The organism is Micromonospora sp. MP36 (assembly GCF_008119785.1).
Taxonomy (GTDB): Bacteria; Actinomycetota; Actinomycetes; order Mycobacteriales; family Micromonosporaceae; genus Micromonospora.
Genome location: NZ_VSFA01000007.1, coordinates 1 through 114,201, shown reverse-complemented (window position 1 = coordinate 114,201; position 114,201 = coordinate 1). Strand labels below are relative to the sequence as shown.

The window sequence follows — 114,201 nt, the reverse complement described above, 5'->3', positions numbered from 1 at the left end:
GAGTGGGCCAGCACCAGCTTCGGCCGCTTGCCGCCGAGCAGTTCGGTGACCTTCGTCTTGTCCCCGGTGACCGGGGCGTTGAAGACGTCGTACTTCTTCCAGCCGGAGGTGGTCGGCGACATCAGCGTGGTGGCCGGGGAACCCGCCGCCTGCCCGCCGATCGCCTTGAGCGCGGCGTCCTTGTCCACGGCGTAGTTCAGCGCCTTCCGGACGTTCAGGTCGGTGACCCGCTGGGTGTTGATGTCCAGCACCCAGGTGTACTGCGTCGGGCCCTTCACCACCCGCTCGACCACGCCGGCGGTGGTGGTCCGCGGCAGTACGGCCGGCGGCACGTCGGTCCAGCTCAGCGCGGCCTGGTCGGCCGCGGCGTCGGCGACGAGCCGCTCGGCGATCTGCGCCTGCTCCAGGCCGAAGGTGACCCGGATCGCGTCCGGGTACGCGTTGCGGATGGGGTCGGTCGCCGGGTCCCAGTTCGGGTTGCGCTCCAACTCCAGCGCCACGTCCCGCTGGTAGGACTTGACCTTGTAGGGGCCGGAGGAGAACGGCCGCAGGTCGTAGTTGGCGCGGGTGTCCTTCGCCGCGGGCACGGGCGCGCTGGTGGGCAGCGCGGCCGCGTACGGCAGGTCGCAGTGCGCCTCCGGGAAGGTGAACCGGATGGTCCGGTCGTCGGGCGTCTCGACGCCGTCCGGCACGGCCTTGCCGCCGTCGTACGGCCCCTGGTACTTCGCGTTGTACGCCCCACCTGGGTAGAGCCACTGCTGAATGTAGTGCGGCCCCTCGTTCAGGTTGGACGCGAATGAGCGGGCGATGCCGTACGCCACGTCCTTGCTGGTCACCGGCGAGCCGTCCTCGTACTTCACCCCCTCCCGCAGGGTGAACTCCCACACCTTGCAGTCCTTGTTGACGTCCTTGCCCGGATTGGTGGCGAGGTCGCCGACGAGCAGCAGCTTGCCGGTGCCGTCCTCCTTGTAGCCGTTGAGCGCCCGGTAGATCAGCCCGCCGGTGACCTGCTGCACGTTGACGTAGTTGCGGGCCGGGTCGAGGTGCTCGAAGTCGGAGTTCTGCATGACGGTGAGCGTGCCGCCGCGGGCGGCCCCGTCGACCGCCTTCGCCGGGCCCTGGTTGTCGGCGGCCTCGTAGGAGACCGAGCCGGTCTGGGTCTTCGTCTTCTCGTCGCCGCCGCCACCGCTGTCGGTGGTCGGGCTGCAGCCGGCGGCGACGAGCGCCGCGGCGAGGACACCGGTGGTCAGTGTCCGGGTTCGTGCTCGCACGGTGTGCTCCCTTCCCGCCCGGCGGCCCCGCCGGCCGGGCGTGTTGATGGCCGGGGGTTACCGGGTCGACCGAGGATCCAGCGAGTCGCGCAGGGCGTCACCGAAGAGGTTGAACGCCAGGACCAGCAGGAAGATCGTCAATCCGGGGAACAGGGTGTACCAGGGGTCGCTGGCCACGTAGCCGATGCTGTTGTAGATCATCCGACCGAGGTCGGGCGTGGGTTCGGTGACGCCGATGTTGACGAAGGCCAGCGCCGCCTCGATGGCGATGAACTGCGGCACGTTCAGCGAGACCGTGACCAGGATCGGGGCCCAGATGTTCGGCAGCAGCTGCCGGAACAGGATGTGTCCGGTGCCGGCGCCCGCGGCGCGGGCGGCCTCGACGAACTCCCGCTCGCGCAGGGAGATCACCTGGCCGCGGACCAGCCGGGCGGTGTACGTCCAGCTGAACAGGCCGAACGTGGCGATGATCAGGGCGACCCGGAAGGCCGGCGGCGGCGCTTCCCGCTCGGTGTAGAAGCGGTCCTGCAGGATCGGGATCACGGCCAGCGCGAAAATGAGGAACGGAAACGCCAGCGTGAGGTCGACCAGCCAGTTGACGACGCTGTCCAGCCAGCCTCGCGCCCAGCCCGCGATCACCCCCACCGCGACCCCGATGACCGAGGCCAGCAGGGCCGAGGCCAAGGCGATGAACAATGACGTCCGCAGGCCGTACACCAGCTGGAGCATGATGTCGCGGCCGCTGCCCGGTTCGAGTCCGAGCCAGTGCTCGGAGCTGATGCCGCCGGCGTAGCCGATCGGCATTCCGAAATCATTCAGCCGATCCACGAACTTGTCCGTCGGGTCCATTCCGGTGAGCCAGCCGAACAGCGGCGCGCAGAGGGCGACAAGTGCGGCGACGACCAGCGTCAGGGCGCTGGTCCGGGCGGTCCGGTCCCGCTTCAGCCGCAGCCAGGCGAGCTGGTTCGGCGACCGGCCGACGATCTCCCGCCGGCCGCCGACGGGCGGGGATTCGGTCTCGACGGCGAGGTCCGGGGCGGCCGGGTCGCCGGGCGCGGTCAACGACGGTGGGTGGGACATGTCGCTCATGAGGAACCCTCCCGACGGCGACGAAAACGTCCTTCCACCCGACGGTAAACCGCTGGGGAACGGTGAATTGAATCGTTACGGTAACGGCCGGATCGGTTGTCAGGCATTAACAACGATCTGATTTACGGAATGACTCGCTGCAATAACGGCCTGATCTGGTTGTCACCCTTTCGGCCATCTTCGCCGCAGTTTCTGAAAGCGTTGCGGCGAGGCCGCGATCCGGTTGTCACCCGTTCGGACATTCCCGCTCGCCGCCGCCCCGGCACGGGCACGTGACAGTTCGTGGCGCTTGTTCACCCGCGCACTGGGGGTTCAGCGAACCGGATGCGCCCGCCCGGCGCGCATCCCGACTCAGCGGCCGAGCGAGATGGAGGCCCGGTTGATGTGCACGATCTGGACGGCGAAGGCCGCCAGCGCCACCACCACGCCGACCGCGATCGCCAGGCCGGGTGCGGCACCGAACACGCCGCTCAGCAGGGTGGCGCCGAGCCCGATCAGCAGCGCGTTGACCGCGCCGACCAACGCGGCCGTGGTCAGCAGCATCTGCACGCGGCCAGGCTGGCTGCCGACCGCCGCCCACTCCGCTCGCTTGCCGCCCCCTTGAGCCAGGGCGTCGACAAAGAAGTCCAGGTCGCCGGCGAAGCGGTGGTGGTACCAGGCGCGGATGCGCTGGATCCGCTGCAGGTCCACCTCGTTCTCCACCATGCTCTCCACCAGCCGGGCGTAGGTCAGCAACCCGGTGATCACGAGAGTCGGCAGCACCGCACCGAGATACGGCCGCAGCAGGTGCCCGCTGCTGGAGACGAAACCCAAACCGATCAGCCCAGCGGAGAGCATCGACATGAAGATGGTCGCCCGGCCCACCGACTCGGCGATGGTGGCGCTGCGGGAGGTCTGCAGCACGAAGTGCTCGGTGGTGACGGCGGTGAGCAGCGCCTGCTGCCGCGCGTCCTCGTCCATCTCGCCGCCCTCCTTCACCGCCGACGATACGGAGCCACACTCCATTGCGGGGCAGAACGGACATCGTTGCAACCGGCGCCCACTGCCCCCGAGCTGCCTCGCCTCCGGTCGCGGGTGGGCCGTCGCCCACCGCTACGGGCACCCCGCTCGCGTGCCCACCGCCCGGCGAGGCGTGGCCGAATCACACCGATCCGACCCGTCCGACGACGGCTGCGGCGGGGGCGGGAGAATGGCAGCCGGGCGCGACGGTCGCGGCCGGCGGTGGCGAGAGGCGGGAGGCCGGGCACGGTGTCCGAGGCGGCGGAACAGCGGGTGGCGGCGAGCGCGGGGCGTGAGCTGCAGGCCGACTGCGCCCGGTGCTTCGGGATCTGCTGCGTCGCGCCGGCGTTCGCCGCCTCCGCCGACTTCGCCATCGACAAGCCCGCCGGGCAGCCCTGCCCGAACCTGCGGCCCGACTCCCGCTGCGGCATCCACCGCGACCTGCGGCAGCGGGGTTTCCCCGGCTGTACGGTCTTCGACTGCTTCGGCGCGGGTCAGCACGTGGCGCAGGGGACCTTCGGCGGGCGGGACTGGCGGGCAGACCCGGCGACCGCGCGGCGGATGTTCGACACCTTCGCGGTGATGCGGCCGCTGCACGAACTGCTCTGGTACCTCACCGAGGCCCTCGCGCTGGTCCCGGCCGGCCCGCTGCGGGACGACCTGGCCGCGGCCCTGGCCGAGACCGGGCGGCTCACCGACGGCACCCCGGACGAGCTGCTCGCCCTGGACGTCGAGGCGCACCGGGACCGGGTCAACCAGCTGCTGTCCCGGTCCGGCGCGCAGGCCCGGGCCGGCCAGGAAGGCGTGGACCGGCGCGGGGCGGTGCTGATCGGGGCGGACCTGCGCCGGGCCGGGCTGTCCGGGGCCAACCTGCGCGGGGCCTGCCTGATCGGCGCGGACCTACGCGGCGCGGACCTCGGCGCGGCCGACCTGACCGGGGCGGACCTGCGCGGCGCCGACCTGCGCGGCGCCGACCTCGGGCGTTGCCTCTTCGTGCACCAGTCCCAGCTCGACGCCGCTCGCGGCGACCACCGGACCGTCCTGCCGCCCCGCCTGCGCCGACCCGCGCACTGGTCGCTGGCGATCACCCCGGTCCGGCCCTCGCGCGGGCGGGCCTCCGCCCCCCGCCGCCGACGCTGACAACCCACCGTCGGCCGAGCGCCGTCGGCCGGGCGCCGGCGGCCCCCGGCCCACCCGATCCGGGACGTGATCGACTCGGCATGCCGCATCCCGGGCCGTCCCGGCACACGGACAGCACGACGTGCCGCGCACCGAGTGGATCTCTCCCACCGGGGCGGCACGTTTCGCCGGGCCGGAGCGGGGTAGCCGGAGTCGGCGTCACCTCGGGCGGCGCGGCACCGACGGGAGGCGGACGGGTGAAGTATCGGACACGCCAGGGCGAACAGCCGGTCGATCCGGCCCACGCCGAGGACGAGGCCGGTCAGGCCCGCCTGGTCCAGGTCGAGGCGGACACGGACGTGCCGGCGCCGGAGCCGGGCACCCCGAAGCCGGACCTGGTCACCGAGGACGACGGCTCCGGGGTGGCCGGCGGGTCGTCCGGCACCAGCGCCGGTGGATCGTCCATGCCGACGCACCCGGACGCGCCCCGCTGACCGGGCGTTTACCCACGAACGACGCGGGCAGGAGTGCGACATGACGAGTGAACAGTCCTTCGGCCGCGCACCCACGGACGAGCCGGACGGCGCCACCGCGTACGAGGCGTCGCTGCGACCGCCGGGCGAGTCCCTGCACACCACCGACGACACCGGCGACGACTTCGCCGACCTGCCGGCCGAGGATCGCCGCTCCGCCCGGGAGACGAGCCGGGCCGGCTACGACGTCGACCAGGTCTCGGGCACCGGCGAGCTGCCGAACGTGGAATGATCCCGGTCCGCCCGGGGCGAATCGAGGCTGATCGCCCCGGACGGGCACAGGTCAACGGCCCGCCGGACCCGGTCGACCGCGTCCGGCGGAGGCTCGGCGAGGTGGAGCACCACGAGACCGTCCTCGTCGTCCTGGTCGAAGACCTCCGGCGCGGTCACCACGCAGTTTCCCGACCCGCAGCAGCGGTCCCGGTCCACCCGTACCCGCACGGCCCCGGTCACCAGGTCACCGGCAGCGCGTCGAGGCCGTAGACGACCGAGGTGTCCCGGGTGGGCAGCCGCCCGGCGACGGTGGCGGGGCGCAGCCGGGGGAACCGTCGGGCCAGCTCCACCAGGGCGATCCGCAGCTCCGCCCGCGCGAGCGGCTGACCGATGCACTGGTGCACGCCGAAACCGAACGCCACATGCTGCTGCGCCTGCCGGTACGGATCGAACTCGTCCGCCCCCTCGAAGACCCCCGGGTCACGGTTGGCCAGGGAGAGCACCGCGATCGCGCCCTCCCCGGCCCGGATGAGCTGACCCCCGATCTCGACGTCCTGCAGGGCGAGCCGGGGCAGGCCGGTGCGCACGATGCTGAGATAGCGCAGCAGTTCGTCGACCAGTCCGTCGGCGTGCCCGGGGTCGTCGCGCAGGGCGGCGTACCGGGCCGGGTGGCGGAGCAGCAGCAGGGTGCTCAGCCCGATCATGTTGGCGGTGGTCTCGTGGCCGGCGATGAGCAGCAGCACCGCCATGCCGACCAACTCGTCGACGGCGAGCTCACCGGCGCCGACCCGGTCCCGGGCCAGCCGGCTGAGCAGGTCGTCGGTGCGGTCCCCGGCGGCGACCTTCGTCTCGACCAGCCGGTGCAGATAGTCGCGCAGCTCCCGCACGTGCAGCTGGACGCGTTCGGGCGGGGCGTCGCGGTCGATCAGGGTCCGGCTGCGCTCCTGGAAGAAGTCGTGGTCGGCGTACGGGACGCCGAGCAGATGGCAGATCACCATCGACGGCACCGGCAGGGCGAAGTGCGCCACCAGGTCGGCGGGTGGGCCGGCGTCGCGCAGCCCGTCCAGGGCCCGGTCGACGGTCTGCCGGATCAGGGGCTCGATCCGCCGCACGTTCTTGATCATGAATTCGGCGGTGAGCATCCGGCGTAGCCGGGAGTGCTCCGCCCCGTCCATCCGGATGAAGCCGCCCCGCCGGTCGCCGAAGGCGCCAGGGGCCACCCGGCGCAGCAGGGGGAAGCCCGGTCGGCCGAGGTCGGCGCTGAAGCCGGGATGGCGCAGCAGTTGCCGGACGTCGGCGTGCCGGGTGACCAGCCAGGCGGTCTCGTCGGTGGGGAGCCGGACCCGGGTGACCGGACCGGAGAAGCGGCGCCGTTCCGCGGCGTCGAGCGGGACGAGCGGGTCGCGGTCGAGGTTCGTCGGCGGCCACAGCGGCAGGTCGGTGAGCGGCGCAACGGTCACGCGGACACCTCCGGGGGGCGACTGTCCGTGACGTTATCGATCCGCTACGTTACTCATCGACCGGGTTCGACACAACCCGGCGGCGTCAGCGGGGCGGCGACCGCCTCCGCCCGCGCCTCGGCCATCCCCCGGTTGGCCAACGCGTCGGCCCGCTCGTTCTCCGGGTGCCCGTTGTGGCCCTTCACCCACAGCCAGGTCACGTCGTGCCGGGCGCAGGCAGTCTCCAACCGCTGCCACAGGTCCGCGTTCTTCACCGGCTGCTTGGCCGCGGTCAGCCAGCCGTTGCGCTTCCACGAGGCGAGCCAGCCGGTGATGCCGTTGCGGACGTACGTGCTGTCGGTGTGCAGGCGTACGGTGACCGGCCGGGTCAGGCTCTCCAACGCCCGGATCGCGGCGGTCAGCTCCATCCGGTTGTTCGTCGTCGGCGTCGCCTCGCCGCCGCACAACTCGCGCTCGTGGTCTCCCCAGCGCAGCACCACACCCCAGCCGCCGGGGCCGGGATTGCCGCTGCACGCCCCATCGGTCCAGATCTCCACGACCCTGCCGGTCACCACGTCCGCCATGCCGGCAACCTACCCGGTACGCCCGCCGGCGCGACCAGCCGACCCGCCCGGCCGGCACCGACGTGTCGGCCGGAAAAGGCCACGACATCCGCCCGGCGCTTTGGCAGGGTCACCGGTCGTGGATCGACGTTGGGGCGACCTGCGGGCCGCGGTACGCACGAGGATCGACGACCTGGTCAGCTCCGGGCGGGAGGCCGGTGTGCAGGTGGCCGCCTTCCTGCACGGCGAGCCGATCGTGCAGGAGCAGGCCGGCCTGGCCGACCCGACCACCGGGCGGCCGATGACCGCCGACACCCCGGTCCACGCCGTCTCGACCGGCAAGGGACTCACCGCCACCGTGGTGCACGTGCTGGCCGAGCGCGGGCTGCTCGACTACGACCTGCGCATCGCCGAGGTGTGGCCGGAGTTCGCCCGGCACGACAAGGACGCGATCACCCTGCGGCACGCGCTCACCCACACCGCCGGGCTGCCCGCGCTGCCGGCCGACACCACCGCGGAGGACTTCACCGACTGGGATCGGATGTGCGCGCTGCTCGCCGACGCCGAGCCGCTGTGGGCGCCGGGCGAGCGGCTGGCGTACCACGCCTGGACGTGGGGCTGGCTCGTCGGCGAGGTGGTCCGGCGGGTCACCGGCCGGCGGATCTCCCAGGTGCTCGCCGAGGAGGTGGCCGGCCCGCTCGGCGTGACCGGGGAGCTGTTCCTCGGGGTGCCGGAGGCGGACCTGCCCCGGCTGGCCCGGCTGGAGGACGCCGGCCTGGCGGCGATGCTGACGTACGCGAGCGCACACCTGCCGAACCTCGACGCGGTGGCCCCGCCCGGCGTCCGACCCGACGCGACCATCGGCGGCCGCGCCGACGTGCCGGCCGTCGGCACGATGAGCGCCCGCGCGGTGGCCCGGATGTACGCGGCACTGCTCGGCCCGGTCGACGGCGTACGGCTGATCTCGCCCGAGCGGCTCGGGCAGGTGTCGGCGGTGGCGGTCCGCGCCGAGGACTGGGTGTTCGGGCAGGAGGTCACCTTCGGCCTCGGGTACGCGGTCGACGGCGACGGGTCGTTTGGCACCGCGGGTAGCGGCGGCAGCCGGGCGTTCGCGTACCCGGAACTGGGGTTGACGGTGGCGGCGGTGCGCAACCGGCTCGGGGCGGGCGACGGCGACCCGATGGAGGGCCTCCGGACGCTGATCCGTGACGCGGTCATCGCCGGATCCCCCTGAGTGCACCGGATCGCCGACGGCCGGGGACAGCGGGCCGAGCCGGGCGGTCCAGTGTGGCGCGCGTCGGGCTCGCACCTGGACGGTCCGCCGCCTGATCCGTGACTCCGCCCTCGATACACGTGCCGCTGACGTGACGGGCGGGTCGGCACGCCGGGTGAGTGCCCTGTCCCGCCGATCAGGTAAACGGATCGCGCCGAGCGGTCCGGTCCTCAATGGTCTGCTCAGATATTGCCGCCCGGGGCAAACTGGCTGACCTGCGCCACCGTTCGGAGAAACCCTGCGGCTGACGCGGTGGACGGGACGGCGATTTTCGGAGTCGACCGGTCAACCGAACGGACATCGGGCTCGGTGGAAACAATTCCCCGACCGTCGCTGTCCGTGAACGGAAATGGTGAACCGGTCGCCCACCCGACCCCGCGGCTGCCTGCCGTTCGCCTTTGCATGAAAGCTTTTTCGGCTTGCCGGCAACGTCCGCCCCAGCCGCCGGCCCACTCGCCGGAGCGGTCACCGAACGCTATGTAAGGCTTGGCTATCCGTACTCGGCGCAGGTCGCCGCCGACGGCGGACCGCCCCGGGTGACGCGCTGCGGCTGTCGCGTTCACGACTGTTCGCCTGTTAGACACCTCGCGTTTGCCGTCCGTAATCTCTGACGAGCCCGCGGCCATCACGTCAATGCCCACCGCGCCGAGGCCGAACCAGAAAAGGCCAGGTGCCTATTTTCGACTGGCTTCTGTCGCTGTTTCCGAGCCGGATAACCGGCGGATGGTCACTGCCCGGAAGCGCATTTGATGGAGGGTCGAATGACCGAAGTTGCACAGGCGCCTTCGCACCGCTACCTGCACCGGCCCGCATCGGATCAGCAGGTTCGGCTGAGCGTCGTCGTACCCACCCGGAACGAGGCGGAGAACATCCCCGCGCTGCTGTCCCGGCTGGGCCCGGCCCTCGCAGCACTGCGCGCGGAGATCATCGTCGTGGACGACAGCGACGACGACACCATGGACGTCCTGACCCGACACTCGGTCGACGCCCCGGTCGCCGTACGTCTGTGGCATCGGCCGCCGAACGCGCGCGCCGGCGGGCTGAGCGGCGCCGTGACGCTCGGCGCGCGGCACGCCCGCGGCGAGTGGGTCCTGGTGATGGACGCGGACCTGCAGCACCCGCCGGAGTCGGCCGGTCGGCTGGCGGCCGTCGCGATGCGGCACGACGTGGACGTGGTGATCGGCACCCGCTACGCCGGCGAGGGCTCCCCCGAGGGGCTCGACGGCGCCACCCGCGAACTCACCTCGTCATGGGCCACCCGGCTGGCGAAGAGCCTGTTCCCGCGCCGTCTGACCACCATCAGCGATCCGCTGAGCGGGCTGTTCGCCTTCCGCCGGGCGGCCGTCGACCTGGACCGGGTCAACCCCATCGGCTTCAAGGTCCTGCTGGAGCTGCTCATCCGCCACCCCGGCGCCCGCGTCGCCGAGGTTGCCTACGAGATGGCTCCGCGGCACGCCGGCCGGTCCAAGGCGTCGCTGCGGGAGGGGCTGACCTTCCTGCGGCACCTGTGGGGGCTGCGCAGCCAGCGGTTGGTCGGCCAGATACGCGAACGGCCGTCCGAGGTCCGGGGCCGGCTGCGGGAGTTGGTCAGGATGATCGCCTTCGGACTGGTCGGACTGTCCGGGATGGTGGTCAACACGGCCGCCCTGTGGTTCTTCTACGAGCCGGCCAACCTGCACCACCTGCTGGGCGCCGCGCTGGCCACGCAGTTGTCGACGGCGTGGAACTTCGCCCTGGTCGACGCGCTGATCTACCGGCGCGATCGACAGGGCTCCCTCGCCGGCCGGGCCGGCCGCTTCTTCCTGCTGAACAACCTGCTGCTACTGGTGCGCCTGCCCGTGCTGCAGGCGCTGGTCTGGGCCGGCGTCGGCATCCTGACGGCGAACGCCGTCACACTGGTCGCGCTGTTCCTCGTCCGCTTCCTGGTCAACGACCGGGTCATCTACGCCCCGGGCAGCACCGGCCGGCGCGACCCGGTGCGGATGCTGGTCAACCTGCGGGCCCCCGAGACCGCCGCCACTCCCTCCCGCAAGCGGTACCAGTACCTGAAGTACCGGTACGACGTGGCCGGGGTGGTCACCATCGGGTCGCAGATCATGCTGCCGGAACTGGAGTTCTTCCGCGCCCAGTGGGTCGCGGACTCGGACGTCGACATCGCGGTCCGGGTCAGTGACGTCGGCGGCCGCGGGCCGCGGCGCCGGGCCGCGATGACCGAGTACGCCAGCGAGTCGGTCCTGCGCTACGAGGAGCACCTGGGCCGGCTGGGCGCGAACTTCCGGATCCGGCTCGGCTCGCCGATCGACATCCACGTCGGGCCGCTGCTCGCCCGTTCGCCGCACGTGGTCTACACCAACATCATCGAAGCGCTGCTCCGGTTCGTGCTGGTGTCGCGGGGCCACATGCTGCTGCACTCGGCGTGCGTCAGCCTGAACGGCGTCGGGGTGATGCTCTCGGCCCTCACCGACACCGGCAAGACGGCCACGGTGCTGCGGCTGCTGCGCGACCACGGCGGGCTCTTCCTCTCCGACGACATGACGCTGATCAGCCCCGACGGCGTCGCGACGTGCTTCCCCAAGCCGCTGACCATCAGCGCGCACACGTTGCGCGCCGTCCAGGCCCAGGACCTGACCCCGGCCGAATGGCGCCGCCTGCAGTTCCAGAGCCGGCTGCACTCCAAGGGCGGCCGTTCGCTCGCGCTGACCCTGAGCCGGTTCAACGTGCCCATCATGGGCATCAACGCCATCACCCAGCGGCTCGTCCCCCCGCCCAAGTACAGCGTCGACCGGCTGGTTCCCTGCCGGATCGGCACCAGCACCCGGGTGGAGGAGCTGTTCATCATCGAACGGGGCACGCCCCGCATCGGCGACCTCGGCAAGGACGAGACGCTCGAGCGAATGATCCAGAACACCGACGACGCGTACGGGTTCCCCCCGTTCCGCTACCTGGCACCGGCGATCACCATCGACGGGCAGGGGTACGCGCAGCTGCGCCAGCGGGAGCGGGAGATCCTCACCGGCTTCCTGTCCCACGTGCGCAGCCGGGTGGTGGCCTCGGACCGGTTCGGCTGGGCCGACGAGATCCCGCGCCTGTTGCGCGCCGAACGCGGGGACCTGACGAGCGAGCAGCAACTGATCCTGCCGTCCTGGCCGCAGTGGGGTGGCGCGCTGTCGCCGAGCGGAGCTCGTGCGTGAGCGTGACCCGATCCCCGGTCGAGGAGATGGAGCACGACCGTCGCGGGACGATGGTCGTGCTCCACCCGGTGGACACCTCCGTGCTCCACCCGACGTCCCGGCCCGGCGACGCCGGCCAGGAACGCGGGTGGCGCCGGTGGGCGACGCCCGCCGCCCTCCTCGCCGTCGCGGCGCTGGCGTTGGCCCTGCGGGTCTGGCGACTGGACGCGCTCGGCTTCAACAGCGACGAGGCCGTCTACGCCGGGCAGGCCGCCTCGCTCGCCGGGAACCCGAACTACGCGCCGTTCTTCCCGGTGTTCCGCGCCCATCCGATGCTGTTCCAGACCCTCCTGTCACCGTTCTTCCGCGCCGGCGAGGTCGACGTGGCCGGCCGGGTGGTGGTGGCGGCGCTGGGCGTGGCGACGGTGCTGGCCGTGCACCTGCTCGGTGCCCGGCTCTACAGCCGGCGGGTCGGGCTGCTCGCGGCGCTGTTCATGGCGGTCATGCCGTACCACGTGATCGTCACCCGCCAGGTCCTCCTGGACGGGCCGATGGTCCTGTTCGCCACCCTCACCCTGTACTGCCTGGTGCGGTTCGTGCAGGGCCAGCAGGTGATCTGGTACGTCGCGACGGGCGCCATGCTGGGCGTGACGATGCTGACCAAGGAGACGAGCATTGTCCTGGCCGGTGGCGTCTACGCGTTCCTGGCGCTGACCCCCATGGTGCGCCGGCCGGTGCGGATGTCGCTGCTGGCCGTCGCCGCGATGGCGGCGGTCTTCCTGACCCACCCGGTCTCCCAGGCCCTGGCCGGACGCAGCCAGACCGGCAAGAGTTATCTGGTGTGGCAGCTGTTCCGGCGGCCCAACCACTCGATGGGGTTCTATCTCGAGACGGTGCCGCCGGCGCTGGGGCTGCTCGTGGTGGCGGCGGCCGTCGGTGGCCTGTGGTGGCTGCGCCGGCACCGCTCCTGGCGGGAGACGCTGCTGCTGTCGTGGATCGCCGCGCCGGTGGTGTTCTTCCAGCTGTGGCCCGTCAAGGGCTTCCAGTATCTGCTGCCCGCCGCGGCGCCCGTCGCGATGCTCGCCGCGCGGGCCCTGATCGGGATGCCGGTGCCGGATCGGATCCGGCGTCTGCTCCACCGGGCCCACGGGTCGCCGGGCACCGACCGGTCCGGTGTGGTGCGGGCCGCGGTGATCGCGGTGGTCGCCCTGAGTCTGCTCGCGCCGAGCTGGAATGCGGTCAACCGGGCCGACAACTCCACCTTCCTCGCCGGGTCCGGTGGGGTGCCGGGCGGCCGGGAGGCCGGCCGGTGGCTGGCCGCGAACACGCCGGAGGGGTCGGTGGTGCTCACCCTCGGCCCGTCGATGGCCAACATCATCCAGTACTACGGCCACCGCCGCAGCTACGGGCTCTCGGTCAGCCCGAACCCGTTGCGGCGCAACCCGTCGTACGAGCCGCTGCCCAACCCCGACTGGTGGCTGCGCCACAACGACCTGCAGTACGTCGTCTGGGATTCGTTCTCCGCCGGCCGCTCGGCGTTCTTCTCCGAGCGGTTGATGGTCCTGATCCGCCGCTACCACGGCCGCGTCGTGCACACCGAGTACGTCGACGGGGCCGACTCCACCGGGGCCCGCGTCCCCGTCCCGGTGATCATCATCTACGAGGTGCGTCCATGATCGACCCCACTCACCTGCCCCGCCGGCGTGCCGGTCGGCTGCTGGCCCGCGCGCTGCTGATCGCCGGTCTCCTGGCGCTCGCGAACCCGGCCGGCGCCGCGCACGCCGAAGCTCGGACGGCGCCCGCGGGGAACGCCACCACCCCGATCGACCACTTCGTCTTCCTGATGCAGGAGAACCACACGTTCGACAACTACTTCGGCACCCGGCCCGGGGTCGACGGCATTCCCGCGGGCACCTGCATGCCGGTGCGTCGGGGCCAGGCCGAACCCTGCGTCAAGCCGTTCCACCTCGGGGAACTGGGCAGCCTCGACCTCGACCACACCGCCGAGGCCTTCCGGGTGCAGTACAACAACGGCCGGATGGACGGCTTCGTCGAGGGCGTGAGCACGCAGGGCAAGGACGGCAAGCTCGCGATGGCCTACTACGACGACCGGGACCTGCCGTACTACTGGAACATCGCCGACGAGTACGTGCTGTTCGACCGCTTCTTCAGCTCGTCCAACTCGGGCAGCATCCGCAACCACATGTTCCGGGTGACCGGCGGCCCGGGCGCCACCGGAGCCTCGGAGTCCATCCCGGCGAACGGCTGGGGCGACCTCCCGACCATCTTCGACCGGTTGGAGGCCGCCGGGATCAGCTGGAAGTTCTACGTGGAGAACTACGACCCCACCATCACGTTCCGGTCCCGGACCAGCGAGGAGGACATCGACCGGGGGGCGCAGGTGATCTGGGTGCCGCTGCTCGCCTACGCGCGCTACGTCGACGACCCCCGGCTGTTCGGGAAGATCGTGGACCTGGACCAGTACTACGACGACGCCGCCAAGGGTCAGCTGCCCGCCGTGTCGTTCATCGCCCCGGCCGGTGACAGCGAACACCCGCCCGGCAGCATCCGGGCCGGTCAGAACCTCGTCCGGACGCTGCTGACCCAGCTGATGCGCTCACCGAACTGGAATTCGTCGGCCTTCCTGTGGTCGTACGACGACTGGGGCGGCTGGTACGACCACGTGGCGCCCCCGCAGGTCGACCGGTACGGCTACGGCTTCCGGGTGCCCGCCCTGCTGGTCAGCCCCTACGCCAGACGCGGGTACGTGGATTCCACCACCCTCGACTTCACCTCGGCGCTGAAGTTCATCGAGGTCAACTGGCGACTGAAACCGTTGGCCGACCGGGACCGCAAGGCGAAGACGTTCCTCGACGCCTTCGACTTCGACCGGCCACCACGGCCGGCGGTCTTCCTCAGCACCGAACGCACACCCGCGGTCGTGCAGCGACCGAACCCGGTCCCGGTGTACGCCTCGTACGCCGTCACAGGCAGTTTCGTGGCGGCGCTGGTCGGTGTCGCGGCGCTGCGGCGGCGGCGGTGGACGTGACCGGGCGGATCGTGCGGGCGGTCCTGCTGTCGCTGGTCGCGGCCGGGTTGACGGTGCTCGTGCTGCCCTCCGCCGCGAACGCGCGAGCCGCCTCGACCCAGCCGGGGACGCTGCGCCTGCAGACGGTGCCGCCGTTGCGCGGTGTGGTGGTGAAGGTCGACGGGCAGGTGGCCCGGTCCGACGCCAAGGGCCGCATCCAGGTGCGGGTGCGCAACTTCGTCGACCTGGACAAGCGGCTGATCGTTCCGGAGACCGAGATCAGCGCGGATCGCAAGGTGGTCTTCGACCGCTTCCGCGGCGACGTCGACGCCGGCGTGCGCGGCAAGGTCGTGGAGCTCGGCGTACGCACCTCCCGGTTGGTCTCGTGGAGCTTCATCGACCGCTTCGGCAAGGCGGTGCCACCGGACCGGGTCACCGCCATGCGGCTGCGCAGCAACACCGGTGAGATCCACGACCTGAGCGGCCCCGACGTGGCCCGCCCCCGCTGGGTCGCCGAGAGCCGCACCCAGCAGGGCCCGCAGGGGTTGGTGTCCAAGCAGCTCTACTACGTGGTCGACAGCGCGATGGTCGACGGCACGTCCGTGGTCAACCGCGCCGGACAGAAGTTCGTGCCCTGGGAGCAGCAGGCGTGGGTGGTGCAGTTGCTCTTCTTCCGGGTCTCGTTCACCGCGACGGACATGTTCTTCACCCGCCAGGTCGGCGACGGCATCGAGCTGACCCGCGCCGACGGCGACGTCCAGCGGCTGCCGTTCGGCCGGGACGGCACAGCGCTGGTGCCCGACCTGCCCCGCGGCACGTACACGATCACCGTCTTCGGCGGCGGCGTGTCGTTCGGGCGTCCGGTCAGCATCAGCAAGGACCAGGTGGTCACCCTCACCGTGATCAGCGTCGCCGACCTGGCCCTGGTGACGCTCGCGGTGCTGGTCGTCGCGGTGGGCCTGGTGCTGCTCGGACGGCCGCATCTGCTCACCCGGCTGCGCCGGACCGGGACGGCCAGGAACCGGGCCCGCCCGCGTCCGAAGCACCGCCGGCGGTTGCCGACGCGGCGGGCGGGCGCCCGCCCGCGGCAGGTGCGCGCCGAGGAGGACCGGCCGCTGGCCGGGGCGCGGGGCGGAGTCATGTTGCTGCTGCTGGTCGCCGCGCTGGCCGGCACGCTGCTGCCGTCCGGCGCCGCCCGCGCCGACGTCGGTCACCGGCAGGATGGCCCCACCCCGGCGGCGGCTCCCGTGCCGGTCCTCGCCTACTACTACATCTGGTTCAACCCGACGTCCTGGAACCGCGCGAAGATCGACTATCCGCTGCTCGGACGCTACTCCAGCGACGACGTCGAGATCATGCGACGTCACGTGCGGATGGCGAAGTCCGCCGGCATCAACGGGTTCCTGGTGTCGTGGAAACACACGCCGCAACTCGACGAGCGCCTGACCAAGCTGGTGGAGGTGGCCCGGGAGGAGAACTTCCGGCTGGGCATCGTGTACCAGGGGCTCGACTTCTCCCGTACGCCGCTGGCCTTCGACACCGTCCGCACCGACCTGTCGTTCTTCGCGACCCGGTACGCCACCGACCCGGTCTTCGACATCTTCGGCCGGCCGCTGGTGGTCTGGACCGGCAGCGACCGCTTCACCGCCGAGCAGATCAAGGCCACGGTCGGGAGCGTACGCGGCAAGCTGCTGGTCCTCGGCAACGCCAAGAGCCTCGAGGACATCGAGTCGAGCCAGGGCGTGCTCGACGGCCAGGCCTACTACTGGTCGTCCGTGGACCCGGTGGCCGGCGCCAGCGGACCCAAGCTGGCGGAGATGTCCCGGGCGGTGCACCAGCGGGGCGGGTTGTGGATCGCCCCGGTGACCCCCGGCTTCGACGCCCGCCTGGTCGGGGGCAAGCGGGAGGTGCCACGCCGCGAGGGCGACACGCTGCGGGCCTCCTTCGCCGCGGCCCGCCTGTCCCAACCCGACGCGATCGGGGTGATCAGCTGGAACGAGTTCAGCGAGAACACCCACATCGAGCCGAGCGAGCGGTTCGGCGCCGCCGACATCAACGTGCTGGCGGACCTGCTCGGCGTGCGCGTCGACGTGGACGTACCGGTGGACAGCAGCGAGCCGGGCGACGGCGCCCACTGGGGGCTGAACGCCTGGGGCGCGCTCCTGGCCACCGGCGCTGCCGTGGTGCTGCTGCCGCTCGGCGTGGTTTTCCAGCGCCGCCGCTCCCCCGCCCGCACCCGCCGCGACCGGCCCTCCGGCACCGGCCCGGTCGACGGCGTCGTCGGCCGCTGAACAGCCGCTCCTGGGGAGACGCACCCACCAGCTGGAGGTAGCGATGAAGCTGAGCAGACCGGCCCGGCCGAGGACCGCGTCCGCGGTCGTCGCCATGTTCGTGGCCGCCGGACTGACCTTGGTCCTGACCGGTCGCGCGGAGAGCGCCTCCCCCACCTGTCGGACGTCGAGCGCGCCGAGCGGGGCCTACACGGTGCTGGTCTGCCTCACCCAACCGGCGAGTGGCGGCACGCTCGTGGGCGACGCCACCGTCACGGCGACCGTCAACGTGACCGCCGGCACCAGCCCCGGGGTCGCCAAGACCGAGTGGTCCCTGGACGGCCAGTACCTGATCACGGACTTCCAGTCGCCGCACCAGTTCACCATCTCCTCCGCCGACTTCGTCGACGGCGCCCACGTCATCGGCGTCTCGGCGAAAATGCGCGACGGATACGTCACCCCGGAGACGCTCGTCACCGTCACCTTCGCCAACGGCAACGCCACCACACCGACGAACACCCGGCAGTGGTCCGTCCCGCCCATCACGGCTCGCGCCCCGCAGGAACCCTTCGTGGTGGCCGCCGTCGGCGACGGCGCCGGCGGCGAGACGAACGCGCTGAACGTCACCAACGCGCTCGTCGGGTGGAACCCGGACCTGTTCCTGTACCTGGGCGACGTGTACGAGGACGGCACGTTGACGGAGTTCAAGAACTGGTACGGCGGCCCCACGGCGTTCTTCGGCCGGCTGCGCGGCGTCACCACCCCGGTGGTCGGCAACCACGAGTACACCGGCAACACGGCCGACGGCTACTTCAACTACTGGGACAACATCCCGCACTACTACAGCTACGACGCCAACGGCTGGCACTTCATCGCCATCGACTCGACCAGCAACTACAACAAGGTCGCGCCAGGCACCCCCCAGTACGAGTGGCTGGTGGCGGATCTCGCCGCCAACCGCAGTCCGTGCACCATGGTGTTCTGGCACCATCCCCTCTTTAGCATCGGCTCCGAGGACCCCGCCCCGCGGATGCAGGCCATGTGGGACCTGATGGCCGCCCACCACGTCACGATGCTGGTCACGGCACACGACCACAACTACCAGCGGTGGACCCCGATGGGCGCGGGCGGCGTGCCCGCGGCCGACGGCGTGGTCGAGGTCGTGGTGGGCGGCGGCGGCCACTCGAGTCAGGGCTTCCTCAGCTCGGATACCCGGGTGGTCAAGACCAACAAGAGCTACGGCGCGATGCGCATGGAACTCTTCGGCAACCGCGCCGAGTTGCACTACCACGCGGCCGGATCCACCGGCACGACCCTGGTCGACTCGTCGACGGTCTCCTGCAAGGGCGCGGACCGGCTCGCCCCGACCTCACCCGCCGGCCTGACCGCCACCGCGGACGACACCCCGACGGTGAGTCTCCACTGGACCCCGGCGACCGACAACTACGGCCTGACCGGCTACCGCGTCTACCGCGACGGCACCGCCCTGGCCGACCTGCCACCGACCGCGACATCCTGGACGGACACCTCGGTCGCCGGTGCGACGGCCTACGAATACACCCTGGACGCCGCCGACGCGGCCGGTAACCGGTCGGCGCCCACCCCGCCGGTGGCCGTGACGACCCCCGGGCCGGACACCACACCGCCCACCGTGCCGGGTGGGCTCACCGCCACCCCCTCGCCAGCCGCGGTGACCCTCACCTGGTCCCTGGCGACGGACAACGTCGGGGTCACCGGGTATCACGTGCTCCGCGACGGTGCGGTGGTGGCGACCGTGACGGACCCGGCGTACGCCGACACCGGCGTGCCGCCGGACGAGCCGCACCGCTGGACCGTGCGCGCGGTGGACGGGGCCTCGAACGTCAGCGCCGAATCCGACCCGGTCACCGCGGTGCGGGACACCGTGGCACCGTCGGCCCCGCCGAACCTGAGGGCCACCGACGTGACGCCCGGCGCGGTCGGCCTCGCCTGGGACCCGTCCACCGACAACGTCGGGGTCGCCCGGTATCAGGTGTTCCGGGACGGCAGCTTCCTGACGCAGGTCTCGTCGGGCCACACGTTCGTCGACGACACGGTCGGCACGAGTCGCCGGTCGTACACGTACCTGATCACGGCCGTCGACGCCGCCGGGAACGCCTCCGGGCCGAGCAACCAGGTGACGGTCACCACCCCCGACGCCAACCCACCCACGGCCCCCACCAACCTGCAGGCTTCCGTACTCGGACCCAACCGGGTCGGGCTGTCGTGGGAGCCCGCGACGGACGACTTCGGCGTGGCCGGGTACACGGTGTACCGCAACGGCACGGCCATCGGCACCACCACGGGCACCACCTTCACGGACGGCACCGCCCTGTCCGAGACCTCCTACGCGTACGCGGTGTCCACCTTCGACGCGGCCGGAAACTCCTCCGCCCCCAGCACGCCGATCCTGGTCACCACACCGGCAGCCACCCCGTTCGTGGCCGTGGCGGACACCTACGTCAAAGCGTCCAGTCCCACGAGCAGATACGGAAGCACGCCGGTCGTGCGGGTCGACGGTGACCCGGTCACCAACGCCTATCTGAAGTTCACCGTGTCCGGCCTGACCGGCGAGGTGCGTCGCGCGCGGCTGAAGGTCTGGGTCGCGGCCGGCTCGTCCAGCGGCTTCGCGGTCCGTCCGGTCGCCGACTCCAGCTGGTCGGAGACACTGACGAACTGGGACAACGCGCCGCTGATCGACAGCACGTCGATCGCCGCCAGCGGGCGGACGACCACCGGCACCTGGATCACCCTCGACATCACGTCCCTGATCAGCGGAAACGGCACGATCACCGTCGGGTTGACCTCGAGCGGCGCGTCGTCGAGCAGCTACGGCAGCCGCGAGTCCGACACGCCGCCGCAGGTGCTGGTGGACGTGACCTCGTGAGAAGGGCACCAGATGGTCGACACCATCGCCACGACAAGGTGGTGATTACCACCTACGAGCCGGCCTGACCGGCGGCCCACGGCCCGCCCTTCGGCCCGGGGGTGGGGGTCGGGCCGCGGCGCAGCCGGGCGCGCGCCCGGTCGACGGCGTCGCCGAGCAGCGCGCCGGTCATCGGCAGCAGCGGTGTGGACCGCATCACCGCCAGCTCCTCGGCCGGTGAGGTGACGCCGTCGAGGAAGCGCAGCACCCGCTCGGGCGGGTTGCGGTCGAACAGCCGGGCGAAGAACTCCACCCCGTCGACGTGCCCCCGGTCCAGGGCGCGCAGCGCCACCGCGTCCAGCCACCGGTGCCGCCGCGGGTAAGCGGGCGCCGGCACCGGTGGCCGGCCCCCAGCGAGCGCCCGGGCGACCTGGTCGGCCTGCCGGAGCATCGCGGCGAAGGTGAACCCGGTGGACGGTCGGGTGGCGCCGCCGGCGGTGCCGAGCCGGACCACCCGGGGCGACGGGCGGGGCCGGAGCGGGGCGTCGGTCATCGGGATGATCCCGTTCTCCACCTCGCGCACCCGCAGCGCGGTCAGGTCCAGGCCGAGCCGGGCCGCGTACCCGCGCAGCGCCGCGTCGTATCCCGCGTCGGGGAGCAGCGCGGGTCCGAACTCGGTGTACTCGACCAGCGCGTACCGGTCGTCGACCGGGAGCACGTAGCCGAAGGAGACGCCCCGGGCGGGCTGCGGGGTGCGGAAGTCCATCAGCACCGCCCGGTCCGGGTCGAAGGTGGGCCGGTCGGCCGCCAGCCACCAGCCGCGGAAATGCTGCCACCAGGTGGTCCGGCCGGGCCGCTCCGGCGGCCGGGGCCGCGAGTCCAGCACCCAACCGGCCCGGACCAGCACCCGCCCGTCCGGGTCGTGGACGGTCACCCGGTGGCCGTCGTCGTGCAGCGCCCCGGCCGGCGCGCCGATCCGCAGCGCGCCGAGACGGCGTTCCGCCGCGGCAGCCCGGTCGTAGACCGGGGCGGAGCGGAGCATGGCGTACCGCAGCGGGTCGAGCGACAGCACGCGGCGGCCGGCGGGCGTGACCACCTCGACCCGCGACCAGCTGGCGCTCAGCAGCGGGTCGAGGTCGCTGCCGGGGGTGTCCCAGAACGCCCAGGTGCGGTCCTGGCCCCGCTTGTGCACCGGGTCGACCACGGCGATCCGCAGGCCGGTCAGGTCGTGCCGGTCGAGGGCGGCCAGCACCAGCGAGGCGGCACCACCGCCACCCACCAGCGCGAGGTCGACGTCGACCGGGGACGGGTCCACCCGCCCACGCTGTCACATTCCCCGCGCCCGTCCGGCGCGGCCCCCACGACGGGCCGCCCGGCCCTACGGCACCGAGCCCGTCAGGCGACGCTCGCCGGGGTCTCCGGCGCCGCGGGGGCGGAGCCGGATGCGTACGCGGCGGCGACCGTCGCCCGGTCGAAGACCCGCCAGGTCACCGCGATCACCACCAGCGCGACCACGAAACCCACCCAGTACGGCGCGGTGATCCCGAACCGGTCGGCGACCACCCCGCCGAGCAGCGCGCCGACGCAGTTGCCACCGGCGGCGAGGAACAGGTTCGTGCTGCCCACCCGGCCCAGCAGCGCGGGTGGGGTGAGCCGCTGCCGCAGCGAGTTCGCCACCATGTTCCACAGCGCGCCGTGCACGCCGAAGACGAACAGCGCCAGCCCGACGACCACGGCGCTGCGCGACGCGGCCAGGGCCAGGTGCAGGCCGGCCTCGATCAGCAGGCCGATCCGGATCGTCCAGGTCGCGGTGATCGCGGCGACGAGCCGGTCACCGACAGCCGAGCCGAGCAGCCCGCCGACGGCCAGGCAGGTGAACAGCGCGCCGTAGCCGACCGAGCCGAGACCCAGCCGGTCGGTGGCCAGCAGCACCAGCACCGCCAGGGCGGCGGTGAGGGTGACGTTGAGCATGCCGATCAGCAGGGTCATGGTGCGCAGCAGCCGCTGCGAGAGCAGCCAGCGGAACCCCTCGGCGACCTCGGCGCGGACCGAGCGGCGCCGGCCCGGCTCCGACGAGCCGCGGTACGTCCCGGCGACCAGGCCGACCAGCACGGCGCTGAGCGCGTACGTGCCGGCGTTGACGCCGAACGGAATGGCGGGAGCCACCACGAAGAGAAAGCCGCCGAGCGGGCCGGCGACCATGTTCTGCATGACCTGGGTGCCGCCGCCGAGCCAGCCGTTGGCCCGTTCCAGCCTCGACCGGGGCACCACCGCCGGCACGACCGCCTGGGCGGCGGAGCGGAACACCACCTCACCGGTGTTGACCACGAACAGCACCGCATACAGCAGCGCCACCCCGGCCCGGTCGGTGACCATCGCGGCGGCCAGCACCACCAGGACGGCCACCCGTACCCAGTCGATGACCACCATGAGCCGGCGCCGGTCCACCCGGTCCACGAGCACCCCGCCGGGCAGCGCGAACAGCAACCACGGCAGCCACGCCACCGCGGCACCCGCCGACACGATCAGCGGATCGTCGGTCCGCGACGCGACGTACAGCGGCGCGGCCACCGTCGCCATCCCGCTGCCCAGCGCCGACATGGTGCTGGCCGCCCAGAGCCGCGCGAAGCGCCCGCCCAGCCGTTCCCCCGCAGTCCCCGTCACGGCCAGCGAACCTACCAGCGGTCCCGGCTTTCGCCGACCGGGTTACGGTGCCGGATCCGTCCACCGCACCACCGCCGGATGGTGCGGGTCCGCCATGTCGAGCACGACATCCGCCCGCTGCGCCGGCCGCGCCTCGGCCCGGTAGAGCTCCTGGCCGGGCAGGTACCGCTCGCGGTAACGCTGCCGCACCACGTCGGCCGACCCGAACAGGGCGACGTCCCGGGTCAGGGCCCGGCGCAGCGTCTCCTCCGGATCGACGTGCAGGTACACCGTCACGTCCCAGTGCTCGCGCAGCTCAGGGCGGAGCAGGAAAACTCCGTCGAAGAGCAGGACCGCGCCCGCCGGGGCCGGCGGTTCGCACCGCGCGCCCCGCCGGGTCCGAAGCGGCCGTACCGTCACGCCCGGCGGCTGTCATGTGGCCGACCGCCAGCGGCCGTCTGGAGGGAGAGGTCCATCCGGTCAGGATGACCGGTACGTGGCCGGGCTCGCAGCCCCACTATCGGGCCGGGTGAGAAGATCACGCATGCCCGTCACCAATCCCTGGCTCGCCGGTCCCGCCCCCACCGCCCGCCTCGACCGCGACCGCCTCGAGGAGCGGATCCTCAACCTGTTCTCCTCGCAGAACATGTGCGTGCTGGCCACCACCGGCCCGGACGGTCCCCTCGCCACCCCGGTGCGCTACTTCCACCTCGACTTCACCCTGATGTTCACCGCCGTGGCGACCTCGCCGAAGATGCGCAACATCGCCGCCGATCCGCGGGTGTCCATCGGGGTCTTCGCACCGCTGGTCGGTCAGGCCAGCAGCCGCGGCGCGCAGGTCTTCGGCCAAGCCCGGGTGCTGCATGTCGGTGACCCGGACTTCGACCACCACTGGCCGGCGTACCGCTGGCAGTCCGACCACGTGGAGCGGTCGCGGGCGCTGGACGAGCCGCCGACCGGGCCGCTGGTCGTGGTGCCGGCGGAGCGGATCGTCTACACCGAACACTGGCTGCGCCGCGAGGGGTATGCACCCCGCCAGTTCTGGCGGGCGTGACGTCCACCCCGCATACGATTCCCTCGCGCGGCCCAGCGCGGGCTGCGGGCGCTAGGCGGGGACACCGGTCACGGTGGCGGCCATCCGGTCACCGGCGGCACGGACGGTCGGGGCCGCCGCCTCGGGCGCCTGCCCGGTCAGAACGAGCGCCTTGTCCAGCCCCACCGGAATCACCCAGTACGCCTGCCGCCACGGCGCGCCGTCGTGCACGTACGCCAACTCCACCACGTCGATGTCGTCGTCCAGCACCCGCCGGTCGACGACCCGCTGCCCAGGTGCGACCAGGGCATCCGGTGCCGCCAGCCGCTCGAGCGGCACCGGACCCTGCGGAAAGATCACCGTTTCGTCGGGTCCGAGCAGGTAGCACGGCGTGCTGTCCGCCGCATCCGCCGGCGATTCCACGTGGAAACCCGGCGGCCAGCAGAGACTGAACGGCCCCACCTCCAGCCGCCAGTCCCCCTGCGGCCCCGCGTCCACGTCCACCACACCTGGCACCGGCGCCGTGCCGGGCCCGACCACCGCGCGCCGCCCACCGTCGGACCCGAACACAGTGACCTCCACGGTGGGCTGGGCGGGCCCGCCGGCAAACCGGTACGGCCAGTAGGGCACCAGCCGGGCGCCGTGCCCGGCCAGCCTGACGAAGACGTGTCCCACCGCCCCTCCCCCACCGATCCGCCGCGGATCGGACGGTCAGGGTACGCCTGCCCACCGACGCGGCGGGGCGCTCGGGCGGCGCCGGCGGCTACCTCAGCGGGCGGAGCTGGTGCCGGACCAGGTACGCCGTGGCCGCCAAGCCGATCCGCGCCCCCCTGGGACGATCGGCGGGCATACTGCCGGGCATGCGCGTACCGTTCCCCGAGCCCGGCCCGTCGTCGGACGTGCCCGCCCTCTTCCTCACCTATCTCGACTACTACCGGGACACCGTCGCCGACCGGCTCGCCGGGCTGACCGACGCGCAGGCCCGGACCGCCCGGGTGCCCTCCGGCTGGACGCCAGCCGAGCTGGTGAAGCACCTGACCTACATGGAGCGGCGCTGGCTGGTCTGGGGGTTCCTCGGCGAGCCGGTGCCGGATCCGTGGGGCGACCGGGCCGACGACCGCTGGCACGTCGCCCCGGACGAGACGATCGCCGACCTGACGGCCGCGCTGCGCCGAGGCGGGACACGGACCCGGGAGATCGTCGAAGCGACCCCGCTGGCCGCGCCCGCCGCGCTGGGCGGCCGGTTCACCGACGAGGCCAACCGGCCAACCCTCGCAACGATCCTCTTCCACGTGCTGCAGGAGTACGCCCGGCACGCCGGTCACCTCGATGTCGTCCGCGAGCTGATCGACGGACGCACCGGGGAGTGACCGGCGTGCCGGTCACCCGGCGACCCCGACGCGCCGCAGCTCGACCTTGCGGACCTTGCCGCTGACCGTCATCGGGAAGGCGTCCATCACCCGCACGTACCGGGGCACCTTGTAGTGGGCGAGCCGGTCCCGGCAGAACTCGGCCACCTCCTCGACGGTCAGGTTGTCGTACCCGTCGCGCAGGATCACACAGGCCAGAACCTCCTCGCCGTACCGCTCGTCGGGGACGCCGACCACCTGCACGTCGGCGATCTTGGGATGCCGGTAGAGGAACTCCTCGATCTCGCGCGGGTAGACGTTCTCCCCGCCCCGAATGATCATGTCCTTGATCCGGCCGACGATGGTCAGATAACCGTCGTCGCGCATCACCGCCAGGTCGCCGGTGTGCATCCAGCGCGCCGCGTCGATCGCCTCGGCGGACTTCTCCGGCTCGTCCCAGTAGCCCAGCATCACCGAGTAGCCCCGGGTGCACAGCTCCCCCGGCTCGCCGCGCGGCACGGTCACCCCCGTCGCCGGGTCGACCACCTTCACCTCCACGTGCGGCAGCACCCGCCCCACCGTGGCGGTCCGCCGGTCCAGGTCGTCGTCGTGCCGGGTCTAAGTGGACACCGGCGACGTCTCGGTCATGCCATAGCAGATGGCCACCTCGGCCATGCGCATGTCGGTGATGACCCGCTTCATCACCTCCACCGGGCACGGCGAGCCGGCCATGATGCCGGTCCGCAGCGACGACAGGTCGTAGGAGGCGAAGTCGGACAGGCCCAGCTCGGCGATGAACATCGTCGGCACCCCGTACAACGAGGTGGCCCGCTCGGTCGCGACCGCGCGCAGCGTCGCGGCCGGGTCGAAGGTCGGCGCCGGGATGATCATGCAGGCGCCGTGGCTGGTGGCCGCCAGGTTCCCCATCACCATGCCGAAACAGTGATAGAACGGCACCGGCAGGCAGATCCGGTCCGCCTCCGTGTAGCGGACCAACTCCCCCACGAAGTAGCCGTTGTTGAGGATGTTGTGGTGCGACAGCGTCGCGCCCTTCGGGAACCCGGTGGTGCCCGAGGTGTACTGGATGTTGATCGGGTCGTCGCAGCTCAACTCCGCCGCCCGCGCGGCCAGCCGGTCCGCCGGCACCGACGCCCCACCGGCCACCAGGTCGTCCCAGCTCGGCTCGCCCAGGTAGACGACCCGGCGCAGCCCCGGGCAGTCCTCCCGGACCGCCTCCACCATGCCCCGGTAGTCGCTGGTCTTGTAGCCCGGCGAGGAGACCAGCAGGCCCACCCCGGACTGGTTGAGCACGTACTCCAGCTCGTGCCGCCGGTAGGCCGGGTTGATGTTCACCATGATCGCGCCGATGGTCGCCGTCGCGTACTGGACGAGGACCCCACTCCGGGCAGTTCGGCGCCCAGATGCCGACCCGGTCGCCCTTGCCCACCCCCGCCGCGAGCAGGCCGCGGGCCAGCTCACCCACCGCGGCGCCGAATTCGGCGTACGTCCACCGCCGGCCGCTCGGGCAGTCGACCAGCGCCTCCCGCTCCGGGTACGCCTCGACCGCGCGGACCAGGTTCGCGCCGATGGTGTCACCGAGCAGCGGGGCGTCGGAGACCCCGCTCGCATACGACGGCAGACTCACCGGAAGTCCTCCTCGCGGTACTCGCCGGCCGGCCGCGCCTCGGCCCCGGCGTACTTGTCCCGCTCGGCGGCGCGCAGCTCGGTGCGGCGGATCTTCCCCGAGATGGTCTTCGGCAGCTCGGCGAACTCCAACCGGCGCACCCGCAGGTACGGCGCCAGCCGCTCCCGCGAGTGCGCGAAGATCGCCGCCGCGGTCTTCTCGTCGGCGCCCCACCCCTCGGCCAGCACCACGTACGCCTTCGGCACCGCCAGCCGCACCGGGTCCGGCGACGGCACCACCGCCGCCTCCGCCACCGCCTCGTGCTCCAGCAGCACACTCTCCAGCTCGAACGGCGACACCCGGTAGTCCGAGGCCTTGAACACGTCGTCGGTGCGTCCCACGTACGTCAGGTAGCCGTCGGCGTCCCGGGAGGCGATGTCCCCGGTGTGGTAGTAGCCGTCCCGCATCGCGGTGGCGGTCAGCTCCTCGTCGCCGTGGTAGCCGACCATCAGCGCGGTCGGCCGGTGCGCCAGGTCCAGGCACACCTCACCATCGTCGCCGGGCTCGCCGGTCACCGGGTCGACCAGGGTCACCACGTACCCGGGCAGCGGACGCCCCATCGAGCCCGGCCGCACCGGCTGCCCGGGCGGGTTGCCGATCTGCGCGGTGGTCTCCGTCTGCCCGTACCCGTCCCGGACGGTCACCCGCCAGGCCGCCTCGACCTGCTCGATCACCTCCGGATTCAGCGGCTCCCCGGCACCGACCACGCTGCGCGGCGGGGTCCGCAGCTGGGTCAGATCGGCCTGGATCAGCATCCGCCACACGGTCGGCGGCGCGCAGAAGCTGGTCACCCCGCACCGGTCCATCGCCGCCATCATCCCGGCCGGGTCGAAGCGGGAGTAGTTGTAGACGAAGACCGTGGCACCCGCGTTCCACGGCGCGAACACGCTGCTCCAGGCATGCTTGGCCCACCCCGGCGAGGAGATGTTCAGGTGCACGTCGCCGGGGCGGAGCCCGATCCAGTACATGGTCGACAGGTGCCCCACCGGGTACGACGCGTGGGTGTGCTCGACCAGCTTCGGCCGCGCGGTGGTGCCGGAGGTGAAGTAGAGCAACAACGGATCGTCCGCCCGGGTCACCCCGTCGGGCGCGAACACGTCCGACGCCTCGTACGCGTCGGCGTAGGCGTGCCAGCCGTCGACCCGCGCGCCGACCGCGATCCGCGTGTAGTCGCCGGGCAGCGCGGCGAACTTGCCGGTGTGCTCGGCCCCGACCACCACATGCCGGGCCGCGCCGCGCGCCAGCCGGTCGGCCAGGTCCGCCGGGCCCAGCAGCGGCGTCGCCGGGATGATCACGGCGCGCAGCTTGATCGCCGCCAGGATCGTCTCCCAGAGTTCGAGCTGGTTGCCCAGCATGAGGATCAGCCGGTCCCCGGCCCGCACGCCCCGGGCGCGCAGCCAGTTCGCCACCCGGTTCGAGCGGCGGGACAGCTCCGCGTACGACCAGCGGCCCTCTCCCCCGTCGGCCTCGACGATCCAGAGTGCGGTGTCGTCGTTGTCCGCGGCGAGCACGTCGAACCAGTCCAGCGCCCAGTTGAACTCGTCCAGTCGTGGCCAGCGGAATGTCGCGTACGCGGTGTCGGGGTCCTCGCGGTACGCGAGCAGCAGGTCGCGCGCCGCGCGGAAGGCGTCGGTGCCGGTGGTGGCCATGGGGTTTCCTTCCTTCACGCCTGAACGCGCGGCGAGGGGACGCCGCCGCGCGCAGTAGGCTGATCCTCAGTCGGGTGACGTACGTCTCACTACCCCCGGATGGGGGTGGCGGGACCACCCGGTGGACCCGGGGAGGTGGCGACGGTGGCGAAGCTGTATCCGCGCGACGACGCCGACCAGGTCCGCGGCGCCCTGCTGACCCTGCGCCGCGGTACCGGGCTGCCGGTCGCCTTCGGCGGGCTGGTGCAGCCCGGCGGGCCGCCCCGGATGACGATCACCGAGCTGGCCGGCACCACCACGGCGGCGCTGCGCGGGCTGGCCATCACCGCCGGCGCCGGGCTGGGCGGCAAGGCTCTCGCGCTGGGCCTGCCGCTGCGGGTCGACGACTACCCGGCGGCCCGCTCGATCAGCCACGAATACGACGTGCCGGTCTCCGCCGAAGGGTTGCGCTCGGTGGTGGCCGTGCCCGTGGTGGTACGCCGCGAGGTGCGCGCCGTCCTCTACGGCGCGGTACGCCAACGGCTGCCCCTCGGCGACCGCCTGGTCGCCGCCGCCATGGACATCGGCCGGGACCTGGAACGCCGACTCGCCGACCGGGACGCCGCCCGCACGGCGCTGGCCACCCTGCCGGCCGCCCCGGCCTGGCCCGACCGCGATCCGGCCGGACCGGAGTGGGAGCAGGTCCGGCAGGCGCACGCCGAACTACGCGGGCTGCTGCGCCGGATCGACGACCCGGAACTGCGCGACCGGCTCGACGCGGTGGCCGACCGGCTCGCCCACGCCGCCCGCCGGCTCGACACCCCGGCGGTGACGCTGTCGCCCCGGGAGACCGACGTGCTGGCCTGCGTGGCGCTGGGCTGCACCAACACCGACGTTGCCGGGCAGCTCGGGCTGCGCCCGGAGACCGTGAAGAGCTACCTGCGCTCGGCGATGCGCAAGCTGGGCGCGCACACCCGGTTGGAAGTCGTGGTCGCGGCCCGCCGGGCCGGACTGCTCCCCTAGGAGGCGGCGATGAAGCGGTGGCGGCGACCCCGGGCTGGGGCCCTCGTGCTCCTCGCTGTGCTCGCGATCGGGGCGGTGCCGGTGGCCCACGATCTGCTCCGGCCGGCCTCCGAGGGGGTGGCCGTCCAGGCGTACGACCGCACCGCCGATCCCCACGTGATCGTGGCGCTCGTCGAGACCCACCCCGACTTCGTGCTGCACCGGGCGACCGCGCGGGAGGACGCCGGCACGGTCGTCCTGCACGTCTCGATGCGTCCGCCCTCGCGCTGGTGGTGGTCGGGCGGCGATCTCGGCGAGACCCGGTCGGTCCGGATCCGGCTGGACCAGCCGCTCGCCGGTCGCGAGGTGCGCGACGGCCTGCTGGACGCCCCCGTTCCGGAGCGCTGACTCCGGGCTCGCCCCGGGACCCGGGGTGGGCTACCCGGAGACGCGGTCACCGAGGTTGATCCGGTCGTCGCGACCCTTCGCCTTGTCCGCCACGGTGGCGGTCGTCTCCCCGGTCGTTGAGGCGGTCACGACGCCGGTCGCAGCATCGTCCCGGGGTGTCACATCCGCTAAGGCGTCCTAGGAGGCTAGCTCCCCCCGCTGGCGGCGCGTCCGCGCGCTGGACAGGCAGCCATCCGGCTGCCTATGGTGAGGAAAGGCAACCTTGTGGCTGCCTTTATCGAGGGTGGGTGAGCGGTGGACGAGGTGTTCCGGGCGCTGGCGGATCCGAGCCGTCGCCGGCTGCTCGACAGCCTCAACGTCCGCAACGGGCAAAGCCTGCGCGAACTCTGCGCCGGGCTCGACATGACCCGGCAGTCGGTGAGCAAGCACCTCGCGGTGCTGGAGGCGGCCGGGCTGGTGACCACAACGCGACGGGGGCGCGAGAAGCTGCACCACCTCAACGCGGCCCCGATCAACGCCGTCGCCGACCGCTGGATCGGCCGCTACCACCGGGAACGCGCGCGTGCCCTCGCCGACCTGCAGACAGCATTGGAGCGGGAGCCCATGGAGAACCCCACATTCGTCTACACCACCTACATCCGGACCACGCCGGAACGGCTCTGGCGGGCGCTGATCGAGCCGGAGTTCACCCGCCGCTACTGGGGCGGGGTCGCGCTGGTCTCCGACTGGCGGGTCGGGTCGCCGGTGCTCTGGCAGGACGCGCCGGACGCGGAGCCGAAGGACATCGGCCAGCGGGTGCTGGTGGCCGAGCCGTACCGCCGGCTCTCCTACAGCTGGCACAGCTTCCAGCCCGAACACGCGGCCCACTTCGGCTGGTCCGACGAGGCGCTCACCGAACGCCTCCGGGAACGGCGGTCGAAGGTGACCTTCGACCTCGTACCGCACGGCGAAGCGGTCCGGCTGACCGTGACCCACGACGACTTCTCCCCCGACAGTGAGATGCACCGGGCGATCAGCGGCCAGCTCGACGGCAGTGGCGGCTGGCCGGAACTGCTGGCCAGCCTGAAGAGCCTGCTGGAGACCGGCGCGCCGCTGCCGGAGGCGGTCCCGGCCGGCTGACCGACGGACGCCCGGCCGGTCGGGGTGCCCGCCCCAGTCGCGGCACCCTCGACCGGCCGGCAGCGGCGGATTCACCGGCTGGCGGCGCGGACCAGCATCGGGACCAAGACCTGGGTAGGGCCGTTGGTCACGGGAACGCGCGGCTCAGCCGTCGGACCGCGAGTTGGTGACCAGGTGATCGGGCGGGATCCGGCGTTTGGTGAGCTCGTTGACGGCGACGTACGCGACGCCGAGCACGGCGAGGGTGGCGAGCACCGGGACCGGTGGCGGGGCCAGTCCGAGGGGCCGGGCGAGCGGGCTGTACGGCAGGGCCACGGTGACCGCGGCGAGCAGCGTGCCGGTGCCGAGCAGGGTGGCAGACGGGCGGCTGCGCAGGAAGGCCCGGTTGGTGCGCAGCACCATCAGCACGATGATCTCGGTGACGGTGAACTGGATGAACCAGGCGGTCCGGAAGACGTCGGTGGAGATGTGCCACCACCAGTGCAGCACGGCCAGGGCGACGAGGTCGAAGGCGATGCTGATGGGGCCGTACACCAGCATGAAGTGGCGGATCGCGCGGACGTCGACGGCCCGTGGGTGTTGCAACTGCTCCGGGTCGGCGTGGTCGGTGGAGACGGTGGTGTACGGGATGTCGGAGAGGAAGTTCAGCAGCAGGACCTGACGCGGCAGCAGCGGCAGGAACGGCAGGACCAGGGTGGCCACGCTCATGCTGACCACGTTGCCGAACGAGGCGCTAGTGTTGACCCGGATGTACTTGAGGGTGTTGGTGAAGGTGCGCCGGCCCAGCCGGACGCCGTCGGCCACCACGTCCAGGCTCTTCTCGAGCAGGACGATCGCGGCGGCCTGCTTGGCGACGTCGACGGCGGTGTCCACGGAGATGCCGACGTCGGCGGCGTGCAGGGCGGGCGAGTCGTTGATGCCGTCGCCGATGAACCCGACGACGGCGCCGCGGGCCCGCAGCGCGGCCAGGACGCGTTCCTTCTGGGTGGGGTCGACCTCGGCGAAGACGGCGGTGTGGGCGACCCGGGCGGCCAGGTCGGCGTCCGGGCAGGCGGCGATGTCGGCGCCGAGCATGGGCTCACCGGCGAGGCCGACCTCCCGGGCGATGTGGCGGGCGGCGTGCCGGTTGTCGCCGGTGATCAGGCGTACGGAGATGCCCATGCGGGCCAGCCGGCCGATGGCCGACGCCGCGTCGGGCTTGGGCGGGTCCTGGAAGGCGAGCAGCCCGACGAGGGTCATCCCGGTCTCGTCGGCCGGGGTGGCGGTGGTCGCGTCCGGCCGGGGTCGCACGGCGACGCCGAGGACCCGGTGGCCCCGGGCGCTGAGCTCAGTGAACCGCCGCTGCACCTCGTCGCGGACCTCGTCGAGCGGCACGAGCCCGTGGTCGGTCCGGGCGGTGGCGCACACGTCGAGCACGGACGACAGCGCACCCTTGGTGATCAACTTTCGGGTGTCGTGATCCTGGACCAGCACGGACAGCCGCCGCCGGGTGAAGTCGTAGGGGACCTCGGCGATCCTGCGGTGCTCGTCGGCGGCCGGCCGGCCGTGCATGATCGCGGTGTCCATCGGGTTGTGGAAGCCGCGTTGCAGGCCGGCGTTGAGCCGGGCGAGGCGGCCCACCTCGTCGTCGGGTCGGCCGCACACGTCGAGGCTGCCGGTGAGGGTGACCGTTCCGGTGGTCAGCGTGCCGGTCTTGTCGGTCAGCAGCACGGTCATGGCGCCGAAGTCCTCGATGGCCTCGAGCCGTTTGACGATGACCCGCTCGGCGGCCATCATCCGGGCCCCCGCGGACAGGCTCACCGCGACGATCGCCGGCAGCATCTGCGGGGTCAGCCCGACGGCCAGCGCCAGGGAGAACAGCAGGGAGTCGATGATCGGGCGGCCCAGCACCAGGTTCGCCACGAAGATCGCCACGAGCAGCACCACCATGATGCGGACCAGCAGCAGCCCGAAGCGGGTCAGGCCGCGCTGGAAGCCGGTGGCGGCCGGACGGGCGGCGACCCGGCCGGCCACCCCGGCGAAGGCGGTGTCCCGGCCGGTGCGCATCACCACGGCCCGCCCGGTGCCGCTGACCGCGTGCGTACCCATCCACAGGGCGTTGGTCCGCCGGGCCAGGTCGGCGTCCACCGGGGTCTCCCCCGGCGTCTTCTCCACCGGGAACGCCTCGCCGGTCAGCGCCGACTGGTCCACCTGCAACCGTTGGGCGTCGATCAACCGGCAGTCCGCCGGCACCACGTCCCCGGCGCGCAGCACCACCAGGTCACCGACGACGACCTCGGGCACCGGGACGGTCACCTCCCGGCCGTCGCGGATCACCTCCGCCCGTACCCGCACCCGCGCCTGGAGGGCGTCGACGGCGCGTCCGGCGGCGCGTTCCTGCCAGAATCCCAGCCCGCCGCTGGCGACGATGATGGCCAGGATGATCACTCCGTCGGTGAGGTCGCCGAGGGCCATCGACAGCACCGTCGCGGCAAGCAGGATCAGGATGATCGGGCTGGTGAACTGGGTCAGCAGCAGCCGCCACCCCCGCCGGCGGCCCACCTCGACCTGGTTGGGCCCGTGCTCGCGCAGCAGCCGGCCGGCCTCGGCCTGGGTGCGTCCCTGGTCACCGGCCCGGATCGCCCGCAGCGCCTCGGGCAGCGGCCCGGCCCAGAACGCCCCGGTCCGCTCCCGCGGGCCGCTCGCCGACTCCACCCGCCCCTCCGGACCGCCCTGGCAGGCACCGCCCCGCCCGTGACCTGACGCTATCCAGGGGCCGCCGGGCTACGCGGCCGAACCGGCCAACCGCCGGGCGGTGCGGGCCCGGGCGCGGGGACCGCCGCCCGGGCCCGCATTCGGTCAGGGCACCATCCAGTCGAGGACCGGGGAGCCCTGCAACGCGACCAGCACGCACATGAACAGCAGCAGCACCAGGCTCCAGCCGAACACCTTCCGGAAGATCTCCCCTTCCCGGCCGGCCATGCCGACCGCGGCGGCGGCGATCGCCAGGTTCTGCGGGCTGATCATCTTGCCGAGCACCCCGCCGGAGGAGTTGGCCGCGGCCAGCAGCACCGGGTCCAGTCCGGCGCGCGCCGCGGTCTGCACCTGCAACGCGCCGAACAGCGCGTTGGCCGAGGTGTCCGAGCCGGTCACCGCCACGCCGATCCAGCCGAGGATCGCCGAGAGGAAGACGAACGCCCCGCCGGCCGCGGCGAGGAAGGCGCCGAGGGTGTTGGTCTGCCCGGACTGGTTCATCACGTACGCGAGGGCGAGCACCGCCATCACGGTGACGATGGCGTAGCGCAGTTCGGCGTAGGTGCGCCCGTACGCGCGCAGCGCCCGGCCGGCGGAGACCCGCAGCACCAGGGCGGTGAGGACGCCGGCCAGGATCATCAACGTGCCCGCGGCGGGCAGCCAGTTGAAGGTGAACGTGGTCGAGGAGAGCGCCTTGCCGTTGCCGCCGAGGATGTCCAGGCCGGGCCAGGCGAACTTGACCGTCCACGGTTCGCCGGCCAGGGCCGACTTGACCGGGCCGAGGTTGGCGATCGAGAAGATCGCGATGATGATCAGGTAGGGCGCGTACGCCCGGGCCACCTCGACGGGGGTGTCGGCGGGCCGGGGGCCGGCGGCCGGGTACGGGTCCGCCGGGCGCGGCGCGAGGTCCTGGTCGTCCGCGCGGTGTCGGCCGGCGGGTGCGTTCTCGTCGATCCACGGGTCCCCTGGTGGGGCCTGTCCGCCGGAGCCGGCCAGCCCGGGCGCGGCGGTGCTCGTACCCGCGGCGTGACCGGCGCGGACCGGGCCGGGACCGGCCGGCTCAGCCTCGGCGGGGCCACGTGCGGCGGGCACGGTGGCCGGCGCGCGGCCCAGATCGGCCGGGGTCTGCGGGCGCCAGACGCGGACCAGCAGCACCACGGCGGCGGCCGAGACCAGCGCGGCGACGATGTCGGTCAGGGGCACCGAGATGTAGTTCGCCGCGACGAACTGGGCCAGGCCGAAGCTGAGCCCGGCGACCAGCGCGGCGGGCCAGGTCTGCCGGACGCCGCGCCGCCCGTCGACCAGGGCGACCAGCATCAGCGGCACGACCACCGCGAGCAGCGGGGTCTGCCGGCCGACCATCGCGCCGAGGGTGTCGACGGTGAGCCGGGCGTCGTCGTTGGCGCCGCTGCTGACGCTGGCCAGGGTGACGATCGGGGTGGCGAGCGCGCCGAACGCGACCGGCGCGGTGTTGGCCAGCAGCGACACCGAGGCGGCGTGGATCGGACGGAAGCCGAGCGCCATCAGCATCACCACGGTGATCGCCACCGGGGTGCCGAAGCCGGCCAGGGCCTCCAGCAGCGCGCCGAAGCAGAACGCGATGATGATGGCCTGCACCCGCATGTCCGGGCTGACCCGCTCGAAGGAGCGGCGCAGCACGTCGAAGTGTCCGCTCTCGACCGTCAGGTTGTAGACCCAGATCGCGTTGATGACGATCCAGAGGATCGGGAAGAAGCCGAACGCGGCGCCCTCGGTCGCCGACAGCAGCGCCTGCCCGACCGGCATGGCGTAGACGGCGACCGCCACGACCAGCGCCACGGCGAGGGAGATCAGCCCGGCCAGCCAGGCGCGCAGCTTGAGCACGCCGAGCAGGACGAAGAGGGTGAGCAGCGGCAGGACCGCGAAGATGGCCGAGAGCGCGACTGAGTCACCGACCGGGTCGGTGACGACGGTGAACTGGTCGAACATGGGTCACCTCAACGCTTCTGGGACGGTGGTGAGCGTCAAGAGCGGCCCCTTCCCTGCGCGACGCGTTAAGAAGGGGCCCTTCCGTGCAGCAACTCCTCGACGTGTCGGTGGTGGATCGACGCGTCGAGGACCTGGGCGGTGTGGGCCAGCGCGAGCTGGCCGCCGGCGCGGGTCACCGAGGCGGCGACCTGCATCAGGCAACCGGGGTTGGCGGTGACGAGCAGCCGCGCCCCGGTGGCCAGCACGGTGCGGGCCTTGCGGTCGCCGAGTTCGGCGGCCGGCCCGGGGTGAAGCACGTTCCACACGCCCGCCGAGCCGCAGCACAGCTCCGGGTCGGCGATCTCCCGCAGCTCCAGCCCGGGGATGCCGCGCAGCAGCCGGCGGGGCTGGTCGCGGACCCCTTGCGCGTGGGCCAGGTGGCAGGCGTCGTGGTAGGCGACGGTCACCGGCAGCGGGTGCCGGGGAGCGACCGGGCCCAGCTCGTCGAGGAGTTCGGACAGGTCGCGTGCCTTGGCGGCGAAGTCGGCGGCGAGCGCGGCGTAGCGCGGGTCGTCGCGGAGCAGCTCCCCGTACTCCTTGAGGGTGGAGCCGCAGCCGGCCGCGTTGACCACGAAGTAGTCGATGCCGCCGGCGGCGAACGTGTCGAGCAGCCGCCGGGCGAACCGGCGGGCCTCCGCGTCGCGTCCGTTGTGCACGCTGAGCGCGCCGCAGCAGCCCTGCCGGTCAGGCAGGATCACCACGTCGCAGCCCTCGGCGGCGAGCACCCGGGCGGTGGCGGCGTTGACCTCGGGGAAGAACGCGCTCTGCACGCAGCCGGTGAGCATGCCGACCACGGCGCGGCGGGTCCCGACGGCGGGCAGCCGGGCGGGTAGCCGGGGTGGCCGGCGCAGTGGCGGGGTGAGGGCGTCCAGCGCCGCGAGGGTGGGCGCCAGCCGGGCCAGCAGCCCGGTCCGCCGGAGCAGCCGGCGCAGCCCGCTGGCCCGGTACGCGCGCAGCGGCCCACGCAGCAGCCGCAGTCGCCTGGGGTGGGGGAAGAGGGCGAACACGGCCGCCCGCCGGGCGCGGTCCCGCGGGCCGCGGGGGTGCCGGCGTTCCACCTGCTGCCGGGTGGCCTCGATGAGCCGGTCGTAGCGCACCCCGGACGGGCAGGCGGTGACGCAGGACATGCAACCGAGGCAGCGGTCGAAGTGGGTGGCCATGGAGTCGGTCAGCGGCTCGCCCTCCAGGCCCTGCTTCATCAGGTGGATACGTCCGCGCGGCGAGTCCATCTCCTCGCCCCACAGCACGTAGGTGGGGCAGGTGGGCAGGCAGAAGCCGCAGTGGACGCAGTCGGCGACCAGTTCCGCGGCGGGCGGGTGGTACGCGTCGAAGGCGCCCGCCCCGGGCGTCCGGGCGGCCGCGGCGAGCACGTCGTGCGGGCCGTCGGCGGGGTGACCGCTGCCGGGCGAGGTGAGCGGGGAGTCAGCGGGCTGCTGGGGGACGGACATCAGATGCCTCCCACGAACCGGCCGGGCGCCAGCCGGGCGTCCGGATCGAAGCGCTGCTTGACCCGGCGCATCAGCGCCAGGCCGTCGACCGGGCCCCACAGGTCGACCCGCTGCCGCACGGCCGCGGGCGCGGTGAGCACGATCGTGTGCCCGGCCGCGGCGGCGGTGGCCGCCCGCAGCGTGTCGACCAGCGCGGCGACCCGCGCCGGGTCGGCCGTGCCGGGCAGGCCGGCGTACAGGACGCCGACGCCGGCCGAGCCGCGCAGCGCCAGCGGCAGCCCGTGCCGGTCGGCCGCCGCCCGGGCGTCGGCGAGCAGCCGGGGTACGCCGGACAGCGCAACGGTCAGCTTCAGCCCGGTGTCCCCGGGCCGCCACGGCAGGCGCCCCCAGTCGGCGCCGGGTCGGTCGGCCACGGTGGCGTCGACGCCGAGCAGCCGGCGGGCGGCGTCGGCCCGGGCGGCCACCCCGGCCGGGGTGCCCTCCACCAGCACGGTCACCGTGGCGGGGCCGGTGACCGGGGCGTCCACCTCCAGCGCGGCCGGCACGAGCTGCGCCCCGCGTACGGCGGCGGCGAGCCGGCCCGCCTCGGCGGCGTCGTCGACGGTCCGGGCGACGTAGGCGACCGCGGCGGGCAGCGGGTGCAGCCGGAACGCGCACTCGGTGATCAGCCCCAGCGTGCCGTACGCCCCGGTGACCAGCTTGCCCAGGTCGTAGCCGGCGACGTTCTTGACCACCTTGCCGCCGGCGTGCGCCACCACGCCGTCGGCGCGGACCAGGGTGACGCCGATGAGCAGGTCGCGCGGAGTGCCGTAGAGCAGCCGGCGCGGCCCGGCGGCGTTGGTGGCGACCGCGCCGCCGACCGTGCCGCCGGGCAGCGGCGCGTCCAGGGCGAGTTTCTGCCCGGCGCCGGCCAGGACGGGCGCCAGTGCGTCGAGGCGGGCGCCGGCGCGGACCACGGTGATCAGGTCACCGGCGGCGTGTTCGACGACGCCGGCCAGGGCGGTGGTGTCGAGGATCAGGTCGAGGCGGCGGGGCGGGCTGCCCCAGTCCTGTCGGGTGCCGCCGCCCCGGAAGGTCACCGCCAGGTCGAGGTCGGCGGCGGCGCGCAGCAGCGCGGCGGCCTGGGCGGTGTCGCGGGGCGCGGCGACGTAGCGGGCGGGCACGCCGGCGATGTGGTCGCCCTCCCCCGCCGCGCGCACCGGGTCGGCGCTGCGGCACGTGGCCCGGAGCTGGTTGAGGGTCCGGTCGGCGGGCATCAGAACACCTCCGCCAGGCCGGCCGCCTGGGCCGGGTTGACGCCCTTGCGGCGGCCGGGGATCTCCCCGCAGAGCCGGGGCGTCGGGAAGACCTTGCCGGGGTTGGCCAGCCCGGCCGGGTCGAAGGCGCAGCGCAGCAGGTGCATGGTGTCCAGGTCGTCGGCGGTGAACATGCGCGGCATGAACTTCGCCTTGTCCATGCCGACGCCGTGCTCGCCGGTGATCGAGCCGCCGTGGGCCACGCAGAGGTCGAGGATCGCGCCGGAGACCTCCTCGGCGCGTTCGGCCTGCCCGTCGGCGGCGGCGTCGAAGAGGACCAGGGGGTGCAGGTTGCCGTCGCCGGCGTGGAACACGTTCGCCACCCGGATGCCGCGTTCGGCGGACAGCTCGCCGATGCGGCGCAGCACCTCGGGCAGGGCGGTCCGCGGGATCACCCCGTCCTGGACGATGTAGTCGGGGCTGATCCGGCCGACGGCGGCGAACGCGGACTTGCGGCCCTTCCAGAACAGTGCCCGCTCGGCGTCGTCGGCGGCGATCCGGATCTCGAACGCCCGGTTCTCCCGGCACAGCGCCTCCACCTGGGCGAACTGGGCGTCCACCTCGGGTGCCGGGCCGTCCAGCTCGACGATGAGCACCGCCCCGGCGCCCTCGGGGTACCCACAGTGCACGGCCGCCTCGGCCGCCGAGATGGCCAGCGCGTCCATCATCTCCACCGCCGCCGGCACCACCCCGGCCGCGATGATCGCCGAGGTGGCCGCGCCGGCCTGGTCGGTGGTCCCGAACGCGGCGAGCAACGTCCGTACCGTCTCGGGCAGCCGGGTCAGCCGCACGGTGACCTCGGTGGCGATGCCGAGGGTGCCCTCGGAGCCGACGAACGCGCCGAGCAGGTCGTAGCCGGGGGTGTCCGGGGCGCGGCCGCCGAGGCGTACCCGCTCGCCGTCCGGCGTGACCAGTTCGACGCCGGTGACGTGGTGAATGGTGAAGCCGTACTTGAGGCAGTGCGCGCCGCCGGAGTTCTCCGCGACGTTGCCGCCGATGGAGCAGATCTGCTGGCTGGACGGGTCGGGCGCGTAGTAGTAGCCGTGCGGGTTCGCGGCCCGGCTGATCGCCAGGTTGATCACGCCGGGCTGCACCACGGCCCGTTCGTCCTCGGGCGCGACCTCGACGATGTCGCGCATCTGGGAGGTGACCACGAGGACGCCGTCGGCGTGCGGCAGCGCCCCGCCGGACAGCCCGGTGCCCGAGCCGCGGGCGACGAACGGCGCGCCGGCGGCGACGCAGGCCCGCACCACCGTGGCGCACTGCGCGGCGTCGGCGGGCAGCGCGACGAGGGCCGGGACCACCTTGTACTGCGCCAGCCCGTCGCACTCGTAGGTGCGCAGTTCCTGCCGGTCGCTGATCACCCGGTCGGCGCCGATCGCGGCCCGCAGGGCGGCGGCGAGAGCCCCGATGTCCGTCGTGGTCGTGCTCATCGCCCACCTCCGCGTCGCGTGGGTCCTCGGTCAGGGCATCCGTTCGTACGCCGGCACGGTGCGGAAGTCGGCGAAGTCGTCGGCGACCGCGACCGGCTCGGCGGCGCGGCGGCGCCGGTCCAGCAGGTCCCGTCGACGCGGGTCGAACGCGCGGTGCGGCTCGGCGAGGAAGGCCAGCGCCTTGGGGGTGCGGATCTGCTCGTGGCGGGGACCGACAGGGCCGGTGACCTCGACGCCGGCGCGACTGGTCATCGACTCGCTCCTCACCGCGATATGCGTGGCCATCTATCCGGTGGTGCCCCTGCCGACTGTAGTTCTCGCGCTCACCCGGGCGACCTGAGCGACGGCACAGCAGCCGGGAGCGGTCGGCGGGGTGCGGCGAGCGGTCCGTCCCGAACGACGAGCGGTATCGCCCGGCCGGGACCTGGCGGCATTTCCGGCACTCGGGACACCGACACCCGGGGGAACCGGTGCCGATCAGGCTCAGCCCGAACGGGACAAGCGACGCGAAGGGGCCGTGACGTGCGGGCGATCCGGGCGCGGCTGGGCGGGCATGTCCGCCGCTCTCCGGCGGGAGGGAGGACACGTGACGGCAACGAGGATTTCTCATTTACGCCGAGTGACCGTCGCAACCCTCCTAGTGTTGGCCACACCGGTGCTAGTCACGGAGTTGGCCACCCGAACGACGTCCCACGCAGTCAGCGGACGAAGAGTGAGGGAAGACGCGGATGAAGGCACAGAGAATCCTCGGATCGGCGGCGATCGGCGTGGGCCTCGGCACACTCGTGATGCCGGCCGCCGCGCTCGCGGACACCACGGTGTCGCCCGCCACCACCCCGGTCGGCGGGACGGTCGTGCTCACCACGACGGAGTGCAACCCGAAGGACGGTGACGCGATCTTCCGCGTCACCGGGCCCAACCGGGACGAAAACGTCCGGTCCACCACGGCCGCGGCCGGCGGCGGACTGAGCGCGGAACTCTTCACCGCCGGGTTCACCCTCGGCACGTACACGGTCACCACGACCTGCGGCAACGGCAGCAACGGTGGCACGGCCACCTTCACAGTCATCGCGATCGGAGCCACGCCGGTCGGCGGCGCCCCGGCGGGTGCCGGCGGCAAGGACGGCGACACCGGAGTGCTCGTCGCCGGCGGTGCCCTGGCCGCCGCGGCGGTCGCCGGCGGAACGTACGTGCTGGTGCGCCGCCGACGGCGGGTCGGCACCGCGGCCTGACGGTCGCGCCACACCATCCCTGAGCAAGGGTGCCCGCGCCGGGCGACAACCGGCGCGGGCATCACGCCCACGTCGAACCGGAGGTGGGACCTGTCGCCGCACAACAGCCCCGGGGAAGGGCCGTCGAAGGCCCGGACCGCCGCCATCGTCGCCGTGGTCACCATCGCCGGAGCCACCGGCACCGGCATGGTCGCCGCCGGTCTCGGGACCACATCCCTCCGGCCACCGCAGCCCGGCACCGCAGTGGCCCCGTCCGCCGAACGCTCCGGTCCACCCGGGCCGGTGCTCCCCCGCTCCGAACCAGTCCGCATCGCCATCCCCCGCATCGGCGTCGACGCCGGCATCGTCCCGGTCGCCACCGACGACGACGGCGCGCTGGAGGTACCGCCGCTGGACCACCCCGAGATCACCGGCTGGTACCGTCCCGGCCCCACGCCGGGCGAGGCCGGCAACGCGGTCATCGTCGGGCACGTCGACACGCAGGACGGTCCGGCGGTCTTCTTCGACCTGGGTCGGCTCCGTCCCGGCGACACCGTCCGGGTCACCCGCGCCGACGGGCGGGTCGCCGCGTTCACCGTGGACGGTGTCGGGGCGTACCCGAAGGACCACTTCCCCACCCACCGGGTCTACGGCGGTGGCGCGGACGCGCGGCTGCGCCTGATCACCTGCGGCGGCCGGTTCAACCCGCGGACCGGCAGCTACCCGGACAACATCGTCGTCTTCGCCACCGCCACCCGCTGACGCGGGCCGGACACCGCCGGCCCGTCCGCACGCCGTACGGTAGGCCGTCAGTTCCCGGCGGACGGCGGCTCCAGGTCGCGGCGCGGCACCAGACCGGCCTTCATTCGGTCCGGAGCGCCGCCTAGCGGCGCAGAGGCCGAACTATGGCCGCCCGCCGAGCTGGAGTTGCCGAAGGAGGTGCGTGGTGGACGGGTCGACAGCGCGGACCCGGCGGAGTGGTCGGCTGATCCCCACCCTGCTCGCCCGCCTGCTGGGACGCGGGACGGAAGCGGCGGTGCCGGCGCGGCGGTCCAATCCGGACGCGGTGGTGGACTGCGCGGTCTACGTGTCCGGCCGGCGGGAGCCGGGCCGCCCGCACTACGCCGACGCGTACGCGCGGGTCCGCCGCGCCCGCCGGTCGTTCGTCTGGCTGGGCCTGCACGATCCGGGGGCCGCCGTGATGGCCGCGGTCGGGCACACCTTCGGGCTGGACGAGCTGAGCGTCGCGCAGGCCCTCGCCGGCGGGCACCGCCCCACCGTGCAACGACACGGCGCGGTGACGCTGCTGGTGCTGCGCACGGCCGGCTACGTCGAGCACGCCGAGTTGACCGACACCTCCGAGGTGATCGACACCGGGGACGTGATGGTGTTCCTCGGCGACCGGTTCGTGATCACCGTGCGGCACGGCGCGGCGGGCGCCCTCACCGCGGTACGAGAGGAGATCCAACGCCGGCCGGGCGTGCTGGCCGAGGGGCCGTGGGCGGTCGCGTACGCGGTCTGCGCCCGGATGGTCGACCTCTACCTGGAGGTCGCCGCGCACCTGGAGCGGGACCTGGAGCGGGTGGAGGAACGCGTCTTCGCCCGCGACCGCGACGCCGACATCCAGCACATCTACCAGCTCAAACGGGAGGTGGTGGAGTTCAAGCGGGCGGTCCTGCCGTTGCCGGCGCCGCTGCGCGCCCTATTGGAGCAGCGGGACGGCCCGCCGCCGGCGCTGCATCGCTGGTTCGCCGACGTGGAGGGCCGGCTGACCCGGGCGGTAGACCGGATCGGCACGTACGACGACCTGCTCAACTCGCTGCTGCAGGCCCGGCTGGCAAAGCTCACCGTGGACCAGAACAACGACATGCGCAAGATCGCCGCGTGGGCGGCCATCGCCGCGACGCAGACCGCGGTGGCCGGCATCTACGGCATGAACTTCGCCCACATGCCCGAGCTCGGCTGGCGGTACGGCTACCCGGGCGCCCTGCTGGTGATGGCCCTGGCCGCGTTCACCCTGTACCGGCTGTTCCGCCGCTCAGGCTGGCTCTGACCGGGCACGGTTTGTCGGGGCCGGACGGTTCCTGGTCGAGCCGTTCGGCGCGGCGGGCCACCGCGCGTCCGTCCGGTGAGAGACGGCCGCGCGGCTCGTAAGCTGGCGCTCGTGCTGTGGCGGCGGTACGTAGCGATCGGTGACAGCACCACGGAGGGCCTGGACGACCCGGACGGCGCCGGCGGCTACCGGGGCTGGGCGGACCGGTTCGCCCTCGCGTTGGCGCGGGCGCAGGGCGGCCTGGCGTACACGGCCGGGCTGCCCAGCTACGACGACTCGTGGTCGCGTCCGCTGCCGGCGGCAATCCCTCGCCCCCGCCACGAGGTGGTGCGCGCCGAGCTGGCCTGGACCCGGCGACACCTGCTGCCCTGGCTGGCGCGGCACCTGCACGGCCGCTCGTCCGGCGACGATCGGGTGGCCAAACGGCCGGTGCCGCTGCCCGTGGAGCTGCCGCCGGCCTGACCACCCCGGACCATGGCGGCCGGGCCCGGCTCAGTCCTCGATCGGCCGGCGGGTCCGCGCCCGCTTCAGCTCGAAGAAGCCGTCGGTGCCGGAGACCAGCAGCACGCCGTCCCAGAGCCGGCCGGCGTCCTCGCCGCGCGGGATCGGCGCCACCACCGGCCCGAAGAACGCGTTCACCCGTCCGTCGGGGCCGGTGACGTGGATGGTCGGGGTGCCCAGGTCCTCACCGACCGGCGCCAGCCCGGCGTGGTGGCTGGCCAGCAGGGCCGCGTCGTGCTCGGCGGAGTCGGCGGCGTCGGCCAGCTCGACGGGCAGGCCCACCTCGGTCAGCGCCGCCACGTACAGCTCCCGGCCGATCGGGGCCCGCTCGTGGTGAATCCGGTTGCCCAGCGCCGTGTACAGGTCGCGCAGCACCTCGGTGCCGAACTTCTGCTCCGCGGCGACCGCCACCCGGACGGGGCCCATGCCCGGCTTCAGCCACTCGCGGTACCACTCCTCCAGCCCTTCGCGCCCCTCGTTGAGCACGGCCAGGCTCATCACGTGGAAGCGGACCCGCACGTCGCGTACCCGCTCGACCTCCAGCAGCCAGCGGGAGGCGTTCCACGCCCACGGGCAGCGCGGGTCGAACCACATGTCGGCGGTCGTCATCGTCGTCTCGGTCCCTTCGGTGAAGCGGATACAAGCCGACCGTACGGCGGGAAGCGGCCCATCTGGAGAGCCGATTCACGCGCCGATCATTGGGCCAATTCCGCGTCACGCCGGTCGCAGCAGCGTGGCGCGTTCCGCCTCCAGGGCGGCCAGTCGAGCGCCCAGGTCGGCGACCCGCAGCTCAAGCAGCCGGCGCAGCGACGCCACCTCGCCCAGCGACCGGGCTACCTCTTCGACGGACCGCTCGACCCGCCGCTGCACGAGGACGTCGGTCACCACGTTGTCCAGCCACACGTCGGTGAACCGGGTCAGGCCGTCGACGGCGACGCCGGGCGCCGGCGGGGTCGCGCCGGGCACCTCGACCAGCTCGGTCCGCAGCACGGCGAGGGCCCGGTCCACCTGGGCGGACGCCTCGGCCGCCTCGTCGAGGATGTCGTGCTTGACCATGCTGGTGACCAGGCCCCCGCCCAGCGCGTCGTACGTCGACCAGTCCGAGGCACGGCTCAGCAGCTCGCGCAGGTGGTGCAGGGCCGACTCGGCGTTGCGGGCCGCACGCACCGCGTCGGTCAGCTCGCGGTGCTCCACCGTCAGCCGGCCACGCAGTTCAGCGAGCTCTAGCAGGCGCGACCGGCGCGGGTCGTCGGAGTCGGTCAGCAGGCGCTCCCGCTCGTCGAGCAGGGCCGCGTACTCTCCCCGGGAGGTGGCCAGGCGCCGCCGCCGGGCCTGCGTGCGCGCGGACTCGTCGCGCAGCGCGGCGAGCAGTCGTTCGGCCTCGGCGAGCCGCAGCCGGGCGGCGTCGACCTCGGCGTGTTCCCGCGCCAGCGCGTCGTCACGGACGCCGCGCAGCGCGGCGACCACCCGGCTCACGGTCAGCCCCGCCAGCCGGTCGACGTCGGCCAGTTCGGCGTTGAGCCGCTCGCTCAGCGCGGCGACGGCGGCCCGCGCCGCCGCGATCCGGACCGCCAGCTCCCGCATCCGCTCCCCGGCCAGGTCGTGCTCGCGCATCGCCTCGGCCGCCGCGGCGAGGCGTTCCTCGATGTCGCTGCCCATGCCGTCATTGCACTACGGCTCGGCAACACGCCCGGTGTTTGAGCACCGACGCGGCGGGAAGACACGCGCGCCGGGCGGGCTGATCGGCCCGACGATGCCGGACGACGCCAGCACCGGTCCGGCCGCGGCGGATGGCGAGGAGGAGCGATGGCCCAGGCGGCGACCAGGCCCAGCAGCGCCCGGAAGGCCACCGGCGCGCGGAAGGCCCCGATGCCGAACAAGGCCGCGGCGAAGAAGGTCGCGACCGTCGCGAAGCGGGCCACCGCGGCCACCCAGGCGAAGACGCCGGGTGGCAAGCCGACCCCGACGACGGCCCGGGCCGCCCGGAAGAAGACCACCGCTGCCACGGCGACCCCGGCCCGGACCAGGAAGGCACCGGCCACGAAGGCGCCCGCGACGAAGGCGCCGGCCACGAAGGCCACGGCGAAGAAGGCCCCCGCGAAGAAGGCCACGGCGAAGAAGGTCGCCGCGAAGGCGCCGGCCAAGCGGGCGACGGAGGCGTCGCTGACCCGCACCACCGCCGCTACGCGGGCCCCGGCGAAGGCGGCGAAGAAGGCCACCACGATGGCGTCGTTCGGTAAACGGAACACGGCGAGCACGCCCGGCCGCAAGACGGTGGGCAGGGCGACTCGTGCGCCCCGCTGACCGGTCGACGAGAATGGCCGGGTGGCGAAACGCGCTGGCCGCCGGGGCGCGGCCGATCCGACCGGGTCCTGTCCGTGCGGCTCCGGCCTGCCGTACGCGGACTGTTGCGGCCCGATCCACCAGGGCGCTTCGACGGCGGCGACCACCGAGGCGTTGATGCGCTCGCGCTACAGCGCCTTCGCCGTCGGGGACGCCGACTACCTGCTGCGCAGCTGGCACTCCAGCACCCGGCCGGGGCGGCTGCGGCTGGATCCGGGGCAGCGGTGGACCCGGCTGGAGGTCCTCGGCGTCGACCGGGGCGGCCTCTTCGACACCGCCGGCACGGTCCGGTTCCGCGCCCACTACCGCGAGGCGGGCCGCCCTGGCTCGGTGGACGAGCACAGCCGCTTCGTCCGGGAGGACGGCCGCTGGGTCTACCTCGACGCGCTGCCCGACTGACCGGGTCGCCGCGGCCGGCCCGGACGGCACGCCCGGGCCGGCCCGGTCAGCGTCCGACGACCGGGGTGTTCAGCAGGGACAGGCCGAGCCGGCTGATCGCGGTGGCGACCAGCTCGTCCGGCGTGGCGCTCACCTCCAGCACCACCCCGGACTCGTCCGGCTCTAGGGGCTCCAGGATCGCCCGCTGGGAGTCGAGCAGGCTGGCCGGCATGTAGTGCCCGACCCGCCGGTCCAGCCGGTCCCGGATCAGCTCCGCGGTGCCGTCCAGGTGGAGGAACTCCACCTCCGGCGGCCCCTGCCGCAGCACGTCGCGGTAGGAGCGTTTCAGCGCCGAGCAGGTCAGGATCGTGGACACCCCTTCGGCGTGCCGCTCGGCCATCCAGGCGGCCAGGGCCCGCAGCCACGGCCAGCGCTGCGCGTCCTCCAGCGGGATGCCGGCGCGCATCTGCGCCACGTTGGCCGCCGAGTGGAACTCGTCTGCCTCGGCGAACCGCAGCCCGGTCAGCTCGCTGATCCCCCGGGCCACCGTCGTCTTGCCCGCCCCGGACACGCCCATCACCACGATGTGCCGGGTGGGCCGCCGCTCACCAGTCATGGACGGTGCCGTCCTTGAGCCGGTTGAACGGCAGGTACGCCGGCTGGTACGGGAACCGGGCGGCGGCCTCCTCGTCGAGTTCCACGCCGAGGCCGGGCTGCTCCCCGGGGTGCAGGTATCCGTCGGTGAAGCTGAACGACTGGCGGAACACCTCGTTGGTGAGCGCCCCGTGCTGCATGTACTCCTGGATGCCGAAGTTGTGGATGGCCAGGTCCAGGTGCAGGGCGGCGGCCATGCCGACCGGCGAGATGTCGGTGGGGCCGTGGATGCCCGACTTGATCTGGTACTGGGCGGCGTAGTCGAGCAGCTTGCGCATGGCCGTGATGCCGCCGGTGTGGGTGACGGCGGAGCGCACGTAGTCGATCAGCTGTTCCCGGATCAGCGTCTGGTAGTCCCAGACGGTGTTGAAGATCTCGCCGATGGCCAGTGGGGTGGTGGTGTGCTGGCGGACCAGCCGCAGCGCCTCCTGGTTCTCCGCCGGGGTGCAGTCCTCCAGCCAGAACAGGTCGTACGGTTCGAGGGCCTTGCCCAGCTTGGCGGCCTGGATCGGGGTCATCCGGTGGTGCCCGTCGTGCAGCAGCGGCAGCTCGGGGCCGAACTCGTTGCGTACCGCCTCGAACACCCCGGGCAGGTGGCGCAGGTACGCGCGGGTGTCCCAGTCCTCCTCGGCGGGCAGCGGGGTGCGCTGCGCCGGCTCGTAGTCGTAGCGCTTGCCGTCGATGCTGGGCTGGGCGGCCACCCCGTAGACGGCGTTGATGCCGGGCACCGAGGTCTGCACCCGGATCGACCGGTAGCCCAGCTCGAGGTGCCGGCGGATCGAGTCGAACAGCTCCGGCAGGTCCCGCCCGGAGGCGTGCCCGTACGCCATGATCCCGGTCCGGGAGGCACCACCGAGGAGCTGGTAAAGCGGCATCCCGGCGGCCTTGGCCTTGATGTCCCAGAGCGCGACGTCCACGGCGGCGATGGCGGCCATGGTGACCGGGCCTCGCCGCCAGTAGGCCGACCGGTAGAGGAACTGCCAGGTGTCCTCGATCCGGTGCGGGTCCCGCCCGATCAGCAGGGGGACGACGTGGTCGGCCAGGTAGGACGCGACGGAGAGTTCGCGCCCGTTGAGGGTGCCGTCCCCCAGCCCGGTCAGCCCCTCGTCCGTGGTGATCTTAAGGGTGACGAAGTTGCGGTCGGGGCTGGAGACGATGACGTCCGCTGCGACGATCTTCACGCGGGTGCCTTTCTCGGGGTGGGTTCAGCGAAGGGTGCTGCCGGGCTGCAGGCCGTCCAGGAGGGACAGCTCGTCGCGGCGCGGCAGGGCCTCCCAGTCGCCGTGCCCGGCGACGGCGAAGGCGCCGAGGGTGACCGCACGGCGCAGCCGCCCGGCCAGGTCGAGTCCGTCCAGGTGGCCGGAGAGGTAGCCGGCGGTGAAGGCGTCCCCCGCGCCGACCGTGTCCACCGCCGTCACGGGCAGGGCCGCCGCGTGCCGGCAGCCGTCCCGGGTGTACGCGCGGGCGCCGTCGCCGCCGAGCTTCACCAGCACCGTCGACACGCCCCGGTCCAGCAGCCCGGCGACCAGGGTCGGCTCGTCCGCACCCGGCGCGCCGACCAGGTCCAGCTCGTCGGCGGAGGCCACGACGACCGAGGCGTGGCCGGCGAGCGGGGTGAGCACGGCCCGGGCGGCGTCCCGGCTCCACAGCTTCGCCCGGTGGTTGACGTCGAGGCAGACCAGCGCCCCGGCCCGGGCAGCGGCCTGCGCCGCCCACGTCGTGGCCTCCCGGGCGCGGTCGGACAGCGCCGGGGTGATCCCGGTCAGGTGCAGCACCCGGGTGCCCGCCGCGAGGGCCGGGCGCAGGTCGTCGACGGTCAACGCCGACCCGGCCGAACCGGCCCGCTGGTAGATCACCCGGGTCAGGTCGGCGGTGCGCCGTTCCAGAAACATCAGCCCGGCCGGGCGGCGCGGGTCGCGGGTCACGTGCGCCACGTCGACCCCCTCGGCGCGCAGCTGCCGCAGCAGGAACCCGCCCAGCTCGTCGTCGCTGACCCGGCCGGCGAAGGCGGCGCGGTGGCCGAGCCGGGCCACCGCGACGGCCACGTTGGACTCCGCCCCGGCCAGGTGCGGGGTGAGCGCGCCGCCGGCCGCGAGCGGTCCGGCCGACCGCAGCGAGACGAGCGCCTCGCCGAAGGTGAGCAGGTCGACGCCGGTCAGGTGGCGGCCAGGTGGGCGCGGGGCGGGCTCGTGCGGGGCGTCGAGGTCGGCTGCGGTCATGAGACGGCGGCGAGGTAGGAGCGGGCCCGCTCGCGCAGGGCGTCGAGGTCGCCGCCGGAGGCGGCGTCGCCGACCAGCGGGCCGCCGACGCCGACGGCGATCGCCCCCGCGGCGAGGTAGCCGGGCAGGTCGGCCAGGCCGACCCCGCCCACCGCGACGAACGGGATGTCCGGGAACGGGTCCCGCAGCGCCTTCAGGTACGCCGGCCCGCCGAGCGACGCCGGGAAGAGCTTCACCACGGCCGCGCCCTGCTGGATCGCCGCGTAGGCCTCGGTCGGGGTGAGCGCCCCGGCGGCGACCGGGAGTCCCCGGCGGGCCGCCGCGCCGATGGAGTCGACGACGGCCGGGGTGACGACGAACTGAGCGCCGGCGGCGGCGACGTCGGCCACGGCGGCCGGGGTGAGCACCGTGCCGGCGCCGACCAGCGAGCCGGCCGGGGCGGCGGCCCGGATCGCCGCGATGGCGTCGAGCGCGCCGGGGGTGGTCAGCGCCACCTCCACCACGCGTACGCCCTCGGCGAGCAGGGTGGTGCCGGTGGCGATGGCGGCGGCGGTGTCGGTGCCGCGGATGACCGCCAGCAGGCGGGTGCCGGCGAGTTCGGCGGTGAGGTCGAGGGTCATCTGGTCACCATTCCGCGTAGGAGCCGTCCCGGTGCCGCCACATCGGGCTGCGCCAGGCGTGGCCGCGCCGGTCGGCGGCGCGGACGGCCTGCTCGTCGATCTCGATGCCCAGTCCGGGCGCGGTGAGTCGTTCGACGTATCCGTCCACGAAGGTCAGCGGCTTCTTGTCGAGGCAGTAGTCGAGCACCTCGGCGCCGAGGTTGTAGTGGATGCCGATGCTCTGCTCCTGGATCAGGTAGTTCGGCGTGGCGAAGCCGACCTGCAGGCACGCCGCCAGGGCGATCGGACCGAGCGGGCAGTGCGGGGCGAGCTGCACGTCGTACACCTCGGCCAGCGCGGCGATCTTGCGGACCTCGGTGATGCCACCGGCGTGCGAGAGGTCCGGCTGGGCGACGGCGATGCCGGCCTGGAAGACGGGCAGGAACTCCTGCCGGCTGTAGAGCCGCTCCCCCGTCGACACCGGGGTGGTGGTCGACCGGACGAAGTCGCCGATGAGGTGGGAGTTCTCCGGGACGACCGGTTCCTCCAGGAAGAAGGGCCGGTACGGCTCCAGCAGCGGGGCGACCCGGCGGGCGCTGGCCAGCGTGAACCGGCCGTGGAAGTCGATGGCCACGTCCCGGTCGTCGCCGAGCACCTCCCGGGCGGCGGCCACCCGGGCCACCACCCCGTCCAGTTCGGCCACCGAGGCGACCGGGCTCATCTTGCCGGAGGCGTTCATCTTGACCGCGGTGAGGCCCGTTTCGACGGCGGCGCTGATCTGGTCGCGGACCTCGCTGGGCTCGTCTCCGCCGACCCAGCCGTACACCCGGATCCGGTCCCGGACCGGGCCGCCGAGCAGCTGGTGCACCGGGGCGCCGTAGTGCTTGCCGGCGATGTCCCAGAGCGCCTGGTCGAGGCCGGCCACCGCGCTGGCCAGGATCGGCCCGCCCCGGTAGAACGACCCCTTGGTCAGCACCTGCCAGTGGTCCTCGATGCGCAGCGCGTCCCGGCCGATCAGCAGCTCGGCGAGCTGGTCGACGGCGGCGCGGACCGTCTCGGAGCGCCCCTCGCAGGTGGCCTCGCCCCAGCCGACGATCCCGTTTTCGGTCTCGACGCGGACGAAGAGCCAGCGGGGTGCGACCAGGAAGGTCTCGATGCGGGCGATGGTGGTCATGGTGCTCAGCCCTTCGTCGCGCCGGCGGTGAGGCCGGAGACCACGTACTTCTGCACGAACAGGGCGATCACCATGATCGGCAGGGTGACCACGGTGGCCGCGGCCATCAGGCCGCCCCAGTCGATGCTGGCGTAGCCGACGAAGTCGAAGATCGCCACCGGCAGGGTCTTGGTGTCCGCGCCGGAGAGCACCAGGGCGAACATGAAGTTGTTCCAGGAGAAGATGAAGGACAGGATCCCGGCGGTGGCGATGCCCGGCACGGACAGCGGCAGGGTGATCCGGCGGAACGCGCCGATGTTGGTCAGCCCGTCGACCAGCGCCGCCTCTTCCAACTCGTCGGGCAGGCTGTCGAAGAAGCCCATCATGATGTAGACGATCAGCGGCAGCGACACGAACATGTGGCTGAGGATCAGCACGGTGAAGCCGCCGACCATCTGCAGGTTGGAGAAGACGTAGTACCAGGGCACCAGCAGCGAGACGCCGGGAATGACCCGGGCCATCAGCACCACCAGCGCGGACTTCTTCATGTTGAACCGGCTCATCGAGTACGCGGCCGGCACGCCGAGGATCAGCGACAGCACGGTGGCGGCGAACGCCACCCAGAGGCTGTTGCCGATGAACTGGGCGTAGTGCGCCTGCTTGAGCACGTTGGTGTAGTTGTCCAGGGTGGGCGAGAAGACCAGCGCCTTGCCGGTGTCGTAGATGTCGACGTTGGTCTTGAACGAGGCGGCGACCATCCAGAGCAGCGGGGCGATCAACGACAGCACCACGATGGCGAGCGCCACCACACGGAAGACCCGGTACGCGGGACCAGCCTTCATCGCTTGGCCTCCTTGCGTCGCGCGGTCAGGGCCCACATCGCCCCGATGATGATCAGGAAGAAGAGGATGAGGACGGTGGAGGAGACGCCGTACTCGTTGTAGTCGAAGCTCAGCCCGTAGGCGTACACGTTGAGGGTCTCCACCTCGTGGAAGGAACCGCCGCCGCGGCCCTTGGTGGCGTAGAGGATGTCGAAGGTCTTCAGCGCGTCGATGCCGCGCAGCAGGATCGCCACGATCACCGTGGGCATCAGCAGCGGCAGGGTGACGTGCCGGAACCGCTGCCAGGTGCTGGCGCCGTCGATCCGGGCCGCCTCCTGCGGCTCCTCGGACAGCGAGGTCAGGCCGGCGAGCAGGATCAGCACGACCATCGGCGTCCACTGCCAGACGTCGATGAAGATGGTGGTGGGCAGCGCGGAGTGCTGGCCGGCGAGCCACGGCTGCGGGCCGATGCCCACCCAGCCGAGCAGCTGGTTGGCCAGGCCGATGTTCGGGTCGAAGATGAGCCGCCACATCATGCCGACCGCGACCGGGGTGGCGACCAGCGGCATGAGGATGGCGACCCGGACCCACTTCTGGCCGCGGAACGGGCGCCAGAGCAGCAGCGCGATCGCCATGCCGAGGACGACCTCGAACAGCAGCGCGACGAGGGTGAAGGTGGCGGTCCGTCCGACGGCCGGCCAGAACCGCTCGGTGTCCGAGAGGACGTCGAGGTAGTTCTGGAAGCCCACGAACTCGCTCTCGGCGCGGACCGACCCCTCGGCGTCGGTGAGGCTGAGGTACCCGGTCCAGGCCAGTGGGAACACGATCAGCGCGGCGACGAAGATCATCGCCGGCGCGGCGAAGAGCCACTTGCGGTGGTCGTTGGCCCAACGCGCCCAGCCGGGCGTGTCGGGGATGGCCGTGGCGCGGCGGGGCGCCTCGGTGGGGGTGACGGTTGCCATGAGATCTCCGGGGTGGGCGGACCGGACGGGGTGGCGGGGTGGTGGAGCCGCCCGGCTCCACCACCCCGCGCTCGGCTTACTTGGCCTCGTCGTCCAGGAACTTCTGGAACGCCTCGTTGGCCGTGTCGGCGGCGGCGGCGACGTCCTTGCCGGCGATGGCGTCGACGATCGGCTGGCCGACGATCTCGCGGGCCTGGGCGACCTTCACGACCAGCGGCCGGTCGTGGCCCACGCCGTCCTTGGTGCTGGCCGCGATGGCCTCGACCAGGTCCTTCGGGTAGGTCGCGGTGCCCTCGGGGTTGGTCCAGACGGAGGTACGGGCGCCCGGCACGCCGGACTTCTGCTGGGCGAGCGTCTGCTCCTTGCCGGTCGCCCACTCGATGAACTTCCAGGCGTTGCTCTTGTTCTTGGAGCTGTCGTTGATGCCCAGCGCCCACGAGGGGATGTTGTACGGCTTGGAGCCGGCCGGGCCGGCCGGGAACGGCGCGAAGCCGACCTTGTCGGCCACCTTGGACTTGGCCGGGTCGGTGGCGTTCTTGTAGAGCGAGTCGGCCTCGGTGTAGAAGGCCGCCTTGCCCTGGGTGAAGATGGCCATCGCCTCGGGCCAGCTCATGTCGGTGCTGACGTTGGCCGGGCCGGAGTCCTTGATCAGCCCGCCGTAGAGCGCGTACGCCTGCTTGGCGGCGTCGCTGTTGACGGCGGCCTTGCCGCTGCCGTCGACGAAGTCACCGCCGAAGCTGTACAGGAAGCTGGAGAACTGGGTGACCGCGGGCGACTTGCCGGTGCGGGCGACGAAGCCGGCGACGCCCGGCTCGCTGGCCTTGATCTTGGCGGCCGCGGTCTTGAGCTCGTCGAGGGTCTTCGGCGGGGCGGTCAGGCCGGCCTTGGCGAGCAGGTCCTTGCGGTAGTAGAGGACCTCCTGCTAGGTGATGATCGGGACACCCACGGGCTTGCCCTCGTACGAGGTGGCCTCCACCGGGCCGGACTGGAAGTCGCTGAAGTCCCAGTCCTTGTTCGACTTGACCTGGTCCGACAGGTCGGCGAGGTACTTGTTCTTGGCGAAGAGCTTCCCCTCCTGCAGGGGGCGGTACATCATCACGTCGATGTCGGACGAGCCGGCGTTGAGCTTGACGTTGTACTGGTCGGAGAGCTGGTCCTCGCCGAGCTGGGTGATCTCGACCTTGAGGCCGGTCTGCTTCTCGAACTCGGGCAGGGCCGCCTTGATGTTCTCCGTCCAGACGTGGTTCGCCAGGGTCACCCGGACCGTCTTGGACGCGCCGCTGTCGTCGCCACCACCGCCGCCGCAGGCGGACAGGCCCATGGCGGCAACCACGGCCAGAGACGTACCGATTATCGATCGACGTCGCACGTCATCTCTCCATTTCTCGTGGTCGCCGCCCCGGGGGAAGAGCGCCACAACGCTGTAACGTCTGCTTAACGACCGGATGCTAGGCCGATAAAGCTGACTTATTCAAGGGTTGAGTTCGAACTGATATGCTCCGTCGCGTGGATCACTCCTCCCCAGGGGTCGCCCCCGTTCAGCCGGCCCCTGCCGAGGCCGGGCTGCACGCGCGCGTTCTCGACCACCTCGGCACCGCCATCTGCGGGGGCGAGGTGCCCGCCGGCTCCGTCCTGAACATCGACGATCTCGTCGACCGGTACGCGGTCTCCCGCTCGGTGATCCGCGAGGTGCTGCGGGTGCTCGCGTCGATGGGGCTCATCGAGACCCGCCGCCGGGTCGGGGTCCTGATCCGCCCCGCCGAGGCGTGGAACGTCTTCGATCCGCAGGTGATCCGCTGGCGGCTCGCCTCGGCCGGCCGGATGGCGCAGATGCGCTCGATCACCGAGCTGCGGACCGCGATCGAGCCGCACGCCGCCTGGCTCGCCGCCAGCCGGATCGATCACGACGAGGCGAGCGAACTGGTCGGGCTCGCCGCCAAGATGTGGGCCGCCGGGAAGGCCGGCGACGAGGCCCGCTTCCTCAGCCTGGACATCGAGTTCCACCGGCAGGTGCTGGCCGCCTCCGGCAACGAGATGTTCGTGAAACTGCAGCAGATCGTCGCCGAGGTGCTGACCGGTCGGCACCACTACCACCTGATGCCGCACTACCCGGACGAGCAGGCGTTGCAGTTGCACGCCGACGTGGCCCAGGCGATCCAGCGGCGCGACGGCGAGCAGGCCCGCCGGGCCATGGTGCAGATCATGGAGCAGGCGTTCGACGAGATGAAGTCGATGTGGGAGCAGGCCGCCGAACCCGTCACGGGTTCCTGAGCCCGACCTCCCCCACGGCGGGCGATCGAGGCGTAGACTGGTGCCGGCGCAGTCCCGCGCCTCACCTCCTTCCCGGTGCTCACGCCGCCGGCCTCGCGGAGGCAAAGGGGACCTCGGGTCCTCGGGGCGCGGTGCCGACTGGCCCACATCGACACGCCACATGCACTCCGGTGCGGCGAGGTCGACGGGAGCGTGAGTCCCTACGACCGCGCCGTCGAGGGAGCATGTGATGACGACTCAGAAGTCGTTCAAGACCCGGGTGCGGGCCCGGATGGCGAAGACCGGCGAGAGCTACACGACCGCCCGCCGCCAACTGCTCGCCAAGGCCACCACCGACGCCCCGGCCACCACGAGGGCCGGCACGCCCGAGACCGCCCCGGCCGCAGGCGGCCGGGGGCAGCGGGACCGGATCTCGGACGCGCTGCTGCGCGAGCGGACCGGACGCGACTGGGACGCCTGGTTCCGGCTGCTCGACGAGTGGAGTGCCGCCGACCACGGCCACACCGAGATCGCTCGCTGGCTGGTCACGGCGCACGACGTGCCCGGCTGGTGGGCGCAGACCATCACCGTCGGATACGAGCAGGCCCGCGGGCTGCGCGAGCCGGGGCAGCGACGGGGCGGCGGCTTCGAGGCCACCGGCAGCCGGACCGTGGCGGTGCCGGTGGCGGTGCTGTTCGCCGCGTTCGCCGACGAGACGGTGCGCGGGCGGTGGCTGCCCGACGTGCCGGTGCGGGTCCGGACCGCCACCGCACCGAAGACCTTCCGGGCGGACTGGGCGGACGGGCCCACCCGGATCGCCGTCGGCTTCACCCCGGTCGGCGAGGCCAAGGCGCGGGTGGCCGTCCTGCATGAGAAGCTGGCCGACGCCGACGAGGCCGACCGGCTCAGGGCGTACTGGCGGGACCGGCTGGCCGCCCTCAAACAGCTCCTGGAGTCGCCGGAGGAGGCCCGATGAGCAGCGGAACCTTCGTCAACCTGCCGGTACGCGACCTGGACCGGGCGGTCGAGTTCTTCACCGCCCTCGGCTTCACCGCCGGGCCCCGGCCGCCGGGCGGGGAGAGCGCCCAACTCACCCTCGGCGGCACCACCCACCTGATCCTGCACACCCCGGCGGCCTTCGCCGCGTACGCCGGGACCGCGGTGTGCGACCCCGAGACCAGCCGGGAGGTCATCGTCGGCCTCGGCGTCGACCGGCGGGAACGGGTCGACGAGCTGGTCGACCTGGCGGTCGTCGCGGGCGGGCAGTCGCTCGGACCGGGCCAGGACCTCGGGTACATGTACATGCGCGGGTTCCGGGACCCCGACGGCCACCAGTGGTCGTTCCTGCACCTGCCCGGCTGACCCGGCGGTCCCGGCGGTCACGGGTGGCCGCCGGGACCAGGGGCAGGTCGCGTAGGCCAGGGCCGGTCAGCGCCCGCGCGGCACCGGCTGGGCCAGGCCGCGGATCTCCGCCGGCAGCTGCGACAACGCCTGGCTGAACTGCTGGTGCCCGACCACCGGGTCCAGGGTCCGCAGGACGGCCCGCGCGCCCTGCTCGGCGACCTCGGGTGCCACCCCCGCGCGCTCCGCCACCCGCCGCAGGAACTCGTCGTACCCGAACGCCTCCGGCTCCTCGGGGCGGGCCCGGGCCAGGAGCGGGCGCAGCTCGTGCGCCACGTGGTCGGCCAGGTCGGCCGCCTCGCCGCCGCTGATCCGCTCCGCGAGGGTACGCAGGGTGGCCTCGGTCAGCGCTCGCGCCGTCTCCGCCGGGACCTGGGCCCCCGCGGCTACCTTCTCGAAGAACTCCAGCTCAGCCATGCCCCGTCCTTCCCGTCCCGGACACGCGTGGCTACCCGCGGCTGCCAGCCACAAACGATGGCGGTCCGGTCCCCGGATGAAAGGCCGGAAACCGGCGTTGCCCGGGCGTGGAACTGGCCATGATCGAGGCGTGGGTGCCCGGATGCCGAAGCTCGTGCCGCCGATGCTGGCCTCCAGTGGCGCGCTGCCCACCGGGTCCGGTTGGGGCTACGAGTTCAAGTGGGACGGGGTCCGCGCGATCGCCTACGTCGACGACGGGTTCCGGCTGCTCAGCCGCAACGACCGGGACGTCACCCGGGCGTATCCGGAGCTGGGCGAGCTGGCGCGGCTGCTGGCCGGGCGGCGGGCGGTGCTCGACGGGGAGATCGTGGCCCTCGACGGCCACGGGCGGCCCAGCTTCTCGGCGCTGCAGCATCGGATGCACGTGCGGGCGCCGGCCGCCGCGCTGGTCGAGGCGACCCCGGTACGGCTGTACCTGTTCGATCTCCTGTACCTGGACGGACGGGACCTCACCGCCCTGCCGTACACCGAGCGCCGGGCGGCGCTGGAGGAGCTGGGGCTCAGCGGCGAAAGTGTCGAGACGCCGCCGTACTGGACCGGCGAGGCCGGCCGGGACCTGGCCACGGCGGCGGCCGAACTCGGCCTGGAAGGGGTCGTCGCCAAGCAGCTGGGCGCGCCGTACCAGCCCGGCCGGCGGGCGCCGGCGTGGGTGAAGGTGCCGCTCAACGACACGGTGGAGGTGATCGTGGGCGGCTGGAAGCCGGGGTCCGGCCGGCGGGCCGGCACCATCGGCTCCCTGCTGCTCGGCATGTACGACGCGGCCGACAAGCTGGTCTACATCGGCCACGTCGGCACGGGCTTCACCCAGACCGTGCTGCGCGACCTGCAGCAGCGCCTGAAGCCGTTGAGCCGGCCGGACTCGCCGTTCGACTCCCCCGTGCCGCGCGAGCACGCCCGCCACGCCGTCTGGGTCGACCCGGCCCTGGTCGGGGACGTCACCTTCCGTTCCTGGACTCCCGACCGCCGGCTGCGCCACCCCTCCTGGAAGGGGCTGCGCAGCGACCGCGAACCGGCGGAGATCCGGCTGCAGGGGTGACCCCGCTCCGGCCGGCCCGCCTAGGTGCCGACCCGGCGGGTTTCGAACCGGTTGACCGACGGCCCGGTCAGCTGCCAGAACTCCTGCGGCAGCTGGTCGACGACGTCCCCGTACTCCTTCGCGCTGATCTTCTCCCGCAGGGTGTTCAGCACAGCGCGCGCCCCGTCGGTCGCCGCCTGCCGATCCACCCCGGCCCGGTTCTGCACCCGCTCGAGGAACTCCGTCAGCCCGAACGGCTCGGGATGCTCGTCGGGCTTGTCGACGCACGACCGCAGTTCCTCGGGAAGTTGGGAGGCGAGGTCCTGCGCCTGCCCGCCGGTAATCCGTTCCGCCAGCGTCACGAGCGTGGCACGGGCGATCGGCTCGGTCTGCGTCGGCGCCTTCGGTTTTGCCGCCACCGACTGGATGAACTCCGTGTAGTTCACCTGGACCCCCTCTCGGACCGGACCTGCGGGTACCCGCGCCGGCGGGGGTGAAACGACGGGGTCGGTGCGGCTGCGGCCGTCAGGCCAGGGCGCGCGCCGCCGAGACGATGGCGGTCACCCCGATCCCTGCCTGGTCCATCAGCTGGGTCGACGTCCCGGAGGTGGGCAGCCCGCGTACCGCCAGGTGGTTCACCCGCACCGGTTCGGCGAGGTCCGCCAGCGACTCGAGCACGGCCGAGCCCAGCCCGCCCTCCGGGTAGTGGTCCTCGACCACGACCAGCCGGCCGGCGGTGTCCCGGACCGCGTCGAGCAGCCGCTGCCGGTCCAGTGGCTTGACCGAGTAGAGGTCGATGACCCGGGCGTCGATCCCCTCGCGCGCCAGTTCGTCGGCGGCGGCGAGGCAGTTGTGCACCGTGACCCCGGCGCCGATCAGCGCGACGTCGCCGCCGCCGCGGAGCAGTTTGCTGCCCCCGACGGGGAACTCGTCGCCGTTGTCGTAGAGCACCGGGTACTTCCCGCGGGTGGTGCGCAGGTAGCAGATGCCCTTCCGGTCGACCATCTGGGCGACGAGGGCGGCACAGGACACGGCGTCACTGGGATAGAGGACGGTCGAGCCCTGCACGGCGCGCAGGGCGGCCAGGTCCTCCAGCCCCATCTGTGAGGGGCCGTCCGCCCCGATCTCCACCCCGGCGTGGGAGCCGGACAACGCGATGTCGGCCCGGGAGATGGCGGCCATCCGGATGAAGTCGTAGGCGCGGGACAGGAACGCCGCGAAGGTCGCGGCGAACGGGCGGTAGCCGCGTACCTGCAGGCCGACCGCGGCGGCGACCAGTTGCTGTTCGGAGATGAACATCTCGAAGAACCGGTCGGGGTACGCCTCGCCGAACTTGTCGGCCCGGGTGGAGTCGCTCACCTCGCCGTCGAGGGCGACCACGTCCGGCCGCGAGCCGAGCGCGCGCAGCGCGTCACCGTACGCGTTCCGGGTGGCCACCTTCGCTCCCTTGTCGTAGCGGGGAAGTTCCGGCGGTTTGGCTTCGGGCTTGGCGGCGGGCTTGGCGGGCTCGGGCTTCGGGCCGGTGACGCGGATCTGCCGGACGCCGCCGAGCGCCTGGACGGCCCGCTCGGCCATGTCGGGTTTCAGGGGCTTGCCGTGCCACCCCGGCTTGTTCTCGACCTCGGCCACGCCCTTGCCCTTGACCGTGCGGGCGAGCACCACCGTCGGGCCGGTCGCCTGCCGGGCCCGGCCGAACGCCTCGTCGATCGCGGCGAGGTCGTGCCCGTCGACGACGATCGGGTGGCAGCCGAACGCCTCGACCCGCCGCCGGTAGGTGTCCAGGTCCCACTCCAGCTCGGTCGGCCCCCGCTGCCCGAACCGGTTCACGTCCACGATCGCGGTGAGGTTGCGCAGCCCGTAGTGGCTCGCCTTGTCCAGGGCCTCCCAGATCGAGCCCTCGGCGGTCTCGCTGTCGCCGCAGAGCACCCAGACGTGGAACGGCAGCTGGTCGAGGTACTGGCCGGCCAGCGCGATGCCGACGCCGACCGGCAGGCCCTGGCCGAGCGAACCGGTGGCGACGTCCACCCAGGGCAGCGCCGGGGTGGGGTGGCCCTGCAGGCGCGACCCGAGCTGCCGGTAGGTGTCCATCAGTTCCTGGTCGCTGATCGCGCCGACCGCCTTGAGGACCGCGTACAGCAGCGGGGAGGCGTGGCCCTTGGAGAAGATCAGGTGGTCGTTGGCGCGATTGCCGGCGTTCACCCAGTCGTAGCGCAGGTGCCGGGAGATCAGCACCGCCATCAGGTCGGCGGCGGACAGGCTGGAGGTGGGGTGCCCGGAGCCGGCCTGGGTGCTGCAGCGGATCGAGTCCACCCGTAGCTGGGCGGCGAGTTCACTGAGCTGGCTGATCTCGTCCTCGCGCAACATGCGCTCGGCTTCCATCGTCACCGGTATCGCCTCCCGAGGTCCACCCGGCCCGGCCCGCACGGCCGCTGGCCGCCTCCCCGTTCACCGTAGACCGGAAGGCGGCTCATCAACCGTTAACACCTGATTTGTCAGTCCGGCCGTAGGCGTCGCCCCTGGGCCCGTGACCTGGATCTTGCGGCCCACGCCGGCCCGGAACTGGGCCATCGCCTCGGCGTACCGGTCGAGCGGGAGGCGGTGGCTGATGAACACCTCCGGGTCGAGCACGCCGGCGGCGAACAGCTCCCCGGCCCGTTCGAAACTGTGCAGCACCGCCATCGAGCCGGTGATGGTGATCTCCTGGTTGTAGATCCGGTACGGCTCGACCGCCGCCCGCGTACGGTACTCGGAGACGCCGAACTGGAGGAACGTCCCAGCCGGGGCGACCCGGCTCAGCCCGTCGTCGATCGCCGCCCGCACGCCCGTGCAGTCGATCACGATGTCCCACCCCCGGGGGCGGAGCAGCTCGTCGGCGCTCGCGCCACTGGCCGAGCAGCCCAACCGCACCGCGGTGGCGAGCCGGTCCGGGTTCGGGTCCACCACGCTGACGCTCGCCGCGCCGCACCGCTTCGCCAGCTCCAGCATCATCAGGCCCATGGTGCCGGCGCCGTAGATCAGGTAGTGGTCGGCGAGCCGGCGGGGCAGCACGTCGAAGCCGCGTACCGCGCAGGAGAGCGGCTCGATCAGCGCGGCGTCCGCCGGCGCGATCGTCTCGGGGAGCGGGAAGCAGTTCCGCACCGGCGCCACCGCGTACTCGGCCGCACCGCCGGAGACGGTGACGCCGATGGCCGCCCAGCGTTCGCAGAGGTTGCCCCGGCCGCGCCGGCACTGGTAGCACTCGCCGCAGTGCAGCGACGGGTCGACGGCGACCGCGTCGCCCGGGCGCACCTCGGTGACGTCCCGCCCGGTGGCGACCACCGTGCCGGCGAACTCATGCCCGGGCACGATCGGGTACGCGGGCGCGAACTCGCCGTCCATGATGTGCAGGTCCGTGCCGCAGATCCCGCACCCGGCGACCTCGACGACCACGTCCCGTGGCCCCGGCATGGGATCCAGCACGGATTCCAGCGAGATCTGTCCCGGCGTGACGATGACCGCTGCCCTCATTTGACCGCCCCCATGGAGAGTCCTCGGACGAGCTGCTTCTGGGCGATCCAGCCGGCCAGCACGACCGGCAGCGACACGATGGTCGCGGCCGCGCAGAGCCGGGCGAGGAACAGCCCTTCGGAGGTGATGAAGCCGACCAGGAAGATCGGTGAGGTGCCGGCGCGGGTCGCGGTGAGGTTGACCGCGAAGAAGAACTCGTTCCAGCTGAAGATGAAGCAGATCAGCGCGGTGGCGGCCAGGCCCGGCGCGACGATCGGCAGGAGGATCCGCCGGATCGTGACGGTCAGGCTGGCTCCGTCCATCGCCGCCGCTTCGATCAGCGCCGACGGGACCTCCAGCAGGAACGAGCGCATCATCCACACCGCGAGCGGCAGGTTCATCGACGTGTAGAGGAGGACCATGGTCCAGATGTTGTCGAGCATGCCGAGCTGCTTGACCAGCAGGTAGATCGGCAGCAGCGCGGCGACGGCCGGCAGCATCTTGGTGCTGATGAAGAAGAACAGCACGTCGCGCCATTTGGCGACCGGCCGGATCGACAACGCGTACGCCGCGGGAGTGGCCAGCAGCAGCACCAGCAGGGTGGACAGCAGGCTGGCCATCAGGGAGTTGAGCAGGTACGGCGTGAGGTCCCGGTCGAAGACCTGTCGGTAGCCGTCGAGCACCGGGGTGAAGAACCAGGCCGGCGGGTTGCTGGCCGCGTCGACCTCCCGTTTGAACCCGGTGAGCACCATCCACAGCACCGGCAGGAAGAACAGCAGCCCGGCGAGCCAGGCCAGCACCGCCCAGGCCGCCCCGCGTACGCCGCTGGTCCGCCGGGCCGGGCCGGTCGGCCGGGAGGCGCGTCGGGTGGGTGTCATCGTCATCGCGCGCCCTCCATCCGGAACAGGCTGGAGATCACTCGCAGCGCGAAGGTGGCGACGACGATCGTGCCGAGCACCACCACGACGCCGGCCGCGGCGGCCTCGCCGTACTCGAACTTGCGGAAGGTGGTCAGGTAGATCTCGTACGGCAGGTTGGTGGTGGCGGTGCCGGGACCGCCCTGGGTGATGGTGAAGACGGCGTCGAAGGTCTGCACCAGGTAGATGGAGCCGAGCAGGGCGCTCAGTTCCAGGTAGGGGCGCAGGTAGGGCAGGGTGATGCGGGTGAAGGTCTGCCACGGTCCGGCCCCGTCGACGCGGGCGGCCTCCAGGGTCTCCAGCGACTGGCTCTGCAGCCCGGCCAGGATGATCAGCATCATGAACGGGGTCCACTGCCAGACCAGGGTGGTGACCACCGACAGCATCGGATACCGGGACACCCAGTCGGTGCTGCCGCCCACGACGCCGTTGATCAGGCCGTACGACGGGTTGTAGATGGCGTGCTTCCAGAGCAGCGCCGCGGCCATGGGCATCACCAGGAACGGGGTGATGAGCAGGGTACGGACGACGCCGCGGCCGGGGAACCGGCGGTCCAGCAGGATGGCCAGGCCGAGGCCGAGCAGCACCGAGATGACGACGGAGGCGGCGGTGAGCACCACCGTGTTCAGCAGGGCGGCGCGCAGCCGCCCGTCGGTGAGGACCTGGCCGTAGTTGGCGGGGCCAACGAAGGCGCGGCGGCCGGGTCGCAGCGCGTTCCAGTCCAGGGTCGACAGGTAGAGGGTGACCAGGAACGGGATCTGGGTCACCACGATGGCGAAGATCAGGGCGGGCAGCAGCGGGGCGCGGCGGGTCCAGCGCTGCCGCGCGGCGGCGGGGACGGGTCGGACATTATGCCGGCGTGCCGCGCCCGGGCCGGCGGTGACGGTCTGGGTCATGGAACCACCTCGGGACAGGGCCGGGGCCGGCCGGCGGTCGACCGGCCCGGATGGGCGGCTACCGGTATTCCTTGGCGACGTCCTCGGCCAGGCGCTGGCCGTCGGCGAGCGCCTTCTCGACGGTGGTGCTGCCGGCGATGGCGGCGGAGACCTCCTGCGAGACCTTGGTGCCGAGGTCGGCGAACTCGGGGATGCCGACGAACTGCACCCCGAGCGCGGGGCGGGGCTGCAGGCCGGGGTTGACCGGGTCGGCCTCCTGGATCGACTTCAGGGTGAGGTCGGCGAAGGCGGCGGCGGACTGCCGGTACTCCGGGATCTCGTAGGTGGACTGGCGTTTGCCGGCCGGCACCCGGGACCAGCCGAGCGAGGAGCCGACCAGCTTCTCGTACTCCTTGCCGGTGGCCCAGGAGATGAACTTCCAGGCGGCGTCGGCGTTCTTGGTGGTCTTCGGCATCGCCAGCGCCCAGGCCCACAGCCAGCCCGACGACTTCGTCCGGTCGACCGGCGCGTACGCGTAGCCGACCTTGCCGGCGACCTTGCTCGCGCTCTTGTCCTCCAGCGTGCCTGCGGCGGAGGTGGCGTCGTACCACATCGCCGCCTTGCCCTGGCCGAAGGTGTTCAGGCACTCGGTGAAGCCGGCCTGCGGGGCGCCCGCCTCGCCGTGGGCGCGGATCAGGTCGACGTAGAACCTCGTCGCCCGGGTGAACTCGGGCGCGTTCACCTTCGGCGTCCAGTCCTTCTCGAACCAGGTGCCGCCGAAGGTGTTGACGACGGTGGTCAGCGGGGCGAAGAGCTCACCCCAACCGGGCAGGCCGCGCAGGCAGATGCCGGCGACCCCGGCCTTCTTGTCGTCCAGTTTCGCGGCGAACTGCGCCACCTGCTGCCAGGTCGGCCGCTGCGGCATGGTCAGGCCCTTGGCCGCGAAGAGCTCCTTGTTGTGCATGAGGAAGGACGACTCGCCGTAGAACGGCGCCGCGTAGAGCTTGCCGTCCTCGCCGGAGAGTGAGGCGACCATCGGCTTGAGCAGGTCACCCTCGTCATAGCCGCCGTCGGCGTCGGCGTACGAGCTCAGTTCGTGCAACCACCCGTTCTTGGCCCAGATCGGTGCCTCGTACGCGCCGATCGTCGCCACGTCGTACTGTCCGCCCTGGGTGGCGACGTCCTGGGTGACCTTGTCGCGCAGTTCGTTCTCCGGCAGGATCGTGAACCGCACGGCGATCCCGGTCTGCTTGGTGAAGTTGTCGGCGGTGACCTTCGCCAGGTCCTCCATCTGCGGGTTGCCGACCATCAGCACGGTGATGGTCTTGCCGCCGCCGCCGGATGAGGAGCCGCCACCGGCTCCGGAGCAGGCGGTCAGCGTCAGGCCGGCCGCGACGGCGGCCGCGAACGCGCCGCGCCATCGGCGAGGAGACCGGGTTCTGGACACAGTGGACCTCCGTGGGTGGTGGGATGGTGGTGGTGGAGGTGGGTCGGCCGGGCGCTCAGACGCGCAGCACCACGGGGCCGAGCAACGAGTAGCGGTGCGCCTCGGACGCCGGCAGCGCGGTGTCCGTGACGATGGTGTCGACGTCGGCGACATCGGCGAAGCGGCAGAAGCTGTGGCCGCCGAACTTGGTGTGCACGCCGGCGAAGACCACCCGCCGAGCCACCCCGACCGCCTGCGCCTTGACCGCGGCCACGGCCGGGTCGGGCGTGGTCAGCCCGTGTTCCCGGGAGATCCCGTTCGCGCCGACGAAGGCGAGGTCGATGACGAAGCCGGCGAGCATCGCGGTGGCCCAGTGGTCGACGGTGGCGAGCGTACGGCCGCGGACCCGGCCACCGAGCAGGAGGACCGTGACGGTGGGTGAGTGGGCCAGCGCCGCGGCGGTAGGCAGCGAGGCGGTGACCACGGTCAGCGGCCGGCGGGTGGGTAGCGCCTCGGCGATCAACTGCGGGGTGTAGCCCTCGTCGATGAAGATCGACTCCGCGTCGCCGAGGTGTTCGACCGCGGCGGCGGCGATCCGCCGCTTCTCCGCCACCATCCGCGTGGTGCGGGTCTCCAGGGTGGTCTCGAAGCGGGCGGTCTCCACCGGGTACGCGCCACCGTGGGTGCGCCGCACCAGGCCGTGCTGGGCCAGCAGGCTCAGGTCGCGCCGGATGGTCTCGGGTGCGACGCCCAGGTCGGCCGCCAGCTTCTGCACGTCGACCTCGCCCTGGTGGCGGGCCAGCGTGAGGATGTGGTGCCTGCGTTGCGCTGCGTCCATCTGGCACCTCCCGCCCGCTTGTGCCTTTGTTTCTAACACCGCCAAACGGGCGTGACGACGGTCACATCTCGGGTAAATAGTTGGGTTTTCTGCCCGGCAGGTCGCCCGAACGGGCAGTAGAGATCGTGCCGCCTCCGGCAAAACTCTCTTTTGACCTGCCCGTTTCCCACCTCTCGATGCCCGATCTCGACCCATCCCGCCCGGACGGGCACGGGCGGGGACCGGGCCGTCCGGCCCCCGCCCGGACGGTCAGGTCCGGCGGGCGACCAGCCAGAGCGCCACCACCAGGTACGGCACCAGGGCCACCGCGAACGCCACGGCATTGCCGGCGACGGTGGCGATCGCGCCGTAGCCGGCGTAGACCGCGATGATGCTCAGGTCGGTGGCCATCCCCGCGACGGAGGTGACCGTCGCCCGGCTCGGCCCGGTGATCCGGGACTGCAGCCGGACGCCGGCGAGCACCGTGGCGAGCTGGAACGCGCCGAACGCGCCCCCGATCAGCACGAACCCGGCGGGGTGGCGGGCCAGGGCACCGGCGGCCAGGGCCAGCGCCGCGACCACGAGCAGGGCCGCGTACCCGCGGCTGGTCAGCCGCTCCCCCACCGGGGTCAGCAGCCCGCCGAGGGTCGTCCCCGCCCAGACCAGTACGAGCAGCAGCGGCACCCGGTCCAGCGCGACACCGGTGTCCCGGGCCAGCAGCGGCGTGTACTCCTCCAGCGCGCCCCAGATCGCGGCGACGGCCGGGACCAGCAGCAACGCGGCCCGCTCGGACCGGTCGGCGCGGGCCTCGGCCAGCCCGTCGCGCAGGCTCGCCAGAAACCCCGGGTCGGCGTCGTCCGACCCGTCGTCGACCGGGACGGCACCGCCGGCCGTGTGGTGCTCCGGGAAGCGGGTCGCGACGGCCGCGGCGAGCAGGCAGGCGGCGACGCTGGCCGCGCCGACGGCCGGGTAGCCGCCGAGGGCGAGGACCGGGGCGGCGAGGCCCATCGCGGCGAGCACACCGAGGATCTCGGCGGTCTTCGCCCGGCCCATGAGGCGGGCGTACCGGCCGGTGTCGTCGAGGCGCTCCAGCTCGGTGAAGACCAGCGCCTCCAGTGCGCCGGAGCGCAGCGCCCCGCCGGCGCCCCAGAGCAGGAAGCCGGCGGCGAACGCCGGGTAGGACGGGACGAGCACCCAGAGGGCGAAGCCGGCGGCGGGCAGCAGCGGCGCGAGGCAGAGCAGCAGTCGCCGGGAGACCGCGTCGGCCCAGGCGCCGGAGGGCACCTCCAGCAGGATGCCGGTGGCCGACCAGATGACGAACAGCGAGGAGATCTGCCCGACCGACAGGCCGGTGTCGGCGAAGAGCAGCGCGTACACCGGGTAGAGCAGGACGAGGTCGGTGAGGAACGCGTACGCGTAGAGCGTCGCCGCCAGCGGGCGGGTGCCGGAGCGGCGCGCGGAGACGATGAGCATGGAGGCCTTCCCACGGGGACGTGACGGACACCGGACGTGCGGTGTCCGCGGCGGCCCGCGGCCTCGGCCCTCAGGATGGGATCAACATCGCCAGGTCATGCGCCGATGGTAGTCGCCGCCGGTCCGCTGCGCCGCCCCGTCGCACGCGGAACCGGGGTGGGACCCGGCTGGGCCCCACCCCGGTCACGACGCGGGCGGTCAGCGGCGGAACTTCTGCACGTCCGCCTGCGGGATGACCATCGTCGCCTCGTTGTCCACCGCCTGCTCGGCCGTGGGCTGCCGCGGCGTGGCCGCCGTGCCGGCGCGCGGCATGGGCTGGGTGGGCTCCGCCGCGCCGTGCGGGGCGACCGGCTGGGTCAGCTCCGCCTCGGCGTACGGGCTGCCGAGCTGCGCGTCGACGTCCCGCCGCCCGGCCTGGTACGCCCGGGCGTGCTCGGCGATGGTCCGGCGCTCCTCCTCGGCGCGGGCCAGCCAGTTCTCCCAGCGGCTCTGCATCGGCCGGACCAGACCGCCGCCGACCCCGACGACCAGGATGCCGCCGAGCGTGGCGAGGACGGCGATCAGCACCGGAGTGGTCACCGTGGTGGCGACGCCGATCTGGTTGAGCGCGGCGATCACGCCCAGGCCGAGGATGAACACCGAGGCGATGGTGGCGAGCACCCGGCCGTAGGAGAGGCCGCCGAGGGCGCCGGAGACGATGTCCTTCACCGCCGTGGCGATAGCCGCGGCCACCACCACGATCACGATGGCGACGAACGCCTTGGGCAGCCACGCCACCACGCCGTGGATCAGGTCCGAGATCGGGTTCGGGCCCCAGATGCCGAACGCGAGCTGGAGGGTGACCAGCAGCACGGCGTAGTAGGCCAGCCTGGCGACGATGTCGCTGGCGTCGTACTTCGATCGGGCCAGGGCTGACTTGATGCCGCCGCGCTCGACGGCCCGGTCGAAGTGCACCCGCTCGAGGACCTTGTCCACGAGCTTCAGCACGGCCTTGGCGACCAGCCAGCCCACCAACAGGATGGCGATGAAGGCGACCGCCTTGGGCAGGAACAGCATCACCGAACGGAACGCGTCTCCCACCGCGTCACCGAAGTTGTCTCTCATCGAAGGGCCTCCACGGGATCTGGGTCAGGTCTCAGTCCCGTGAGGACCTACCCGGAGCGCCCGGGCGGAAAACGCGGTCAGCCCCGCCGGCAGCGGGATCCTCACGCGAGCTCGCCGGTCAGATGGCGGTGGCCTTGACGACCTTCCACTCCCCGTCGACCGGGACCATGGTGAGCACGACCCGGTTCTGGTCGACCTTCTCCCCCGCGGTGGTCACGTTGCGCCGGTACTGGTTGAGGTAGAGCAGCAGCTCCACCCGGTCGGTGTCGGCGCTGACCACGCCGGTGGCGGAGACCTCGGCCAGCACCACCGCCTGCTGTTTCGTGGCGGTCGGCTTGAGCGCCGCGGTGGTCTGCGCGTACTCGTCGGCGAACCCGCCGGTGGCGAAGGTGCGGCCGTTGGCGATGCTCTCGTCGAAGGTCCGGTAGTCGTACGAGAAGAGGGCCTTGGCCGCGGCGGGTGCGGTGGCCAGGGCCTGGCGTACGGCCTGTTCGCGCTGGCCGGCGCGGCGGTCGCCGTACCAGGCGGCGAGCGCTACCGCCGCCACCAGGACGATCGCGACGACCAGGACGGGCACGGGGCGCAGCCGCGGCAGGCGGCGCAGGGCGGTCGGAACACGCATCGGGCTCTTCTCCTCCGGTCAGCCGACGAACTGGAGCTTGGCCACCAGCCAGTCGCCCGAGTCCTTGTCCCGGACGAGGTCGAGCTGGATCCGGTAGTGCGACGGCCGCCCGTCGGGTGCCTTCACGTTCTTCACCGTGGCGTCGACCGCCACCAGCACCACGGCGTGCTGGCGGTCCCCGGAGACCAGTCCGGCGCGCAGCACGGTGCCCTGCGAGTGAACCTTGTTCTCCACCACCGCCGCGCGGACCTGCGCCTGGCCTCGGGTGAACTCGTCCTTGAAGTCGCCGGTCGCCCCGGCGATGACCCGCTGCAGGTCCCGGTCGACGCTGGCGGCGCTGACCGAGACGAAGTTGACGGCGGCCTGCCGGGCGGCGGCGACCGCGTCGCTGCGGGCCTGGTCGGTGGCCCGGTCGACGTACCAGCGGTGGCCGTAGACGGCGGCGCCGGCGAGGGCGACGGCGAGCAGCACGACGAGCAGCGCGGTCAGCGCCCGGCCGCGGCCCGGCGTGCCCGGTGCGGGGTCGGCGTCCCGTCGCTCAGCCCTGGTCTCGGCGTCGGCCCGTCGACCGCGGTCCGGCGTGGCCGGGGTGTCGCTGCCGGCCTCGGACCCGGCGTCGGCGTCGGTCGGCTTCCCGTCGGTCTCGGGCGGGTCTTCGAGCTGTGCGGGATCGCCGACGACGGTCAGGCCGGCGGCCTCGGCGGGGTCCTCGACCGGCTCCTGGTCCAGGCGTTCCAGGACCTCTTCGATCGGCTCGGCCGACTGGGGCACGGGACGGCTGACCAGGCGGCGGCGCGCCGGGGCGGGGCCGCCGGCCAGGGCTCCCTTGATGACTTTCAGCGTGGTGTTCCTGCGGCTGGTCACCGCCACCTCCTCCGGTACGCCGGTCACGGGGTCAACCCGGCGAGCAACAGCTGTTTCCAGGACTGGTCACCGGCCGTCCGGTACTGGCCGCCGGTCCCGCCGAACTGCAGCGGTCGCCCGTCGGAGCCGAGCACCAGTCCGGTCGCCGGGTCGTAGCCGGCGTTAGCCCCCTGGTCGGGCGGTGGCGCCGGCTCCCGGCCGGACGGTCGCGGCGCGTTCTGGGCTCCGCGTACGCTCGCCCCCGACGCGCGTTCCTTGCCGCTGCACCGGGTGCTGCCGCCCCGGTAGACGCAGGACGGCGGATCGCTCACGTTGAGCACGAGCCCGAGGTGCGCGGTGCCGTCGCCCGGGGTGACGGTGAAGCCGCCCGCCACGACGACCGGGTATTCCACCAGCAGCTGTTCGATGCCGGGCAGCCGGCGGGCGGCGATCCCGTTGACGGTGATCAGGTTGCCGAGCAGTGTGCCGATGGTCGGGTCCAGTCCGCGGAGCAGCGCCCGCAACTCGGCACCGGCCGGCGGCCCGTTCGCGAGCAGCCGCCGCAGGTCGGGGTCGGCGGCGCGGAGGGTGGCGGCCAGCTCGGCGAGCCCCGCCGACCACCGGCGCAGCGCCTCGGCGGACTCCGCCTGGGTGGTGAGCACGGTCCGGCCGTCGCGGATCAGCGCCAGCGTCTCGGGCAGCCGGGCGTCGGCGTCGGCGAGCAGTGCGTCGCCCGCGTCGAGGATCCGGGCCAGGGCCTGCTCGTTGCCTTCGAAGGCGGTGCCGAGTTCGGTGATCAGCACGGTCAGGTCGTCCGGGTTGACCGAGCGGACCAGGGCGTCGAGGTTGGTCAGGAGCGTCTCCGGGGCGAGTGGGACGCCGGTGCGGTCGACCGGGATCACCGCCCCGTCGGCGAGGAAGGGGCCCCCGTCGCGTTCGGGCCGCAGATCGAGGTACTGCTCGCCGACCGCGGAGCGTTGGGTGACGACGGCGCGCAGCGCGTCGGGCACCCGTACCCCACGGTCGATCCGCAGGTCGGCGCGCACGCCGTCGGAGCGCAGGTGGACGCCGGTGACCCGGCCGACGGGTACGCCACGGTAGGTGACGGGGGCGTTGGCGAAGATGCCACCGGCCCTGGCGAGGTCGACGTGTACGACGTAGCCGTTGCCGAGCAGCCGGTCCCCGATGCCGACGTAGCGGATCCCGACGTAGCCGATGCCGAGCGCGCTCACCAGGAGGAAGGCGAGGACCTGCAGTTTCGCCGTGCGTCCGATCACGGGATCAGCCCTCCTCCCAGGATGTCGGTAAGGCCGCCGATCTGGCCGGTGATGGCGCCGGTCAGCGGCAGCACGCAGTCGGCCGTCAGCACGGTGTCGGGCGGCAGTTTCGTGCCGGCGGGGAACGCCGTGCCGGCCGGCACGATCCCCGTGGGCACGAGCAGTCCGCCGATGGGCACCGTGGAGCCGGGTTTGAGCAGGAGGCAGCCCTCCGGCAGCCCGCACTCCTTGGGTGGGGTCCAGGTCGCCGGGAAGTTCTTCAGATCCGGCAGGCACTTGGTCAGCGGTAGCTCGGGGAGGCCGGGGAGGGCGGGCAGACCGGGGAGGCCGCCCGGTAGGGCCGGGGAACCGCCGGTGGCGGGCGGCCGAGGCGCGGCGGGAACGGTGGGCCGGGTGGCCGGCCGGGCCGGTGCCGGCGCGGCGGCGACCAGGTTGGACAGGATGTTGGCCGCGTCCAGGTCGGCGGTGATCGCCAGGTTGACGAAGTCGCCGACGATCGCGCCCTCCACGTTGGGCGGGAACGGGTACGACAGCATGAACTCCAGCGACTTCGGCAGGTTGTCGCCGGCCCGGGCGAGCTGCTCGAGGATCGGCTGCAGCGCCCGTACGCTGGCCACGGTGTCCTGCCGGCTGCGGTTGACCACCCGCGTGCCGACCTTGCCGAGTTCCCCGAGGGCGGTCAGCGCCTTGGTGAGCTGCTCGCGCTGCTCGGCCAGCACGGTCAGACCGGGAGCGAGGGAGTCGAGGGCATCGCCGACGACCTGCCGTTGCCGGTTGAGCCGGCCGGTCAGCCGGTCGAGCGCCTCGATGGCGCGGACGATGTCCGTCTTCTGCCGGTCCAGGCCGCCGATGAAGGTGTCGAGCTGCTGCAGGGTGTCCCGGAGCACGGGCTCGCGACCGTCGAGGGCTTTGGCCAGCTCCTGGTTGATGGTCCGGAGTTGGGCCAGGCCACCGCCGTTGAGCAGCAGGCCGAGGGCGGCGAGAACCTCCTCCACCTCCGTGCCGCGGGTGGTGCGGGACAGCGGGATGAGGTCGCCGTCGGCCAGCTGGCCGCGGGCCGGCTCGGTGGGCGGCCGCGCCACGGTCACGTACTTCTCGCCGAGCAGGCTGCTCTGGCGTACGGCCGCGGTGGCGTTGGCGGGCAGCCGCACCCCGCGGTCGATGCGCAGCCGGACCCGGGCGTGCCAGCCGGACAGGGAGATCTTCTCCACACTGCCGACGGTGACGTCGTCGACCTTCACGGCGGCCTGCGGCACGAGGTCGAGCACGTCGGTGAACTCGGCGGTGACGGTGTAGCCGTCACCGGCCGGCTTGCCGCCGGGCAACGGCAGGTCGGCGACCTCGGGGAGGCCGCAGCCGGCGGGCAGCAGGGCCACCGCGAGCGCGCCGGTCAGCAGGCGGAGCAGCCGCACGCTCATGCCGCCACCTCGCTTCGCTCCGTGCCGTCATGAGGCACCACCGCGCTGTGCCGATGATTCGCTCGCTGACGCTCGCTCATGCCGGCCCTCGCAGGATGCCGCCGAGCGTGGGGTCGCTCGTGGTGGTGGGGAGGCCGCCCGGCGCCTCGTCGGGGATCGGCGCACCGGGGGAGCTGATTGGAGGGTTTCCCGGTGAGGACCCGCCGGTCGCCGGGGCGCCGGGCGGCAGCTTGATCAGCTTGCGCAGCTGGTCGGTCATGGGCAGGCCGCGGGAGTGCAGCGTCTGCGCCAGGGCGGTGCACTTCGCCGGCACCTCGGAGGCGGGGAGCTGGCCCGCCATCAGGGAGCAGACGAACGTGGCCGGGTCGTAGGGGCCCAGGGCGTTGTCGCGGGTGTCGAGGGTGCCGGAGCGCGGGTTGTAGGCGAGGCTGAGGTTGCTCACGGCGAGCGGCGTCACGTCGAGGATGTCGATGAGCGCCTGCTGCTGGCGGACCAGGACGCGGGTGACATCGGCCAGCCCGGCGACGTTGTCGGTCAGCGCCGCTCGGTTCTGCTTCACGAACGTGGTCACCTCGGCCAACGCGGCCGCGAGGTTGCGCAGCGCGGCGGCCAGTTCCTCCTTCTCCCCCGCGAGCTGCCCGGCGACGTCCGCGAGCTGCTGGTTGAAGCCGCGGACCTGCTGGTCGCTGCTGGCCAGCGCGGTGGTGAAGCGTTGCAGGTTGGCCACCGAGCCGAACAGGTCGCCGCGACCGTCGGAGAGGGTGGTCAGCGCGCGGGAGAGGCCGTCGAGGGTGTCGTGCAGGTTGGCGCCGTTGCCCTCCAGATTGGCCCGGCCGGTGGCCACCAGGCCGGACAGGGCGCCGTCGGCGTTGGCGCCCTCCGGGCCGAGGGTGCGGTTGAACTCGTCCAGCGCCTGGTAGATGTCGTCGATCTCCATCGGCGCCGCGGTACGCGCCAGCGTGATCTCGGCCCCGTCGGCGAGTACGGGACCGCCGGTGAAGGCCGGCGTGAGCTGCACGTACCGGTCGCTGACCACGCTGGGCGGAACGATCACCGCCTGCGCGTCGGCCGGGATGTCCACCTCGGGGTCGTAGCGCATCGCGACGCGGACAGTGCGACCCTGGGGGGTGACGGACTCGACCTCACCGACGCGGACGCCGAGCACCCGCACGTCGGAGCCGGGATAGACGCCCACCGCCTTGGTGAAGTAGGCGACCACCCGCCGCTGGGGTGCCTCGTGGCGCCACAGCACGACACCGACGGCGACGGCGGTCAGCAGCACGGTGGCGGCGGCCAGGGGACGCCGCCAGCGCTGGATCGGACCGGGCATCAGCGTCCTCCCGTAGAGGGCAGGTACGGCTGGAGCAGACCGTCGACGTACGAGTCGAACCACCGGCCGTTGCCGACCACGTTGGCGAAGGTGGTGACGAACGGTCCCATCCGTCGGATGGTCTGCTCCAGGTCGTCGCGGTTGCGTTGCAGGACGGCGACCACGTCGCGCAGCTTGCGCAGGGCTGGTTCGAGCTGGGCGCGGTTGTCGGCGACCAGCCCGGAGAGCTGGGTGGCGAGCTCGTCGGTGCCGACCAGAAGCTGGTGGATGGCGTCGCGGCGGCGGCTGACCTCGGCGAGCAGCTTCTCGCCGTCGGCGACGAGCTTGCGGAACTCCTCGTCGCGCTGCGCGAGCACGCCGGTGACCTCGCGGGCCCGGGCGAGCAGCGTACGCAGTTCGGCGTCCCGGCTGGCGACGGTGCGCGACAGCCGGGACAACCCGGTCAGCGAGGTGCTGACGCTGGCCGGGGTGTCGGCGAAGGTCTCCGACAGCGTGGTGAACGCCTTCGCGAGCTGATCGGTGTCCACCTTGTCGAGGGTGTCGGCGAGCCCGGTGACGGCCTGCACCACGTCGAACGGCGCGGCGGTGCGGTCCAGGGGGATCTGGGCGCCCTCGGGCAGCTTCCCGGGGCCGGCCGGGGACAGCGCGAGGTACTTCTGCCCGAGCACCGTCTTGATGCGGATGGTGGCGCCGGTGTCCCGGCCGAGCCGTACGCCGTCGTCGTCGACCCGGAAGCGCACCCGCACGTACGGCTGGGTGCCGTGGGCCAGGTCCACTCCGGTCACCACGCCGACCCGGACGCCGGCCACCCGGACCTCGTTGCCGGTGGCAAGGCCGCTGGCGTCGTGGAAGGCGGCCTGGTAGCCCCGACCGGTGAGTGCGGCCAGCCGGTCGAACTGGAAGGCGCCGAGCAGGGCGGCGAGGATCACGGCCAGCCCGACCGCGCCGACGACGACGGGATTGCGTTCGCGGAAGGGTTTCATCGGCTGCCTCCGGTGGCGCAGCGGGCCGCGGTGGCGCTGACGGTGGCCGGGTTGAGCGGTGCCTGCCCGGCGACGGCCACCCGCCCGTCGAAGTCGCAGAGGTAGTAGTTGAACCAGGAGCCGTAGGACGCCACCCGGGTCAGCGACGCGTAGCGCTGGGGCAGCCGGCCCAGGGTGCCGTCGATGACGGCGGAGTTGCGGTCCAGCGTGCCGGCCAACTCGTTCAGGGCGCGCACGTCGGCGGCCAGCGGCGGCCGCACGTCCTGCAGCAGCGAGGAGGTGGTGCTGGTCAGCTCGCCGAGGTTGGCCAGCGCGTCGCCGATCGGGGTGCGGTCGGCGGAGAGGCCGGAGATGAACTGCTGCAACTGGGCGATGCTCTGGTCCAGTTCCCGGTCCCGGCTCGCCAGCGTCCCGAGGACGCTGTTGAGGTTGGTGACCACTCGACCGATGACCGCGTCCCGGTCGGCGAGAGTGTTGGTCAGTGAGGCGGTGCGTTGCAGCAGGCTCGCGACGGTGCCGCCCTCGCCCTGCAGGACCTGGATGATCTCGTAGGCGAGCTTGTTGACATCCTCCGGGTTCAGCGCGGTGAACAGTGGCCGGAATCCGTTGAACAGGACGGTCAGGTCCAGCGCGGGGGTGGTCTGCGCGAGCGGGATGAGGCCGTCGGCGCGCAGCGGGCGGCCGTCGCCCGGTCCCTCGGTCAGCGCGACGTACCGCTGGCCGACCAGGTTCCGGTACCGGATCTTGGCGCGGACGCTGGTCGCCACCGGCACGTCGCGGTCCACGGTGAACGTCACCTCGGCGACCGTGTCGTCGACCACCGCGATGTCGCTGACCTTGCCGACCCGGACGCCGGCGATCCGGACGTCGTCGCCGGGCAGCAGCCCGGTGACGTCGGTGAACCGCGCCCGGTAGGTGACGCCGTCGGGTGGGAACGCGCCCAGGGTCTGCGCGAGCAGCGCGGTGGCCAGCAGCGTCACCACGGCGAAGATCACCAGCTTGATCAGCGAGGAGGCCGTCTTCCCGGTCATCGTGCGTTCACCACCGCTCCGCGCAGCAGCGGCCCCCAGAGCAGGACCGCGATGTCGGGCACCTCCACCGGTGGGGTGCCGGTCAGCCCGCCGACGAGAGGCTTGACCAGCGCGCTCTCCTCACTGGTGCCGGCCCGCCCCATCGCGGCCGGGGCGGGCGCCGCCCCGGAAGATCCGCCCGCGGTGCCGACCGGCAGGAGCGGGTGGGTACGGCTGCCGCCGTAGTCGTACCCGTCGGCGACGGGCACCTCGGGCGCGGGCACGTGCGGGTCGGGCAGGCCGCGGCAGTCGGGGCCGTCGTGGGCGGCGTAGACCGGTTCGTCGCGGCCCCGCTCGTACGGGCCACCGTCGCGGGTCACCTCGAGGGTGATGCGCATCCGCCCGCCGGAGAAGGCCTGCTCGACCCGGGGCTGCAGGGCGACCAGCCCGTCGACCAGGCACGGGTACTCGGGGGCGTAGGTGGCGAACAGCTCCAGCACCGGGCGGCTGACCTGCCCGAGCCGGATGAGCTGGTCGCCGTGCCGGTCGAGGAAGGTCCGGGTGACGTCCGCGGTGTCGGTGGTGTCGGCGAGCAACGCGGCCAGCTGGGTCCGCTGGTCGGTGACCGTGCTGGCGGTGACGGTGACGTCGCGCAGCAGGGAGAGCAGGTCCGGCAGCGCGGCGTCGTAGCTGTCCAGCACGACGGCGAGCTTGCGGACGTCCTCGGCGATGGTGGGTAGCTCGGGGTTGAGCTGGCGCAGGTAGGCGTCGAGCCGGGCGAGGTTCGCCCCGAGCCGGTCGCCGCGTCCCTCCAGCGCGGTGGAGATCGCGCCGAGGGTGGCGGCGAGCTGGTCGGGGCGGATGGCCTGCAGCAGCGGCAACGCCTGGTCGAGCACCCGTTCCAGCTCCACCGCGGTGCGGCTGCGGTCCTGGCTGATGACCGCGCCGTCGCGAATCGGCGCGGCGCTCCCGCCGGACGGTGGAACGAGTTCGACGTACCGCTCGCCGAAGAGGGTCTTGGGCAGCAGCCGAGCGGTCACGTCGGCGGGGATGCGGTCGGTGGTGGCGGGGTCGAGGGCCAGCCGGATGACGGCGCCGTCACCGTCGCTGCGGATCGAACGGACCTCCCCGACCACGACGCCGCGTACCTTGACGTCGGCGCCCTCGAGGAGTTGCAGGCCGGCACGGTCGGCGTGCAGGGTGACCCAGTCGACCGGGGTGAACGCCTTGCGGTACTGCAGCACCGAGGCGGTAAGCGCTACGGCCAGCACGGCGATGAAGACGATGCCGAGGACGCGATGTCTCATGTTCACCCCGCGATCCGCACCGTGGTCGTGGCGCCCCAGATGGCCAGCGACAGGAAGAAGTCGACGACGTTGACGGCGACGATGGCCAACCGGACGGCTCGCCCGACAGCGATGCCCACGCCCGCCGGCCCGCCCTTGGCGGTGTAGCCGTACCAGCAGTGGACCAGCACCACGATCACGCTGAACACCAGCACCTTGCCGAAGGACCAGAGCACGTCCTCCGGCGGCAGGAAGAGGTGGAAGTAGTAGTCGTAGGTGCCAGCGGACTGGTCGAAGTAGACGACCGCGATGGTGCGGGTGGCGAGGTAGCTGGAGAGCAGGCCGATCACGTACAGCGGGATGACCGCGATGAAGCCGGCGATCATCCGGGTGGTGACCAGGAACGGCAGTGAGGGCACGCCCATCACCTCGAGCGCGTCGACCTCCTCAGAGATCCGCATCGCACCGAGTTGGGCGGTGAACCCGCAGCCGACCGTGGCGGACAGCGCCAGCGCCGCCACCAGCGGCGAGATCTCCCGGGTGTTGAAGTAGGCCGAGACGAACCCGGTGAAGGCGCTGCTGCCGATCTGGTCGAGCGCCTGGTAGCCCTGGAGCCCGACCTCGGTGCCGGTGAAGAAGGTGAGGAAGCAGATCACGCCGACGGTGCCGCCGAGCACGGCGAGCGCGCCGGTGCCGAAGCTGACCTCGGCCAGCAGCCGGACCACCTCGCGCTTGTAGCGGCTCACCGTGCGCGGCGTCCAGGCGAAGGCGCGCAGGTAGAAGGCGAGCTGCCCGCCGAGGTCGTCCAGGTAGCGCAGCACGGCCATGTCAGCTTCCCTTCTGCGGTACGACCTGGAAGTACACGGCCGTGACGATGAAGTTCAGCGCGAACAGCAGCATGAAGGTGATGACCACGCTCTGGTTGACCGCGTCGCCGACGCCCTTCGGGCCGCCCTTGGCGGTCATCCCCTTGTAGGAGGCGACCAGCGCCGCGGCGGCCCCGAACAGCACCGCCTTGACCTCGCCGACCAGCAGGTCGGGTAGCTGTCCGAGCGCCTGGAAGCTGGCCAGGTACGCCCCGGGGGTGCCGCCCTGGAGCAGGACGTTGAACGCGTAGCCGCCGGTCACGCCGACGACGCTGACCAGCCCGTTGAGGAGCACGGCGACCAGCATCGAGGCGAGCACCCGGGGCACGACGAGGCGCTGGATCGGGTCGATGCCGAGCACCTGCATCGCGTCCAGTTCCTCGCGGATCTTGCGCGAGCCCAGGTCGGCGCAGATCGCCGAGCCGCCGGCGCCGGCGATGATCAGGGCGGTGACGATCGGGCCGGCCTCGCGGACCACGGCGAGCACCGAGGCGGCGCCGGTGAACGACTGCGCGCCGAGCTGGCGGACCAGCGAGCCGAGCTGGAGGGCGATGACCGCGCCGAACGGGATGGAGACCAGGGCGGCCGGCAGGATCGACACCGAGCTGATGAACCAGGCCTGCTGGACGAACTCGCGTACCTGCACCGGCCGCCGGCCGAGCCCGCGCAGGGTGTCCAGGCAGAACGCGAAGAACTCGCCGGAACGGCGGACGGCGGTCACCGGGGCGCTCATGCCACCGCCCCCCTTCGGTCGGCATCGGCATGAGGCCAAAGCGCACCGAGCCCGCTGATTCGCTCGCTCATCCGGCCACCTCCCGGTGCCGCTCGTCGGCGGCGAGGTGCCGGCCCAGCTCGATGGTGGGTCGTTCCTCGTCCCAGCGGCGGCCCTCGAAGGAACCCGGGGGCGGGGTGACGCCGTGCTCACGGCACCACTGGCCGGGTCGGCGTTCGGCGCGGCGGGGCAGCCCGTCCGAGGGCGGCAGCTGCAGCGGGATGGGCGGCAGCGGCGGCAGCTCCATCCCGGACTCCGCCTCGGCGGCCAGTTCGTCGGCGTCCTTCTCCTCCGCCATGCCGATCGGGCCGATCCGCTGGGCGTTGAGGAACTGCCGGACCACCGGCTCGGTGCTGGACAGCAGCATCTCCCGCGGCCCGAACATGGCCAGGTGCCCGTGGTAGATCAGGCCGATGTTGTCGGGCACCGTGCGGGCCGTGTTGATGTCGTGGGTGACGATCAGGAACGTCGCGTCGGTGCTCTGGTTGAGGTCGATGATGAGCTGGTTGAGGTAGGCGGTGCGCACCGGGTCCAGCCCGGAGTCCGGCTCGTCGAAGAGGATGATCTGCGGGTCGAGGACGAGCGCCCGGGCCAGGCCGGCCCGCTTGCGCATGCCGCCGGAGATCTCGCCGGGCAGCTTCTTCTCCGCCCCGACCAGGCCCACCATCTCCAGCTTCTCGCTGACGACGGCGCGGATCTGCGACTCGGACTTGCGGGTGTGCTCACGCAGCGGGAACGCCACGTTGTCGTAGATGTTCATCGAGCCGAACAGGGCGCCGTCCTGGAACAGCACGCCGAACAGCTTGCGCACCTCGTACAGGTCGCGTTCGGACAGCCGCGGCAGGTCCCTGCCCTCGATCAGGATGGAGCCCCGGTCGGGTCGCAGCAGCCCGACCAGGGTCTTGAGGAACACGGACTTCCCGGTGCCGGAGGGTCCCAGCAGGACGGAGATTTCCCCGGCGGGCAGGTTCAGCGTGATGTCCGACCAGACCGGCTGGCCGCCGAACGACTTGGTCAGCCCCTGCACGGCCACCTCGACGCCCACTGATCCCTCCCCTCTCCGTCGCTGCCTGACACATCGGCGCGCCAGTGGAGAACGCAACAACTTCTTTCCGGTGCGTCTTCGTCACAAACCGTGAGCTAGGAAATTTGAGCGATGCTCGATACCGTGCCGGTAACCCGCCGGTAACGAAGGTGCGTCGCGACCGACATGACAGTGATCCAGCAGCCAGAACTCGTCCGCCGGGCCGCCGCGGGCGACCCGGCGGCCACCGCGACGCTGCTCACCGACGTGCGCCCCGGCCTGGTCCGATACTGTCGGGCCCGGCTGGGCCGGGTCGGCGGGGCGTACACCACCGCCGACGACGTCGCCCAGGAGGTGTGCGTGGCGGTGCTGCGCGCCCTTCCCCGCTACCGCGAACAGGGCGTCCCGTTCGCCGCGTTCGTCTACGGGATCGCTGCGCACAAGGTGGCCGACGCGCAACGCGCGGCAATCCGGGATTCGGCGGTCACCCCCACCGACGCACCGCTGGAGCAGCCCGACGCCGCGCCCGGGCCGGAGCAGCAGGCGATGGCGAGCGATCTGGCCCGGCGGCTGTCCGCGCTGCTGGACCGGCTGCCCGACGTCCAGCGCGAGATCATCCTGCTGCGCGTCGCGGTCGGCCTGTCCGCCGACGAGGTGGGCACGATCGTCGGCATGACGGCCGCCGCCGTCCGGATGGCCCAGTCCCGCGCCCTCGCCCGGCTCCGTACCCTTGCCGGAGGTTCCCTGGACGAGGTGGCGGCATGAGCGAGCGTCAGCGAGCGAATCGTCAGCTCAGCGCGGAATTGCCTCATGCCGGCGCCGAGCGGAGCGGGGTGACGGCATGAGCGGGCGGACGCCGAGCGGCGGCGAGGCGATGGACCTGGAGGTCCTCGCCCGCGACGACGCGCTGCTCGACGCGCTGGGTCGGGGTGAGCCGGCCCCGGCCGGCGACGAGCTGGCCGAGCTGTTCGCCGCCTGGCACGCCGACGTCGTCGACGGCGCTCCCGCCGAAATCCGTCCGGCCGCGCCGACCGCCGAGCCCGCCGAGCCCACGTCGCCGCCGGCACGTCCGGCCCGGACCCGGCGACCGCGCCCCTGGACCGTACGCCTCGCGGCGGCCGCGGTCGCGCTGCTCGCCCTGGGGTCCGGGCTCGGGATCGGCAGCCGCAACGCGGCGCCGGACAGCCCGCTGTGGTCGCTGACCAAGCTGCTCTATCCGCAGCAGGCCGAGGTGCGGGACATCGAGGACAGCATCGACCGGGCCCGCGCGGCGCTGGCCGACGGCCGCTTCGACGAGGCCCAGCAGCTCGTCGACCGGGCGCGCGGCGACCTCGAGAAGATCACCGACGCGGCAACCGTGGCCCGGCTGCGCGCCGGGCTCGACGCCCTGACGCGGGAGCTGACCGCGGCCCGGGCGGAGGTCCGGCCGACCGCGGTGCCGACCTCCCCCGCGCCGGGCGGCCGACCGACGACCCCCGCCGCTCGCCCGGGCACCGGCGCGTCGGCCCCGCAGCCCCAGCCGTCCCGGCCGCCGACCTCCACCTCGACCTCGCCGGGCGGCTCCGCGAGCGACACCGGCAAGCCCCTGCTGCCGCTGCCCAAGCTGCCGCTGCCGCCCTCGCCCAGCCTGTCGCCGCTGCTGCCCGGGCTGCCCCTGCCCACGCTGCTGGACTGACTGCGGAGCCGGGGCGGCCGGCCCGCGCCTGCCGGTGGCCCCGGCGGGACAGCGCGGGGCCACCGGCGGCGGTCCGCGGTCAAGGCTGCGGCCGGTGCCCGTCCCCCTCGGCGGCCGCGGCGACGCGTTCCGTGGTCGGGCCGAGCGCCGGGGGCTGCTCCGTCGCTCCCGCCCCACCTTGGGCCACCTGCTCGCGGCCCCGCCGCCCGTACTCCTGGAAGAACTGCAGCAGCTCCACCGGGAACGGCATGACCAGGGTGCTGTTCTTCTCCGCCGCCACGTCCACCACGGTCTGCAGCAAGCGCAGCTGGTAGGCCCCGGGCGTGTTCGCCATCGCCCGGGAGGCGTCGGCGAGCCGGCGGGAAGCCTGGAACTCGCCGTCGGCGGCGATCACCCGCGCCCGCCGTTCCCGCTCCGCCTCGGCCTGCCGGGACATCGACCGCTTCATTCCCTCGGGCAGCGACACGTCCTTGACCTCGACCCGCTCGATGAGCAGGCCCCACGGCTTCTCCGTGGGCGCGTCGATGACGGCCTTCAGCTCGGCGTTGATCTTGTCCCGGTCGCGCAGCAGGGTGTCGAGGTCGGCCTTGCCGATCACCGAACGCAGCGCGGTCTGCGCCACCTGGAGCACGGCCGAGGGATAGTCCCGCACGTTGACCAGGACCTTCACCGGGTCGACCACCCGGTAGTAGACGACCGCGTCGACGGTGAGCGTGACGTTGTCGCGGGTGATGACACCCTGCGCGGGCACCCCGATCACCGTGGTCTGCATGCTGACCCGCACCATCCGGTCCGCGATCGGTACGATCAGGTGGAAACCGGGCTGCCGGATCCGCTCCAGCACGCGACCGAAGCGGAACACCACGCCGCGCTGATACTGCTGCACCAGCCGGACGCTCAGCGACAGCACGATCAGCGCGAGCACGACGACGATCACCACTGCGACGATGGCGGCGACTGCCATGGTCCCCCTCGATCCCGGAGGCGCCCGCCTCCCGGCGCCGCGGCTACCCGTTCCGCCGCCGTTCAGTCCTGCCCGATCGGGGTGCGGACGGGCGGATGTCACCCGATCCGGTACGACGCCGCCGCGGACTCGTCGAACCGCAGCCCGTGCCCGGGCACCGAGAGGTCGGGCCGGAGCAGGCCGCCCGGCTCGGGCGTGACGGTGCCCTGGAAGAACATCGACTCGATGCGGACGTGGTCGTGGAACCACTCCAGGTGCCGCAGGTTGGGCGTCGCGGCGGCGACGTCGAGGTGCAGGTGCGGGGCGCAGTGGCCGGAGAGCTGGAGGTTGTCCGCAGCGGTCACCGCGGCCACCCGCTGCCACTCGGTGATGCCGCCGCACCGGGAGACGTCCGCCTGCAGGCAGTCCACCGCGCCCGCCCGGACCATCGCGGCAAAGTAGGGCAGGTGGTAGCCGTACTCCCCGGCGGCGACGTCGGGGAGTACGGCGTCGCGCACCTGCCGCAGGCCGGCCAGGTCGTCGGAGGAGACCGGCTCCTCGTACCACCGCACGTCCTGGTCGGCCAGCGCCCGCCCCACCCGGATCGCCTGTTTGCGCTGGTAGCCACCGTTTGCGTCGACGTACAGCTCGGCATCCGGGCCAATGATCTCCCGCGCCCGGGCGACCCGGGCCAGGTCGCGCTCGACGCGGGTCCCCCACGACTCGCCGATCTTCATCTTCACCCGCGGGATGCCCAGCTCGTGCACCCAGTGGGTGAACTGGGCGCGCAGCTGAGCCTCGTCGTAGGTGGTGAAGCCGCCGCTGCCGTAGACCGGCACGGCCTCCCGGGCCAGGCCGAGCAGCCGGGCCAGGCGGATCCCGAGCAGCCGGGCCTTGAGGTCCCACAACGCCACGTCGACGGCGGAGATGGCGTAGGCGGCGACGCCGGGGCGGCCCACGTTGCGGACGGCCGCCTGCATGGCCTGGTAGCTGCCGGGAACGTCGACCGCGTCGCGCCCGGTCACCACCCCGGCCAGCAGTTCGTTGACCAGCTCGCCGGCGGCGGCCGCCGCGTACGTCCAGCCGGTGCCCACCTCGCCGCCCGCCCGGACCTGGACCAGCACCACGGTGGTGCCGCCCCAGGCCGCGGTGCCATCCGCCTCCGGGGCGTCGGTGGGGACCCGGTACGCCCCGGCGGTCACTTGGTCGACCGCGGAGTCACCCCGCACGGCGGGCCTGCCGGCGCGGTGTCACGGCACGGCCCGGGCCCCGGGCCCCGAGCCAGGAGTGAAGGACTGACGAGGTGATACGCATGGGCCACGGATACCGCGGATCACCGGGACGCAAACCCGGTGCCGGACCCCCACCTCCCGGCGTGTAGTCTCCGCCGTCGATGACCGCGGCGTACCCGTGGAAGGCGCCGGTCATGGCGGTGAGCCAGGGTGCGGCCAGGGGCTGCCGGGCGTGAGCGAGAAGATGCTGATCCAGCATCTGCGGGAGCTGGAGGAGGACGGGCTCGCGCACCGTGAGGTGTGCCGGGAGGTCCCGCCGAAGGTCGAAAATTCCCTGACCGAGCTCGCCGTCACCCTCAACACCCCGCTGGCCTCGCTCGGGGAGTGGGGGACCGAACGGATCCGCCGCATCGGCGCGGAGAAGGTCCCGGTGGACGTGGCGTGAGGCCGGTCAGGTCCGGAAGCGGCGGGCCGCGGGGACGCCCCGCGGCGGCGCCTGGCGCAGCAGCCAGGTCGGGTTGCTGACGCCGACGATCGCCCCGTCCCGCCCCCGGACCTGGGTGCGGACGTACGCCCCGACGCCCGGCTCGACCCGCAGATCGTGCCAGCCCGATCGGAGCTGGCGGGCAGGGACCGTGCTGGTGCGGGTCGCCGGGGTCGGGTCGGCGAGGCCGGCCAGGTCCGCCGTGCCGGTGACCACCTCCAGCGAACCGCCGGCCGGCAGGTCGCTGGCACGCAGGCGCAGTGTCAGCTCGGCGGCGTCGGTGAGCAGCACGCCGCCCATCGCGGTCCGGCCGCCGACCTCGATGTCGAGGGCGCCGCGGTAACGGGCCAGGTCGGTGAACCAGGCCTGCCCGGCGCGCAGCGCCGCCACCAGGGCGTCCCGGTCGGTGGCGCTCGCCCAGACGTACGTGAGGTGGCGCTCCTTCCCCGCCCGCCAGTCGGTGCCGTCGTGGTCGTCGGTGACCCCGACCGCGGTGACCGGGACCGCGTTGCGGGCCGCCACGTCGTACGCCCAGAGGTGATCGTCCAGCGGCGCGCGACCGATTTCGATCAGGTCGACGCCGAGCGCGTTCCGGTCCACCAGCAGCCGCGCCAGCGAGTCCCGCCGCTCCACGTCGAGCGGGTGGTTCCAGCAGACCACACCGCCGTGCGCGTGCAGGAACTCGACCATCCGCTCGGTCTTCGCCACGTCGTTGTCGCGGTACGGCGGCGACGGGAACTCCGGCAGCGTCTGGTCACCGCCGAACCAGTTGAGGTGCCGCACCAGCGACACCTCGTACGCCCGATGGTGGGTGACCTCCGGGAACGCCCCCTCGTACGCCCGCAGCACCTCGGCGCGCAGCTCCTCGCCGGCCTGGCCGGCGCGGCGGGCGCGGTCGAAGACCAGCCGGTCGACGACGAACGCGCCCTGCGCTCCGGCCTGCACGCTGACCCCGAGGCGTAGCCCGCGCAGCGAGTTGTCCCCGGCGACCAGGCCGGGCCAGAGTCGCCGGACGTCCGCCAGCAGGGGCAGGGTGTGCCGCTGCCACTCCCCGGGCCGGGCCGGCAGGTCGACGGTGCCGAACAGCCCGTCGGTGGTGTGCGCCGCGCGCCGGCCGGCGCTGATGCGGTAGCGCAGGACGAGTTGGCCGGCGGGTCGGCCGGGGCCGGCCGGGTGGTGGGAGAGGGCGATCTCGACGATCAGCGCCGCCTGCGGCCCGGACGCCTCGGGCAGCACGTCGAGGTGCAGCGTGGTGTCCGAGATGTTGCCGGTGTGGGTCCAGTTCCACGCCTTGCCGGCGTACCAGAGGATGCCGTCGCCGGTGGCGGTGAGGCGCAGCGCCCTGCCGGGGTCGTCGGGGCTGCGTGGGCGGTCGACGTGGTCGGCGGCGGAGGCGGTGAGCCCGCCCTCGGTGGACGCCTGCCAGGTCCAGGCGAGCCCGCCCTCGGCCTCCTCGACGCCGTCGAAGTGGACGGTGCGCCGGTGGTCGTGGGCGGCCACGCGGAAGTCGTGGTCGGTCCACCAGATGACGTCGACGTCGTTGCGGCGGCCCTGGTCGAGGTGGGCGGCGTAGCTGGCGATGCCCTCACTGAACGAGGCGTGGATGTGCATGGCCATGCTGATCGGACGCCGGCCCCGACTCGGGCTGCCCGGCGTCGTGGCGGAGGTGGCGGCGAGGCCGACGGGCACCCCCACCCCGGCGACCGCGAGGCCGCTGGCGGCGAGGAGCAGACTCCGCCGGTCGAGCCGTGGCCGATCACCCATCCCATTCCCCCTGTCCGCTGCCGGCCGCGCCAGCGTACGGGCGGCATCGGAATGGCGGGATCCGCTGATCGCGTCTGTCGGCTTACGGACCATCGGCCGGCGGCGCCGGCTCCGCGCCGTACAGCCGCAGGACGGCGGCCTGCACCGCGGTGGCCGCCTCGTCGGCAGGCATCCGGCCGGCGGTGACCTCCGCCCAGCCGGCGTGGCCGAGGGCGACGGTGGCGGCGAAGAGCCAGTCCGGGGACGCCTCCGGGTCGAACTCGCCGGCTTGCTGGCCGCGAATGATCAGGCGGGTGAGCCGGTCGTAGACCGGTTGGTGCAGAGCCGCTCACGACCGAGAGCCGCATGGCCCATCAAACCCGGCGAACGTGCCTGGTTACCGCACTAGCTGATCTCCTCGCACGCCTTGCCGCTCACACCGCCGCCGCGGCCCGCATGCGGGCGTACTCGACTTCCATGTCGGGTGGGCCGAAGCCGTAGTTGGCGTAGTCGGCACGCATGTCCTCGATCGCGGGATCGAGCTCGGCCGACGGGCCGCCCTCGGCGAGCAGCACCACCAGCGGCTCCCACATCGCGCCGCCGAAATCGGGTATGCCGCGCAGCGCCTCGAGGTAACGGCCCGGCCGGAGCAGGTCGAGCGCGGTGCGGGCGAGCTTGTCGGCCGCACCGACCAGCAGCGCCGCAGCGTGGTCCAACTCCTCGATCGTCGTCACGGTCGCCGGATACTTGTCAGGGTCCAGGCGCAGGTGGTGGTAACTGCCCTCCGGGCATTGGCGGGTCTCGACGAACCCGATCCGGTAAGACGTAGCGTTTTTGTCCAACGGAATCGGAGGCTGGCCCCAGCGGGCGGCACGCCAGTTCAGGTACTCCCACCACGCAACCGGCACCACACCGATGCTCACGTTGACGAAGATCGTGCCGCCGCCGACGCTGCGCATCACACTCCGTCCGGCATTGACCTGTGCGACGCCGCCGGTCGTGACGACCGACCAGGTCCCGCGAGTGCCGTGGAAGCCCAGCGGCCGCACAACGGCGCCGATCTCCTTGTTCAGCCGGTTCGTCGTCTGCGCGGGAGTGATCATCCGGTACACCGTACCCACCGGAAACCCGGTGAACGTCAATGGACACCGGAGCCTCTCCTCGATCGCGTCTGGATCTCGGTTCGCAGGTGATCTCGTACCGGCACCTGCCGGCGGTCAGGTGGCGTAGCGGGCGGCGAGGTCGACGACCCGGCGGGCGGCGGCCACCATCGCCCGGTCGGCGAACCGCCCGTCGGGCAGCACCACGGTGCCGGAGTCGCGGGTCTGCGCCTCGGCGACGGCGGCGAGCAGTTCCCGGGCCCGGGCCACCTCGTGCTCGGCCGGGCGGAACGCGGCGGCGATCACCGGGAGCTGTCGCGGGTGGATGGCCGACCGGCCGAGGAAGCCGAGCCGCCGGCCGACCGCGCAGGAGGCGGCCAGCCCGTCGAGGTCGGCGACGTTCGCGTACACCGACATGGCCGGCGGCGGCAGGCCGGCTGCGCGGGCCGCGACGACGATCCGGCCGCGGGCCCAGAGCAGGCCGTCGTCGTCGGCGACGCCCAGGTCGGAGCGGAGGTCGGCCTCGCCCAGGCCGAGCGAGGCCACCGCCGGGTGGGCGGCGGCGATCGGGTACGCGGACTCCAGCCCGGCGGCGGACTCGATCAGCGGGTGCAGCGGGGTGTCGACCCGGGCGGCGACGGCCGCGACGGTTGCCGGGGACTCCACCTTGGGCAGGCGCAGCCCGGCCAGGCCCGGCCTGCCGCCGACGGCGGCCAGGTCGGCGTCGACGTCCGGGCCGGTCAGCTCGTTGACGCGGACCTGGACCGGCACCGGCGACGGTTCGGTGAGGAACTCGGCGACGGCGTCCCGGGCGTACGCCTTGCGACCGGCGACGACGGCGTCCTCCAGGTCGAGGATGACCGCGTCGGCGCCGGAGGCGACCGCCTTGGCGAACCGGTCCGGCCGGTCCCCGGGCACGTAGAGCCAGGTCAGCAGCATCAGATCACCCCGCGCTCGCGCAGCGCGGCCAGTTCCGCGTCGGTCAGGCCGAGCGTCCGGAACACCTCGTCGGTGTCCTGGCCGTGGCGTCGACCGGCGTGCCGGATCTCGCCGGGGGTGGCCGACATCCGGAACGGGACGTTCTGCATCCGTACCTCGCCGAGTTCCTCGTCGGGGACGGTGAGGACGGTGCCGAGCGCCGCGTACTGCGGGTCGGTGAGGATGTCGCGGACGTCGTAGACGGGCGCGACGGCCGCCTGGGCCGCCTCGAAGGCGGCCACCACCTCGTCCCGGTCCCGCTGCGCCACCCAGGCGCCGACCGCGGCGTCGAGTTCGTCGGCGTGCGCGGCCCGGCCGGTGCCGGTGGCGAACCAGGGCTCGTCGACCAGTTCGGGGCGGCCGACGAGGCGCATGACCCGCTCGGCGATGCTCTGCGCGCTGGTGGACACGGCCACCCAGCGCCCGTCGGCGCAGCGGTAGGTGTTGCGCGGGGCGTTGTTGTTGGACCGGTTGCCGAGCCGGGGCTGCACGTAGCCGAGCTGGTCGTACCAGGTGATCTGCGGGCCGAGCATCGCCATGATCGGTTCGATGATGGCCAGGTCGACCACCTGGCCCCGGCCGGTCAGGTCGCGGCCGCGCAGGGCCAGCATGACCGCGTACGCGGCGGCGAGCGCGGTGACCGAGTCGGCCAGCCCGAACGGCGGCAGGGTGGGTGGCCCGTCCGGTTCCCCGGTGGCGGCGGCGAAGCCGCTCATCGCCTCGGCGAGGGTGCCGAACCCGGGCCGGGGCGCGTACGGGCCGATCTGGCCGAAGCCGCTGATCCGGGCGATCACCAGGCGCGGGTTGACCGCGTGCAGCTCGGCCGGGCCGAGGCCCCAGCGTTCCAGGGTGCCCGGGCGGAAGTTCTCCACCAGCACGTCGGCGTCGACGAGCAGCCGGCGCAGCAGCTCCGCGCCCTGCGGATCCGACAGGTTGAGCGTGACGGTCCGCTTGTTGCGGCCGAGCACCTTCCACCACAGGCCGACGCCGTCCTTGGCGGGGCCGTGCCCGCGCGACGGGTCGGGTTTGGCAGGGTGCTCGACCTTGACCACGTCGGCGCCGAAGTCGCCGAGGAACGCGGCGGCGAGCGGGCCGGCGAAGAGGGTGGCCAGGTCGACCACCCGGACGCCGTGCAGCGGGGCGGGCGCGGTCATGGTGTTCCCTTCGCCGGGTCGACGGCGGCGAGGAACACGTCGCCGTTGCCGAGGGCGGCGCCGCCCGTGGGGGTGCCGGCGGTGCGGCCGCTGACCAGCAGCCGCCCGTCGGGGGCCAGGGTGGCGTAGCCGTTCTCCTCGCCGAACGGGTCGGCCGCGTCGTCGCGGGCCGTGCCGTACTGCGCGACGGCGAGCTGCCGGCCGCGGGCGTCGAGGCGCAGGGTGAGCACGTCCGCCCCGCCGGCCGGCACGCCGAGCGTGCTGCCGGTGAAGCCGACCACCGCGAGCGAGCCGTCGGCCAGGGCCAGGACGTCGGTGCCGGCGTCCGTGCCGCGCCCGCCGGTGACCGTCCGCCAGCGCTGCGCGCCCTTGCTGGTGTACGCCACGGTCAGCACGTCGCCGGAGGTGGTGCCGGTGGCCACGACCTGGCCGGCGCCGGTGACGGTGACGCCGCCGAGCAGGTCGTCCCCGTCGCCGCCGGCGACGGTGAGCCAGTCGCGGGTGCCGTCGGGGGTGAACCGGGCGAGCCAGCCGTCGGTGCCGCCGAGCGGGGTGGTGCCGGGCAGGGCGGCGGAGGTGCCGCCGGCGACGTAGACGCCGTCGGGGCCGACGGCGACGGCGTACGCCTTGTCCTCGCCGGGGCCGCCGAACTGGCGGGTCCAGGCGAGCGTGCCGTCCGGGGCGACCCGGGCGAGCACGGCGTCCTTGTCGCCGGCGCTGGTGCCGCCGAACGCGCCGCTGGTGTAACCGACGACGTACGCGCCACCGTCCGGGGCGGCGGCGAGGGCGTAGAAGCGGTCGGGCTTGGCCGGGTCACCGGCCTGAATGAGCCAGGCGCGCTGCCCGGTGGCGGTCAGCTTGGCCACGAACCCGTCGTCCGCCGGGCTGCCCGGGTGCCGGTCGTCGAGGTCGCCGCGGGTGTAACCGGCGGTGAGCACACTCCCGTCGGGCAGCGGCACCGTCCCGTAGAGCCGGTCGTTGGCGGCGGTGCCGAACTGGGTGGTCCAGCGGGCGGTGGTGCGGTCGGCGGCGAGCCGGGTGACCACGGCGTCGAGGCCGCCGGCGTACGGCTGGCCGGCGATACTGCCGGACGCCGCGTAGCCGAGGGTGACGTCGCCGTCGGGGTGGGCGGCGACCCCGCCGGCCCAGTCCGCGCCGCCGGTGCCGTGCAGCGGGGCGGGCAGCCCGGCCGGCGGAGTGACGCTCAGGGTGGCGGCGAGGTGGGTGAGGCCGGCGACGAAGGCGGGGCGCCAGACGTCCCAGTCGTGTCCCCCGTCGAGGACGCGGAACTCGGGGGCGAGGCCGTCAGTGCGCCGGATGGTGTTGTAGAGGGTGGCGGCCTCGTAGTCGAGGTCGTGGACGGCGTCGGCCGGGTCCGGGTTGGCCCATTCGTCGTCGCCGACGGCGAGGAACATCCGGACCGGGGACTCCGGGTCGACGCCGGGGAGCAGGGCCGGGTAGTTCAGCCGCCGGTAGACGTCGTCGGAGAAGAGCTGGTCGCCGTCGCCGAAGGCGCCGAACTCGCGGGCCGAGGAGTCGGCCGGCGGCAGCGGCTGGTAGACGGCGGGGCTGAGCACCAGCGCGTTGGCGAAGAGGTCCTGGTGGGCGAGGGCGTAGCGCAGCGCGCCCGCGCCGCCCATCGAGTAGCCGCCGATGAGCCGGGCGTTCCGGTGCGCGGCGGTGCGGTAGGTGGCGTCGACGTGGCTGACGAGGTCGCGGGTGAGTGCGGTCTCCACGGGGCGGCCCGGGTTGTCGGCGCCGGTGTACGCGGAGTCGACGTACCAGCTGCCGCGGCTGCTCCACGGGGCGTCGGGCAGCACGGCGATCACCGGTGGCACCTGCCGGTCGGCGATCAGCCGGTCGAGGTCCGCCTTGATCCGGGTCCACGCCTGCATGGTGTCGCCGCGCCCGTGCAGCAGGTACAGCACCGGGTAGCGGGTGGCGGCCTGCGCGGGGTCGGTGTAGCCGTACGGCAGGTAGACGGTGTAGTCCATGCTGCCGCCGAGGGCCGGTGAGGGGGCGGTGGCGGTGCGGAGCGTGCCGGCCGGATCCTTGGCCGCGACGGCGGTCTCGGGCGCCAGGGCGGTGAGCCCGACGGCGGTCAGCAGAGCGACGAGGACGGCGCAGGTGCGCCAGGGTCTGCTCATCGGTGGGTTCCTTCGGCGGGCAGGTCGGCGGCGCAGCGGAAGCCGATCGAGTCGGAACGGGTGAGGCCGGCGCCGGTGAGCAGCAGCTTCACCGACACCTCGGGCGGTTGCGGGCCGCCGTCGAGGTACCAGTCCGAGCCCTCCGCCCGGTGCGCGCAGCCGCCCTTGAGGATGACGAACCGGGTACGCCCGTCGGAGTGTTCGCTCTCGGTCAGGTTCCACACCAGCGGTTCCCGGCGCGCGAGCAGTCCCGCCTCGGCGGCGACCTGCCACTCGTCCTCGGTGGGCAGCCGCAGCCCGGCCCAGTCGGCGTACGCCCGGGCGTCGGCCAGGTCGACGCCGGTGACCGGGGCGTCGGTGGGTCCCTGCCCGGCGGTGAACCGTTCCGGCCGGACCGGCCGGTAGCCGGTGGCGGCGAGGAAGCGGGCGTACTGGCCGTGGGTGACCTCGTGGGTGTCGATGGCGAAGCGGCCGAGCCGGACTGGGCGGCGCAGGGTGCCGGTGTGGTGCAGGCGCGGCGGCAGCGGCTTCCACTCGTCGACGTAGGGCGCCTCGCCGTACAGGCCGGTCTCCCGGACCCGGTGGCGGACGGTCAGCTCGTGGTGGCCGCCGTCGACGGTGACCATGCCGGCGGGCAGGGCCGCGAGGGGCGACCACGGGGTGCGGGCGCGCACGGCGGCGCGGGCCGGGAAGGAGGGGTCACCGGTCGGCGGCTCGTGCCGCGGCACGGGCGTGTCGGTGGCGGCCACGGCGGCGATCGCCCCGGCGGGCAGCGGCCCGCCGACGGCGACCCGCCCGTCCTCGAGTTCGGTGACGGTCAGCTCGGCGCCGGTGACCAGGTCGACGAAGCGGCCGGGTCGGGCGTCGGTGAGCAGCCAGGGGCCGTCGTGGTCCGCGCCCCGGTTGACCACCGTCCACAGCGGCTGGCCGTCGTGGGTCCAGCGGGAGGCGTACACCTGGCCGGTGCCGGGGTGGTCGGCGAGCGGGACCCAGTCCTCGGCCCGCAGCCACGCCGCGTGGCTGGCCTGCACCCGCCGCATGGCGCGCAGCACGGCCTTGTCCCGGTCGTTCCAGCCGACCCAGACACCGAAGACGCTCTCCCAGACCAGCACGCCGCAGCCGTTGAGCCAGGCGGAGTGCAGCTCGTCGAGGTGGCTGCGGTGCCAGCGGCGGGTGTGGTGCAGGACGTGCCGCCGCTCGAACCACTTGGCCCGCAGCACGCCGGGCACGTCGGAGTCGGCGAACCACTGCGCCCAGGACATGGCGTGGTCGGCGATCCGGGCCAGCGGCACCCGGCTCTCGCCCTCGAGGACCAGGCCGGGGCGGACGGCGTCGAGGGTCTTGCGCAGCTCGCCGGCGCCCTCCTTGAGGGTGTCCAGGAAGACCCCGTCGACGCCGAGGGTGGCGGCCAGCGCGGCGACCTCCTCCGCGTCGGTGCCGGCCTGCCGCCGGGTGCCGGTGTCCCACGGGTTGTAGTCGACGAACACCCGCACCCCGTGGGCCTGGAACGCGCGGACCACGTCGGGCAGCTCGGGGACGTCCCGGTACCAGTCGAACTGGTTGCGCGCGTCCAGCCCGATCAGCGGGTACGCGTGCCAGAGCACCACCCCGTCGAAGCCGCCGAAGTCCCGGCGGGCCGCGTCAAGGAACGCGTCGACGGTGAACACGCCCCGGTCGTGGTCGTAGAGGGTCTCGTCCCACAGCCAGGCGAGGCAGACGGTGAAGCAGTCTCCGGTGATCTCGTCGTAGTGCTCGCCGGTGTAGGCGAGCCGGGCCCGGGCGTCGGCCCGCCAGCGGGTGAGCTGATCGCGCCAGGCGGGCCAGTCGGCCGGGTCGTCCGGGGCGGCGAAGATCTTCGCCTCGTCCAGGCTGGTCAGGTCGGCGTGCCCTCCGAGCGGCACCTCGGTGGGCCGGTCGATGGGGCGCGGGACGTACGGGTTGAAGCTCACGCCGCCGCCTGCCCCGCGGTCGGCCCCGGCAGGCGGCTCGACCGTGCTGGGCTTGCTGGTTCGCTCGCTACGCTCGTTCACTCTTCCGCTCCGTAGGTCGCGGCGTACAGTGCGTCAATGGCGGCCCGGTCGGGCAGCGCGGTGGACGCGCCAGGACGTTGGGCGCAGGCCGCCCCGGCGGCGCACGCCCAGCGCAGCACGGCCGGCGCGGTGGTGGCGGTGAGGGTGCCGCCGCGTTCGGCGAGGGCGACCGCGAGGGCGCCGGTGAACGCGTCGCCGGCCGCGGTGGTGTCCACCGCGTCGATCGCCGGCGGGGGCACCTGCAGGCGGGTGCCGTGCCGGTCGGCGTAGGCGGCGCCGCGGGCGCCGAGCGTCAGCACCACCCGGGGCACCAGCGTCACCAGCGCGTCGAGCAGGGCGGCGGGCTCGTCGACGAACATCCCGGCGACGACGGCCGCCTCGTGTTCGTTGACCACCAGCACGTCGACGAGGTCGAGCAGGTCGTCGGGGAGCGGGCGGGCCGGGGCGGCGTTGAGCACCACGGTGGTGGCCTCGGCGCGGGCCCGGTCGGCGGCCTGGGTGACGGCCGCCAGCGGCACCTCGAGCTGGAGCAGCAGCACGTCGGCCGCGCCGACCGCCGCCCGGTCGGCGGAGTGCAGGTCGGTCAGGGCGGCGTTGGCGCCGGGGGCGACGACGATGCAGTTCTCCGCCGCGTGGTCGACGGCGATCAGCGCGACGCCGGAGGGTCCGTCGACGGAGCGCAGGCCGCGCACGTCCACGCCGGCGGCGGTCAGGTTGTCCCGCAGCTGCACCCCGAAGTCGTCGGCGCCGACCGCGCCGATGAAGGCGCAGTCCGCGCCGGCCCGGGCGGCCGCGACCGCCTGGTTGGCGCCCTTGCCACCGGGCACGGTGCGGAAGTGGTCACCGAGCACCGTCTCGCCGGGCTTGGGCAGCTGCGGTGTGGTCACCACCAGGTCCAGGTTGGCGCTGCCGACCACGATCACCCGTGCGCTCACGCCGCCGCCCCGCTTCGCCCCGCGGCGACGCGAGGCGCCCCGCTACTGAGCCTGATGGTTCGCTCGCTCCGCTCGCTCACGCCGCCGCTCCGCTCCGCCGGGCCAGGGCAAGCGTGCGGCCGGCCAACTCGTCGAAGCCTATGCCGTCGAAGCCGGCGATGCTGCTGGCCAGCCGGTTGCGCAACGGGGCGACCCAACGACCGGGCAGGCGGGACGCGCCGGTGAGCGCCCCGGTGACCGCCCCGACCGTGGCGCCGGTCGAGTCGGTGTCCCAGCCGCCGGAAACGACCGCGCAGATGGACCGCTCCAGCTCGCCGCGCCCGTACGCGAGGGCCGCGGCGACCAGTGCGGCGTTGTTGCGGACGTGCACCCAGTGCAGGTGCCCGTGCCGGGCGTAGAGGGTGTCCACGATGCTCTCCCAGTCGTCGGTGCCGGCGCCGAGGGCGCGCGCCTCCCGGATCGCGGCGGTGAACCGGCTGTCCGGGGGCAGCACCGACTCGCCCGCGTCCAGCACCTCGTCGATGCTGGTGGCGACCGGCGCGGCCGCGGCGAGGGCGGCCACCCAGATCGCCCCGTACGCCCCGGCGCGGACGTGGCTGACGGCGGCGTCCCGCCAGGCCGCCTCGGCGGCCCGGTCGGGGCGGCCGGGGTTGGTCCAGCCGTACACGTCGGTGCGGATCTGCGCGCCGATCCACTCCCGGAACGGGTTGTGCCGGCGGGCGGTGGCCGGCGGGGTGAGGCCGAGCAACAGGTTGCGGTAGGCGACCCGTTCGGCGGTGAAGACCCGCCCGGCGGGCAGCCAGTCCAGCCAGGCCTGGGCCACGTCGGCGCTGGTGAAGTCCGGCCCGTACGTCTCCAGGATGCGCAGCGCGAGCAGCGCGAAGTTGAGGTCGTCGTCCTCGGGCATGCCGGCGATATTCTCGGCGAGGCTGGTGGGGGCGCTGCGCCGGTTCCACGGCCAGCGGGCGGCCACCTCGGCCGGCAGCCCTTGCGCGGTGAACCACCCGCGCAGCGGCCACCGGCCGGTGGTGGTGAGGATCTCCCGGATCCCGTGGCGGGGGATCTTCTCCACCGGCTTGCCGAGCAGGCAGCCGGCCGCCCGGCCGAGCCAGGCGCCGTGCAGCCGGTCCCGCTCGACGCTGGTCGGCAGGTGCCAGGTGCTCGGCCAGGTGGCGCGGACCGCGTCGAGGTCGTCGGGCTCCTGCGCGGTGTCGGGGCCGGGCAGCGCGTCGGCGGCGTCGAGCAGGTCGACGGCGAGGGCGCGCAGCCGCGGTGACGCCGGCACGGGTGAGGCTCCGCTGACCGGGGCGGTGACGTCGCCGCCGGCCGCCGTCCAGCGGTCGGCGAGGGCGGTGACGTCGCGGCCCTCGTCGCGGCTCGCGGCCAGCTCGTGCGGCAGCAGGTCCTCGGGCTGCACCCAGGTCAGCCGCAGCCCGCGCGCCGGGCCGCCCGTCGCGCCGCCACTCGCGTCCGCAGCGGTCATGCCAGCCCGCCGAAGCGTTCGGCGCGGCGGGCGAACCGCTCCCGGTCGCGGTCGAAGACCTCGGTGGCCACCTGGGCGAGGACCCGGGCGGGTTCGACCAGGTCGGTGCGGGACGCGGCGGCGACCGCCTGCGACCACTCGGCCGGGACGGCCGCCGCGCCGCCGAGCGCCCCGGCGATCGCGCCGGCCATGGTGGCGGTGGAGTCGGCGTCGCGGCCGTAGTTGACCGCGCCGAGCACCGCCGACCGGTAGTTGCCGCGGGCCACCACCAGCATGCCCAGCGCCACCGGCAGTTCCTCGATGGCGTGCAGCCGGCTGGGCCGGCGGGCGCCCAGGCCCGGGCTGCGGTATTCCTCCCCCACCGTGTCGTAGGGGGCGACGGCGGCGCGCAGCGCGGGGATGGCGGCCTTCCAGTCGTCGTGCCCGCGGGCCTCCTTGACCACCGCGTCGACGGCGGCGCGGGTGCCGTCGCGGGCGAGGTCGAGGGCCGCGGCGATGACGTCGTCGACGCCCGCGCCGGGTGCCGCGGCGGCGGCGACCGCGGCGGCGAACACCGCCGCGGCCTCCCGTCCGTAGCTGTGCTGGTGTGCCCCGGTGAGCTCCACCGCCTCCGCGTACGCCCCCGCCGGGTCGCCGGCGTTGACGATGCCGACCGGGGCCATGTACATGGCGGCGCCGCAGTTGACGATGTTGCCCACGCCGGCCTCGCGGGGGTCGGCGTGCGCGTGGTGCAGGCGGGTGACCAGCCACCGTTCGGCCGCGGCCAGCCGGTGGAAGGTCACCCCCTCCCGCTCCAGGTCCGGGATGTACACCACCCGCTCGATCAGGTCGGGGACGAGCAGTTCCACCACGTCGTACGCGTCGAGGTGGTCCCGTTTGGCCGCGTACGCGCGGACCAGGGCGTGGGTCATCAGCGTGTCATCGGTGATGTGTCCGTCGCCCTTGTGGTACGGCGCGAGTGGCCGCGCGGTGGCCCAGTCGGCGTGGTACGGGGGCACGATCCCCTCGACCCAGCCGCCGAAGCGGGCGCGGATCTGCTCCGGCAGGGCCGTCTCGGTGGCCCCGCCGAGGGCGTCGCCCACCGCGGCGCCGACCAGGCAGCCGACCGACTTGTCGAGCAAGAGTGACATGGTTACCTCAGCACCTGCTTGCCCCCGTCGACCAGCTGCGTGCCGAGCTGGTCCAGGGTGATCTTGTTGGCGAAGTACTGCTGCAGCGCCGGGGTGGCGTACTTGGTCTTCCACTCCGGGTAGCCGTCGGCCTTCTGGAACGGGGCGACGGTCAGGTCGGCGGCGCTGTCGGCGGCGACGTCCCAGCCCTGCTTGCCCTCGGTGAGCTTGACCAGCTCCTGGTTGGCCTGCTTGCCGGTGGGCACCAGCCAGTCACCCTTGGCGAGGGTGGCCATGTTGGTCGGGTTGAGGAACCACTCCAGGAACTGCGCGGCCTGCTTCTTGTGCTTGCTGTCCTCGGAGATGGACAGCGTCTGCGGGTTGGCGGCCTGCTTGCTGGACAGCCCCTTGATCGGCGGGAGCGTCACCCACTCGAAGCCGGCGGGGGCCTGCTCGACCATCTGCTGGCGCAGCGAGACCGAGCCGGGGAGCATGGCGTACTTGCCGCCGAAGAAGCCGGGCAGGGTGTCCGCGCCGCTCATGCCGAGCGCCTCCGGGGAGGCGGACTTGGTGGTGTAGAGCATGTCGTGGATCCGCTTCGGCACCTCCTTCTCCGCGTCGCCGACCTTCACCTCGGTCTTGCCGCCGTCGGTGTAGAAGAACTTGCCGTCGTAGTTCAGCGCCAGGTTCATCACGCGGTTGGTCGGCGACTTGAGCGCCCAGGCCACGCCGTACTGGCCGGGCTTGGTGAGCTTCTGCGCGTTGGCCTGGAACTCGTCCCAGGTCCAGCCACCGTCGGCGGGCGGGACGGCGACGCCGGCGGCGTCGAGCAGCTTCTTGTTGGCGATGACGACCTGCGACTCCAGCAGGAACGGCACGCCGGTGACCTTGCCGTCGAAGGTGACGGTGTCCCAGACGCCCGGGTCGATCTGGCTCTTGAAGTCGTCGCTGAGCAGCTTGGAGACGTCGGTCAGGTAGCCCTGCTTGCTGAACTCGCCGATCGCCGAGGCCTCGTAGTGCACGATGTCGGCGGCGTCGCCGCCCTCGAACGAGGTGACCAGCTGGTCGTGGATCGAGTTCCAGTCGCCCTGGACGTACTCCACCTGGATGTCCGGGTGTTCGCTGTTCCACTTGGCGACCAGGTCCTTGTTGGCCTGCAGCGACTCCTTCTGCCAGGCCAGGCTCAGGAAGCGCAGCTTGACCGGGCCGGACGACGACGCGTCGTCCTCGCCGCCGCCGTCACCGCACGCGGTGAGGGAGCCGAGGCCGACGGCCGCGACCGCGGCGGCCGCGACGAGTCGGCCGAATCTACGACGGTGCATGGGGGTTTCCTCCTTGGTGGTGGGTGGGGGATGCGGTTCAGCCCTTGACCGCGCCGGCGAGCGACCCGGACGAGAGCCGGCGTTGCATGAACGCGAAGAAGATCAGGCTGGGCAGGGTGGCGAGCAGGGATCCGGCCGCCAGGGGGCCGAGCCGGGCGGTGCCCTCGATGCCGACGAATCGGGCCAGCGCGACCGGCAGGGTCGCCAGCTCGGGCGTCTTGACCAGCACCAGGGCGAAGAAGAACTCGTTCCAGGCGGAGATGAAGGAGAACAGCGCGGTCGCCACGATGCCCGGCGCGAGCAGCGGGAAGACCACCCGGCGCAGCACCTCCAGCCGGCTGGCGCCGTCGACGGCGGCGGCCTCTTCCAGGTCGCGCGGGATGTTGCGGACGAAGCCCTGCAGCATCCACAGGGCGAACGGCAGCGCCCAGACCACGTAGATCAGCACCAGCCCGGCGTGCGTGTTGGCCAGCCCGACCTGCCGCAGGATCAGGAAGATCGGGATGATCAGCAGCACGAACGGGAACAGCTGCGACAGCAGCACCCAGCCGAGCGCGACGGTGCCGAGCCTCGTGCGGAATCGGGCGAGGGCGTACGAGGCGGGCAGCGCGACCAGCACGGTGAGCACCGCCGAGGCGAGCGACACCTGGAGGCTGTTCAGCGCGGCCCGGCCGAGCTGCTGCTCGGTGAAGGCCTGCACGAAGTTCTGCACGGTCGGGTTGCTGGGGATCAGCGTGGGGTGCAGCTGGACCAGTTCCCGGGGCGGCTTGAACGCGGTGGACAGCAGCCAGACCAGCGGGAACCCGAGGAAGATCAGGTAGCCGGTCAGCGCGACGTACTGCAGGGCCCGCCCGGTGCGGGTCGGCTTTCCGAACATGTCAGTTCGCCTCCCTCAGTCGGCGTCGCAGGTAGACCGCGAGCAGCGCGACGATGATCACGACCATGACGTTGCCGAGGGCGGCGGCGTAGCCGTAGTTGCCGTAGCGGAACGCCTCCTCGTAGGCGAAGAGCATCGGCAGCATCGTCTTGCCGCCCGGCCCGCCCGCGGTGAGCACGTAGACCAGGCCGAACGAGTTGAAGTTCCAGATGAAGTCGAGCGAGGTGATCGCCACGATCACCGGGGTGATCGCGGGCAGCGTGACGTTGCGGAACCGGTGCCAGGTGCTGGCGCCGTCGACCGCGGCCGCCTCGTGCAGCTCGCGCGGCACGCCCTGCAACCCCGCCAGGAGTACGACGGTGGTCTGCGGCATGCCGGCCCAGACGCCCACCAGGATCACCGCGGGCAGGGCGGTGCTGAAGTCGCCGAGCCAGTTGGTGCGCAGCGCGTCGGCGCCGACCCGGTGGAAGAACTCGTTGAGCAGGCCGGCGTCGGGGTGGTAGACGAGCTTCCACAGGATGCCGACCACGACCGGCGGCATCGCCCAGGGCACCACGGCCAGCACCCGGGCCAGGCCGCGGAAGCGCAGTTGCTGGTTGAGCAGCAGGGCCAGGCCGAGGGCGAGCAGGAACTGCAGCACGGTCACCCCGACCGCCCAGAGCAGGCCGATCTTGAACGAGTTCCAGAACAGCTCGTCGCCGAGGAGTTCCCGGTAGTTGGCCAGCCCGGTGAAGCTGATCTCGACGTGGCGTCCGGCGCGGGCGTCGGTGAAGCCCAGGTAGATGCCGCGCACCAGCGGGAAGACCGACAGCACCACGATCGGCAGCAGCGACGGGAGCAGCAGCAGGTAGATGCCCAGCCGGTCGGACCGGGACCGGGCCACCCGCGGCCCGTCGCTGCGGGCGACGTCGGGACGTTCGGCCAGGGTCGTCATGCCGTCACCTCCGGGGTACGCGGTGCGGGCAGCTCGGCGCCGGTCGTGGCGACCGTGGCGCTGGAGGCGCGGACGGCGAGGCTGGGCGCGACCTGCTCCCGCCGGGGCGGCAGGGTGGGGTCGGCGATGCGTTGCAGCAGCAGTTCGGCGGCGCGCCGACCACGCTCGGCGGAGCCGAGGGAGACGCTGGACAGCTGCGGGAACATCATCCGGGCCAGCTCGGTGTCGTCCATGCCGACCAGCGCGACGTCCTGCGGGACGCGGTGGCCGGCGGCGAGCAGGGCGTGCAGGGCGCCGACGGCGATCAGGTCGTTGGCGCAGACCAGGGCGTCGGGGCAGGCCCGGGCGAGCAGCCGTTCGGTGGCGGCGCGGCCGGCGGCGTACTGGAAGTCGCCGACCTCGACGAGCCGCTCGTCGAGGTCGATGCCGTGCGCGGCCAGGGCGGCCCGGAAGCCGGCGTCGCGGGCGGCGCCAGGGACGGTGTCGAGCGGGCCGTTGACGAACCCGATCCGCCGCCGCCCGGCCGCGACCAGGTGGTCGACGGCCAGCGCCACGCCGGTACGCGAGTCGGTGCGCACGTTGTCCACCGGCGCGTCGGCGCCGAGCTGCCCGACCACGACCACCGGCACCGGGCTGTCCACCAGCGCGGCGAGGTGGTCGTCGGTGACCCGGATCGGCGAGACGATCATCCCGTCGACGTAGCGGTGGGCGAGCCGGCGCAGCAGCGCGGTCTCGTTGGCGATCTGCCCGCCGGTGGCGTGCACCAGCAGTTGCCGACCGGAGGCGGCGACCACCGACTCGATGGCCCGCATCATCTCGACGTAGACCGGGTTGCCGATGTCTTCGACGGCGAGCGCGACCAGGCCGGTGCGCTGCGACTGGAGCGAGCGGGCGATGGCGTTGGGCACGTACCCGACCTCGGCCGCCGCCGCGCGGACCTTGCGGACGGTCTCCGGGCTGCCGCCGACGCCGTTGAGCACGCGGGAGGCGGACGCGATGGAGACACCGGCGCGGGCGGCGACGGTGTGGACGGTGGGCCGGCCGTCGGCCGACTCCGGTAAACGTTTACGACCCACGCCCTGCACCTCCACCTGCCTGCTGTAAACGTTTCCGGGAGTCTGCGCCTGATCCGACGGTCAGGTCAAGAGCTCGTTACGAAAACGTTTCCAACCGCGATGACCTGGGGGTCGGGCACCGGCGCCGCGGAGCCTAACGGCCCGTCCGACCGGCAGGCCCGCCGGCCCGACGCGCGGTTCACCCGGCACGATCCGGCCCGGGCGGTGGTCGGCGACGGATGGGGGCGCGGGCGGGCGGGGAGGTCCGATGGGGACCGGCGCGCAGCCGTGCGGGCCGCTCCGGTGTCCGCCCGAGTTGCGCGGGCTGGCCCACATTCGACCGTCCGCAGTTGCCTGCGGATCGATTCTGGTCGGCGTCAACCTCTAGCGCGAGGCACACCGTTGGCAATATCCTCCGTGCCACGCGCGGCTCTTGAAGTTCCTTTTCATGCCCTGGTCCTTGCCCGGCCGCGGAGGAGACGACATGCACTTCAACCACCCTGAGCTCGACCGCCGTACCCTGCTGCGGGCCGGATTCGGCGCCGCCGCGGTCGCGGTCGTCGGGAGCGAACTCGCCTTCCCGGCCGCCGCGCAGGCCGCGCCCGGCGCGAACCTCGACTGGATCATCAGCTGCGACGAGTGGGGCGCGCGCCCGCCGGCCGACCCGCTGTCGATCAGCGCCATCGCCACCAACAAGATCATCGTGCACCACATGGCGTTCCCGAACGTCACGGACTACTCGGAGGAGCACGCCAAGCAGTTGGCCCGTGACTGCCAGGACCTGCACATGGACGGCAACCGGTGGTCGGACACCGGGCAGCACTTCACGGTCAGCCGGGGCGGGCACGTCCTGGAGGGCCGGCACGGCAGCCTGGAGCGGCTCCAGGCCGGCGACCGGCAGATGATCTCGGCGCACTGCCCGGGCGAGAACGGCCGGGCCATCGGCATCGAGAACGAGGGCACGTACGTCACCGAGACGCCGCCGCAGGAACTGCTCGACTCGCTGGTCAAGCTCTGCACCACCATCTGCCAGCAGTACGGCCTGCACGCGCACGACATCTTCGGCCACTGGGACTTCCGGGCCACGCTGTGCCCCGGCGCGATGTTCTACCGGGAGTTCCCCACCCTGCGCCGCCGGGTCTTCGCCAAGCTCGGCACGCACCTGGCCGACGTGCCGGCCCGCCGGTGGCCGGACATCTGGCGGTTCGTCGGCGGCCCGGTGGTCCGCGTCGCCCAGTACCTGCTCACCTTCCGCGGCTACACCGTGCCGGTCAACGGCGTCTTCGACGCGGCCACCGTCGCCGCGGTGCAGGACTGGCAGGCCCGCAACGGCATCCCGGTCGACGTCGACGCCACCCTCACCGCGCCGACCTGGGAGACCCTGGCGCCCGAGCTGGACAAGGACGCGACCGGGATCCCGGTGAGCGCGGTGCAGTTCATGCTCAACTCCAAGGGCTACGCCGACGTGGCGATCACCGGCGAGTACGACTACGTGACCAAGAAGGCGCTGAAGGACCTGCAGCATCTGCACGGTCTGGACCCGAACGGCAAGGTCAGCACCACCACCTGGTGCGCCCTGGTGGGGGGTGTGGTGCGGCAGTCCTTCCAGGAGGGCTGACGCGCCGGCGGGGAGAGCGGTGGGGGTGGCAACGGTGCCACCCCCACCGCGTCCGTTTCGATCCGACTCGCCCGGCACGCGTCGTTGTCACTGTCGGACCCGGCTGCGACGATGACCCTCGTCAAGGACGAAGGAGGGTCGCACAATGGCGTCTCGGCTCAACCCGTACCTCAGCTTCCGCGACAGCGCGCGGCAGGCCATGGAGTTCTACCAGCAGGTGTTCGGCGGCAACCTGACGCTGAGCACGTTCGGCGAGTTCGGCAACCCGGATCCGGCGGTGGCCGACAAGGTCATGCACGCCATGTTGGAGACCGACCGGGGGTTCACCCTGATGGCCTCCGACACCCCGCCGGAGATGGAATACAGCCCCGGGAACAACATCTCGATCAGCCTGAGCGGCGACGACGCCGACGAGCTGCGCGGCTACTGGAAGCAGCTCGCCGAGGGCGGGACCATCGCGGTGCCGCTGGAGAAGCAGATGTGGGGCGACGAGTTCGGCATGTGCGTGGACCGGTTCGGCATCGGCTGGATGGTCAACATCGCGCAGCCGCAGGCCTGACCGGGCGGCAGCGAACGCGCCGTCCCGCCCTGGCCGACGCGCGCTGATCCGGCCCGCCGGGAGGTCGGGCCACCGGCCAGCGGCGAGCCGGTCACGTGCGCCGGCCGGGTGGCCCGAATACGATCATCACGTGGCCGGCGCTGACGACCTCCCCCGCGACGAGCCCCGGGCCGGCCGATGAGCGGCGGGGCGGTGAGCAGCGGCACCGTGCCCATCGGGCCGACCCTGGTGGTCGCCCTCGCCGGGCTCACCCTGGCCGGCGCCGCCGTGCTGCGGCTGTCCGGGCTCGGCCGGGCCCGAGCCGTGCTGGCCGCGGCGGGCCGGGCCACCGTCCAGCTCGGCGCCGTCTCGCTGGTCATCGTCGCGGTGCTGCGGGCCTGGTGGAGCACCCTGGCGTTCATCCTGCTCATGTACGCGGTCGCCAGCTTCACCGCGGCCCGGCGGATCGGTCCGGCGGGCCCGCGTCGGGTCGCCCCGCTGGCCATCGCGGTCGGGGTGGTGCCGAGTCTCGCCGTACTCCTGGGCAGCCGGGCCCTGCCCGCCACGCCGCTGGTTGTGCTGCCGACGGCAGGCATCCTGATCGGCGGCGCGATGACCGCGACGAGCCTGGCCGGCCGGCGGACCCTCGACGAGCTGCGCACCCGGCACGGCGAGTACGAGGCTGGGCTGGCCCTGGGCCTGCTCCCCCGCGACGCCGCGCTGGAGATCTGCCGGCCAGCCGCCGGGCAGGCCCTCATCCCGGCGCTGGACCAGACCCGCACGGTCGGGTTGGTCACCCTGCCGGGCGCATTCGTCGGTGTGCTGCTCGGCGGGGCGGGGCCGCTCCAGGCCGGCGCGACCCAGCTGCTCATCCTGCTCACCCTGCTCGCCGTCGAGGCGGTGGCGATCGCCCTCGCCGTCGAGCTGCTCGTCCGCCACCAGGCGCGGATCCGGCCATAGGGCCGCCGGGTGTACCCCGGACGTGACGGGGTACCCGCGTGCCCGATGACCAGGGTGCGCAACCTCCGCGTCCGGCCCGACCTGCTCTACGTGGCGAGTGGGTGGAGCACGCTGGTCACCGACGTACGATGCCGGGTCACCGGCACCGACCCGCAGGGGTTCTTCGCCCGCAACACCCGGGTGCTCAGCGTCGAGCGGGTCACGGTCGACGGCCGGGAGCCGATCCCGTTCAGCGCCGCGAACGTGCTGGGCAACGCCCAACTGTCGTACGCCGCGCTGGGTGACGGGGAGGAGCTGCCGTCGCGGGCGGCCTACCTGCTGACGGAACGGTTCGTCGGCCCGGGGCTGCGGACCAGGCTCACCGTGGTCAGCTACGCCCAGCAGCCGCTGCGGATGACACTGACGATCCGGGTCGAGGCGGACTTCGCCGACAGCGTCGAGGCGGAGAAAGGCCGCCGGCTGCAGACCGGCGACGTCGGCGCGGACTGGGACGCCGCGACGCAGGAGCTGCGCCTGACCTACCTGCGTGACGACATCGACCGTGCGGTCGCCGTCGGGGTCCACGCCGACACCCCGGTGCGGTGCGCCGACGGCGCGTTCACGCTCGAGGTCGAGGTGGCGCCGCGCGGCAGTGCCCGGGTGGACCTGGTCGTGGAGCCGATCTTCGACGGCATCCGGCTGCCCGCGCCCCCGGCCACGTTCACCGGCGCCCCCGACGCCGCCGCCCGCGCCCGCGCCCGGCTGGTCGACGAATTCGCCGGGCTCACCAGCAGCAACTTCGACGTCGCGGCGGCCTGGCGGAACGCGGTGGAGGAGCTGGCCGTGCTGCCGCTCGGCGAACCGGCCGGGCCGACCGCGCCGATGGCCGGGCTGCCCATGTACCAGGAGATCTTCGGCCGGGACACGATGACCGCCTCCTGGCAGGCGCTGCTGGCCGGGTCGACCATGCTGGCCGACAGCCTGCGGCTCAACGCCCAGCATCTCGGCCAGCGGTTCGACGACTGGCGGGACGAGGAACCCGGCAAGCCGCTGCACGAGGCCCGCCAGGGACCGGTCTCGGTGCTCGGCCTGGACCCGTTCACCGGCTACTACGGCGACTGGTCGACCGCACCGGACTTCCTGGTCTTCCTCGGCCAGTACCTGTCCTGGACCGGGGACCTGGACACCGTGCGGGACCTGCTGCCGACCGCCCGGCAGGCACTGAACTGGATCGAGCGGTACGGCGATCCGGACGGCGACGGCTTCCTCGAGTACCACCGCCGCTCCCGGGCGGGGCTGAAGAACCAGGGGTGGAAGGACTCCGACACCGCCATCGTCGACGAGGACGGGAAGGTGGTGCCCAACCCGATCGCGACCAGCGAGTTGCAGGGCTACTGGTACGCGGCGCTGCGGCACGCCGCGGCGGTGTTCACCGTGACCGGCCATCCGGCCCGGGGCGCGGCGCTGCTGTCCCGGGCCCGGGCGCTGCGGCGCCGCTTCCACGAGGCGTACTGGCTGCCGGACCGGGGCTGCTACGCGATGGCGCTCGGGCCGGACCGGCGGCCGGTGCGGTCGACGAACTCCAACGACGGGCACCTGCTCACCACCGGCATCGTGCCGACCCGGGCCGCCGCCCGGGTGGTGGACCGGCTATTCGCGCCCGACATGTTCAGCGGCTGGGGGGTGCGGACGCTGTCGGCGGACCACCCGGCGTACAACCCGTTCAGCTACCACCGGGGCAGCGTCTGGCCGGTGGAGGCCGGCACGATCAGCCTGGGGCTGGCCCGGTACGGGTGCTGGGACCACCTGCACCGGTTGGCCGAGGGAATGTTCGCCGCGGCGGCGCTGTTCGAGGAGCACCGCCTGCCCGAGGCGCTCAGCGGTCTGCCCCGCGACCCCGATCACCCGCACCCCGGCGTGTACCCGAACTCCTGCGCGCCGCAGGCCTGGTCGGCCAGTGCCATCGTGGCGCTGGTGCAGGCGCTACTGGCGCTGCGCCCGGTCGCACCGCTGCGGACGATCATCGTGGACCCGCACCTGCCCGAGTGGCTGCCCGACCTGCGGCTGGAGGGCGTACAGGTGGGGGGCGCCACCGTCGACCTGACGGTGCGCCGCCGGCGTGGCGGGCGGACCTCGATCAGCGCCCGCGGGGACCGGCTGGCCCTGATCCGCCGTCCCCCGCGGCAGGCCATCTCTCCCCACCGGCGCCGGGCCTGACCGGTCGGTCCCGTGGGCCGGCACGTGTAGCCCAGCTTGCGCGGGGAATGCGGGCTCGCCTACACAGACAGGAGGGCTGGCATGGAGAGTCGCGCCAAGGCGATGGGGCACGGGATCCACCCCATCCTGATCGTGTTTCCGCTGGGTCTGCTCGCCACAGGGGTGATCTTCGACATTCTCTACCTGATTACCGATCGCGCCGGCTTCCAGATCTCGGCGGCGTACACGATCGGCATTGGGGTCATCGGGGGCTTGCTCGCCGCGGTTTTCGGTCTGATCGACTGGCGGGCCATCCCGTCCGGCACCCGCGCGAAGCGGGTCGGCGCGATCCACGGCCTCGGCAACCTGGTGGTGGTGCTGCTGTTCGCGGCGAGCTGGTTCCTGCGCCTGTCCGCGACCAACTGGGAACCCCCCGCTGCGGCCCTGGCCTGCAGCTTCGTGGGGATCGTGCTGGCCGGCTTCACGGGTTGGCTCGGCGGTGAGTTGGTCGAGCGGCTCGGCATCAGCGTCAGCGACGAGGCGGGCGTGAACGCGCCGAGTTCGCTGTCGCGCCGCGGCGCCCGCCCCCGCGCCAGGGGCGCCTGACCGGCCGCGGCGAAGGAAGGGAACGGCGCATGCGGGCAATCACGCTGGACAAGGAGGGCGCGGGGCCCGGTCTCCGCGACGACCTGCCCCAGCCCAGCCCGGGCCCGGGCGAGGTGCTCGTCCGGGTCCGGGCGTCCTCGGTCAACGGCTTCGACAAGAAGGCGGCGGCCGGGATGATGACGGGGATGCTCGAATACCGGTACCCGGTCGTGCTCGGCAAGGACTTCGCCGGCGAGGTCGCGGCGATCGGCGACGGCGCGACCCGTTTCCGCGTCGGCGACCCGGTGTTCGGCGTGGTCATGCGGTCCTACCTGGGTGACGGTTCGTGGGCCGAGCACGTGGCGGTCGGCGACCAGTTCGGCATCACCCGCCTTCCCGCAGGCCTGGACCCGTCGACTGCGGGCGCGCTCGGGCTGGCCGGCGCGACCGCGGTCGACGTGGTGAACGCCGTCGCGCCCGGGCAGGGAGACACCGTCCTGGTCGCCGGCGCGACCGGCGGCGTCGGCGCGCTCGCCGTCCAGTACGCGACCGCGGCCGGCGCGCGGGTCATCGCCACCGCCCGCCCCGGCGCCGCCACGGACTTCGTGCAGCAACTGGGCGCCGCCGAGGTGGTGGACTACACCGGCGACCTGAGTGCCCAGGTCCGCGCGGTCGCTCCCGACGGGGTGTCCGCGGTGGTGCACCTGGCCGGCGACGGCACCGAACTCGCCGGGCTGCTCGCCTCCGGCGGGCGGCTCGCGTCGACCATCGGCTTCGGCCCGGACCAGCACCCGGCCGCCACCTCGATCATGGGCAGCCCGAGCCCCGAGACCCTCGTCCGGCTCGCCGAGGACGTCACGGCCGGTCGGCTGCAGGTCCCGGTCACCCGACGCTACGACCTGGCCGAGGTACCCAAGGCACTGGACGACTTCGCGGGCGCGCTGGGCAAGCTCGCCATCACCGTGCCCTGACGGGCCCGCAGCAGCACGACGGCCGGCGGCCGCCCTGGACCAGGGCGGCCGCCGGTTTGCTACCCGTGCCCTGGTGGCCTTGTCGTCCGGCCCCCTCGCCGCTGCCCTCGGACCTGCCCGAACCGCCCGAACGGCGGTGTCCACGATGGTCACCGCGGCGCTACCGTACGCCCTGGCACCCGACGCGGATCATCCGCCGCAGAGAGGACCGGGGCGTATGGACGGCAGAGCACGTTTCCGACTGACCCGGCTGGTCACCGCCGCCGCCCTCGTGGCGGCCAGCCTGGGGCTCCTCCCGGCACCGGCCCACGCGCAGGCCGGTCCCAAGGTGACGGTGCTGACCCGCAACCTCTATCTCGGCGGCGACCTCACCCCGTCGATGACCGCGACGACCCTGCCCGGATTCCTGGCCGCGAACGCGGCCCTGCTCAGTCACGTCGACCTGGTGGACTTCCCGGCCCGGGCCCGGCTGGTCGCCGCGGAGATCCGGGAGCGCAAGCCCGACCTGGTCGGCCTGCAGGAGGTGGCGCTCTGGCGCACCGGGCCGCTCGGCGACCCGGCGCCGGCCACCACGATCCGCTACGACTACCTCGCTCTGCTGATGGCCGAGCTGGCCCGCTCCGGCCACCCGTACGACGTGGCGGTGGCGCAGAACGAGGCGGATCTGGAGGCCCCGGCGGGGGCGCCGCACAACGTGGACGCCCGGCTCACCATGCGCGACGTGATCCTGGTGCGGCACGGCGGCCGGGTGAAGGTGACCGGGACATCGTCGGGGAACTTCATGCACAACCTGGTGATCCCACTTCCGCCGGTCAACAGCAGCGCCACCAGCACCCGCGGCTGGACTGCGGTGGACGTGGCGCAGGGCAGCCGGACGTACCGGTTCGTCAACACCCACCTGGAGGCGTTCCACCCGGGCGTCCGGGTGCAGCAGGCCCAGGAGCTGCTGCAGGGACCGCTGCGCACCTCCGGCCGGCTGATCCTGGTCGGCGACCTCAACTCCGGACCGGAACTGCCCGAGGAGAACAACCGGCTCGCGTACGCCGCGCTGGTGGCCGGCGGCATGGTCGACACCTGGCCCGTGCTGCACCCGGGCGACCCCGGCTACACCTCCGGGCTGGGTGACGACCTGAACCAACCGGCCGGCGACGTCGAGCACCGCATCGACATGGTCCTGGTCAGGGGCGCGGTCATGCCGCTGAGCAGCGAGGTGTTCGGCACCGAGCGGCAGACCCCCGGCGGCCGGTGGGCGTCGGACCACCTCGGGCACGCCGCCGTGCTCGCGCTGCCGTGACGCGCCCACGCTGAACCCACCCCGGCCTGCGTGGTCGGCTGAGGGGAGCCGTTTCGGCAGTTCACCGCAGCACGGTCGAACACGTGTGCGAACATGGGTTCGTGTCGGGCGAGGCCACCATCCTGCATGCCGACCTGGACGCCTTCTACGCGTCGGTCGAGCAGCGCGACGATCCCCGGCTGCGCGGGCGGCCGGTGATCGTCGGCGGCGGGGTGGTGCTGGCAGCCAGCTACGAGGCCAAGGCCCGAGGCGTACGCAGCGCGATGGGCGGGCGGCAGGCGCGGCGGCTGTGCCCGGAGGCGATCGTGGTGCGGCCGCGGATGTCCGCCTACACGGCGGCGAGCCGAGCGGTGTTCGAGATCTTCCGGCAGACCACCCCGCTGGTGGAGGGGCTCTCCATCGACGAGGCGTTCCTGGACGTGGGCGGGCTGCGCCGGCTGGTCGGGCCGCCCGCCGACATCGCCGTGCGGCTGCGCCGGGAGGTACGCGAGCGCGTCGGCCTGCCGATCACCGTGGGCGTGGCCCGGACGAAGTTCCTCGCCAAGGTGGCCAGCGGGGTGGCCAAGCCGGACGGGCTGCTGGTCGTCGAGCCGGGTCGGGAGCTGGCGTTCCTGCATCCGCTGCCGGTGGAGCGGCTGTGGGGCGTCGGCCCGGTGACCGCGGCGAAGCTGCGCGAGCGGGGCATCCGTACCGTGGGGCAGGTGGCGCGGCTGGGCGAGGCCGCCCTGGTGTCGCTGCTCGGCGGTGGCGCCGGCCACCACCTGCACGCCCTCGCCCACAACCGCGACCCCCGCCGGGTGCAGGTCGGGCGACGGCGGTCGTCGATGGGTGCTCAGCACGCGCTGGGCCGGGAGCCGCACTCCCCCGCCGAGCTCGACGCCGTGCTGGCCGGCCTGGTCGACCGGGTGACCGGGCGGATGCGCGCGGCCCGGCGCACCGGCCGCACCGTCACCCTGCGGCTGCGCTTCGCCGACTACACGCGGGCGACCCGCTCGCACACCATCGACAAGGCCACCGCGCAGACCCGACCGCTGCTGGAGGCCGCCCGCGCGCTGCTGCGGACGGCGCTGCCGGAGATCGACGCCCGGGGCATCACGCTGATCGGGGTGTCCGTCGGCAACCTCGACAACGGGCACGTGCAGCTGACGCTGCCGTTCACCCGCGACCCGGGCGCGGAGCTGGACGCGGCGGTGGACGCGGTCCGGGATCGGTTCGGGTCGTCCGCGCTGACCCGGGCCGTGCTGCTCGGCCAGGATCCCGGCCTGGAGATGCCCCGCCTGCCGGACTGACGCTAGGGTGCCCGGATGTTCCGGACGCCGCAGATAATCCTGTTCAGCGAGGACGTCACCCGCGCCGCCGCCTTCTACACCCGGCTCGGGTTCACCGAGACCTTCCGGGTGCCCACCGAGGGCGAGCCGATCCACGTGGACCTGACCCTCGACGGCTACCGCATCGGCATCGCGTCGGTCACGTCCACCCGCGACGACCACGGCCTCGACCCGGTGCCGTCGGGTCAGCGCGCGGCGGTCGTGCTCTGGACCGACGACACCGCCGCCGCGTACGCGAAGCTCACCGCCGACGGTGCGCCCGCGCTGGCCGCCCCGCACGTCTGGCTCGACCGGCTGCTGATCGCCTGGACGGCCGACCCGGACGGCAACCCGATCCAACTCGTCCAGCACCTGCCAGCCGGACAACAACCTGGGGATCAATAGTGGTGACCGTCTCCGCCGCTGGCCGTACTGCCATCGGCCATGGCGCGGCGAGCGTCATCCGGTGCCGACGGTCGCCGCCAGAAACCGCAAGGTAGACGATCAGGGCACTCGGGCGAGCGCCAACACGTGGGCGGGACGAGACGCCGTTTGCTTCGGCCAACGGCGGGAAAGTCCGCCCGGTTGGGCACCGCGTCCCAGTCTCGAGGAGGAGGTCCGAGATGGCCCGCAGGAGAAAACGGCCAAATCTGCCCGGGCAGGGCCAAGGGTGTGCTGGGTTCCGTCTCGCCTTGCGGTCGCTGCGCGACGTACGCGGCCTGACCCGTTAGGTGCGGGCTCGTGCCCCGGTTTCGCCCAACCAGCAACACCCCCACTACCGCAGAGGACGAAGCCCGGTCCAGTAACCCAGTCGGTGCGGAGCGAGACCCACGGCGGGTCGTCATGTTCAGTGACGGGGTCATCGCCATCGCCGTCACCCTGCTCGTCTTGGAAATCCGCCCTCCGGAGGACACTCAACACCTGCTGGAGGGCCTCGGTAAGCTCTGGCCCTCGTACCTGACCTACGCCATCACATTTCTGCTCATCGGGCAGATGTGGGTGAACCACCACGTCATGTTCGACCACATCCGCTCCGCCGACCGCCTGGTGCTCCTGTTCAACACGCTGCTGCTGATGCAAATCGCGTTTCTACCGTTCGCCTCAGCCGTCCTCGCCAGCGCGCTCAGGTCCGGCCACGGAGAGCGAACCGCCGTCGTCTTCTACGGAATCTCCTACGAGGTGGCGGCCATCCTGTTCAACGTGATCTGGGAATACGCGAGGCACGGCCGCCGCCTGCTTGCTCAGACGACTGACTCGGCCGGCGCGAGAGCGATCAGCAGACGCTTCCGTCCGGCGCCCATCTGGATTGCCGTGGGGATCGTGCTGGGCCTACTGCATCCCTTCCTCGGCGTGGCCGTGGTTGCTGCCTTCATCCCCTTCTATTGGTTGCCGATCAAGGGCGAGATCGCGAGCGTCAAACGCGCCCGCAGCCGCGGCACTTCCCAATCCTGAGTGAGCGCGCAGAAGGGAGGGCGACAACAAGAAACGAGGGGCGAGCGGTTAACCGGTCGCCGCGCCGCGGGCCGCTGCCGCAGAATCAGCGGATCATGAGTACGCGCCTGCGGGCCATCGCCCGCGACACCCTGGAGATCCTCGACGCCGGCCGATACGTCAACGCTCACGGCGAGACCGTCGAGCTCACCGGCCCGGTACGCGCCGCCGTCGCCGGCACCCGCCTGCACCTGCCCGACGATCCGCTGCCCACCCCACCGACCGGTGGCGCCGCCCCGGCGGTGGAGGTGACCGGGGAGAGCACCCTGCTGGCCGCCCGGCGCCTCGCCGTTTCCGGGGACGTGGCCGCGCTGGTGTTCGCCTCGGCGAAGAACCCGGGCGGCGGGTTCCGCACCGGGGCGCAGGCGCAGGAGGAGAGCATCGCCCGGGCGTCGGCGCTCTTCCCCTGCCTGGCCGTGGTCCCCGAGTTCTACGACTTCCATCGCGAGCAGCGGGACCTGCTCTACAGCGACCGGGTCATCCACTCGCCCCGGGTGCCGGTGTTCCGCGACGACAAGGGGCGGCTGCTCGATGCCGCCCACGAGGTGTCCTTCCTGACCGCCGCCGCGCCCAACCGCGGCGCGCTGCTGCGCAACCAGCCCGCCGACGCCGAGCGGGTCGGGCCGGCGCTGCGTACCCGGGCCCGTCGGGTGCTGGCCGTCGCCGCCGCGTACGGCCACCGGCGGTTGGTGCTCGGCGCGTGGGGCTGTGGCGTGTTCCGCAACTACCCGGCGACGGTGGCGGACGCGTTCGCGCTGGCCCTGGCCGACGCGGCGGGCTGGTTCGACCAGGTCACCTTCGCGGTGCTGGACCGGGCCGGCGGGCCGGTGCACGGCGCGTTCGCGGCCCGTTTCGGGGCGGCCTGACGGCCGGTCGCCGCCGCGCCGGCCGTCGGAACGGTCAGCGGTTCTGCGGGAAGCCGAGGTTGACGCCGCCGTGGGAGGGGTCGGGCCAGCGGCTGGTGACCACCTTGGACCTGACGAAGAAGTTCACCCCTTCCGGCCCGTAGGCGTGGGCGTCGCCGAACAGGGAGTCCTTCCAGCCGCCGAAGGAGTAGTACGACACCGGGACCGGGATCGGGACGTTCACCCCGACCATGCCGACCTCGATCTCGTTCTGGTAGCGCCGGGCCGCGCCGCCGTCGTTGGTGAAGATGGCGGTGCCGTTGCCCCACGGGTTGGCGTTGACCAGCTCGACGGCCGCGTCGTAGCTGGGCACCCGGAGCACCGACAGCACCGGCCCGAAGATCTCGTCGGTGTAGACGGACATGTCGGTGTCGACGTGGTCGAACAGGGTCGGCCCGAGCCAGAAGCCGCCCGGCTCGCCGTCGATCGGGTGGCTCCGCCCGTCGACCACGAGCTGCGCCCCCTCGGCCCGGCCGGCGTCCAGGTACGCCGTCACCCGGTCCCGGTGGGCGCCGGTGACCAGCGGTCCCATCTCGCAGCCGGGGCGGCGGCCGTCGCCGACATGCAGGTCGGCCATCCGCTCGCTGATCTTGGCAACGAGTTCGTCGCCGACCGGATCGACGGCCACGACGGCGGAGATGGCCATGCAGCGTTCGCCGGCCGACCCGAAGCCGGCGGAGACGGCAGCGTCGGCGGCGAGGTCGAGGTCGGCGGCGGGCAGCACGACCATGTGGTTCTTCGCGCCGCCGAGCGCCTGCACCCGCTTCCCGTGCCGGCTGCCGGTCTCGTGGACGTAGCGGGCGATCGGGGTGGAGCCGACGAACGAGACGGCCTTGACCTGCGGATGCTCGAGGATCCGGTCGACCGCCTCCTTGTCGCCGTGCACCACGTTGCACACCCCGTCCGGCAGCCCGGCCTCGGCGAGCAGCTCCGCCAGGAAGTTCGCCGCGGACGGGTCCTTCTCACTCGGCTTGAGCACCACCGTGTTGCCACAGGCGATGGCGTTCGGCACGAACCACAGCGGCACCATGGCCGGGAAGTTGAACGGGGAGATCACCCCGACCACGCCGAGTGGCTGCCGGATCGAGTACACGTCCACCTGGGTCGAGGCGTTCTCGCTGTATCCGCCCTTGAGCAGCTGCGGGATCCCGCAGGCGAACTCGACGTTCTCCAGCCCGCGTTGGATCTCTCCCGCCGCGTCGGAGAGCACCTTGCCGTGCTCGGCGGTGATGATGGCGGCCAGGTCGGTCCGGCGGGCGTTCAGCAGTTCCCGGAAGGCGAACAGCACGCTGGTCCGCTGGGCGAGGGAGGCGCTGCGCCACCGGGTGAACGCCTCGCGGGCGGCGGCGACCGCCTCGTCGACGACCGCGGCCGTGGCGAAGTCGACCTGTCCGACGACCCGGCCGGTGGCGGGGTCGTAGATGTCCCCGGTGCGCTCGGCGACGCCGTGCCACGGCTTGCCGCCGATCCAGTGGGTGGTCCTCATCGGGCCTGCACCTCCTTGTCCACCGCCTCGATCGACTGGGTGAGGATCTCCAGGGCCTCCTCCGCCTCGGCCCGGGTCAGGGTCATCGGTGGCGCCAGCCGGATGACGTTGCCGTACAGGCCGCCCTTGCCGACGAGCAGGCCCCGTGCCCGGGTCTCCTCGAGCAGGGCGGTCGCGGCCGCCGGGTAGGGTTCGCCGTCGGGTCCGACGAACTCCAGCGCGATCATCAGGCCCTTGCCGCGTACGTCTCCGACCACCGGGTGCGCCGCGGCGACCGCGCGCAGGCCGTCGAGCAGGCGGGCGCCGAGTTGCGCGGCGTTGGCCTGGAGGTCGTGCTCCAGCAGATAGGTCAGCGACGCCAGTGCGCCGGCGGTGGCCAGCGGGTTGCCGCCGAAGGTGGAGATCGAGTTGGCCCGCAGGCAGTCCATCAGGTCGGCGCGGGCGATCACGCCGCCGATCGCGAGGCCGTTG

General features: G+C 73.0%; 102 protein-coding genes and 4 pseudogenes (1 of these 106 only partly in view). 38 read left to right on the top strand and 68 right to left on the bottom strand.

What is annotated here, in order from left to right; genetic code table 11:
- The 3 genes from FXF52_RS09900 to FXF52_RS09890 all read right to left on the bottom strand — a co-directional run.
- Positions 1-1,271: the 5' portion of an ABC transporter substrate-binding protein gene (locus FXF52_RS09900; protein WP_148795679.1), read on the bottom strand. Its footprint begins 475 nt before the window's first position; the window shows 1,271 of its 1,746 coding nt (coding positions 1-1,271); it begins with the start codon at positions 1,269-1,271; its stop codon lies off the left edge, out of view.
- Positions 1,272-1,328: 57 nt separating this feature from the next.
- Positions 1,329-2,360, bottom strand: coding sequence for an ABC transporter permease (locus FXF52_RS09895; protein WP_148795678.1), 1,032 nt, complete (start codon positions 2,358-2,360; stop codon positions 1,329-1,331).
- A gap of 351 nt (positions 2,361-2,711) precedes the next feature.
- Positions 2,712-3,320 (bottom strand): hypothetical protein, encoded by a 609-nt coding sequence (locus tag FXF52_RS09890; RefSeq protein WP_148795676.1) that lies wholly within the window; start codon positions 3,318-3,320, stop codon positions 2,712-2,714.
- A 312-nt stretch (positions 3,321-3,632) separates the two neighbouring features.
- Between FXF52_RS09890 and FXF52_RS43840 the strand changes: the two genes are divergently transcribed.
- From FXF52_RS43840 to FXF52_RS09875, 3 genes are all read left to right on the top strand, one after another.
- Positions 3,633-4,499, top strand: coding sequence for a pentapeptide repeat-containing protein (locus FXF52_RS43840; protein ID WP_148795766.1), 867 nt, complete (start codon positions 3,633-3,635; stop codon positions 4,497-4,499).
- Positions 4,500-4,735: 236 nt separating this feature from the next.
- Complete coding sequence (locus FXF52_RS09880) at positions 4,736-4,972, top strand: preprotein translocase YidC (RefSeq protein ID WP_148795674.1); 237 nt, start codon at positions 4,736-4,738, stop codon at positions 4,970-4,972.
- A 40-nt stretch (positions 4,973-5,012) separates the two neighbouring features.
- Positions 5,013-5,243, top strand: coding sequence for a hypothetical protein (locus tag FXF52_RS09875; protein ID WP_148795672.1), 231 nt, complete (start codon positions 5,013-5,015; stop codon positions 5,241-5,243).
- On the opposite strand, the gene FXF52_RS09870 is transcribed toward FXF52_RS09875, so the two are convergent.
- The 3 genes from FXF52_RS09870 to rnhA are packed head-to-tail and all read right to left on the bottom strand — an operon-like array spanning position 5,192 to position 7,247.
- Positions 5,192-5,464, bottom strand: a complete 273-nt coding sequence (locus tag FXF52_RS09870) for a ferredoxin (RefSeq protein WP_222870460.1) — start codon at positions 5,462-5,464, stop codon at positions 5,192-5,194. The genes FXF52_RS09875 and FXF52_RS09870 overlap by 52 nt on opposite strands.
- Entirely contained in the window at positions 5,461-6,684 is a 1,224-nt protein-coding gene (locus FXF52_RS09865) for a cytochrome P450 (RefSeq protein WP_148795670.1), read from the bottom strand. Before FXF52_RS09865 ends, FXF52_RS09870 begins: the two co-directional genes overlap by 4 nt.
- 53 nt (positions 6,685-6,737) lie before the next feature.
- Complete coding sequence (gene rnhA, locus FXF52_RS09860; RefSeq protein WP_148795668.1) at positions 6,738-7,247, bottom strand: ribonuclease HI; 510 nt, start codon at positions 7,245-7,247, stop codon at positions 6,738-6,740.
- 118 nt (positions 7,248-7,365) lie between these two features.
- Between rnhA and FXF52_RS09855 the strand changes: the two genes are divergently transcribed.
- From FXF52_RS09855 to FXF52_RS09830, 6 genes are all read left to right on the top strand, one after another.
- Positions 7,366-8,460 carry a serine hydrolase gene (locus FXF52_RS09855; protein ID WP_255471829.1) on the top strand — a complete coding sequence of 365 codons (1,095 nt, stop codon included), beginning with the start codon at positions 7,366-7,368 and terminating at the stop codon, positions 8,458-8,460.
- An 800-nt stretch (positions 8,461-9,260) separates the two neighbouring features.
- Complete coding sequence (locus tag FXF52_RS09850; protein WP_187413408.1) at positions 9,261-11,690, top strand: glycosyltransferase; 2,430 nt, start codon at positions 9,261-9,263, stop codon at positions 11,688-11,690.
- Complete coding sequence (locus FXF52_RS09845; protein WP_187413407.1) at positions 11,687-13,345, top strand: glycosyltransferase family 39 protein; 1,659 nt, start codon at positions 11,687-11,689, stop codon at positions 13,343-13,345. Before FXF52_RS09850 ends, FXF52_RS09845 begins: the two co-directional genes overlap by 4 nt.
- The gene (locus FXF52_RS09840; protein WP_148795660.1) at positions 13,342-14,718 is read left to right on the top strand and encodes an alkaline phosphatase family protein; all 1,377 of its coding nucleotides are present in this window, start codon (positions 13,342-13,344) and stop codon (positions 14,716-14,718) included. Before FXF52_RS09845 ends, FXF52_RS09840 begins: the two co-directional genes overlap by 4 nt.
- Entirely contained in the window at positions 14,715-16,988 is a 2,274-nt protein-coding gene (locus FXF52_RS09835; RefSeq protein ID WP_148795658.1) for an endo-1,3-alpha-glucanase family glycosylhydrolase, read from the top strand. Before FXF52_RS09840 ends, FXF52_RS09835 begins: the two co-directional genes overlap by 4 nt.
- A 43-nt stretch (positions 16,989-17,031) precedes the next feature.
- A complete protein-coding gene (locus FXF52_RS09830) occupies positions 17,032-19,872 on the top strand; it encodes a DNRLRE domain-containing protein (RefSeq protein ID WP_148795656.1) in 2,841 nt (946 codons plus the stop codon).
- Between the two features lie 52 nt (positions 19,873-19,924).
- On the opposite strand, the gene FXF52_RS09825 is transcribed toward FXF52_RS09830, so the two are convergent.
- The 3 genes from FXF52_RS09825 to FXF52_RS09815 form a co-directional block, all read right to left on the bottom strand.
- Entirely contained in the window at positions 19,925-21,166 is a 1,242-nt protein-coding gene (locus FXF52_RS09825) for a lycopene cyclase family protein (RefSeq protein WP_148795654.1), read from the bottom strand.
- Between the two features lie 80 nt (positions 21,167-21,246).
- The gene (locus tag FXF52_RS09820) at positions 21,247-22,515 is read right to left on the bottom strand and encodes an MFS transporter (RefSeq protein WP_255471828.1); all 1,269 of its coding nucleotides are present in this window, start codon (positions 22,513-22,515) and stop codon (positions 21,247-21,249) included.
- A gap of 42 nt (positions 22,516-22,557) precedes the next feature.
- Positions 22,558-22,914 carry a hypothetical protein gene (locus FXF52_RS09815; protein ID WP_148795652.1) on the bottom strand — a complete coding sequence of 119 codons (357 nt, stop codon included), beginning with the start codon at positions 22,912-22,914 and terminating at the stop codon, positions 22,558-22,560.
- Between the two features lie 124 nt (positions 22,915-23,038).
- On the opposite strand from FXF52_RS09815, the gene FXF52_RS09810 reads away from it, so the two are divergent.
- Positions 23,039-23,548 (top strand): pyridoxamine 5'-phosphate oxidase family protein, encoded by a 510-nt coding sequence (locus tag FXF52_RS09810; RefSeq protein ID WP_148795650.1) that lies wholly within the window; start codon positions 23,039-23,041, stop codon positions 23,546-23,548.
- Positions 23,549-23,599: 51 nt separating this feature from the next.
- On the opposite strand, the gene FXF52_RS09805 is transcribed toward FXF52_RS09810, so the two are convergent.
- Positions 23,600-24,202, bottom strand: coding sequence for a hypothetical protein (locus FXF52_RS09805; protein WP_148795648.1), 603 nt, complete (start codon positions 24,200-24,202; stop codon positions 23,600-23,602).
- 185 nt (positions 24,203-24,387) lie between these two features.
- Here FXF52_RS09805 and FXF52_RS09800 point away from each other — a divergent pair, with 185 nt between their 5' ends.
- Complete coding sequence (locus FXF52_RS09800) at positions 24,388-24,897, top strand: DinB family protein (protein ID WP_148795645.1); 510 nt, start codon at positions 24,388-24,390, stop codon at positions 24,895-24,897.
- 12 nt (positions 24,898-24,909) lie between these two features.
- Here the strand turns inward: FXF52_RS09800 and FXF52_RS43835 are convergent, their stop codons facing one another.
- The 4 genes and pseudogenes from FXF52_RS43835 to FXF52_RS09790 all read right to left on the bottom strand — a co-directional run bounded on the left by FXF52_RS43835 (position 24,910) and on the right by FXF52_RS09790 (position 28,209).
- The gene (locus FXF52_RS43835) at positions 24,910-25,218 is read right to left on the bottom strand and encodes a hypothetical protein (protein WP_305069345.1); all 309 of its coding nucleotides are present in this window, start codon (positions 25,216-25,218) and stop codon (positions 24,910-24,912) included.
- Between the two features lie 174 nt (positions 25,219-25,392).
- Positions 25,393-26,232 (bottom strand): annotated as a pseudogene (locus FXF52_RS43830) (AMP-binding protein); the annotation flags it as partial.
- 100 nt (positions 26,233-26,332) lie between these two features.
- Positions 26,333-26,521 (bottom strand): annotated as a pseudogene (locus tag FXF52_RS43825) (AMP-binding protein); the annotation flags it as partial.
- A complete protein-coding gene (locus FXF52_RS09790; protein WP_148795643.1) occupies positions 26,518-28,209 on the bottom strand; it encodes an AMP-binding protein in 1,692 nt (563 codons plus the stop codon). The pseudogene FXF52_RS43825 and the gene FXF52_RS09790, both read right to left, overlap by 4 nt.
- A gap of 144 nt (positions 28,210-28,353) precedes the next feature.
- Between FXF52_RS09790 and FXF52_RS09785 the strand changes: the two genes are divergently transcribed.
- The 3 genes from FXF52_RS09785 (at position 28,354) to FXF52_RS09775 (ending at position 30,717) form a co-directional block, all read left to right on the top strand.
- Positions 28,354-29,211: a helix-turn-helix transcriptional regulator gene (locus tag FXF52_RS09785; protein WP_255471827.1), complete on the top strand. Its 858-nt coding sequence runs from the start codon at positions 28,354-28,356 to the stop codon at positions 29,209-29,211.
- A 9-nt stretch (positions 29,212-29,220) separates the two neighbouring features.
- The gene (locus FXF52_RS09780; RefSeq protein ID WP_148795640.1) at positions 29,221-29,598 is read left to right on the top strand and encodes a hypothetical protein; all 378 of its coding nucleotides are present in this window, start codon (positions 29,221-29,223) and stop codon (positions 29,596-29,598) included.
- A gap of 294 nt (positions 29,599-29,892) precedes the next feature.
- Positions 29,893-30,717 carry a metalloregulator ArsR/SmtB family transcription factor gene (locus FXF52_RS09775; RefSeq protein ID WP_148795638.1) on the top strand — a complete coding sequence of 275 codons (825 nt, stop codon included), beginning with the start codon at positions 29,893-29,895 and terminating at the stop codon, positions 30,715-30,717.
- Positions 30,718-30,861: 144 nt separating this feature from the next.
- On the opposite strand, the gene mgtA is transcribed toward FXF52_RS09775, so the two are convergent.
- The 6 genes from mgtA to FXF52_RS09745 all read right to left on the bottom strand — a co-directional run bounded on the left by mgtA (position 30,862) and on the right by FXF52_RS09745 (position 39,885).
- The gene (gene mgtA, locus FXF52_RS09770) at positions 30,862-33,411 is read right to left on the bottom strand and encodes a magnesium-translocating P-type ATPase (RefSeq protein ID WP_187413406.1); all 2,550 of its coding nucleotides are present in this window, start codon (positions 33,409-33,411) and stop codon (positions 30,862-30,864) included.
- Between the two features lie 144 nt (positions 33,412-33,555).
- Positions 33,556-35,418 carry an L-lactate permease gene (locus FXF52_RS09765; RefSeq protein ID WP_148795634.1) on the bottom strand — a complete coding sequence of 621 codons (1,863 nt, stop codon included), beginning with the start codon at positions 35,416-35,418 and terminating at the stop codon, positions 33,556-33,558.
- Between the two features lie 65 nt (positions 35,419-35,483).
- Positions 35,484-36,905, bottom strand: a complete 1,422-nt coding sequence (locus FXF52_RS09760; RefSeq protein ID WP_148795632.1) for a (Fe-S)-binding protein — start codon at positions 36,903-36,905, stop codon at positions 35,484-35,486.
- Positions 36,905-38,161 carry an FAD-binding oxidoreductase gene (locus tag FXF52_RS09755; protein ID WP_148795630.1) on the bottom strand — a complete coding sequence of 419 codons (1,257 nt, stop codon included), beginning with the start codon at positions 38,159-38,161 and terminating at the stop codon, positions 36,905-36,907. The genes FXF52_RS09760 and FXF52_RS09755 overlap by 1 nt, the downstream gene beginning before the upstream one ends.
- On the bottom strand, positions 38,161-39,633 hold the full coding sequence (locus FXF52_RS09750; RefSeq protein ID WP_148795628.1) for an FAD-linked oxidase C-terminal domain-containing protein: 1,473 nt from the start codon (positions 39,631-39,633) through the stop codon (positions 38,161-38,163). Before FXF52_RS09750 ends, FXF52_RS09755 begins: the two co-directional genes overlap by 1 nt.
- A gap of 30 nt (positions 39,634-39,663) precedes the next feature.
- Entirely contained in the window at positions 39,664-39,885 is a 222-nt protein-coding gene (locus FXF52_RS09745; RefSeq protein ID WP_187413405.1) for a hypothetical protein, read from the bottom strand.
- Between the two features lie 476 nt (positions 39,886-40,361).
- On the opposite strand from FXF52_RS09745, the gene FXF52_RS09740 reads away from it, so the two are divergent.
- The 4 genes and pseudogenes from FXF52_RS09740 to FXF52_RS44005 form a co-directional block, all read left to right on the top strand.
- Positions 40,362-40,865 carry a hypothetical protein gene (locus FXF52_RS09740; RefSeq protein ID WP_148795624.1) on the top strand — a complete coding sequence of 168 codons (504 nt, stop codon included), beginning with the start codon at positions 40,362-40,364 and terminating at the stop codon, positions 40,863-40,865.
- A 186-nt stretch (positions 40,866-41,051) separates the two neighbouring features.
- Entirely contained in the window at positions 41,052-41,606 is a 555-nt protein-coding gene (locus FXF52_RS09735; protein WP_148795760.1) for a class F sortase, read from the top strand.
- Positions 41,607-41,790: 184 nt separating this feature from the next.
- On the top strand, positions 41,791-42,897 hold the full coding sequence (locus tag FXF52_RS09730) for a magnesium and cobalt transport protein CorA (RefSeq protein ID WP_148795622.1): 1,107 nt from the start codon (positions 41,791-41,793) through the stop codon (positions 42,895-42,897).
- 111 nt (positions 42,898-43,008) lie between these two features.
- Positions 43,009-43,134: pseudogene (locus FXF52_RS44005) on the top strand (SGNH/GDSL hydrolase family protein); the annotation flags it as partial.
- A gap of 255 nt (positions 43,135-43,389) precedes the next feature.
- Here the strand turns inward: FXF52_RS44005 and FXF52_RS09720 are convergent.
- Together FXF52_RS09720 and FXF52_RS09715 are read right to left on the bottom strand one after the other, a co-directional pair.
- Positions 43,390-44,007: a disulfide bond formation protein DsbA gene (locus tag FXF52_RS09720; protein WP_148795618.1), complete on the bottom strand. Its 618-nt coding sequence runs from the start codon at positions 44,005-44,007 to the stop codon at positions 43,390-43,392.
- A gap of 105 nt (positions 44,008-44,112) precedes the next feature.
- Positions 44,113-45,057 (bottom strand): hypothetical protein, encoded by a 945-nt coding sequence (locus tag FXF52_RS09715; RefSeq protein WP_148795616.1) that lies wholly within the window; start codon positions 45,055-45,057, stop codon positions 44,113-44,115.
- A 147-nt stretch (positions 45,058-45,204) separates the two neighbouring features.
- Between FXF52_RS09715 and FXF52_RS41555 the strand changes: the two genes are divergently transcribed.
- Complete coding sequence (locus FXF52_RS41555) at positions 45,205-45,702, top strand: histone (RefSeq protein WP_187413415.1); 498 nt, start codon at positions 45,205-45,207, stop codon at positions 45,700-45,702.
- Between the two features lie 21 nt (positions 45,703-45,723).
- The gene (locus FXF52_RS09705; protein ID WP_148795614.1) at positions 45,724-46,140 is read left to right on the top strand and encodes a YchJ family protein; all 417 of its coding nucleotides are present in this window, start codon (positions 45,724-45,726) and stop codon (positions 46,138-46,140) included.
- A gap of 46 nt (positions 46,141-46,186) precedes the next feature.
- On the opposite strand, the gene FXF52_RS09700 is transcribed toward FXF52_RS09705, so the two are convergent.
- From FXF52_RS09700 to FXF52_RS09665, 8 genes and pseudogenes are all read right to left on the bottom strand, one after another.
- On the bottom strand, positions 46,187-46,735 hold the full coding sequence (locus FXF52_RS09700; protein WP_148795612.1) for a gluconokinase: 549 nt from the start codon (positions 46,733-46,735) through the stop codon (positions 46,187-46,189).
- The gene (manD, locus tag FXF52_RS09695; protein ID WP_148795610.1) at positions 46,725-47,954 is read right to left on the bottom strand and encodes a D-mannonate dehydratase ManD; all 1,230 of its coding nucleotides are present in this window, start codon (positions 47,952-47,954) and stop codon (positions 46,725-46,727) included. Before manD ends, FXF52_RS09700 begins: the two co-directional genes overlap by 11 nt.
- Positions 47,955-47,978: 24 nt before the next feature.
- The gene (locus tag FXF52_RS09690; protein WP_187413404.1) at positions 47,979-48,992 is read right to left on the bottom strand and encodes a sugar kinase; all 1,014 of its coding nucleotides are present in this window, start codon (positions 48,990-48,992) and stop codon (positions 47,979-47,981) included.
- The gene (locus FXF52_RS09685; RefSeq protein ID WP_148795608.1) at positions 48,989-49,612 is read right to left on the bottom strand and encodes a bifunctional 4-hydroxy-2-oxoglutarate aldolase/2-dehydro-3-deoxy-phosphogluconate aldolase; all 624 of its coding nucleotides are present in this window, start codon (positions 49,610-49,612) and stop codon (positions 48,989-48,991) included. Before FXF52_RS09685 ends, FXF52_RS09690 begins: the two co-directional genes overlap by 4 nt.
- A 4-nt stretch (positions 49,613-49,616) precedes the next feature.
- Positions 49,617-50,765, bottom strand: a complete 1,149-nt coding sequence (dgoD, locus tag FXF52_RS09680) for a galactonate dehydratase (protein WP_148795606.1) — start codon at positions 50,763-50,765, stop codon at positions 49,617-49,619.
- Positions 50,766-50,770: 5 nt separating this feature from the next.
- On the bottom strand, positions 50,771-51,586 hold the full coding sequence (locus tag FXF52_RS09675) for a carbohydrate ABC transporter permease (RefSeq protein WP_148795605.1): 816 nt from the start codon (positions 51,584-51,586) through the stop codon (positions 50,771-50,773).
- The gene (locus FXF52_RS09670) at positions 51,583-52,527 is read right to left on the bottom strand and encodes a carbohydrate ABC transporter permease (RefSeq protein ID WP_148795602.1); all 945 of its coding nucleotides are present in this window, start codon (positions 52,525-52,527) and stop codon (positions 51,583-51,585) included. The genes FXF52_RS09675 and FXF52_RS09670 overlap by 4 nt, the downstream gene beginning before the upstream one ends.
- A gap of 76 nt (positions 52,528-52,603) precedes the next feature.
- Positions 52,604-53,848, bottom strand: a pseudogene (locus FXF52_RS09665) (sugar ABC transporter substrate-binding protein).
- 185 nt (positions 53,849-54,033) lie between these two features.
- Between FXF52_RS09665 and FXF52_RS09660 the strand changes: the two are divergent.
- From FXF52_RS09660 to FXF52_RS09650, 3 genes are all read left to right on the top strand, one after another.
- On the top strand, positions 54,034-54,798 hold the full coding sequence (locus FXF52_RS09660; protein WP_255471826.1) for a FadR/GntR family transcriptional regulator: 765 nt from the start codon (positions 54,034-54,036) through the stop codon (positions 54,796-54,798).
- Positions 54,799-55,027: 229 nt separating this feature from the next.
- Positions 55,028-55,753: a hypothetical protein gene (locus FXF52_RS09655; protein ID WP_148795598.1), complete on the top strand. Its 726-nt coding sequence runs from the start codon at positions 55,028-55,030 to the stop codon at positions 55,751-55,753.
- A complete protein-coding gene (locus FXF52_RS09650) occupies positions 55,750-56,139 on the top strand; it encodes a VOC family protein (RefSeq protein ID WP_148795595.1) in 390 nt (129 codons plus the stop codon). The genes FXF52_RS09655 and FXF52_RS09650 overlap by 4 nt, the downstream gene beginning before the upstream one ends.
- Positions 56,140-56,205: 66 nt before the next feature.
- Here the strand turns inward: FXF52_RS09650 and FXF52_RS09645 are convergent, their stop codons facing one another.
- Entirely contained in the window at positions 56,206-56,595 is a 390-nt protein-coding gene (locus tag FXF52_RS09645) for a DUF2267 domain-containing protein (RefSeq protein ID WP_148795594.1), read from the bottom strand.
- A gap of 130 nt (positions 56,596-56,725) precedes the next feature.
- Between FXF52_RS09645 and ligD the strand changes: the two genes are divergently transcribed.
- On the top strand, positions 56,726-57,691 hold the full coding sequence (gene ligD / locus FXF52_RS09640; protein ID WP_255471825.1) for a non-homologous end-joining DNA ligase: 966 nt from the start codon (positions 56,726-56,728) through the stop codon (positions 57,689-57,691).
- 20 nt (positions 57,692-57,711) lie between these two features.
- Here the strand turns inward: ligD and FXF52_RS09635 are convergent, their stop codons facing one another.
- From FXF52_RS09635 to FXF52_RS09540, 20 genes are all read right to left on the bottom strand, one after another.
- Positions 57,712-58,116, bottom strand: coding sequence for a DUF2267 domain-containing protein (locus tag FXF52_RS09635; RefSeq protein WP_148795592.1), 405 nt, complete (start codon positions 58,114-58,116; stop codon positions 57,712-57,714).
- A 79-nt stretch (positions 58,117-58,195) separates the two neighbouring features.
- Entirely contained in the window at positions 58,196-60,049 is a 1,854-nt protein-coding gene (locus FXF52_RS09630) for a transketolase (RefSeq protein ID WP_148795755.1), read from the bottom strand.
- Between the two features lie 66 nt (positions 60,050-60,115).
- A complete protein-coding gene (locus FXF52_RS09625) occupies positions 60,116-61,177 on the bottom strand; it encodes a zinc-dependent alcohol dehydrogenase family protein (RefSeq protein ID WP_148795590.1) in 1,062 nt (353 codons plus the stop codon).
- Positions 61,174-62,040 (bottom strand): carbohydrate ABC transporter permease, encoded by an 867-nt coding sequence (locus FXF52_RS09620; RefSeq protein ID WP_148795588.1) that lies wholly within the window; start codon positions 62,038-62,040, stop codon positions 61,174-61,176. Before FXF52_RS09620 ends, FXF52_RS09625 begins: the two co-directional genes overlap by 4 nt.
- Entirely contained in the window at positions 62,037-62,969 is a 933-nt protein-coding gene (locus FXF52_RS09615; protein WP_148795586.1) for a carbohydrate ABC transporter permease, read from the bottom strand. Before FXF52_RS09615 ends, FXF52_RS09620 begins: the two co-directional genes overlap by 4 nt.
- 58 nt (positions 62,970-63,027) lie before the next feature.
- Positions 63,028-64,395: a sugar ABC transporter substrate-binding protein gene (locus tag FXF52_RS09610; RefSeq protein ID WP_148795584.1), complete on the bottom strand. Its 1,368-nt coding sequence runs from the start codon at positions 64,393-64,395 to the stop codon at positions 63,028-63,030.
- A gap of 55 nt (positions 64,396-64,450) precedes the next feature.
- Positions 64,451-65,212 (bottom strand): DeoR/GlpR family DNA-binding transcription regulator, encoded by a 762-nt coding sequence (locus tag FXF52_RS09605; RefSeq protein ID WP_148795582.1) that lies wholly within the window; start codon positions 65,210-65,212, stop codon positions 64,451-64,453.
- A gap of 249 nt (positions 65,213-65,461) precedes the next feature.
- Positions 65,462-66,664, bottom strand: a complete 1,203-nt coding sequence (locus tag FXF52_RS09600) for an MFS transporter (RefSeq protein ID WP_148795580.1) — start codon at positions 66,662-66,664, stop codon at positions 65,462-65,464.
- A gap of 198 nt (positions 66,665-66,862) precedes the next feature.
- Positions 66,863-67,768, bottom strand: coding sequence for a hypothetical protein (locus tag FXF52_RS09595; RefSeq protein ID WP_148795578.1), 906 nt, complete (start codon positions 67,766-67,768; stop codon positions 66,863-66,865).
- Positions 67,769-67,886: 118 nt separating this feature from the next.
- Positions 67,887-68,390 carry a hypothetical protein gene (locus tag FXF52_RS09590; protein ID WP_148795576.1) on the bottom strand — a complete coding sequence of 168 codons (504 nt, stop codon included), beginning with the start codon at positions 68,388-68,390 and terminating at the stop codon, positions 67,887-67,889.
- An 18-nt stretch (positions 68,391-68,408) separates the two neighbouring features.
- Entirely contained in the window at positions 68,409-69,254 is an 846-nt protein-coding gene (locus tag FXF52_RS09585; RefSeq protein WP_148795574.1) for a hypothetical protein, read from the bottom strand.
- Between the two features lie 23 nt (positions 69,255-69,277).
- Positions 69,278-70,510 carry an MCE family protein gene (locus FXF52_RS09580; RefSeq protein WP_148795572.1) on the bottom strand — a complete coding sequence of 411 codons (1,233 nt, stop codon included), beginning with the start codon at positions 70,508-70,510 and terminating at the stop codon, positions 69,278-69,280.
- Positions 70,507-71,928: an MCE family protein gene (locus FXF52_RS43820; protein WP_148795570.1), complete on the bottom strand. Its 1,422-nt coding sequence runs from the start codon at positions 71,926-71,928 to the stop codon at positions 70,507-70,509. The genes FXF52_RS09580 and FXF52_RS43820 overlap by 4 nt, the downstream gene beginning before the upstream one ends.
- Before the next feature lie 76 nt (positions 71,929-72,004).
- Positions 72,005-73,258, bottom strand: coding sequence for an MCE family protein (locus FXF52_RS09570; RefSeq protein WP_222870457.1), 1,254 nt, complete (start codon positions 73,256-73,258; stop codon positions 72,005-72,007).
- Positions 73,258-74,241 carry an MCE family protein gene (locus FXF52_RS09565; RefSeq protein ID WP_148795568.1) on the bottom strand — a complete coding sequence of 328 codons (984 nt, stop codon included), beginning with the start codon at positions 74,239-74,241 and terminating at the stop codon, positions 73,258-73,260. Before FXF52_RS09565 ends, FXF52_RS09570 begins: the two co-directional genes overlap by 1 nt.
- Positions 74,238-75,272 carry an MCE family protein gene (locus tag FXF52_RS09560; RefSeq protein ID WP_148795566.1) on the bottom strand — a complete coding sequence of 345 codons (1,035 nt, stop codon included), beginning with the start codon at positions 75,270-75,272 and terminating at the stop codon, positions 74,238-74,240. The genes FXF52_RS09565 and FXF52_RS09560 overlap by 4 nt, the downstream gene beginning before the upstream one ends.
- Positions 75,269-76,558: an MCE family protein gene (locus FXF52_RS09555; protein WP_148795564.1), complete on the bottom strand. Its 1,290-nt coding sequence runs from the start codon at positions 76,556-76,558 to the stop codon at positions 75,269-75,271. Before FXF52_RS09555 ends, FXF52_RS09560 begins: the two co-directional genes overlap by 4 nt.
- 2 nt (positions 76,559-76,560) lie before the next feature.
- Positions 76,561-77,364: an ABC transporter permease gene (locus FXF52_RS09550; protein WP_148795562.1), complete on the bottom strand. Its 804-nt coding sequence runs from the start codon at positions 77,362-77,364 to the stop codon at positions 76,561-76,563.
- A 1-nt stretch (position 77,365) separates the two neighbouring features.
- Positions 77,366-78,136: an ABC transporter permease gene (locus FXF52_RS09545; RefSeq protein ID WP_148795560.1), complete on the bottom strand. Its 771-nt coding sequence runs from the start codon at positions 78,134-78,136 to the stop codon at positions 77,366-77,368.
- A gap of 67 nt (positions 78,137-78,203) precedes the next feature.
- On the bottom strand, positions 78,204-79,220 hold the full coding sequence (locus FXF52_RS09540) for an ABC transporter ATP-binding protein (RefSeq protein WP_148795558.1): 1,017 nt from the start codon (positions 79,218-79,220) through the stop codon (positions 78,204-78,206).
- Positions 79,221-79,385: 165 nt separating this feature from the next.
- On the opposite strand from FXF52_RS09540, the gene shbA reads away from it, so the two are divergent.
- A complete protein-coding gene (shbA, locus tag FXF52_RS09535; protein WP_148795556.1) occupies positions 79,386-79,964 on the top strand; it encodes an RNA polymerase sigma factor ShbA in 579 nt (192 codons plus the stop codon).
- Between the two features lie 76 nt (positions 79,965-80,040).
- Positions 80,041-80,874: an anti-sigma-D factor RsdA gene (locus FXF52_RS09530; protein WP_148795554.1), complete on the top strand. Its 834-nt coding sequence runs from the start codon at positions 80,041-80,043 to the stop codon at positions 80,872-80,874.
- A 79-nt stretch (positions 80,875-80,953) separates the two neighbouring features.
- Here FXF52_RS09530 and FXF52_RS09525 read toward each other — a convergent pair whose 3' ends face one another.
- Positions 80,954-81,838: an SPFH domain-containing protein gene (locus FXF52_RS09525; RefSeq protein ID WP_148795552.1), complete on the bottom strand. Its 885-nt coding sequence runs from the start codon at positions 81,836-81,838 to the stop codon at positions 80,954-80,956.
- 98 nt (positions 81,839-81,936) lie between these two features.
- Positions 81,937-83,046, bottom strand: coding sequence for an enolase C-terminal domain-like protein (locus FXF52_RS09520; RefSeq protein WP_148795550.1), 1,110 nt, complete (start codon positions 83,044-83,046; stop codon positions 81,937-81,939).
- Between the two features lie 235 nt (positions 83,047-83,281).
- Here FXF52_RS09520 and FXF52_RS42440 point away from each other — a divergent pair, with 235 nt between their 5' ends.
- Complete coding sequence (locus tag FXF52_RS42440; protein WP_255471823.1) at positions 83,282-83,494, top strand: helix-turn-helix domain-containing protein; 213 nt, start codon at positions 83,282-83,284, stop codon at positions 83,492-83,494.
- A 6-nt stretch (positions 83,495-83,500) separates the two neighbouring features.
- Here FXF52_RS42440 and FXF52_RS09510 read toward each other — a convergent pair whose 3' ends face one another.
- From FXF52_RS09510 to FXF52_RS09450, 13 genes are all read right to left on the bottom strand, one after another.
- Positions 83,501-85,297, bottom strand: coding sequence for a hypothetical protein (locus tag FXF52_RS09510; protein WP_148795546.1), 1,797 nt, complete (start codon positions 85,295-85,297; stop codon positions 83,501-83,503).
- A gap of 413 nt (positions 85,298-85,710) precedes the next feature.
- Entirely contained in the window at positions 85,711-86,379 is a 669-nt protein-coding gene (locus FXF52_RS09505) for a hypothetical protein (RefSeq protein WP_148795544.1), read from the bottom strand.
- Between the two features lie 114 nt (positions 86,380-86,493).
- Positions 86,494-87,315, bottom strand: a complete 822-nt coding sequence (locus tag FXF52_RS09500; RefSeq protein ID WP_148795542.1) for a CoA ester lyase — start codon at positions 87,313-87,315, stop codon at positions 86,494-86,496.
- Positions 87,315-88,508 (bottom strand): CaiB/BaiF CoA-transferase family protein, encoded by a 1,194-nt coding sequence (locus FXF52_RS09495; protein WP_148795540.1) that lies wholly within the window; start codon positions 88,506-88,508, stop codon positions 87,315-87,317. Before FXF52_RS09495 ends, FXF52_RS09500 begins: the two co-directional genes overlap by 1 nt.
- The gene (locus tag FXF52_RS09490) at positions 88,505-90,655 is read right to left on the bottom strand and encodes an alpha/beta hydrolase-fold protein (RefSeq protein ID WP_148795538.1); all 2,151 of its coding nucleotides are present in this window, start codon (positions 90,653-90,655) and stop codon (positions 88,505-88,507) included. Before FXF52_RS09490 ends, FXF52_RS09495 begins: the two co-directional genes overlap by 4 nt.
- A complete protein-coding gene (locus FXF52_RS09485; protein ID WP_222870456.1) occupies positions 90,652-92,685 on the bottom strand; it encodes an SUMF1/EgtB/PvdO family nonheme iron enzyme in 2,034 nt (677 codons plus the stop codon). Before FXF52_RS09485 ends, FXF52_RS09490 begins: the two co-directional genes overlap by 4 nt.
- A complete protein-coding gene (locus tag FXF52_RS09480; RefSeq protein WP_148795536.1) occupies positions 92,682-93,620 on the bottom strand; it encodes a ribokinase in 939 nt (312 codons plus the stop codon). Before FXF52_RS09480 ends, FXF52_RS09485 begins: the two co-directional genes overlap by 4 nt.
- Positions 93,621-93,696: 76 nt before the next feature.
- Positions 93,697-95,103, bottom strand: a complete 1,407-nt coding sequence (locus tag FXF52_RS09475) for an ADP-ribosylglycohydrolase family protein (protein WP_255471822.1) — start codon at positions 95,101-95,103, stop codon at positions 93,697-93,699.
- The gene (locus FXF52_RS09470; RefSeq protein ID WP_148795534.1) at positions 95,100-96,233 is read right to left on the bottom strand and encodes an ADP-ribosylglycohydrolase family protein; all 1,134 of its coding nucleotides are present in this window, start codon (positions 96,231-96,233) and stop codon (positions 95,100-95,102) included. Before FXF52_RS09470 ends, FXF52_RS09475 begins: the two co-directional genes overlap by 4 nt.
- Before the next feature lie 2 nt (positions 96,234-96,235).
- Positions 96,236-97,534, bottom strand: coding sequence for an ABC transporter substrate-binding protein (locus tag FXF52_RS09465; protein WP_148795532.1), 1,299 nt, complete (start codon positions 97,532-97,534; stop codon positions 96,236-96,238).
- Between the two features lie 37 nt (positions 97,535-97,571).
- Positions 97,572-98,411 carry a carbohydrate ABC transporter permease gene (locus tag FXF52_RS09460; protein ID WP_148795530.1) on the bottom strand — a complete coding sequence of 280 codons (840 nt, stop codon included), beginning with the start codon at positions 98,409-98,411 and terminating at the stop codon, positions 97,572-97,574.
- A 1-nt stretch (position 98,412) separates the two neighbouring features.
- The gene (locus FXF52_RS09455; protein WP_148795528.1) at positions 98,413-99,345 is read right to left on the bottom strand and encodes a carbohydrate ABC transporter permease; all 933 of its coding nucleotides are present in this window, start codon (positions 99,343-99,345) and stop codon (positions 98,413-98,415) included.
- The gene (locus FXF52_RS09450) at positions 99,342-100,421 is read right to left on the bottom strand and encodes a LacI family DNA-binding transcriptional regulator (protein ID WP_148795526.1); all 1,080 of its coding nucleotides are present in this window, start codon (positions 100,419-100,421) and stop codon (positions 99,342-99,344) included. The genes FXF52_RS09455 and FXF52_RS09450 overlap by 4 nt, the downstream gene beginning before the upstream one ends.
- A 463-nt stretch (positions 100,422-100,884) precedes the next feature.
- Between FXF52_RS09450 and FXF52_RS09445 the strand changes: the two genes are divergently transcribed.
- The 11 genes from FXF52_RS09445 to FXF52_RS09390 all read left to right on the top strand — a co-directional run bounded on the left by FXF52_RS09445 (position 100,885) and on the right by FXF52_RS09390 (position 112,205).
- The gene (locus FXF52_RS09445) at positions 100,885-102,018 is read left to right on the top strand and encodes an N-acetylmuramoyl-L-alanine amidase (RefSeq protein WP_148795524.1); all 1,134 of its coding nucleotides are present in this window, start codon (positions 100,885-100,887) and stop codon (positions 102,016-102,018) included.
- A gap of 145 nt (positions 102,019-102,163) precedes the next feature.
- Complete coding sequence (locus tag FXF52_RS09440; RefSeq protein WP_148795522.1) at positions 102,164-102,577, top strand: VOC family protein; 414 nt, start codon at positions 102,164-102,166, stop codon at positions 102,575-102,577.
- 192 nt (positions 102,578-102,769) lie between these two features.
- Positions 102,770-103,516: an ABC transporter permease gene (locus tag FXF52_RS09435; protein WP_255471821.1), complete on the top strand. Its 747-nt coding sequence runs from the start codon at positions 102,770-102,772 to the stop codon at positions 103,514-103,516.
- Positions 103,517-103,561: 45 nt separating this feature from the next.
- Positions 103,562-105,712: a glycogen debranching N-terminal domain-containing protein gene (locus FXF52_RS09430; RefSeq protein WP_148795517.1), complete on the top strand. Its 2,151-nt coding sequence runs from the start codon at positions 103,562-103,564 to the stop codon at positions 105,710-105,712.
- A gap of 81 nt (positions 105,713-105,793) precedes the next feature.
- Positions 105,794-106,297, top strand: a complete 504-nt coding sequence (locus FXF52_RS09425) for a DUF2231 domain-containing protein (RefSeq protein WP_148795515.1) — start codon at positions 105,794-105,796, stop codon at positions 106,295-106,297.
- Positions 106,298-106,326: 29 nt separating this feature from the next.
- A complete protein-coding gene (locus tag FXF52_RS09420) occupies positions 106,327-107,247 on the top strand; it encodes an NADP-dependent oxidoreductase (protein WP_148795513.1) in 921 nt (306 codons plus the stop codon).
- Positions 107,248-107,464: 217 nt separating this feature from the next.
- Entirely contained in the window at positions 107,465-108,541 is a 1,077-nt protein-coding gene (locus FXF52_RS09415; RefSeq protein WP_187413403.1) for an endonuclease/exonuclease/phosphatase family protein, read from the top strand.
- 101 nt (positions 108,542-108,642) lie between these two features.
- Complete coding sequence (gene dinB, locus FXF52_RS09410; protein WP_148795747.1) at positions 108,643-109,830, top strand: DNA polymerase IV; 1,188 nt, start codon at positions 108,643-108,645, stop codon at positions 109,828-109,830.
- Between the two features lie 15 nt (positions 109,831-109,845).
- Entirely contained in the window at positions 109,846-110,253 is a 408-nt protein-coding gene (locus FXF52_RS09405) for a glyoxalase/bleomycin resistance/extradiol dioxygenase family protein (protein WP_148795509.1), read from the top strand.
- A gap of 438 nt (positions 110,254-110,691) precedes the next feature.
- The gene (locus FXF52_RS09400) at positions 110,692-111,300 is read left to right on the top strand and encodes a TMEM175 family protein (RefSeq protein ID WP_222870455.1); all 609 of its coding nucleotides are present in this window, start codon (positions 110,692-110,694) and stop codon (positions 111,298-111,300) included.
- Positions 111,301-111,395: 95 nt separating this feature from the next.
- Complete coding sequence (locus tag FXF52_RS09390; RefSeq protein WP_148795505.1) at positions 111,396-112,205, top strand: TIGR02452 family protein; 810 nt, start codon at positions 111,396-111,398, stop codon at positions 112,203-112,205.
- A gap of 34 nt (positions 112,206-112,239) precedes the next feature.
- Here the strand turns inward: FXF52_RS09390 and FXF52_RS09385 are convergent, their stop codons facing one another.
- Positions 112,240-113,730 carry a CoA-acylating methylmalonate-semialdehyde dehydrogenase gene (locus FXF52_RS09385; protein ID WP_148795503.1) on the bottom strand — a complete coding sequence of 497 codons (1,491 nt, stop codon included), beginning with the start codon at positions 113,728-113,730 and terminating at the stop codon, positions 112,240-112,242.
- Positions 113,727-114,201 (bottom strand): aminotransferase class III-fold pyridoxal phosphate-dependent enzyme (locus FXF52_RS09380; protein WP_148795492.1); only part of this gene is annotated, 475 nt, incomplete at its 5' end. The genes FXF52_RS09385 and FXF52_RS09380, both read right to left, overlap by 4 nt.

Excerpts from the sequence above, each read along its gene's own strand:
- FXF52_RS09465 (WP_148795532.1), bottom strand. The coding sequence starts at position 97,534 with ATGCACCGTCGTAGATTCGGCCGACTCGTCGCGGCCGCCGCGGTCGCG.
- FXF52_RS43820 (WP_148795570.1), bottom strand. The coding sequence starts at position 71,928 with ATGAGCGTGCGGCTGCTCCGCCTGCTGACCGGCGCGCTCGCGGTGGCC.
- shbA (WP_148795556.1), top strand. The coding sequence starts at position 79,386 with ATGACAGTGATCCAGCAGCCAGAACTCGTCCGCCGGGCCGCCGCGGGC.
- FXF52_RS09495 (WP_148795540.1), bottom strand. The coding sequence starts at position 88,508 with ATGACCGCGCCCGCCCCGCTGCACGGCGTCCGGGTGGTCGACCTGGCC.
- FXF52_RS09390 (WP_148795505.1), top strand. The coding sequence starts at position 111,396 with ATGAGTACGCGCCTGCGGGCCATCGCCCGCGACACCCTGGAGATCCTC.
- FXF52_RS09620 (WP_148795588.1), bottom strand. The coding sequence starts at position 62,040 with ATGACGATGACACCCACCCGACGCGCCTCCCGGCCGACCGGCCCGGCC.
- FXF52_RS09470 (WP_148795534.1), bottom strand. The coding sequence starts at position 96,233 with ATGTCACTCTTGCTCGACAAGTCGGTCGGCTGCCTGGTCGGCGCCGCG.
- FXF52_RS09690 (WP_187413404.1), bottom strand. The coding sequence starts at position 48,992 with ATGACCGCAGCCGACCTCGACGCCCCGCACGAGCCCGCCCCGCGCCCA.
- FXF52_RS09570 (WP_222870457.1), bottom strand. The coding sequence starts at position 73,258 with ATGCCCGGTCCGATCCAGCGCTGGCGGCGTCCCCTGGCCGCCGCCACC.
- FXF52_RS09765 (WP_148795634.1), bottom strand. The coding sequence starts at position 35,418 with ATGTTCGACCAGTTCACCGTCGTCACCGACCCGGTCGGTGACTCAGTC.
- FXF52_RS09720 (WP_148795618.1), bottom strand. The coding sequence starts at position 44,007 with ATGACGACCGCCGACATGTGGTTCGACCCGCGCTGCCCGTGGGCGTGG.
- FXF52_RS09605 (WP_148795582.1), bottom strand. The coding sequence starts at position 65,212 with ATGGACGCAGCGCAACGCAGGCACCACATCCTCACGCTGGCCCGCCAC.
- FXF52_RS09505 (WP_148795544.1), bottom strand. The coding sequence starts at position 86,379 with ATGATCACTCCCGCGCAGACGACGAACCGGCTGAACAAGGAGATCGGC.
- FXF52_RS09525 (WP_148795552.1), bottom strand. The coding sequence starts at position 81,838 with ATGGCAGTCGCCGCCATCGTCGCAGTGGTGATCGTCGTCGTGCTCGCG.
- FXF52_RS09455 (WP_148795528.1), bottom strand. The coding sequence starts at position 99,345 with ATGACGACCCTGGCCGAACGTCCCGACGTCGCCCGCAGCGACGGGCCG.
- FXF52_RS09675 (WP_148795605.1), bottom strand. The coding sequence starts at position 51,586 with ATGAAGGCTGGTCCCGCGTACCGGGTCTTCCGTGTGGTGGCGCTCGCC.
- FXF52_RS09740 (WP_148795624.1), top strand. The coding sequence starts at position 40,362 with ATGAAGGCACAGAGAATCCTCGGATCGGCGGCGATCGGCGTGGGCCTC.
- FXF52_RS09490 (WP_148795538.1), bottom strand. The coding sequence starts at position 90,655 with ATGAGCAGACCCTGGCGCACCTGCGCCGTCCTCGTCGCTCTGCTGACC.
- FXF52_RS09895 (WP_148795678.1), bottom strand. The coding sequence starts at position 2,360 with ATGAGCGACATGTCCCACCCACCGTCGTTGACCGCGCCCGGCGACCCG.
- FXF52_RS09560 (WP_148795566.1), bottom strand. The coding sequence starts at position 75,272 with ATGACCGGGAAGACGGCCTCCTCGCTGATCAAGCTGGTGATCTTCGCC.
- rnhA (WP_148795668.1), bottom strand. The coding sequence starts at position 7,247 with ATGGCGGACGTGGTGACCGGCAGGGTCGTGGAGATCTGGACCGATGGG.
- FXF52_RS09600 (WP_148795580.1), bottom strand. The coding sequence starts at position 66,664 with ATGCTCATCGTCTCCGCGCGCCGCTCCGGCACCCGCCCGCTGGCGGCG.
- FXF52_RS09385 (WP_148795503.1), bottom strand. The coding sequence starts at position 113,730 with ATGAGGACCACCCACTGGATCGGCGGCAAGCCGTGGCACGGCGTCGCC.
- FXF52_RS09840 (WP_148795660.1), top strand. The coding sequence starts at position 13,342 with ATGATCGACCCCACTCACCTGCCCCGCCGGCGTGCCGGTCGGCTGCTG.
- dgoD (WP_148795606.1), bottom strand. The coding sequence starts at position 50,765 with ATGACCACCATCGCCCGCATCGAGACCTTCCTGGTCGCACCCCGCTGG.
- FXF52_RS09850 (WP_187413408.1), top strand. The coding sequence starts at position 9,261 with ATGACCGAAGTTGCACAGGCGCCTTCGCACCGCTACCTGCACCGGCCC.
- FXF52_RS09440 (WP_148795522.1), top strand. The coding sequence starts at position 102,164 with ATGGCGTCTCGGCTCAACCCGTACCTCAGCTTCCGCGACAGCGCGCGG.
- FXF52_RS09790 (WP_148795643.1), bottom strand. The coding sequence starts at position 28,209 with ATGGCCACCACCGGCACCGACGCCTTCCGCGCGGCGCGCGACCTGCTG.
- FXF52_RS09655 (WP_148795598.1), top strand. The coding sequence starts at position 55,028 with ATGACGACTCAGAAGTCGTTCAAGACCCGGGTGCGGGCCCGGATGGCG.
- FXF52_RS09500 (WP_148795542.1), bottom strand. The coding sequence starts at position 87,315 with ATGCTGCTGACCTGGCTCTACGTGCCCGGGGACCGGCCGGACCGGTTC.
- FXF52_RS09625 (WP_148795590.1), bottom strand. The coding sequence starts at position 61,177 with ATGAGGGCAGCGGTCATCGTCACGCCGGGACAGATCTCGCTGGAATCC.
- FXF52_RS09510 (WP_148795546.1), bottom strand. The coding sequence starts at position 85,297 with ATGGGTGATCGGCCACGGCTCGACCGGCGGAGTCTGCTCCTCGCCGCC.
- FXF52_RS09475 (WP_255471822.1), bottom strand. The coding sequence starts at position 95,103 with ATGACCGCTGCGGACGCGAGTGGCGGCGCGACGGGCGGCCCGGCGCGC.
- FXF52_RS09530 (WP_148795554.1), top strand. The coding sequence starts at position 80,041 with ATGAGCGGGCGGACGCCGAGCGGCGGCGAGGCGATGGACCTGGAGGTC.
- FXF52_RS09595 (WP_148795578.1), bottom strand. The coding sequence starts at position 67,768 with ATGAGAGACAACTTCGGTGACGCGGTGGGAGACGCGTTCCGTTCGGTG.
- FXF52_RS09590 (WP_148795576.1), bottom strand. The coding sequence starts at position 68,390 with ATGCGTGTTCCGACCGCCCTGCGCCGCCTGCCGCGGCTGCGCCCCGTG.
- FXF52_RS09420 (WP_148795513.1), top strand. The coding sequence starts at position 106,327 with ATGCGGGCAATCACGCTGGACAAGGAGGGCGCGGGGCCCGGTCTCCGC.
- FXF52_RS09875 (WP_148795672.1), top strand. The coding sequence starts at position 5,013 with ATGACGAGTGAACAGTCCTTCGGCCGCGCACCCACGGACGAGCCGGAC.
- FXF52_RS09830 (WP_148795656.1), top strand. The coding sequence starts at position 17,032 with ATGAAGCTGAGCAGACCGGCCCGGCCGAGGACCGCGTCCGCGGTCGTC.
- FXF52_RS43835 (WP_305069345.1), bottom strand. The coding sequence starts at position 25,218 with ATGATCATTCGGGGCGGGGAGAACGTCTACCCGCGCGAGATCGAGGAG.
- FXF52_RS09415 (WP_187413403.1), top strand. The coding sequence starts at position 107,465 with ATGGACGGCAGAGCACGTTTCCGACTGACCCGGCTGGTCACCGCCGCC.
- FXF52_RS09750 (WP_148795628.1), bottom strand. The coding sequence starts at position 39,633 with ATGAGCACGACCACGACGGACATCGGGGCTCTCGCCGCCGCCCTGCGG.
- FXF52_RS09545 (WP_148795560.1), bottom strand. The coding sequence starts at position 78,136 with ATGAGCGCCCCGGTGACCGCCGTCCGCCGTTCCGGCGAGTTCTTCGCG.
- FXF52_RS09630 (WP_148795755.1), bottom strand. The coding sequence starts at position 60,049 with ATGGAAGCCGAGCGCATGTTGCGCGAGGACGAGATCAGCCAGCTCAGT.
- FXF52_RS09780 (WP_148795640.1), top strand. The coding sequence starts at position 29,221 with ATGAAGCGGTGGCGGCGACCCCGGGCTGGGGCCCTCGTGCTCCTCGCT.
- FXF52_RS09650 (WP_148795595.1), top strand. The coding sequence starts at position 55,750 with ATGAGCAGCGGAACCTTCGTCAACCTGCCGGTACGCGACCTGGACCGG.
- FXF52_RS09430 (WP_148795517.1), top strand. The coding sequence starts at position 103,562 with ATGACCAGGGTGCGCAACCTCCGCGTCCGGCCCGACCTGCTCTACGTG.
- FXF52_RS09565 (WP_148795568.1), bottom strand. The coding sequence starts at position 74,241 with ATGAAACCCTTCCGCGAACGCAATCCCGTCGTCGTCGGCGCGGTCGGG.
- FXF52_RS09700 (WP_148795612.1), bottom strand. The coding sequence starts at position 46,735 with ATGACTGGTGAGCGGCGGCCCACCCGGCACATCGTGGTGATGGGCGTG.
- FXF52_RS09460 (WP_148795530.1), bottom strand. The coding sequence starts at position 98,411 with ATGTTCGGAAAGCCGACCCGCACCGGGCGGGCCCTGCAGTACGTCGCG.
- FXF52_RS09760 (WP_148795632.1), bottom strand. The coding sequence starts at position 36,905 with ATGTCCGTCCCCCAGCAGCCCGCTGACTCCCCGCTCACCTCGCCCGGC.
- FXF52_RS09550 (WP_148795562.1), bottom strand. The coding sequence starts at position 77,364 with ATGGCCGTGCTGCGCTACCTGGACGACCTCGGCGGGCAGCTCGCCTTC.
- FXF52_RS09800 (WP_148795645.1), top strand. The coding sequence starts at position 24,388 with ATGCGCGTACCGTTCCCCGAGCCCGGCCCGTCGTCGGACGTGCCCGCC.
- FXF52_RS09755 (WP_148795630.1), bottom strand. The coding sequence starts at position 38,161 with ATGCCCGCCGACCGGACCCTCAACCAGCTCCGGGCCACGTGCCGCAGC.
- FXF52_RS09615 (WP_148795586.1), bottom strand. The coding sequence starts at position 62,969 with ATGACCCAGACCGTCACCGCCGGCCCGGGCGCGGCACGCCGGCATAAT.
- FXF52_RS09810 (WP_148795650.1), top strand. The coding sequence starts at position 23,039 with ATGCCCGTCACCAATCCCTGGCTCGCCGGTCCCGCCCCCACCGCCCGC.
- FXF52_RS09715 (WP_148795616.1), bottom strand. The coding sequence starts at position 45,057 with ATGGGCAGCGACATCGAGGAACGCCTCGCCGCGGCGGCCGAGGCGATG.
- FXF52_RS09670 (WP_148795602.1), bottom strand. The coding sequence starts at position 52,527 with ATGGCAACCGTCACCCCCACCGAGGCGCCCCGCCGCGCCACGGCCATC.
- FXF52_RS09555 (WP_148795564.1), bottom strand. The coding sequence starts at position 76,558 with ATGAGACATCGCGTCCTCGGCATCGTCTTCATCGCCGTGCTGGCCGTA.
- FXF52_RS09685 (WP_148795608.1), bottom strand. The coding sequence starts at position 49,612 with ATGACCCTCGACCTCACCGCCGAACTCGCCGGCACCCGCCTGCTGGCG.
- FXF52_RS09425 (WP_148795515.1), top strand. The coding sequence starts at position 105,794 with ATGGAGAGTCGCGCCAAGGCGATGGGGCACGGGATCCACCCCATCCTG.
- FXF52_RS09735 (WP_148795760.1), top strand. The coding sequence starts at position 41,052 with ATGGTCGCCGCCGGTCTCGGGACCACATCCCTCCGGCCACCGCAGCCC.
- FXF52_RS09645 (WP_148795594.1), bottom strand. The coding sequence starts at position 56,595 with ATGGCTGAGCTGGAGTTCTTCGAGAAGGTAGCCGCGGGGGCCCAGGTC.
- FXF52_RS09445 (WP_148795524.1), top strand. The coding sequence starts at position 100,885 with ATGCACTTCAACCACCCTGAGCTCGACCGCCGTACCCTGCTGCGGGCC.
- FXF52_RS09405 (WP_148795509.1), top strand. The coding sequence starts at position 109,846 with ATGTTCCGGACGCCGCAGATAATCCTGTTCAGCGAGGACGTCACCCGC.
- FXF52_RS09400 (WP_222870455.1), top strand. The coding sequence starts at position 110,692 with ATGTTCAGTGACGGGGTCATCGCCATCGCCGTCACCCTGCTCGTCTTG.
- FXF52_RS09890 (WP_148795676.1), bottom strand. The coding sequence starts at position 3,320 with ATGGACGAGGACGCGCGGCAGCAGGCGCTGCTCACCGCCGTCACCACC.
- FXF52_RS09745 (WP_187413405.1), bottom strand. The coding sequence starts at position 39,885 with ATGACCAGTCGCGCCGGCGTCGAGGTCACCGGCCCTGTCGGTCCCCGC.
- FXF52_RS41555 (WP_187413415.1), top strand. The coding sequence starts at position 45,205 with ATGGCCCAGGCGGCGACCAGGCCCAGCAGCGCCCGGAAGGCCACCGGC.